The organism is Rhizobium laguerreae, assembly GCF_002008165.1.
GTDB lineage: Bacteria > Pseudomonadota > Alphaproteobacteria > Rhizobiales > Rhizobiaceae > Rhizobium > Rhizobium laguerreae.
In genome coordinates, this window is record NZ_MRDM01000008.1 from 1 (window position 1) to 110,059 (window position 110,059).

113 protein-coding genes, 2 tRNA genes and 1 pseudogene (1 of these 116 cut by a window edge) are annotated in these 110,059 nt (G+C 61.5%); 58 read left to right on the top strand and 58 right to left on the bottom strand.

Going from position 1 to position 110,059, the window contains the following annotated elements:
- Positions 1–654: 654 nt before the first annotated feature.
- Positions 655–731 (bottom strand) — tRNA-Pro (locus BS630_RS04720).
- Between the two features lie 262 nt (positions 732–993).
- Between BS630_RS04720 and BS630_RS04725 the strand changes: the two genes are divergently transcribed.
- Positions 994–1,401 carry a hypothetical protein gene (locus BS630_RS04725; protein ID WP_025393552.1) on the top strand — a complete coding sequence of 136 codons (408 nt, stop codon included), beginning with the start codon at positions 994–996 and terminating at the stop codon, positions 1,399–1,401.
- Between the two features lie 104 nt (positions 1,402–1,505).
- On the opposite strand, the gene BS630_RS04730 is transcribed toward BS630_RS04725, so the two are convergent.
- The 6 genes from BS630_RS04730 to dinB all read right to left on the bottom strand — a co-directional run bounded on the left by BS630_RS04730 (position 1,506) and on the right by dinB (position 6,276).
- A complete protein-coding gene (locus BS630_RS04730) occupies positions 1,506–2,519 on the bottom strand; it encodes a DUF3618 domain-containing protein (RefSeq protein WP_077976473.1) in 1,014 nt (337 codons plus the stop codon).
- On the bottom strand, positions 2,519–2,935 hold the full coding sequence (locus BS630_RS04735; RefSeq protein ID WP_025393550.1) for a phage holin family protein: 417 nt from the start codon (positions 2,933–2,935) through the stop codon (positions 2,519–2,521). The genes BS630_RS04730 and BS630_RS04735 overlap by 1 nt, the downstream gene beginning before the upstream one ends.
- Positions 2,928–3,491, bottom strand: a complete 564-nt coding sequence (locus BS630_RS04740) for a nutrient deprivation-induced protein (RefSeq protein WP_077976474.1) — start codon at positions 3,489–3,491, stop codon at positions 2,928–2,930. Before BS630_RS04740 ends, BS630_RS04735 begins: the two co-directional genes overlap by 8 nt.
- A 133-nt stretch (positions 3,492–3,624) precedes the next feature.
- On the bottom strand, positions 3,625–4,737 hold the full coding sequence (locus BS630_RS04745) for a sialidase family protein (RefSeq protein ID WP_077976475.1): 1,113 nt from the start codon (positions 4,735–4,737) through the stop codon (positions 3,625–3,627).
- 16 nt (positions 4,738–4,753) lie between these two features.
- Positions 4,754–5,056: a hypothetical protein gene (locus BS630_RS04750; protein WP_025393547.1), complete on the bottom strand. Its 303-nt coding sequence runs from the start codon at positions 5,054–5,056 to the stop codon at positions 4,754–4,756.
- Positions 5,057–5,187: 131 nt separating this feature from the next.
- Positions 5,188–6,276, bottom strand: coding sequence for a DNA polymerase IV (gene dinB / locus BS630_RS04755; protein WP_077976687.1), 1,089 nt, complete (start codon positions 6,274–6,276; stop codon positions 5,188–5,190).
- A 177-nt stretch (positions 6,277–6,453) separates the two neighbouring features.
- Here dinB and BS630_RS04760 point away from each other — a divergent pair, with 177 nt between their 5' ends.
- On the top strand, positions 6,454–6,762 hold the full coding sequence (locus BS630_RS04760) for a hypothetical protein (protein ID WP_077976476.1): 309 nt from the start codon (positions 6,454–6,456) through the stop codon (positions 6,760–6,762).
- A 309-nt stretch (positions 6,763–7,071) separates the two neighbouring features.
- Here BS630_RS04760 and BS630_RS04765 read toward each other — a convergent pair whose 3' ends face one another.
- The 3 genes from BS630_RS04765 to BS630_RS04775 all read right to left on the bottom strand — a co-directional run bounded on the left by BS630_RS04765 (position 7,072) and on the right by BS630_RS04775 (position 11,579).
- On the bottom strand, positions 7,072–10,467 hold the full coding sequence (locus BS630_RS04765) for an acyl-[ACP]--phospholipid O-acyltransferase (RefSeq protein WP_077976477.1): 3,396 nt from the start codon (positions 10,465–10,467) through the stop codon (positions 7,072–7,074).
- Between the two features lie 93 nt (positions 10,468–10,560).
- The gene (locus BS630_RS04770; protein ID WP_003546080.1) at positions 10,561–10,842 is read right to left on the bottom strand and encodes a YiaA/YiaB family inner membrane protein; all 282 of its coding nucleotides are present in this window, start codon (positions 10,840–10,842) and stop codon (positions 10,561–10,563) included.
- A 50-nt stretch (positions 10,843–10,892) separates the two neighbouring features.
- A complete protein-coding gene (locus BS630_RS04775) occupies positions 10,893–11,579 on the bottom strand; it encodes a PspA/IM30 family protein (RefSeq protein ID WP_077976478.1) in 687 nt (228 codons plus the stop codon).
- Between the two features lie 111 nt (positions 11,580–11,690).
- Between BS630_RS04775 and BS630_RS04780 the strand changes: the two genes are divergently transcribed.
- Together BS630_RS04780 and BS630_RS04785 are read left to right on the top strand one after the other, a co-directional pair.
- Positions 11,691–12,299, top strand: coding sequence for a TetR/AcrR family transcriptional regulator (locus tag BS630_RS04780; RefSeq protein ID WP_077976479.1), 609 nt, complete (start codon positions 11,691–11,693; stop codon positions 12,297–12,299).
- 441 nt (positions 12,300–12,740) lie between these two features.
- The gene (locus BS630_RS04785) at positions 12,741–13,517 is read left to right on the top strand and encodes an SDR family NAD(P)-dependent oxidoreductase (protein WP_077976480.1); all 777 of its coding nucleotides are present in this window, start codon (positions 12,741–12,743) and stop codon (positions 13,515–13,517) included.
- Positions 13,518–13,962: 445 nt separating this feature from the next.
- Here BS630_RS04785 and BS630_RS04790 read toward each other — a convergent pair whose 3' ends face one another.
- The 4 genes from BS630_RS04790 to BS630_RS04805 all read right to left on the bottom strand — a co-directional run bounded on the left by BS630_RS04790 (position 13,963) and on the right by BS630_RS04805 (position 16,321).
- Positions 13,963–14,988: a reverse transcriptase domain-containing protein gene (locus BS630_RS04790; protein ID WP_077976481.1), complete on the bottom strand. Its 1,026-nt coding sequence runs from the start codon at positions 14,986–14,988 to the stop codon at positions 13,963–13,965.
- A gap of 177 nt (positions 14,989–15,165) precedes the next feature.
- Positions 15,166–15,462, bottom strand: coding sequence for a hypothetical protein (locus tag BS630_RS04795; RefSeq protein WP_077976482.1), 297 nt, complete (start codon positions 15,460–15,462; stop codon positions 15,166–15,168).
- Position 15,463: 1 nt separating this feature from the next.
- On the bottom strand, positions 15,464–16,027 hold the full coding sequence (locus BS630_RS04800; protein WP_143529396.1) for a hypothetical protein: 564 nt from the start codon (positions 16,025–16,027) through the stop codon (positions 15,464–15,466).
- Positions 16,028–16,247: 220 nt separating this feature from the next.
- Positions 16,248–16,321, bottom strand: a tRNA-Gln gene (locus BS630_RS04805).
- A 162-nt stretch (positions 16,322–16,483) separates the two neighbouring features.
- On the opposite strand from BS630_RS04805, the gene BS630_RS04810 reads away from it, so the two are divergent.
- From BS630_RS04810 to BS630_RS04830, 4 genes are all read left to right on the top strand, one after another.
- A complete protein-coding gene (locus BS630_RS04810; protein WP_077976484.1) occupies positions 16,484–17,401 on the top strand; it encodes an MBL fold metallo-hydrolase in 918 nt (305 codons plus the stop codon).
- A 14-nt stretch (positions 17,402–17,415) separates the two neighbouring features.
- The gene (locus tag BS630_RS04815) at positions 17,416–17,865 is read left to right on the top strand and encodes a thiol-disulfide oxidoreductase DCC family protein (RefSeq protein WP_077976688.1); all 450 of its coding nucleotides are present in this window, start codon (positions 17,416–17,418) and stop codon (positions 17,863–17,865) included.
- Positions 17,862–19,583, top strand: coding sequence for a saccharopine dehydrogenase family protein (locus BS630_RS04820; protein WP_077976485.1), 1,722 nt, complete (start codon positions 17,862–17,864; stop codon positions 19,581–19,583). Before BS630_RS04815 ends, BS630_RS04820 begins: the two co-directional genes overlap by 4 nt.
- A 1,240-nt stretch (positions 19,584–20,823) precedes the next feature.
- The gene (locus BS630_RS04830) at positions 20,824–21,171 is read left to right on the top strand and encodes a YciI family protein (RefSeq protein WP_027666739.1); all 348 of its coding nucleotides are present in this window, start codon (positions 20,824–20,826) and stop codon (positions 21,169–21,171) included.
- 480 nt (positions 21,172–21,651) lie between these two features.
- Here BS630_RS04830 and BS630_RS04835 read toward each other — a convergent pair whose 3' ends face one another.
- Positions 21,652–22,563: a DUF1499 domain-containing protein gene (locus tag BS630_RS04835; protein WP_077976689.1), complete on the bottom strand. Its 912-nt coding sequence runs from the start codon at positions 22,561–22,563 to the stop codon at positions 21,652–21,654.
- 339 nt (positions 22,564–22,902) lie between these two features.
- On the opposite strand from BS630_RS04835, the gene BS630_RS04840 reads away from it, so the two are divergent.
- Positions 22,903–23,295, top strand: a complete 393-nt coding sequence (locus BS630_RS04840) for a hypothetical protein (RefSeq protein WP_077976487.1) — start codon at positions 22,903–22,905, stop codon at positions 23,293–23,295.
- Positions 23,296–23,331: 36 nt separating this feature from the next.
- Here the strand turns inward: BS630_RS04840 and BS630_RS04845 are convergent, their stop codons facing one another.
- Together BS630_RS04845 and BS630_RS04850 are read right to left on the bottom strand one after the other, a co-directional pair.
- Positions 23,332–23,886 (bottom strand): ankyrin repeat domain-containing protein, encoded by a 555-nt coding sequence (locus BS630_RS04845; protein WP_077976488.1) that lies wholly within the window; start codon positions 23,884–23,886, stop codon positions 23,332–23,334.
- 15 nt (positions 23,887–23,901) lie between these two features.
- Positions 23,902–24,147, bottom strand: a complete 246-nt coding sequence (locus BS630_RS04850; protein ID WP_003546063.1) for a hypothetical protein — start codon at positions 24,145–24,147, stop codon at positions 23,902–23,904.
- Between the two features lie 144 nt (positions 24,148–24,291).
- Here BS630_RS04850 and BS630_RS04855 point away from each other — a divergent pair, with 144 nt between their 5' ends.
- Together BS630_RS04855 and BS630_RS04860 are read left to right on the top strand one after the other, a co-directional pair.
- Positions 24,292–24,489, top strand: a complete 198-nt coding sequence (locus tag BS630_RS04855) for a hypothetical protein (protein ID WP_065282354.1) — start codon at positions 24,292–24,294, stop codon at positions 24,487–24,489.
- A gap of 253 nt (positions 24,490–24,742) precedes the next feature.
- On the top strand, positions 24,743–25,021 hold the full coding sequence (locus BS630_RS04860; protein WP_077976489.1) for a hypothetical protein: 279 nt from the start codon (positions 24,743–24,745) through the stop codon (positions 25,019–25,021).
- A gap of 36 nt (positions 25,022–25,057) precedes the next feature.
- Here BS630_RS04860 and ppdK read toward each other — a convergent pair whose 3' ends face one another.
- Positions 25,058–27,766: a pyruvate, phosphate dikinase gene (gene ppdK, locus BS630_RS04865; protein WP_077976490.1), complete on the bottom strand. Its 2,709-nt coding sequence runs from the start codon at positions 27,764–27,766 to the stop codon at positions 25,058–25,060.
- Between the two features lie 62 nt (positions 27,767–27,828).
- Here ppdK and BS630_RS36340 point away from each other — a divergent pair, with 62 nt between their 5' ends.
- Positions 27,829–28,185, top strand: coding sequence for a hypothetical protein (locus BS630_RS36340; protein ID WP_131642497.1), 357 nt, complete (start codon positions 27,829–27,831; stop codon positions 28,183–28,185).
- A gap of 216 nt (positions 28,186–28,401) precedes the next feature.
- Here the strand turns inward: BS630_RS36340 and BS630_RS04870 are convergent, their stop codons facing one another.
- The 3 genes from BS630_RS04870 to relB all read right to left on the bottom strand — a co-directional run bounded on the left by BS630_RS04870 (position 28,402) and on the right by relB (position 33,143).
- Positions 28,402–31,863 carry a chromosome segregation SMC family protein gene (locus tag BS630_RS04870; RefSeq protein ID WP_077976491.1) on the bottom strand — a complete coding sequence of 1,154 codons (3,462 nt, stop codon included), beginning with the start codon at positions 31,861–31,863 and terminating at the stop codon, positions 28,402–28,404.
- 96 nt (positions 31,864–31,959) lie between these two features.
- On the bottom strand, positions 31,960–32,730 hold the full coding sequence (locus tag BS630_RS04875) for a DsbA family protein (RefSeq protein ID WP_376774620.1): 771 nt from the start codon (positions 32,728–32,730) through the stop codon (positions 31,960–31,962).
- A gap of 188 nt (positions 32,731–32,918) precedes the next feature.
- Positions 32,919–33,143, bottom strand: a complete 225-nt coding sequence (gene relB, locus BS630_RS04880) for a type II toxin-antitoxin system RelB family antitoxin (RefSeq protein ID WP_077976493.1) — start codon at positions 33,141–33,143, stop codon at positions 32,919–32,921.
- A gap of 58 nt (positions 33,144–33,201) precedes the next feature.
- On the opposite strand from relB, the gene BS630_RS04885 reads away from it, so the two are divergent.
- Positions 33,202–33,567 carry a hypothetical protein gene (locus BS630_RS04885; RefSeq protein ID WP_077976494.1) on the top strand — a complete coding sequence of 122 codons (366 nt, stop codon included), beginning with the start codon at positions 33,202–33,204 and terminating at the stop codon, positions 33,565–33,567.
- 27 nt (positions 33,568–33,594) lie between these two features.
- On the opposite strand, the gene BS630_RS04890 is transcribed toward BS630_RS04885, so the two are convergent.
- Positions 33,595–34,092 carry a DUF721 domain-containing protein gene (locus BS630_RS04890; RefSeq protein WP_077976495.1) on the bottom strand — a complete coding sequence of 166 codons (498 nt, stop codon included), beginning with the start codon at positions 34,090–34,092 and terminating at the stop codon, positions 33,595–33,597.
- A 96-nt stretch (positions 34,093–34,188) separates the two neighbouring features.
- Here BS630_RS04890 and mutY point away from each other — a divergent pair, with 96 nt between their 5' ends.
- The 3 genes from mutY to BS630_RS04905 are packed head-to-tail and all read left to right on the top strand — an operon-like array spanning position 34,189 to position 36,280.
- Positions 34,189–35,292, top strand: coding sequence for an A/G-specific adenine glycosylase (gene mutY, locus BS630_RS04895; protein WP_077976496.1), 1,104 nt, complete (start codon positions 34,189–34,191; stop codon positions 35,290–35,292).
- 2 nt (positions 35,293–35,294) lie between these two features.
- Positions 35,295–35,909 carry an HAD family hydrolase gene (locus BS630_RS04900; protein WP_077976690.1) on the top strand — a complete coding sequence of 205 codons (615 nt, stop codon included), beginning with the start codon at positions 35,295–35,297 and terminating at the stop codon, positions 35,907–35,909.
- A gap of 5 nt (positions 35,910–35,914) precedes the next feature.
- Entirely contained in the window at positions 35,915–36,280 is a 366-nt protein-coding gene (locus BS630_RS04905) for a nuclear transport factor 2 family protein (protein WP_077976497.1), read from the top strand.
- Between the two features lie 111 nt (positions 36,281–36,391).
- Here BS630_RS04905 and BS630_RS04910 read toward each other — a convergent pair whose 3' ends face one another.
- The 3 genes from BS630_RS04910 to BS630_RS04920 form a co-directional block, all read right to left on the bottom strand.
- Positions 36,392–37,558, bottom strand: coding sequence for a site-specific DNA-methyltransferase (locus BS630_RS04910; protein ID WP_077976498.1), 1,167 nt, complete (start codon positions 37,556–37,558; stop codon positions 36,392–36,394).
- A gap of 142 nt (positions 37,559–37,700) precedes the next feature.
- Entirely contained in the window at positions 37,701–38,051 is a 351-nt protein-coding gene (locus BS630_RS04915) for an antibiotic biosynthesis monooxygenase family protein (protein WP_077976499.1), read from the bottom strand.
- Complete coding sequence (locus BS630_RS04920) at positions 38,048–38,377, bottom strand: NIPSNAP family protein (RefSeq protein ID WP_077976500.1); 330 nt, start codon at positions 38,375–38,377, stop codon at positions 38,048–38,050. Before BS630_RS04920 ends, BS630_RS04915 begins: the two co-directional genes overlap by 4 nt.
- Before the next feature lie 72 nt (positions 38,378–38,449).
- Between BS630_RS04920 and BS630_RS04925 the strand changes: the two genes are divergently transcribed.
- Complete coding sequence (locus BS630_RS04925) at positions 38,450–39,136, top strand: ArsR/SmtB family transcription factor (protein WP_077976501.1); 687 nt, start codon at positions 38,450–38,452, stop codon at positions 39,134–39,136.
- 394 nt (positions 39,137–39,530) lie between these two features.
- On the opposite strand, the gene BS630_RS04930 is transcribed toward BS630_RS04925, so the two are convergent.
- From BS630_RS04930 to BS630_RS04940, 3 genes are all read right to left on the bottom strand, one after another.
- Entirely contained in the window at positions 39,531–39,872 is a 342-nt protein-coding gene (locus tag BS630_RS04930) for an oxidoreductase (RefSeq protein ID WP_077976502.1), read from the bottom strand.
- Between the two features lie 119 nt (positions 39,873–39,991).
- On the bottom strand, positions 39,992–40,423 hold the full coding sequence (locus BS630_RS04935; protein ID WP_231285142.1) for a hypothetical protein: 432 nt from the start codon (positions 40,421–40,423) through the stop codon (positions 39,992–39,994).
- A 249-nt stretch (positions 40,424–40,672) separates the two neighbouring features.
- Entirely contained in the window at positions 40,673–40,888 is a 216-nt protein-coding gene (locus tag BS630_RS04940) for a hypothetical protein (RefSeq protein ID WP_025393503.1), read from the bottom strand.
- Positions 40,889–41,184: 296 nt separating this feature from the next.
- On the opposite strand from BS630_RS04940, the gene BS630_RS37830 reads away from it, so the two are divergent.
- The 6 genes from BS630_RS37830 (at position 41,185) to BS630_RS04975 (ending at position 47,307) form a co-directional block, all read left to right on the top strand.
- Positions 41,185–41,754, top strand: coding sequence for a hypothetical protein (locus BS630_RS37830; protein WP_077976504.1), 570 nt, complete (start codon positions 41,185–41,187; stop codon positions 41,752–41,754).
- Positions 41,755–41,806: 52 nt separating this feature from the next.
- Complete coding sequence (locus BS630_RS04950) at positions 41,807–42,157, top strand: hypothetical protein (RefSeq protein WP_077976505.1); 351 nt, start codon at positions 41,807–41,809, stop codon at positions 42,155–42,157.
- A gap of 9 nt (positions 42,158–42,166) precedes the next feature.
- A complete protein-coding gene (locus BS630_RS04955; RefSeq protein ID WP_077976506.1) occupies positions 42,167–42,610 on the top strand; it encodes a hypothetical protein in 444 nt (147 codons plus the stop codon).
- A 236-nt stretch (positions 42,611–42,846) separates the two neighbouring features.
- Complete coding sequence (locus tag BS630_RS04960) at positions 42,847–44,676, top strand: methyl-accepting chemotaxis protein (RefSeq protein WP_077976507.1); 1,830 nt, start codon at positions 42,847–42,849, stop codon at positions 44,674–44,676.
- Between the two features lie 187 nt (positions 44,677–44,863).
- The gene (locus tag BS630_RS04965; RefSeq protein WP_025393498.1) at positions 44,864–45,553 is read left to right on the top strand and encodes an HAD family hydrolase; all 690 of its coding nucleotides are present in this window, start codon (positions 44,864–44,866) and stop codon (positions 45,551–45,553) included.
- A gap of 512 nt (positions 45,554–46,065) precedes the next feature.
- Positions 46,066–47,307: a type II toxin-antitoxin system HipA family toxin gene (locus BS630_RS04975; protein ID WP_077976508.1), complete on the top strand. Its 1,242-nt coding sequence runs from the start codon at positions 46,066–46,068 to the stop codon at positions 47,305–47,307.
- A gap of 31 nt (positions 47,308–47,338) precedes the next feature.
- Here the strand turns inward: BS630_RS04975 and BS630_RS04980 are convergent, their stop codons facing one another.
- Positions 47,339–47,986, bottom strand: a complete 648-nt coding sequence (locus BS630_RS04980) for a hypothetical protein (protein ID WP_020048818.1) — start codon at positions 47,984–47,986, stop codon at positions 47,339–47,341.
- A 263-nt stretch (positions 47,987–48,249) separates the two neighbouring features.
- Here BS630_RS04980 and thrC point away from each other — a divergent pair, with 263 nt between their 5' ends.
- The 4 genes from thrC to BS630_RS05005 are packed head-to-tail and all read left to right on the top strand — an operon-like array spanning position 48,250 to position 54,528.
- On the top strand, positions 48,250–49,674 hold the full coding sequence (thrC, locus tag BS630_RS04990) for a threonine synthase (RefSeq protein ID WP_077976510.1): 1,425 nt from the start codon (positions 48,250–48,252) through the stop codon (positions 49,672–49,674).
- 3 nt (positions 49,675–49,677) lie between these two features.
- Entirely contained in the window at positions 49,678–50,976 is a 1,299-nt protein-coding gene (locus BS630_RS04995) for a M16 family metallopeptidase (protein ID WP_077976511.1), read from the top strand.
- A 28-nt stretch (positions 50,977–51,004) separates the two neighbouring features.
- Positions 51,005–51,619, top strand: a complete 615-nt coding sequence (locus BS630_RS05000) for a GNAT family N-acetyltransferase (RefSeq protein ID WP_077976512.1) — start codon at positions 51,005–51,007, stop codon at positions 51,617–51,619.
- Positions 51,616–54,528 carry a sensor domain-containing phosphodiesterase gene (locus BS630_RS05005; RefSeq protein ID WP_077976513.1) on the top strand — a complete coding sequence of 971 codons (2,913 nt, stop codon included), beginning with the start codon at positions 51,616–51,618 and terminating at the stop codon, positions 54,526–54,528. The genes BS630_RS05000 and BS630_RS05005 overlap by 4 nt, the downstream gene beginning before the upstream one ends.
- Positions 54,529–54,702: 174 nt before the next feature.
- Here BS630_RS05005 and BS630_RS05010 read toward each other — a convergent pair whose 3' ends face one another.
- Positions 54,703–55,434: an SDR family NAD(P)-dependent oxidoreductase gene (locus BS630_RS05010; RefSeq protein ID WP_077976514.1), complete on the bottom strand. Its 732-nt coding sequence runs from the start codon at positions 55,432–55,434 to the stop codon at positions 54,703–54,705.
- A gap of 81 nt (positions 55,435–55,515) precedes the next feature.
- Here BS630_RS05010 and BS630_RS05015 point away from each other — a divergent pair, with 81 nt between their 5' ends.
- From BS630_RS05015 to BS630_RS05025, 3 genes are all read left to right on the top strand, one after another.
- Positions 55,516–55,908, top strand: coding sequence for a winged helix-turn-helix transcriptional regulator (locus BS630_RS05015; RefSeq protein WP_025393490.1), 393 nt, complete (start codon positions 55,516–55,518; stop codon positions 55,906–55,908).
- Between the two features lie 418 nt (positions 55,909–56,326).
- A complete protein-coding gene (locus tag BS630_RS05020) occupies positions 56,327–57,307 on the top strand; it encodes an AraC family transcriptional regulator (RefSeq protein WP_017959289.1) in 981 nt (326 codons plus the stop codon).
- Between the two features lie 60 nt (positions 57,308–57,367).
- The gene (locus BS630_RS05025) at positions 57,368–58,576 is read left to right on the top strand and encodes an MFS transporter (protein ID WP_077976515.1); all 1,209 of its coding nucleotides are present in this window, start codon (positions 57,368–57,370) and stop codon (positions 58,574–58,576) included.
- 376 nt (positions 58,577–58,952) lie between these two features.
- Here BS630_RS05025 and BS630_RS05030 read toward each other — a convergent pair whose 3' ends face one another.
- Together BS630_RS05030 and BS630_RS05035 are read right to left on the bottom strand one after the other, a co-directional pair.
- Positions 58,953–59,579, bottom strand: a complete 627-nt coding sequence (locus tag BS630_RS05030) for a class I SAM-dependent methyltransferase (RefSeq protein WP_077976516.1) — start codon at positions 59,577–59,579, stop codon at positions 58,953–58,955.
- Between the two features lies 1 nt (position 59,580).
- The gene (locus BS630_RS05035) at positions 59,581–60,027 is read right to left on the bottom strand and encodes a molybdopterin-dependent oxidoreductase (RefSeq protein WP_231285137.1); all 447 of its coding nucleotides are present in this window, start codon (positions 60,025–60,027) and stop codon (positions 59,581–59,583) included.
- 549 nt (positions 60,028–60,576) lie between these two features.
- Between BS630_RS05035 and BS630_RS05040 the strand changes: the two genes are divergently transcribed.
- Positions 60,577–61,383, top strand: a complete 807-nt coding sequence (locus BS630_RS05040; RefSeq protein ID WP_077976517.1) for a class I SAM-dependent methyltransferase — start codon at positions 60,577–60,579, stop codon at positions 61,381–61,383.
- A gap of 320 nt (positions 61,384–61,703) precedes the next feature.
- Positions 61,704–62,054 carry a DUF2200 domain-containing protein gene (locus tag BS630_RS05045; RefSeq protein ID WP_077976518.1) on the top strand — a complete coding sequence of 117 codons (351 nt, stop codon included), beginning with the start codon at positions 61,704–61,706 and terminating at the stop codon, positions 62,052–62,054.
- Positions 62,055–62,140: 86 nt separating this feature from the next.
- Here the strand turns inward: BS630_RS05045 and BS630_RS05050 are convergent, their stop codons facing one another.
- Entirely contained in the window at positions 62,141–62,839 is a 699-nt protein-coding gene (locus BS630_RS05050; protein ID WP_077976519.1) for a TetR/AcrR family transcriptional regulator, read from the bottom strand.
- Positions 62,840–63,029: 190 nt separating this feature from the next.
- Here BS630_RS05050 and BS630_RS05055 point away from each other — a divergent pair, with 190 nt between their 5' ends.
- The 3 genes from BS630_RS05055 to BS630_RS05065 all read left to right on the top strand — a co-directional run bounded on the left by BS630_RS05055 (position 63,030) and on the right by BS630_RS05065 (position 64,520).
- Positions 63,030–63,515: a RidA family protein gene (locus BS630_RS05055; protein WP_077976520.1), complete on the top strand. Its 486-nt coding sequence runs from the start codon at positions 63,030–63,032 to the stop codon at positions 63,513–63,515.
- Between the two features lie 134 nt (positions 63,516–63,649).
- Positions 63,650–64,075: a hypothetical protein gene (locus BS630_RS05060; protein ID WP_077976521.1), complete on the top strand. Its 426-nt coding sequence runs from the start codon at positions 63,650–63,652 to the stop codon at positions 64,073–64,075.
- Between the two features lie 136 nt (positions 64,076–64,211).
- A complete protein-coding gene (locus BS630_RS05065; protein ID WP_062944979.1) occupies positions 64,212–64,520 on the top strand; it encodes a Dabb family protein in 309 nt (102 codons plus the stop codon).
- Positions 64,521–64,553: 33 nt separating this feature from the next.
- On the opposite strand, the gene BS630_RS05070 is transcribed toward BS630_RS05065, so the two are convergent.
- The 6 genes from BS630_RS05070 to BS630_RS05090 all read right to left on the bottom strand — a co-directional run bounded on the left by BS630_RS05070 (position 64,554) and on the right by BS630_RS05090 (position 69,030).
- The gene (locus BS630_RS05070) at positions 64,554–65,453 is read right to left on the bottom strand and encodes a metal ABC transporter substrate-binding protein (protein WP_077976522.1); all 900 of its coding nucleotides are present in this window, start codon (positions 65,451–65,453) and stop codon (positions 64,554–64,556) included.
- 16 nt (positions 65,454–65,469) lie between these two features.
- A complete protein-coding gene (locus BS630_RS05075; RefSeq protein ID WP_077976523.1) occupies positions 65,470–66,342 on the bottom strand; it encodes a metal ABC transporter permease in 873 nt (290 codons plus the stop codon).
- Positions 66,339–67,088 (bottom strand): metal ABC transporter ATP-binding protein, encoded by a 750-nt coding sequence (locus BS630_RS05080; protein WP_077976524.1) that lies wholly within the window; start codon positions 67,086–67,088, stop codon positions 66,339–66,341. The genes BS630_RS05075 and BS630_RS05080 overlap by 4 nt, the downstream gene beginning before the upstream one ends.
- Positions 67,085–67,213, bottom strand: a complete 129-nt coding sequence (locus BS630_RS38400; protein ID WP_017959275.1) for a hypothetical protein — start codon at positions 67,211–67,213, stop codon at positions 67,085–67,087. The genes BS630_RS05080 and BS630_RS38400 overlap by 4 nt, the downstream gene beginning before the upstream one ends.
- Before the next feature lie 361 nt (positions 67,214–67,574).
- Entirely contained in the window at positions 67,575–68,060 is a 486-nt protein-coding gene (locus BS630_RS05085; protein ID WP_003546004.1) for a peroxiredoxin, read from the bottom strand.
- Between the two features lie 130 nt (positions 68,061–68,190).
- Positions 68,191–69,030 carry a protein-disulfide reductase DsbD domain-containing protein gene (locus tag BS630_RS05090; RefSeq protein WP_077976525.1) on the bottom strand — a complete coding sequence of 280 codons (840 nt, stop codon included), beginning with the start codon at positions 69,028–69,030 and terminating at the stop codon, positions 68,191–68,193.
- Between the two features lie 141 nt (positions 69,031–69,171).
- On the opposite strand from BS630_RS05090, the gene BS630_RS05095 reads away from it, so the two are divergent.
- The 3 genes from BS630_RS05095 (at position 69,172) to BS630_RS05105 (ending at position 71,270) form a co-directional block, all read left to right on the top strand.
- On the top strand, positions 69,172–69,777 hold the full coding sequence (locus BS630_RS05095) for a YqgE/AlgH family protein (RefSeq protein WP_077976526.1): 606 nt from the start codon (positions 69,172–69,174) through the stop codon (positions 69,775–69,777).
- Positions 69,778–69,897: 120 nt separating this feature from the next.
- A complete protein-coding gene (locus BS630_RS05100; protein WP_077976527.1) occupies positions 69,898–70,089 on the top strand; it encodes a CsbD family protein in 192 nt (63 codons plus the stop codon).
- 95 nt (positions 70,090–70,184) lie between these two features.
- Positions 70,185–71,270, top strand: coding sequence for a zinc-binding metallopeptidase family protein (locus BS630_RS05105; protein ID WP_077976528.1), 1,086 nt, complete (start codon positions 70,185–70,187; stop codon positions 71,268–71,270).
- 285 nt (positions 71,271–71,555) lie between these two features.
- Here BS630_RS05105 and rnhA read toward each other — a convergent pair whose 3' ends face one another.
- From rnhA to BS630_RS05130, 5 genes are all read right to left on the bottom strand, one after another.
- The gene (gene rnhA, locus BS630_RS05110; protein WP_017959271.1) at positions 71,556–72,011 is read right to left on the bottom strand and encodes a ribonuclease HI; all 456 of its coding nucleotides are present in this window, start codon (positions 72,009–72,011) and stop codon (positions 71,556–71,558) included.
- Positions 72,008–72,973 carry a homoserine kinase gene (locus BS630_RS05115; protein WP_077976529.1) on the bottom strand — a complete coding sequence of 322 codons (966 nt, stop codon included), beginning with the start codon at positions 72,971–72,973 and terminating at the stop codon, positions 72,008–72,010. Before BS630_RS05115 ends, rnhA begins: the two co-directional genes overlap by 4 nt.
- A gap of 70 nt (positions 72,974–73,043) precedes the next feature.
- A complete protein-coding gene (gene ispH / locus BS630_RS05120) occupies positions 73,044–74,045 on the bottom strand; it encodes a 4-hydroxy-3-methylbut-2-enyl diphosphate reductase (protein ID WP_077976530.1) in 1,002 nt (333 codons plus the stop codon).
- 63 nt (positions 74,046–74,108) lie between these two features.
- A complete protein-coding gene (locus BS630_RS05125; RefSeq protein ID WP_077976531.1) occupies positions 74,109–74,864 on the bottom strand; it encodes an SURF1 family protein in 756 nt (251 codons plus the stop codon).
- On the bottom strand, positions 74,857–75,237 hold the full coding sequence (locus BS630_RS05130) for a DUF983 domain-containing protein (protein ID WP_077976532.1): 381 nt from the start codon (positions 75,235–75,237) through the stop codon (positions 74,857–74,859). The genes BS630_RS05125 and BS630_RS05130 overlap by 8 nt, the downstream gene beginning before the upstream one ends.
- 119 nt (positions 75,238–75,356) lie before the next feature.
- Between BS630_RS05130 and BS630_RS05135 the strand changes: the two genes are divergently transcribed.
- Entirely contained in the window at positions 75,357–75,998 is a 642-nt protein-coding gene (locus BS630_RS05135; protein ID WP_077976533.1) for a chloramphenicol phosphotransferase CPT family protein, read from the top strand.
- Between the two features lie 357 nt (positions 75,999–76,355).
- Here the strand turns inward: BS630_RS05135 and BS630_RS05145 are convergent, their stop codons facing one another.
- The 6 genes from BS630_RS05145 to coxB all read right to left on the bottom strand — a co-directional run bounded on the left by BS630_RS05145 (position 76,356) and on the right by coxB (position 81,676).
- The gene (locus BS630_RS05145; RefSeq protein ID WP_025393467.1) at positions 76,356–77,234 is read right to left on the bottom strand and encodes a cytochrome c oxidase subunit 3; all 879 of its coding nucleotides are present in this window, start codon (positions 77,232–77,234) and stop codon (positions 76,356–76,358) included.
- Between the two features lie 61 nt (positions 77,235–77,295).
- Positions 77,296–77,904, bottom strand: coding sequence for a cytochrome c oxidase assembly protein (locus BS630_RS05150; RefSeq protein WP_077976535.1), 609 nt, complete (start codon positions 77,902–77,904; stop codon positions 77,296–77,298).
- Entirely contained in the window at positions 77,901–78,041 is a 141-nt protein-coding gene (locus tag BS630_RS37265) for a hypothetical protein (RefSeq protein WP_011650759.1), read from the bottom strand. The genes BS630_RS05150 and BS630_RS37265 overlap by 4 nt, the downstream gene beginning before the upstream one ends.
- Positions 78,041–78,991: a heme o synthase gene (locus BS630_RS05155; protein WP_025393465.1), complete on the bottom strand. Its 951-nt coding sequence runs from the start codon at positions 78,989–78,991 to the stop codon at positions 78,041–78,043. The genes BS630_RS37265 and BS630_RS05155 overlap by 1 nt, the downstream gene beginning before the upstream one ends.
- 67 nt (positions 78,992–79,058) lie before the next feature.
- Positions 79,059–80,774: a cytochrome c oxidase subunit I gene (ctaD, locus tag BS630_RS05160; protein ID WP_025393464.1), complete on the bottom strand. Its 1,716-nt coding sequence runs from the start codon at positions 80,772–80,774 to the stop codon at positions 79,059–79,061.
- 17 nt (positions 80,775–80,791) lie between these two features.
- Positions 80,792–81,676: a cytochrome c oxidase subunit II gene (coxB, locus tag BS630_RS05165; RefSeq protein WP_077976536.1), complete on the bottom strand. Its 885-nt coding sequence runs from the start codon at positions 81,674–81,676 to the stop codon at positions 80,792–80,794.
- Between the two features lie 316 nt (positions 81,677–81,992).
- Here coxB and BS630_RS05170 point away from each other — a divergent pair, with 316 nt between their 5' ends.
- From BS630_RS05170 to BS630_RS05180, 3 genes are all read left to right on the top strand, one after another.
- Positions 81,993–82,661, top strand: coding sequence for an invasion associated locus B family protein (locus BS630_RS05170; RefSeq protein ID WP_025393462.1), 669 nt, complete (start codon positions 81,993–81,995; stop codon positions 82,659–82,661).
- Positions 82,662–83,063: 402 nt separating this feature from the next.
- Positions 83,064–84,479 (top strand): metalloprotease TldD, encoded by a 1,416-nt coding sequence (gene tldD / locus BS630_RS05175; protein ID WP_077976537.1) that lies wholly within the window; start codon positions 83,064–83,066, stop codon positions 84,477–84,479.
- Positions 84,480–84,495: 16 nt separating this feature from the next.
- Positions 84,496–84,987, top strand: coding sequence for a GNAT family N-acetyltransferase (locus tag BS630_RS05180; RefSeq protein WP_077976538.1), 492 nt, complete (start codon positions 84,496–84,498; stop codon positions 84,985–84,987).
- A 112-nt stretch (positions 84,988–85,099) separates the two neighbouring features.
- Here BS630_RS05180 and BS630_RS05185 read toward each other — a convergent pair whose 3' ends face one another.
- Both BS630_RS05185 and BS630_RS05190 read right to left on the bottom strand, forming a co-directional pair.
- Positions 85,100–85,417 (bottom strand): nucleoside triphosphate pyrophosphohydrolase family protein, encoded by a 318-nt coding sequence (locus tag BS630_RS05185; RefSeq protein ID WP_017959258.1) that lies wholly within the window; start codon positions 85,415–85,417, stop codon positions 85,100–85,102.
- Between the two features lie 83 nt (positions 85,418–85,500).
- Positions 85,501–86,784, bottom strand: a complete 1,284-nt coding sequence (locus BS630_RS05190; protein WP_077976539.1) for a D-alanyl-D-alanine carboxypeptidase family protein — start codon at positions 86,782–86,784, stop codon at positions 85,501–85,503.
- 254 nt (positions 86,785–87,038) lie between these two features.
- Between BS630_RS05190 and BS630_RS05195 the strand changes: the two genes are divergently transcribed.
- Complete coding sequence (locus tag BS630_RS05195) at positions 87,039–88,076, top strand: polysaccharide deacetylase family protein (RefSeq protein WP_077976540.1); 1,038 nt, start codon at positions 87,039–87,041, stop codon at positions 88,074–88,076.
- A 6-nt stretch (positions 88,077–88,082) separates the two neighbouring features.
- Here the strand turns inward: BS630_RS05195 and pdxH are convergent, their stop codons facing one another.
- Complete coding sequence (gene pdxH, locus BS630_RS05200; protein ID WP_017959255.1) at positions 88,083–88,703, bottom strand: pyridoxamine 5'-phosphate oxidase; 621 nt, start codon at positions 88,701–88,703, stop codon at positions 88,083–88,085.
- 65 nt (positions 88,704–88,768) lie between these two features.
- Here pdxH and BS630_RS05205 point away from each other — a divergent pair, with 65 nt between their 5' ends.
- From BS630_RS05205 to BS630_RS05220, 4 genes are all read left to right on the top strand, one after another.
- Positions 88,769–89,227, top strand: a complete 459-nt coding sequence (locus BS630_RS05205) for an RT0821/Lpp0805 family surface protein (protein WP_017959254.1) — start codon at positions 88,769–88,771, stop codon at positions 89,225–89,227.
- Between the two features lie 278 nt (positions 89,228–89,505).
- Positions 89,506–90,708: a DnaJ C-terminal domain-containing protein gene (locus BS630_RS05210; RefSeq protein WP_170268284.1), complete on the top strand. Its 1,203-nt coding sequence runs from the start codon at positions 89,506–89,508 to the stop codon at positions 90,706–90,708.
- Positions 90,709–90,829: 121 nt separating this feature from the next.
- Positions 90,830–91,648: an enoyl-ACP reductase FabI gene (gene fabI / locus BS630_RS05215; RefSeq protein ID WP_077976541.1), complete on the top strand. Its 819-nt coding sequence runs from the start codon at positions 90,830–90,832 to the stop codon at positions 91,646–91,648.
- Positions 91,649–91,671: 23 nt separating this feature from the next.
- Positions 91,672–92,262, top strand: coding sequence for a histidine phosphatase family protein (locus BS630_RS05220; RefSeq protein WP_077976542.1), 591 nt, complete (start codon positions 91,672–91,674; stop codon positions 92,260–92,262).
- Positions 92,263–92,292: 30 nt separating this feature from the next.
- Here the strand turns inward: BS630_RS05220 and BS630_RS05225 are convergent, their stop codons facing one another.
- Positions 92,293–92,553, bottom strand: coding sequence for a DUF1344 domain-containing protein (locus BS630_RS05225; RefSeq protein ID WP_003569889.1), 261 nt, complete (start codon positions 92,551–92,553; stop codon positions 92,293–92,295).
- Positions 92,554–92,796: 243 nt separating this feature from the next.
- Here BS630_RS05225 and BS630_RS05230 point away from each other — a divergent pair, with 243 nt between their 5' ends.
- From BS630_RS05230 to ribB, 3 genes are all read left to right on the top strand, one after another.
- The gene (locus BS630_RS05230) at positions 92,797–95,976 is read left to right on the top strand and encodes a bifunctional diguanylate cyclase/phosphodiesterase (RefSeq protein WP_077976543.1); all 3,180 of its coding nucleotides are present in this window, start codon (positions 92,797–92,799) and stop codon (positions 95,974–95,976) included.
- 221 nt (positions 95,977–96,197) lie between these two features.
- On the top strand, positions 96,198–97,295 hold the full coding sequence (gene aroC / locus BS630_RS05235) for a chorismate synthase (RefSeq protein ID WP_077976544.1): 1,098 nt from the start codon (positions 96,198–96,200) through the stop codon (positions 97,293–97,295).
- A gap of 12 nt (positions 97,296–97,307) precedes the next feature.
- On the top strand, positions 97,308–98,411 hold the full coding sequence (gene ribB, locus BS630_RS05240) for a 3,4-dihydroxy-2-butanone-4-phosphate synthase (RefSeq protein ID WP_077976545.1): 1,104 nt from the start codon (positions 97,308–97,310) through the stop codon (positions 98,409–98,411).
- A 229-nt stretch (positions 98,412–98,640) separates the two neighbouring features.
- Here the strand turns inward: ribB and BS630_RS05245 are convergent, their stop codons facing one another.
- The gene (locus tag BS630_RS05245) at positions 98,641–99,831 is read right to left on the bottom strand and encodes a winged helix-turn-helix domain-containing protein (protein ID WP_077976546.1); all 1,191 of its coding nucleotides are present in this window, start codon (positions 99,829–99,831) and stop codon (positions 98,641–98,643) included.
- Positions 99,832–100,222: 391 nt separating this feature from the next.
- Here BS630_RS05245 and BS630_RS05250 point away from each other — a divergent pair, with 391 nt between their 5' ends.
- The 8 genes and pseudogenes from BS630_RS05250 (at position 100,223) to BS630_RS05290 (ending at position 106,204) form a co-directional block, all read left to right on the top strand.
- On the top strand, positions 100,223–100,897 hold the full coding sequence (locus BS630_RS05250; RefSeq protein WP_077976547.1) for an energy-coupling factor ABC transporter ATP-binding protein: 675 nt from the start codon (positions 100,223–100,225) through the stop codon (positions 100,895–100,897).
- The gene (locus BS630_RS05255) at positions 100,897–101,505 is read left to right on the top strand and encodes an energy-coupling factor transporter transmembrane component T family protein (protein WP_077976548.1); all 609 of its coding nucleotides are present in this window, start codon (positions 100,897–100,899) and stop codon (positions 101,503–101,505) included. The genes BS630_RS05250 and BS630_RS05255 overlap by 1 nt, the downstream gene beginning before the upstream one ends.
- A 27-nt stretch (positions 101,506–101,532) precedes the next feature.
- Positions 101,533–102,096, top strand: coding sequence for a biotin transporter BioY (locus BS630_RS05260; protein ID WP_062943922.1), 564 nt, complete (start codon positions 101,533–101,535; stop codon positions 102,094–102,096).
- A 143-nt stretch (positions 102,097–102,239) separates the two neighbouring features.
- Entirely contained in the window at positions 102,240–102,776 is a 537-nt protein-coding gene (locus BS630_RS05265) for a GXWXG domain-containing protein (protein WP_077976549.1), read from the top strand.
- A gap of 129 nt (positions 102,777–102,905) precedes the next feature.
- The gene (locus BS630_RS05270; RefSeq protein ID WP_077976550.1) at positions 102,906–103,697 is read left to right on the top strand and encodes an alpha/beta fold hydrolase; all 792 of its coding nucleotides are present in this window, start codon (positions 102,906–102,908) and stop codon (positions 103,695–103,697) included.
- A complete protein-coding gene (locus BS630_RS05275) occupies positions 103,694–104,833 on the top strand; it encodes a PAS domain-containing sensor histidine kinase (protein WP_077976551.1) in 1,140 nt (379 codons plus the stop codon). Before BS630_RS05270 ends, BS630_RS05275 begins: the two co-directional genes overlap by 4 nt.
- A 507-nt stretch (positions 104,834–105,340) precedes the next feature.
- Positions 105,341–105,816: pseudogene (locus BS630_RS05285) on the top strand (adenylate/guanylate cyclase domain-containing protein); the annotation flags it as partial.
- Positions 105,817–105,829: 13 nt separating this feature from the next.
- Positions 105,830–106,204 carry a DUF3307 domain-containing protein gene (locus BS630_RS05290; protein ID WP_077976553.1) on the top strand — a complete coding sequence of 125 codons (375 nt, stop codon included), beginning with the start codon at positions 105,830–105,832 and terminating at the stop codon, positions 106,202–106,204.
- Positions 106,205–106,354: 150 nt separating this feature from the next.
- Here the strand turns inward: BS630_RS05290 and BS630_RS05295 are convergent, their stop codons facing one another.
- The 3 genes from BS630_RS05295 to BS630_RS05305 form a co-directional block, all read right to left on the bottom strand.
- Positions 106,355–107,899 (bottom strand): methionine--tRNA ligase, encoded by a 1,545-nt coding sequence (locus tag BS630_RS05295; RefSeq protein WP_077976554.1) that lies wholly within the window; start codon positions 107,897–107,899, stop codon positions 106,355–106,357.
- Between the two features lie 273 nt (positions 107,900–108,172).
- Positions 108,173–109,519, bottom strand: coding sequence for an SLC13 family permease (locus BS630_RS05300; protein WP_077976555.1), 1,347 nt, complete (start codon positions 109,517–109,519; stop codon positions 108,173–108,175).
- A gap of 96 nt (positions 109,520–109,615) precedes the next feature.
- On the bottom strand, positions 109,616–110,059 hold the end of the coding sequence (locus tag BS630_RS05305) for a malonate--CoA ligase (protein ID WP_077976556.1). 1,071 nt of this gene lie beyond the right edge of the window; 444 of the gene's 1,515 nt are visible here — the last part of the coding sequence; its start codon lies off the right edge, out of view — the gene reads right to left on this strand; it ends in the stop codon at positions 109,616–109,618.

A 110,059-nucleotide genomic window follows, 5' to 3' on the forward strand; every position in this document is an offset into this window, starting at 1 on the left:
TGACGATGCGCTGTTGCCACATTGCTCAAAGGACGATCAGGGCGTCCTTTTGGTATTACCAGCGGTAGAAGGGCAGTCCCGGGAAGCATGCAGGTGGCCGCCCAACGCATAGGAGACATAATGCTTGGGGTTAGCAAGTGATCGCTGAGCGGCCGACTGCCTAATACAAATTGTGACGTGGAGTTGTAGCTTTTGTTCGGTTTCGTACAATAACAGCTTAGCGTCTTAGAGAAAACCTTGCGAGGTGGCCCCATACTGGGCCGTCCGCTTCCCAAGCTTCTTCTGTGCGATCCGTCCTTTCCAATTGCTGCGTTTCGACGGGGCTCCTCTTTGATCGTCGGCGTGGAATGACGGAACCTAGCCGGTCCGCTTTTTGTTATATCGGCAGGAAAGCACGGGCGTTCCTCCTGTGCGATCCATAGACTGGCCCCGCCGAGAGGCGGGGCTTTTTTTCGAATGGAGTTCCGCGGAAGCAAATGCGGAATCGGTCACGGGTATGCGCATGCGAGTCCGGACTTCGAACAGCAGGCAGCGAACGCTTTTTTAATCGGTCCGCTGCTTCAAACGGTCCGCAATCGGTCCGTTGATATGAAAATAGCTTTCGCGGGGAAGTCGGCTCGGGAGTGAAAACCCTTATGGTGCAAGGGTTCTAGCTGGTCGGAGTGGAGTGATTCGAACACTCGACCCCCACGTCCCGAACGTGGTGCGCTACCAGACTGCGCTACACTCCGTGACCAGCGGCGCTTCTATAGAACAGCCTATCTGGTTGCACAAGCACCAAATTCCAAAAAGCCGGCGGAAATTTTGACGGGGTTGTGACGGGTTTACAGATGAGCGGCTGCAGCAAAAAGCCACACCTCTCGCAAATCGAACGGAAGTCTCTCAGGAGCAATTTTCTTTTGCCGGGTTCCGCGCTAAAGGGCACGACAGGACAGGCGAAACCGCTCACGAGGGCGGCTTGCCAGCCATGCGCTAGAGATCAGGGACGACACGATGAATTTCCGCATCATGACCGCGGCCGGGCTTGCCATTGCGCTTGCCGGATGCACCACCATACCTTCCGCCGGCAATCCGATCGAGGCCCGCTGGGTGGGCAAATCGGCCGGCGTCTTCTTTGCCGCCTACGGGCCGCCGATCAGCGACAGCGAGCAAGGCTCGACCACCATCTATACCTGGCGCGGCGGCTACAAGACCGTGCGCATTCCGGCGAAATATGCCGAAGGCGCCGACGGCAAGCGCGGCAAGCAGATCGCGTCGGCCCGCACCGCCTATCTGCGCTGCCAGGCCGAAATCACCACCAACTCCGATTACACGATCCGCGACATCCGCACCGTCGCCGACATCCCCGGCGTCAACGGCCCGTCCTATTGCGCAGAGTTCCTGGCGCCCGAACAGAAGTAACGGACGGCTTGTCCGTAATGAAGAACAGGCGGCCCCGGTGCCGCCTGTTTTTGTTTTGGCTCGTCACGGCCAGGCGCATCTTATTGCGCCTGGAACCGGCCGCTTTAGACCCTTCGATCGGTTCCGCCTAAGCTGTCCTTGCGATTGATGAAAGTTTCGGCTTCATCCACCACGCGTTCCTTGACGGCATCATGAGCATCGGACGCAGCATCCACGGCCTTTTGATAGACCTCCGACGCTACCTCTTTACCCTGCGCGACGACGTCCTGCGCCTGATCGCTGAGGGTGTCTTTCGCGCTATCTGCGGCTTCCCCGACCAATTCATCCTCGGTGTCGGTATGCGGCAGCGCCGCGCCGATCGCCGCGCCGACCGCAAAAGCCAGAGCTCCGCCGACCAGCGGCTGGTCGCGGAAATGGATGAGGATCGCCTCGTTGAGCTTGCTCGTTTGCTCCTGAAGACTGGTCGCCGCCGAAGAGGATCGGCTCGAAAGCGAGCTCGCCGCGCCGGACGCACGGGCGGTAAGGTCGCTCGCGGCGCTTTTCGCCTGCTCCCATTTCTCCGCCGCCCAGCCGGTCGCCGCCTCGAGCATTGCACCGGTCTCATCGGTGATCTGACTGATCTGTTTTCCGCTAGCGTCGGCGAAGCCGCGATAGGTCTTGCCTGCCTCGTCCATGAAATGGCCGGCACGCCCCCCTGTTTCGTCGGTCAAGGCTTTCAACCTCCTGCCGGATTCGTCGGCAAAGTGGCTGTAACGCGCTCCGTTTTCCATTGCCGGCGGGCCAATCCTGCGGACTTGGCCTGTCGCCGGATAAAGCGGGTATTCAGGATCCTCCCTCCAGGTCGCCGTATCGCCTGATGACGGGCTGCCTTTTGCCATGAGCCAGGCGAGGCTCACGCCCATCAGCGCGACCGGCAGAGGGTTCGCCTTGAGGGCGTGGCCAAGATTGCTGACATATTCTCCGCCGCCGCTTCCCTTGGCGTAGGCAATCACCTCATCGACCAGCTGGCCTGGTGACATCCGTTCCTGGATAGCGTCAATCCGGTCTCCTATCCGGCGGCGGTCCTGGTCGATCTCCCGCTGAAGCTCGGCCGATGTTTTCTCGATTGCGTTTTCCATCAGATTTTGTCCTTCACAACATCAACGTCGCGGCGAAGCGAGGTCGCAGTTCGATCCAGTGTCAGGTTGTTGCCGCGAAGCGCGGAGAGGCCCCGGGAGACCATTGCCCACGCGATGCCGGCGATGATGATGCCGACGATCAGAGAGGCGAGCGCAGTGGCAGTGGTTTCGGCAAAACCCTGTGTCACGAGAAAGGCCGCGAGACCGCCGACAAGGGCACTCAGCAGGACGCCGACCGCCCCGATTGCCAGGACCAGACCGAAGAGGAGAATCTCTACGCCACTCAGCGCCTGCGAAAGTTTTTCCGAAGCCTCCGTCTTGGCAAGATCGATTTCCTTGCGGAGCAGGCCCGTGACATCACCAACGAGGCCACTGACCAGTTCGGAGAGGGGTGTGTTCTCTGAAGATTTAGCCATTGTACTCGCCTCCAGTCGTTGCTGGGCCGGAGCGATCGGTTGATGCTCCGAGCGACGCGGCAGTTGTTTGCCTTTTCGCCGACGCTGTCAGGAAGCGGCTTGCGGCCAGGCCTGCGAGTGCGGCGATGCCGAGAAAGGCGAGCGGTTGTTTGCGCCCGAAATCCTCGGTCATGGTGGCGATTTCGCCGATGTCTTTGCCTTCCATCCGCCGAGCGACAGTCTGCACGCTCCGCCCGATTTGCCTGGCGTATCGTCCTACTTCTGCCTGACCGGAGCTTTCCATTTCGGCGCCGGCCTTCTCGAGCGCCATTGCAACGCCACCGACCTGGCGGGCGGCGAAGCTGGTGCGTTCGGACATGACTTCCTTGGCTTTCTCGACTGCGGTGTCGGCGCCTTCCCTGATCGTTTCCTTGACGGCGGAAACATCCTCGCTCACCTTCGCTTCCAGATCGGAAATGGACGTGCGCGTTCCCGGCGAGGAGCCGGAACCTGGGGATGAGGACGGGGTCTGCGCGGACGCGCTCCGCCCCGCCGGATCTGTGATATCGTTCTGCATTTCGAACCTCCCAATTCGTGCCGGCAAATCGCCGCAGCCCCGAACCATGGATGGCCCGCTTTGTTCCCGGACGCGCCGTGGGAGGTTCGCCTTCGCTATGGCTCAGAACTGCGACCGCGCGAAGCAGCGCCGTCTAGAGCGTTTCCGGCTCCTGATCTTTGGCAGGCGTGACAATCGACGCCGCTATGTAACGCTCCTCCCGATCGCCATCGTTGAAGTAGTAGACGGCGAGCAGGGATCCATCGCTGCGTTTTACGAGTCTCGGATAGCCGAGATCAGCCGTGCCGCCGTCGCTGCGGATGATCTTCTCGGCGCCCCATGTCCGGCCGTCATCGAAACTCATGCGCATCCTGATACCAAATGGCTGATCACGGTGGCCGTAGACAAGCATCAGCATGCCTTCGATCCGCCCGAGCGCCGGCGGGTTGCCATTGCTGCCCGTGTCGTCGACGATGCAGCCTTCCGGCGTCCAGGTCCTCCCTTGGTCACGGGAGGTGAAGGCCTCTATCCAACCCTTGCCACCGCCTCTGCCTATGCAGCGCGTCAGCGTCAGGATGGCGCCGCCGGAAAGTGCCGTCGATGCCGGCATGATCGAATAGCCCTCGGGTTCCGGACCGACAAAGCCTTGCAGGACGAAGCTGCGCCCGCCATCCACGGTGCGCGCGCAGAACACTCTTCCTTCCGCACCGTCCTCTTTGGAAGTGCTGAGCATGAAGAGCGCATCGTTCCTGCCGAGAGGCACGATATCGGTGCGCGCCGAGAGCGGAAGATGCAGACCGGCGAAACGAAACGGACCCTGCCATGTCAGGCACCGATCCCGGCTGACATAGAACCAGCTGACAGCATCGCCCTCTACATCGGTTCTGGCGCACATGACGATCGTCTCGGCGTCCAGAAAGTCTATGGGATCGTCAATCGAGCAGAGGTCTTCACGGACCGACAGACGGGGACGGACCTTGAGGTCGGCGTTCAAATGCTCGTCGGCCGAAAGCGAGAGTCCGCCCGGCACGCGGCCGCAGAACGGCTCGTCCATCCAGGTCAGTCCGCCGTCCAGGCTGCGTGCCTGCCAGGGTACGAAGGGGTAGCCACGGTCCAATTCGTGCAACTCCCCCTTCGCTCCGAGTTTGCCGCGCGCGAAGACGACGAGCATTTCGTCACCCCACGACCAGAGACCATAATTTGCCGGCCAGCCCGCGAACTCGCCGCGTCTGCGATAGATTTCAAGATTGCGGAACTGCGTGCTCATAGAGGCTTCCAGGCGGTCAGAGCGTTTCGACCGGAAGTGCCCGCACAAGCAATTCTTCCTGCCCGAGCAGTTGTTCGAGTTTGCGCCGGTATTGGCGCCACCAGGCCCGATCGAGACTGTTCACCATCACTTCGATGACGATGACCGTATCTTCTTCAGTGCCCTCGCCACTCGACCAAAACCCCTTTGCCGGGGAATTGAGGTATGAAGTCGCCCCGCCATGGCGCTCGGTCATCTCGCGCTGAATCATCGCGATAATGTCTTCGATGTCGATCGCCGCGTGCGGCGCTGCCGGAATAAACAACTGTATCAGATGCATGTGGAATTCTCCTCGTCCCGCAAACTTCGGAGATCTGACGAGGTTCCGGCCCAGCTCGAAATCGCGGATGGGTGGATGAAAACCAATGCGGCGACGGACGGTCGTCGCCTGTGGCAGCCGATGCCGGCGGTCTAAAAAGCCAGCCGCATCTGCGGTTCCGCGGCCGGTGCTCGTCCTTCCAGCGAGGAGAGGGCGACGCCGAGCAGCCGTATGCCCTTTCGCGGCGGAAAGATCGGCGCGAGCAGCAGGTTGACCATCTCCTCGAGGTCGGCGATTGCCGGCAGGGGTGCCGGAAGCGTCTTGCTGCGCGTGATCTGGCTGAAGTCGGCATATTTCACCTTGAGCGTCACCGTCTTGGCGGCGATCCCGTTGGCCTCGCAGTAACCCCACACCTTTTCGATCAGCGGCTGGAGCCCTTCGCGAGCAGGCTCGAAGGCGTGGAGGTCCTGTGAGAAGGTATCTTCGGCGCCGACGGATTTGCGCACCCGGTCGGGCTTGACCTGGCGCTCGTCGATGCCGCGGGCGATGCCGTAAAAATAGGGTCCCGACTTGCCGAAATGCTCGATGAGGAACTCGAGTGTCTTCTCCTTGAGATCGGCGCCTGTTTCGATCCCGAGTTGGTGCATCTTCTCGGTGGTCGCCGGTCCGACACCATGGAATTTCCGGACGGGAAGCTGCTCGACGAAGGCCGGCCCGTTCTTTGGCGTGATGACAGCCTGGCCGTTCGGCTTGTTGAGGTCGCTCGCCATCTTGGCAAGGAACTTGTTGTACGAAATTCCGGCCGACGCGTTGAGGCCGGTGACTTGCTTGATCTTGGCGCGGATCTCCAGCGCGAGTTCGGTGGCGACCGTCATGCCTTTCAGATTTTGCGTCACATCGAGATAGGCCTCGTCGAGCGACAGCGGCTCGATCAGCGGCGTGTATTCGGCAAAGATCTCACGGATCTGCTGCGACACCGCCTTGTAGACGGCAAAGCGCGGCGGCACGAAGATCAGGTCAGGACATTTGCGCTTGGCAGTCACAGACGGCATTGCCGAGTGAACACCGAATTTACGGGCCTCATAACTCGCCGCCGCCACCACACCACGGGCAGCCGACCCGCCGACGGCAATCGGTTTGCCGCGCAAGTCCGAATTATCGCGCTGCTCGACCGACGCATAAAAAGCATCCATGTCGACATGGACGATCTTCCGGACGGGGGGTGAGCTTATCTCGTTCATGGCGGTTTCAGCGATCGCGACGGGATCGGCATCTGAAATTGCGCGCCGAAACAAAAACAGAACATAGCAGTCTTGGGAGGCGATATCAACAATTCCAATGGGGCCTGGACCTGCCGTCGAACTACCAGCCGCCCAAGGCGTTCTCATCCTGTGGACATCAATATCAGGAGGCAGCCAATGGCGGACGACAGCACGACCACCATCCGAGCCACATTCGAAACACGCGAAGCCGCTGATCTCGCGGTCGAACATCTGGTTCAGCAGCATCGGGTTTCGAGGCCCGACATCTTTATCCAGTCGGCAAGCGACCGGAACAGTGCGGGTTCGGCGCCATCAGGCGGGGATGTCTCTCATGACGATGGCGCCCGTCGCGATGCGCCACTCGAAGGCGAGATCGAGGTCTCGGTGGATATCGCATCCAGCCAGGTCGCCGCCGTCCAGCGCAGCCTCCGAGCTGCCGGCGCAGTGCGTGTTTCGAGCCGCTGAGCGTGGCCGATCTCCGCGTCATTGTGCCCGTCGAAGACATCGATTTCGGCCATGTCGGTTTCCTCTTGGAACTATCACCGGCGCCCGTCTCAAGACCCCTCCCCAACCCCTCCCCACAAGGGGGAGGGGCTAAGCTGTGGCACCCGCATCACAAACAAATAGACCAGCCGCACAGTCGACGTTCAATAGGGGCGCACGACGAGAGCCGCATGTTAAGCCCCTCCCCCTTGTGGGGAGGGGTTGGGGAGGGGTCTTGCAACGCGCCTGCAACAATTCTCCGGTTTGCGCCTGACGCCTGCCAAGCCACGCCTACGCCGCCTCCCCCGCCGGCACCGCACTTTCCGCCAGCTTCCGCGCGGCGACGAAATCGACCTTGCCCGAACCCAGCACCGGCACCTTGCCGATATTGACCTCGGCCGGCACCATCATGTCCATGGCGCCCCTGGATTTGGCGAAGGCGAGGAATTCGGCGCGGGTGGCGGTGGGGGCGTCGGTCAGCAGCACCAGCCGCTCGCCCTTCTTGGCGTCAGGCAGCGAGGAGACGACCGACAGAGCGCCCGGCCAGAGTTCGGCGGCGAGCGTCTCGACGGCGGCGAGCGAGATCATTTCGCCGGCGATCTTGGCGAAGCGCTTGGCGCGGCCGCGGATCTTGACGAAGCCGTCCTCGTCGATGGTGACGATGTCGCCGGTGTCGTGCCAGCCGTCGAGAAGCGGCTCGAGCACGCCGGGCTTTTCGGCGCGCAGATAGCCGGCCATGACATTAGCGCCGCGCACATGCAGCCGGCCGCCTTCATCGATGCCGGGCACCGGTTCGAGCTTCCATTCCATGCCCGGCAGGATTTTGCCGACCGTGCCCGACTTGTTGTACATCGGCGTGTTGATCGAAATGACCGGTGCGGTCTCGGTGACGCCGTAACCTTCCAGGATGCGCAGGCCGAATTTTTCCATATAGGTCTGGCGGGTTGCGGCCTTCACCGGTTCGGCGCCGGAGAAGATATAGCGGATCGAGCGGAAGTCGTAAGGATGCGCCGTCCTCGAATAGCCGTTGAGGAAGGTGTCGGTGCCGAAGATGATCGTGGCGTTGGAGGCATAGATCAGCTCCGGCACGATGCGGTAATGCAGCGGCGAGGGATAGAAATAGACCGGAACGCCCGAAATCAGCGGCAGCACCGTGCCGGCCGTCAGCCCGAAGGAATGGAACACCGGCAGGATGTTGAACACCTTGTCGCCGCTGTGGAAATCGATGCGGGCGGCGGCCTGGGCGGCGTTCGACAGGATATTGCGGTGGGTCAGCACCACGCCCTTCGGCGTACCCTCGGAGCCCGAGGTGAAGAGGATGACCGCCGGATCATCCGGCCGGCGTTTGACCAGCGGCCGCGCCTTGCGGAGATAACCCAGGATCTTGTCCTGGAGCGAGATTTCGGCCCTGAGATCATCGAGCCAGACGATCTTCACCTGCTTTTCCATCTCGGCGATCACGGGCCCGAGCTTCGCCTGGGTGACGAAGGCGCGCGAGGTCAGCACATGCTTGACTTCTGCCGCCTTGCAGGCGGAGAGGATATTGGCGGCACCTGCCGTGAAGTTCAGCATCGCCGGCACCTTGCCCGCCGTCATCACGCCGAGAAGGGTAGCTGCGGCGCCATTGGCATTCGGCAGCATGACGCCGAGGTTTTGTTCCGGGAACATGGTGCGGAATTTCGCGCCGAGCACGGCAGCGCCGGTGAGCAGCTTGCCATAGGTCAGCCGGCCAGTGACCGGATCTTCGACGGCGAGCTTTTTCATGCCGAATTCGTGGCCGGCCCGGATGACGCGGTCGAGCACGGTCGACGAGGTATCGGCGGTCTGGAACAGCAGGTTGGACATGACCTGATAAAGGGCAGCGCCTGCCGCCGTGCGGCGCTTGCGGCCTTTCAGCTCTGGCGGCACTTCGAGCTTCACCGGCTCGAGAATGGTGACCTTGACCTTGGGGAACAGCCGGCGGCGGATCTTGCCGTTGTCGAGATAGGAGAGATAGCTCTTCTCCAGCCCATCGATCTTCACCGGCACGACCATCGAGCCTGTTTTGTCGGCGACCATGGCGGCGCCATCATAGACCTTCATCAGCGTGCCGGTCACCGTCAGGCGGCCCTCGGGGAAGATGCCGATCGGGTTGCCATCCTGCACCACCTTGATCAGCGAACGCGTCGCCATCGGCTTTGTCGGGTCGAGCGGCAGGAATTTGCACATCTTCAGGAAGGGGCGCACCCACCAGGCCTGGGCGATCTTGTAATCGACGGCAAAGGTCGGCTCTTCCTCGGTGATCGCAAGCGCCAGCGCGCCGTCGAGCAGGCTGACATGGTTGAGCGCGATGATCGGGGCGCGGCCGGCCTTCTTGATATTCTCAAGGCCCTCGACCTCCAGCCGCATGAAGGCGCGGAACAGGATCGAGATGAAATCGCGGAGGGGATTGGTCGGCAGCGTCTTCAGCATCAGCCAGGCGACGGCGAAATTGATGATGCCGAGGCCGATCAGGATCTGCGGAATGGAAGCGCCCAGCGCCTGGACGGCGGCAACGAGGCCGAGACCGACAGTGATGAACAGCGCAGACAGCACATTGGCGGCGCCGATGACGCGGGCGCGGCGGTCCTCATGCGCCCAGGTCTGCAGGGCGGCGAATGTGGGCACGGCGATGAAGGCGCCTGCTATCGCCATGCCGGCGAGATCGATGGCAACGCGGATGGTATTCTCACCGGCGAAGAAGGTGGCGATCGTCGTTGCATGGCTCGCCGAAGCCAGGCCCCAGAGGTTCCAGGCGAGATCGAGGCTGAAGAGGCCAAGCAGCGCGGTGCCGACAGGGGCCGGCAGCAGCACGATGCGGCCGGACGACATCCAGGCGGCAATGGCCGAACCGACGGCGACGGCGATCGCAAAGACGGTGAGATAGGCCGGCACGACGAGCTCGGAGCCGCCGAGCAGCTCGGTCACCATGGTCGGCAGGATGGAGAGGACGAAGGCGCCAACCAGCCAGAACCAGCAATTCATCAGCGCCGAACGCCACAGCCGTTTGTCCTCGCGGATTTCCATGACCAGGGTGTAGCTGGAGCGGATGACATTGCGGTCGATCTGAAGATCCGGCGCCTTGGAGCCGGTGGGCGGGATCATCCGGCTGGCCAGCCAGCAGATCACCGAAAGCCCCATCATCATCGTGCCGAAGAGCAGCACATTATCGCCGCTGGAAAAGGCAAGTGCGGCGATGATCGTGCCGGCGAGGATGGCAATGAAGGTGCCGCCCTCGATCCAGGCATTGGCCTTCGGCAGGTCGCGGCGTTCGAGATGATCGGGCAGGATGCCGTATTTGATCGGCCCGAACAGCGCCGAGACGATGCCGAAGCCGAACAGCGCCGCCATCAGCACAAAGATGGAGGAGAAGGCGAGACCGAGGACCGCAAGGGCGGCGACCGCGATCTCGCAGCGTTTCAGCAGTTCGGCGATCTTCGCCTTGTCATGCTTGTCGGCGAGTTCGCCGCCGAGTGCGGACAGTAGCAGGAAGGGCACGATGAGGATGACGCCGGCGAGCGTCACCAGGGCGGCACCTTCGCTGGCCGACATCTTGAAGAGAATGAGGAACACCAGGGTGTTCTTGAGGAAATTGTCGTTGAAGGCCGTCAGGAACTGGGTCCAGAACAGCGGCGCGAATTTCCTTGAGGTCATCAGATTGTGTTGCACGGCAGGGTTCCTCTTTCGGCTCGCAGAGAAGGCCACAGAGTTGTTACGCAAAAGTTGAATGCGGTAACAACTCTGCGCTGTGGTTAACCAAGATCAATCTTCATCGTTACGATTGAACTTGACGAGCAGCTTCTCGGTGCGCGCATCCTCGACCTTGCGGATCAGCTTCTCGGATTCGGCATTGTCGCGCAGCGTCTTGGTGATGTTCACCGTGGTCTGCACCAGCATCAGAATGCCCATGGCGAGATAGCCTTTGCCCCAGAGATCGAGCGGCATCATGTAGAGGCCGAGCGCCAGCATGAAGGCGGCCGAGCCGAAGGAGATGTAGGAGAAGCTGACCCAGCTTGCGGAATGTTTCTGGAAACTGTCGTTCATTGTCTTAGCCCCTATGGGTTCGATGGATGGATGGTTGGATGGATGCAATCTTAAGCGGCAGGCGTGATGCGGCTCTTCAGCCGCGCCAGCACATCATCTGCGGAGGTGCGCAGCGGCGCGCCGAAGCCGGCATTGGCAAGCTTTTCGATGATGCCGGCCGGGCGGATGGCGCCTTCCATGTCCTTCAGGGCGGCGGCCGTCAGCTCGTTCTGGCTCTGGCGCAGGCGAAGGCGCGCCAGCGTCTCCTCGGCATCGTCGAGCGTCGCCAAGCCGGGGCCGGCGACTGCGACATCGAGCTTCTGGGCTTCCTGCGTGGCACGCGCCAGCCGCTCGCCGCGCTGCAACTCCTGCAGCCTTGCCTCGGACGCGCGGACGATGCCCTTCAGCTTGTCGATCGCGCTGGTGAACTGGCTCTGCGCCTTCTCGGATGCATCGCGCTCGGCTTCGAGATAGGCGATCGCCTCGGCCGCCTCGCGGGCGAGCCCCTCATTGCCCTTCGCCAAGGCGGCGGAGGCGCGGGTCTCGAGATCGGCGATGCGGGCAACGATCGCCCCATGCTGCACCTTCTCCTGCTCGTTCTGGGCGATGGCGACCGCGACACTGCGGCGGGCCGACTGGATCGACTGGGCGGCATCGCGGATCTGCTGGGAAAGCAGCGGCACGGCGTGGCGATCGGCGAAAGCCTGTTCGGCATCATGCGCCCTGCCCCGCAACAAAATGGAAATCAGTTTGAACATTTCCTTCCTCCGGTTTATGAACGTTGTTCACGAGAGGTGTTATGCCAGAATCATGAACGTCGTTCAAGATAAATTTTGAACGACGTTCAAAAAATCGAAGTGGAATGGTTAATGGCCGGTAGGCGAGAAGAAAAACGCGAAGACCTGAAGGCCCGGCTGATCGAGGCGGCGCGCGAACGGATCGCCAGAGACGGGCTGGCAAATCTCAGAGCCCGTGACATCACCCAGGATGCCGGCTGCGCGCTCGGCGGCCTCTACACGGTCTTTACAGACCTCGCCGAGCTCGTCATCCACGTCAATTCCGCCACGCTGAAGGCGCTGGAGGCGAGGCTCACCCTGCCCGAGGCCAAGGACCGGCCGCCGACCGACCGGCTGCGCAACCTGGCGCAGGGATATTTGAGCTTCGCCGTCGAACACCGAAACCTCTGGAAGGCGCTGTTCGACCACTTCCCGCCGGAAAGCAGCCCGACGCCGCAATGGCATCTTAACGAACACCTCTTCCTGATGGATGTGATCGCCGAACCGCTGGCCGAACTGCAGCCCGACATGCCCGCGCAAGACCGCGCCATCCGCGCCCGCACTCTGTTCGGCGCCGTGCACGGCGTCGTCAGCATCAGCCTCGAAGGCCGCTTCGTCGGCTTGCCGCTGGAGCGGCTGGCGCGGGAGGTGGATGAACTGGTGCAGACGATCGCGGCGGGCGCGGAGCGGCGGCGGGGGTGATGGGTGGGGCAGTGTCTTGGTCCGGGCTCAGGAGATCGGCGAGACCAACCCCTCATCCGGCTGCCGCCACCTTCTCCCCGCCTGCGGGGCGAAGGGGATATGTCGCAACCTCTCCGTTCCTCGCCAACCTCCCGCAGGGCACGTCCCCTCGCCCCGTTTTTACGGGGAGAGGGTTAGGGTGAGGGGCAGCCATCGGCACGAAGGGGCAGCCGCAAATCCTCACGACGAGAGACCTGCGAAGCGCCACCAGCGATATTACCGAGCGGGAAAATTCATAAGCCTCAACCCCGCTCCACATCCCGAAATATCCCGATCGGTAAATTCCAAGGGATCCTCGGCTGCGTCGGAGCGCAGGAACCCACACCCCAACTCCCGCATTGAGCAACCAGCCAAAAGCTGCTTGACTGCCCTACCCGCACGCCCACCGCGAAAGGAAACCCCATGAGCCGTATTTTCATCACCGGTTCCACCGATGGCCTCGGGCTTGCCGCCGCCCGCACCCTGATGAAGGAGGGCCATGACGTCGTGCTGCATGCCCGTTCCCGCGAGCGCGCCTCCGCCATCGCAGAGACATCAGCCGCGGCCCTTGGCCTCGTCATCGGCGATCTCGCCAGCGCCACGGAAACGCGATCGATTGCCGAGCAGGTCAACGCCATCGGCCGAATGGACGCCGTCATCCACAATGCCGGCATCTACCTCGAGAGGAGCCGCGGCGAAACGCCGGATGGTCACGCCAAGACACTGGCGGTGAATGTGCTTGCCCCCTATCTGCTCACAGCATGGATCACGCGTCCCGATCGCCTGGTCTATCTCACGAGCGGCATGCACCGCAGCGGTAGCAGCGCCCTTGACGATATCGACTGGAAGACGCGGCCGTGGAGCGCCAGCCAGGCCTACTCGGAAAGCAAGCTCTACATCGCCACCCTCGCCGCCGCTATCGCCCGCCATTGGCCGGATGTTTTCAGCAATGCGGTGGATCCCGGCTGGGTGCCGACAAAGATGGGCGGCGCTGGCGCGCCCGATGACCTGGAGATGGGGCATCTTACGCAGACGTGGCTTGCGACGAGCGATGATGGCGCAGCGAAGGTCAGCGGCGGGTATTGGTATCATCGGCAGCGGCGGGAGGCGGCGGCGGAGGTTGGCGATGCTGGGTTTCAGGATGCGTTGGTGGGGAGGCTCGGCGAACTGACTGGTGTTCGACTATTTGCGGACGGGTAGAAAGTCGGCAAGACCGGGTTAGCGGGCGTTGCCGCGTTCCCTTTCCAGCAGGCTTTCCTTGAGCAATCGCGCAACCGGTGCCGGGCTTCGCATCAACGATATTTGTCGGCCAAAAGAGACGGATGTTGGAAGACAAGCTATTTTGAGTCTCACTCATGAGAGTCAACGTGCCTTGAGATCAGGATTCGCGGATTTTTGAGAGTCAACGAAATCTAATAAAGCAGTCGTTGTCGTGGAGCTCAGGGTGACCCCAGAAAAACAACTGCCTACATTCTTTACCGATGCGCGGACAAGAACGGCGTCTATGTGTAACGGTTAGCATTGCGTCGTCTTTCTTAGACGAGTTAAATAGTCTCATCCATATGTAGTACGAATATCGGGTTGATTGAAGTCAATGTATTACCGCAGCTTTCTCACTTAGGTCGGATGCATTTTGATGGAATACTCAGCTTGACGCGGAGTCACGCTGAGCCTTCAAGAGGCGCAGCATGGTTTGTTCTGCAGTCTGCGTAAGCCTTTTCGCTTTCGTGGGGTCGAACTGGAGCAGTATTCCATAAATCCCCCGGACCTTTGCCGCGTCTGCGATGTAGTCTGCTGGATTTGAAAAGGCGCGGTGGAGATATCCTCTCACAGAATTGCGCCACTCTTTGGAAGTATTTAGTCCGGCATTCACGGTAACTCCGGTTACCTCTTTCCGGTCGCCAGGCCCCATAAATTTAGTCTTCGCGGAATTTAGGTTGAATCCTCCACTTTCGACGATCTGAGACACCGCTTCCAACACATCGTGTTCAATCCATTCCATACTGGAGAATGTCAGATCGTCAGCATATCTGGTGTAAAGCAATCCCATCTGCTGAGAGAATTTTGAGAGTTGCGTATCGATGTCACGAAAAACAGCATTTGCAATCATCGGGCTCGTGGGTGCTCCGGTCGGAGCCATGCCATCCTTCGACGTTAGAGTCGACAGTAAAAGGCTGCCTGCATCACCATAGCCCAGCGCGCTGAAAACATTGAAAATATTGTCAATTTTTATATTGCTAAAGAAACTCTTTACATCGACGTTTAATATATGTCTTGAGTCCCTATGTATTATTGCATTACTAATGTAGCTTCTATTTTTGCGAAAACCGTGAACGTTGTCAGATAAGTCAATCTTGTCTAAAATATTATCCGCGATCCACCATTGTATAACCTTCAAGTAGGTTTTGGGGGTGGATATTAGGCGCTCCTCCCCTGTAGATTTAGTGAGCTTGAACTCGCGGAAATGATATGCAGGGCGGTGAATAATCTGTCGAATTAGAGAAGGTGCAATACCGAGATATCCCGCGAGATGGCGAGTGGATTCAAGATACGGCAAACCAAACTGGTCAGCGAATTTACCAGCGTTATCAGAATCTTCCGGGAAAAATGCAGTTGCAAAAGCGACATAGTCTGAAGGACGAGGAGCGTTGTAGTAGCTGCGAGGTGGCATGGAAAAACCAATCTCAAGGGATTGCTTTGAATGCGTGATTAGTAAGGGCCGGTCGGTGATTGGCTGAGGCTTCAGGCGATTGCCGACCGGCCCTTACTAATCACGCGCCCACTTATACTATTTGACCTGAATGGCAGGACGGCTGGTGCAGCCTCCTATCCAAAACCACCTCGCGACTCAGTGATACAACCTTCTCTGTCGCTTCATCAAGAATAATCTGCGGTTGTCAATTTCTCGTTCTTTGACCAAAGTGGCAGCCACGTTCATGCCCTTTTCGGTTAAAACGTAAGTTCCCTTGCGGATATCTATCAATAAACCATCTGATTTCATCTTTTCGTGCAACTTGTAGATCGCTTCGTGTAGCTGGTCTTTATTGCCGTCGCCCCACATTTCCGTGTAGGCGCTTAATACATCCTGCACACGGGCAGGCTGAATTATCCGCAATGTGACCAGATATCGGTCCACCAATGTCATGCTATCTATCAAAGAGCTTCTCCACTCTGGCATCGGTAGCACGCGACTCTATGAATCTATTGCATTCGCCGATTACTTCATCAAAATTCTCGTAATCTACATAGACAATTTCCGCCCCAAAATGTCTCGCAGCTTTGGCAGTTCCGTCATTGATATAGCTTGGTTTCCCCTCAAACTCTTTTGCTATGAGAACCAACATTTTTTCACATGTACTTTTCGTAGTCGCCCAGTCACCCAATTCGCAAAATGCGCCTGGTCCGAATGGAAACATTATCACTGTATCGATATTGTCAATGATGTAATGCCTCTCAAAAAAAGCAGCGTTCGACTTGTTTCCGTAGTGCTTCTGCCCAATTTTTTGTAGTTCTACATCCTCGCCCATATAAATATTATGGCCAGAATCATTATAATATTGATAAACATCAAACCGTATTAATTTTCCCTTGTCTAGTGAGTTTACTTCTTCAGTTCTTGGTTTGGTGACATCGATATATGGACCAGCAATAAATATCTCGTAGCGCTCTGCTGCGCGGCGGATTTCGTCCTGTCTTGCGACTAGGTCCAATTTTTTTATCCGATGATGTTCCATTATCGCCCTAGGTGCAGCTCTTCAAAATCTCAACATCCTATAAGAATCTATTCAGATCAACTCTCCGATGTGGATTGTTTTCAAGCTCAGGTTTAGTATTTTCCTTCTGCCCCGGTTGCAGCGCAAACCGGAGGGGTATACTCCATCCGCCAGAGCGAAGTGACGGTGACGAACCAATAGAAGATACTCAGAAAACTGGCTGGGGCGCCTGGATTCGAACCAGGGATGACGGTACCAAAAACCGTTGCCTTACCGCTTGGCGACGCCCCACCAGAGCTTGAGCGGAAACCGCCTGCTCAAATCGACGCCTGATTAGCAAAGCTCTTCGCCTGTCACAATGACTAAGTTTAACCCGGCGCAGATTTATGCGCTGCGCAGTGCCTGATGTCGTGCTAGAAATTGGCGACGTCATCGGCCCGAGATCATTCCTTCATGGACAGTCCCGCATTCGACCTCGCTTTCGAGCCGGCCTATGGGCGCGCCGTGCCGGTTGCGTCAGGTGTCGAGCGGATCACGGCTGAGAATCCCGGGCCTTTCACCTTTTACGGCACCAACAGCTATATCGTCGGCTCTTCCTCGGTGGCGGTCATCGATCCCGGCCCGGAGGACGAGGCGCATTTTCAGGCGCTGATGGCAGCCCTTGGCGGCCGCGCGGTGACGCATATCGTCGTCAGCCACACGCATCGCGACCACTCGCCGCTTAGCCGGCGGCTGCAGGCGGCAACGGGGGCGGTGACGGTGGGGCAAGGGCCGCACCGGCCGGCGCGGCCGCTGCGCGAAGGCGAGATCAATCCCTTTTCCGAAAGCTCGGATCTGTCCTTCGTGCCCGACATAACGCTCAGTGACGGCGAGAGCCTATCGGGCGATGGCTGGGTGCTGAGCGCGGTGCTGACGCCGGGGCATACGGCCAATCATGCCGCCTTCGCGCTTGCGCGGCGCGACATCCTGTTCTCCGGCGATCATGTCATGGCCTGGTCGACCTCGATCGTGGCACCCCCGGATGGCTCGATGGCGGATTACATGGCCTCGCTCGACAGGCTGATCGAGCGGGAGGATGGCATGCTGCTGCCCGGCCATGGCGGGCCGGTGACGCAGCCTTCGACTTTCCTCAAGGCGCTGAAGGCGCATCGCCTCAGGCGCGAGCAGGCGGTGCTGGCGCGCGTCCAGGCCGGCGACGGGCGGATTGCCGAGATGGTGAAGGTGATCTATCGCGATACCGATCCGAAGCTGCATGGGGCGGCCGCGCTTTCCGTGCTCGCCCATATCGAGGATCTTTTGGAGCGCGGCGAGATTGCGGCGGATGGGCCGCCTTCGCTTGCCGCCAGCTACCGGCCGGCTCAAGGGAGATGAGGGGAGAAATGAGCATGGGGCGCGCCGAATACAGCTATCGCGAAGATCCTGATGTGCCTGATTTTGCCGATGATCGGCCGTTGATCATCTTCGATGGCGAATGCGTGTTCTGCTCCGGCTGGGTGAAATTCGCGCTGAAACATGACAAGCAGCAGCGATACCGCTTCCTCGCGGCGCAGACGCCGCTCGGCGCCGCACTCTACCGGCATTACGGGCTGCACGCGCGCGACTACGAGACCAATATCCTGATCGAGAACGGCCGCGCCTTCTTCAAGTCCGACGGCTCGATCCGCATGGTGGCGGGGCTCGGCTTTCCCTATTCGCTGGTGAAGATCTTCCGGCTGCTGCCGCGGCGGGCGGCCGATGCGCTCTATGAATTCATCGCCCGCAACAGGCTGAAGATTGCCGGCCGGCAAAGCTGCATGGTGCCGACGCCGGAGCAGCGCAGCCGGTTCATCGCATGAGCGAGGCGAGATTTTGCCTGCTCATCATCGGCGGCTACGGCACCTTCGGCGGGCGGCTCGCCCAGCTGCTGGGCGATGAACCCCGGCTCAGGCTGCTGGTTGCGGGGCGCTCGCTTGAAAAGGCCGACGATTTCGTTGCCGATCTCCGGTCGCCGAAGGATGGCGCCGAGGGCTTGGGAAGCAACAATCTCGGCGCGTTGGTGCAGGCGGTTCGATTCGATCGCGACGGCGATCTCACCGAACAGCTGACGCGGATGAGGCCCCATCTCGTCATCGATGCCTCGGGGCCGTTCCAGAGCTTCGGCAAGGATGGCTATAAGGTCGCCGAGGCCTGCATCGATCTCGGCATCGACTACGCCGATATTGCCGACAGCACCGGTTTCGTCGCCGGCATCGGTGGGCTGGATGCGGCCGCCAAGGCCAAGGGCACCTTCGCGCTCTCGGGGCTCAGCAGCCTGCCTGCGCTTTCCTTCGCCGCACTCGATGCGATGGCGCCACATTTCTCCCGGATCGAAAGCGTTTCGGCGGGCATTGCCCCCTCGCCGCATGTAAAGATCGGGCTGAATGTCGTCAGGGCGATCGCGACCTATGCCGGCAAGAAGGTTCCGGTGCTGCGGAATGGGCGGGCGGCCCCCGGGCGCGGGCTGATCGATGCGATGCGGGTGACGGTGGCGCCGCCGGGGGTTAAGCCGCTGCGCAGCCGGAAATTCCTGCTGGTGGATGCGCCGGATCTCAAGCTGCTGCCGGCACGCTTTGCCGGCCTGCAATCGACCTTCACCGGGGTCGGCACGGAGCCGCAGCCGCTGCAGCACCTGCTCAGCCTTGCGGCAAGGCTGGTGCACCTCAGGCTCCTGCCATCGCTGCAGCCATTTGCGCGGCTGCTGCAGCGTGCCAGCCACGCTTTCGCGATCGGCGACCATCGCGGCGGCATGTTCGTCCGCGTCGGCGGCGTCGATCACGCCGGGAGCAGGCTGACATCCGACTGGCATCTGATTGCCGAAGGTGATGACGGGCCGTTCATTCCCGTGATCGGCGTGGACGCGCTGGTGCGCCGGCTACTGACGGGCATGCGGCCGGAGAATGGGGCGCGGCCGGCGGCCGGGGAATTGCAGCTTGCGGATTTCGAAGCGGCCTTCCGGCGGTTTTCAATCACATCCGGCATCCGGATGGAAAACGAGGAGATGCCCCTGCCTCTCTACCAGAGGATCCTCGGCAGCGCCTGGGAGCGGCTGCCGCCGGCCCTCGCCGCCCTCCATGCCGGCGGCGCGCGCGTCGCCTCCGGCCGGGCGCGGATCGAGCGCGGCGGCGGGCTGCTGGCGAGGATCGTCGCTGGGGTGATCGGATTTCCGAGAGCCGGCGAGGATGTGCCGGTCACGGTGCGTTTCGTGCCCGATGACGACAGGGAGGTCTGGACACGGGATTTCGGCGGCACGGTGTTCCGCAGCTGGCAGGTCGAGGGCAAGGGCCGCGACCGGCATCTGCTCGCCGAGGTCTTCGGGCCGTTTCGGGTGCTGATGGCGCTGGTGCCGGATGGGGAAAAGCTGCGGCTCGTGGTGCGGGGATGGCGGTTCTGCGGCATTCCGCTGCCGATGTTTCTGGCGCCTGGCGGGGATACTTATGAGGAGGAGCGGGATGGGCGGTTCCACTTTCACGTGGAGATCGGCGGGCGGCTGACGGGGTTGGTGGTGCGGTATACGGGGTGGTTGGTGGTGGAGTGAGGGGCGCGCCTTTGCGCGAATGGCTGCCCCTCACCCTAACCTTGGCGGGGTCGAGCCGCCCTCCGGACCCCCGTAAAAACGGGGAGAGGGAACGTGCCCTGCGAGAAATGGGCTAGGAACGGAGAGGTTGCGGCAATTTCCCTTCTCCCCTCGGGGAGAAGGTGCCGGCAGGCGGTTGAGGGGGCCACACGGCACACCCCTCTCGTAACAACCTGTCGGCGACGCCCTAAGACGATGCGGTCGAACCCCGCATAGGCGTTGTAAGGAAGACCGGCTTCGGCGGCCCCCTGATCGCAAGCGCTGTTTTCCTCGCACATTGACCAAGCGCGTTGGGCCGTTTCGAACACTACCGCTGTGACAGAGATGGCAAGAGTGCGCCATTTCCAGACCTTACCTCGGAAGCTGCGATCGTCCCGTCTCGGCCCTAACCGGTCGGCCGCGATGAATGCGATGACCGTCTCGATTTTGAGCCAAACGGAAAAAATGCTGTTTTCAGAAGCGTCCTGTGATCCGCCATTGTGCCTCCTTGATGATCCCGCGGCCGGCTCGTCGCGATGGGCTTGTCACACATACCGTTCGACAAGCACGTGCAAGGGCTCATCAGGTAATTGGGCCAATCCAGCAATGTCATTGCTTCTAACGTAGCGCCCTCGATGGCCAGGCTGCCGGAACGTCGTTTTAGGTAAAGTTTCGATAAAACCCACCGTGGGTAAGCCCCGCTGCCTTCATGATGGAAAGCACCTTCACAAAGTCCTGCAGGTCGGCCGGCTCTATTCCCTCAAGGTCGTGTCACTCATCAAACTATGTCCATGGTCCGCGCACCGTCTTGTTACCCGCTCAGATCAAGCTCCTGAAACCAGCGTGTCGATTTCGGCCGATCCTGTTCGATTAAGACGGAGCGCCGTGAGCCAGTCAAAGGAGAGACAAGTATGGCTGCCACTAAGCATTCCGAACACGTCGAACTACAGTCGCCACACCTCAGTGTCGTGGGCACCTTGCAAGCCGTTTGGATGCTGCTGAAGCATCAGCGAAGGTACCGCCGAAGCTTGAGCGAGCTGTCGCGGTTTGACTCTCGCCTGCGCCGTAACATCGGCTTGGAGCCCCCAGAGATCTCCGCTGGAAAGATCGCAGAGCAGCAAGGAGCTCTCGCCGGATAAGCAGAACTGGCAGCATTTTTTGCTCTTTGTCGAATCGCGGTGTTCAAGTTCGACTAACATCGACAGCACCATGGAGGAACCGGATGCGCTACCTTTGTCTCTTCTACATCGATCAAACACTTGCTGATGCCGCCAGCAAGGAGGAATGGGCCGAGATCGACCGGGAGTCCTTAGCTTCCAATGAAGAACTCCAACGTTCAGGCCACTATCTCGCCTCCAACGCTCTTGCCGACCCAAAGACCGCAAAGACATTGCGCGTTCGCGCCGGCAAGGTGAGTTGGACCGACGGGCCCTTCGCAGAGACCAAGGAGCATCTGGGTGGCTTCCTGCTTATCGAAGCGAAGAACCTTGCGGAGGCAATGGAGATCGCGGAGCGGGACTCGCTCGCTCGGATGGGAGCGATCGAGGTGCGCGAGACCGCCGGCTTTTAGATTCGAAGTGCCCGGCTACTTCCCCTCATCCGCCCTACGGGCACCTTCTCCCCGAGGGGAGAAGGGTGAATCGAGAGGTTGCGGCCCGCAGGTTGTCGAGTTTGCCGCACCCGCTCCCGGCCCTTCGCTTTGGGCTCAGGGCGTTCGCCGCTGCAATCGATTCACTGGATCGATTGCTGGCGCCTTCGGCGGCACCGCGGCTCACCCACTGCAATCGATTCACTGGATCGATTGCTGGCGCCTTCGGCGGCACCGGTACGGGGGTTGAATCTGCCGCACCCTCTCCCGGCCCTTCGCTTGGGCTCAGGGCGTTCGCAACTGCAATCGATTCGCCGGATCGATCGCTGCCGCCTTTGGCGGCACCGGTACGGGGGTTGAGTCCGCCGCACCCTATCCCGGCCCTTCGCTTTGGGCTCAGGGCGTTCGCAACTGCAATCGATTCACTGGATCGATTGCTGCCGCCTTTGGCGGCACCGTTGCTCACCCACCCGCAATTCCCAGCAGCTCGGCATCCAGCGCCTTCAGATAATCGCCGGCGATTTCGGCGCTGAAGCCGAGGTCGTGTTGGCCGTAGCGGGAGGCGACGCGGATGTCGACGAAGGTGGTTTCGGCCTCTTCGCGGAGCCGGATGATGAAATCGAAGCGCAGGCCGAGGATCAGCGTGCGGGTGGTGCCCTGCAGCGTCACCCCGTTGACGCCGCGGATCAGCTTGGCGACGTCGTCGTCATAGGGACGCGGCGTCGGCACGGGGATGGTATCGGGCGCATCGGCCACCGCATCGTCGCCGGCCTGCGGCGGCTTGACCGGTCTGTCTTCGGGATCGCGGCCCGGCTCGGTGTCGCCGCTGCTCTCGGTGATGGTCATGCCGCTCATCTTGGCGACCTTGCGCACCGCCTCCAGCACGCGGTCGAGCGCGCCCTCATAGCGCCGGCCGGTGAGTTCGGGATAGGCGGCGAGCTGCTTTTCGCGATCCTCCGGCGTCACCTGCACCTTGCGCTTCAGCCAGATCTGGTCGAAATACGGATAGGAAAGCCAGTCGGGCGCGGAGACCGGATCGGTGGAAACGTCGTAGATATCGGGCAGCGTCAGATAGCGCTCGGTGGCATAGGCGCCAAGCGCCAGCGGAAAGGCGGCATAGATCAGCGCCGCCAGCGCCGCCAATCCGCCCTCAGCCCCAGTCATCCAGAGGCTGCGCAGTCCGATGGCTGCCAGCATGGCGGCCAGCAGTGCGCAGCCGGCAGCGACAATCAGCAGCAGCACCAGATAGGGTGTGGCGAGGCCGCCGAAGCGATGGGCGATTATCACAGCCAGCGCCAGCACCAGGGAAAACGCCCCGATGAGCCGCGAAGAGCGGGCGGCGCTGGAAACGGGGCGGTCATAGCGGATGGCCATCAAACTTACCGGTTGCTCGTCAGCGCCCGCGCGTTCGACCACGCAAATCGCCTCAACCCTGTTTAGAGCATGATGCCGAAAAGTGTGAAGCGGTTTTCGGACGACATCATGCTCTATTCTTTGATTTAGATCCGGATTCAGATTTTAGGCCGGCCCGGCCTAAAATCATCCGGATCTGGGGCAAGATTCGGCTAAATTGAAACGATTGTCTGAGGCATTGCGTTGGAATCCGCGGCGAAGGCCATGGCGAAACGGCGGCTTCTTCATAAGCCCTTGCTGATATGTCAAAAAAAGGCCATTCTGCCGCGGTTTCATCTCCAGATATAGAGGAGAGACGGCATGATTTCACCCGAGATTGCAGCGAGCCCGCAGGCATCTGCGCTTGGCGGGATCGACCACCAGTCCGAGCCGATGCTGCCGATGGAGCTGCTCGAGCTCGAACTTTCGCTCGAAGGTTATGCCGGCGGCGATCCCGGCTTCTGCGAGGCCGTGCGCCAGGCGGCGGCACGCTCCGGCGGCGAATTGCTGTTCGATTTGCCGGCCGGTGGCCTCGTTCACGATTGCAGTCGCATCGCCGTGCTGCGCATTCCTGAAGATGGCCAGGAGATGCGCGTCGTGCTGGCGCTGCTCGACGATAACGGCACCGAAATCCGCATGCAGGCGCCCAATGAAGAGACCGCGCCGCTGGTGCGTTTCGCCGATGCCTTCATCGAGGTGCTGGAGCGGATCTGAGGTTCAGAGCACGGGCGATCACTGAAACCTCAGGCGTCAATTCCTCGTCCCGCTTTTCGTCATCAGGCCGATAAGGTCCTCGTCGCCACTTTGCCGCGCGATATCGAAGGCTGTCACGCCGCTATCATCCTTGGCATTGGGATTTGCGCCATTCTCCAGAAGAGCGGCGATAACATCAGGCCCGTTCTGCCGGTTGAGCATTTGGACGATAAGAGGCGTTCGGCCGTGATTGTCGCGGGCCTCGATGTCGGCCCCCTTCTCTATCAGGAGATTCACCGCCTCAGGGTCGGTGATGATGTGGAGAATGCTTATCCCCTCGTCGTTCCTGGCGTTGATATCGGCTTCGTTCGCAAGCAGAAGCTCCAGGATTTCCCGTTCGAAATACATGTCGAGAAGGTGAATGGGCTGGAATCGATATTCATCGACGGAGATCGCGAGAGATGGATCCGCCGCAAGCATGGCTCTTACCGTCGTGACATCTCCCACCTGGACGGCATGATGAAATTTCTCGGCGACTTCGGCGTTGGTCGCAGTGGCTGAACTGAATGAAAGTCCCAGGATGGCGATCACGCGCAGGAAAAAGCCAAGCATTGTTACTCCGAAAAACTACCGGCGCTCGGCCGCGGCTTCCGCAACGCTGCGGAAGGGGAATTTTCGTCCGCATTCGCACTTGATGACGAAATTTTCCTGATGATTGGACGGCCGCTGCACGCCAAAGCCGCGCGGCAGCTGGTCGACCTTGAAATCCGGGTGCTTGCGCTTGGGATCATCGACTTCCGAGGCCTCGGCAAAGCCCTCATTCCCGCATTGCGGACAGTTCAGTTTTTTCGAAAATCGATCGCGAAGGGCCATGCTCGTTCCAAGGTTTGCCGGCCTCTCAGGGAGAGCCCATGTTTTCCTCATACATAGGAATGGCCCTCATGCATAGAAAGGTCGGCCGGCGAAAGTGGAACCAAGTGCGGACGATGCCGTTCCTTTTTCGAAAAGGAGGCACTCATGCCGAACAGAGACCCGATCCCGACACCCAATGCCGATACGCCGCGTGGCCCGACGCCGACGCCAGGCATTCCCGACCGCATCCAGGAAAAACCACCGCTGACACCGGCACAGGACCCAGGCGACACGAAGAATCCTCAGGACCCGCCGCTTAATCCGGCGCTGCTGCCGATCGGGGATCCGGCTGGGGCGGCGTGATTCTGTTTCTCGGTTTCGGTGGTTGCTCCTCACCCTAACCCTCTCCCCGTTCTGACGGGGAGAGGGGACGTGCCCTACGCGAGATTAGTGGGGGACGGAGAGGTCGCGGCATACCCCTTCGCCCCGCAAGCGGGGAGAAGGTGCCGGCAGGCGGATGAGGGGCTGGCCTCAGCGATCTCCCGGGCCAAGAGCAGCTTGACGCCCTCGCCCGAATGGCCTTTCCTCAGGGAAATGCATTCCAAGGAATACACCGATGCGCATCCCCATTCTCATCACCGTCATGGCCACCATCGTCGCCGGGCTTTCGGCCTGCCAGACGATGACGCCGGAGGAGCGGCGGGCGGCGGATGAGCAGCGGTGCCTGAGCTATGGCTTCCGGCGCGGCACAGATGGTTTTGCCACCTGCCTGCAGCGCATCGATCTCGACCGGCGCGCCGAATCACGGGCGCAAAGTGCTGAGATGATGAACCGCATGGCCTGGGATCTGAACGGACCTTATGTCTACCGCGATCGTTGGCGGTATCGTTACTGAGGGCCCTGGGCGCCCTGCCCCCACTCCACCGATATTTTACAAGCTCGCCCGCAGGTCTTTCGGACCGCGCCTGATCTCTTCCAGATTGCCTGCAATCACCGCCTGCGCTGCCGCAAGTCTCGCGATCGGCACGCGGAAGGGCGAGCAGGAGACATAGTCGAGGCCGATCGTTTCGCAGAAGCGGATCGAGGCCGGGTCGCCGCCATGTTCGCCGCAGATGCCGAGCTTCATGTCGTTGCGGGTGCGCCGGCCGCGTTCGGCGGCGATGCTGATCAATTCGCCGACGCCGTCGAAATCGAGCGAGATGAAGGGATCGTGCTCGATGATGCCCTTGCGCTGATAGGTGGGGATGAAGGCCGAGGCGTCGTCGCGCGAGATGCCGAAGGTCGTCTGCGTCAGGTCGTTGGTGCCGAAGGAGAAGAATTCGGCGGCTTCGGCAATCACATGGGCGCGGAGGGCCGCACGCGGCAGCTCGATCATCGTGCCGACGAGATAATCGATCTTCATACCGGCCTCGCGCATGACGTCGCCGGCGACCTCGTCGATGCGCGCCTTGACGTAATCGAGTTCGGTGCGCAGGCCGACGAGCGGCACCATGATCTCCGGCACGACGGCAGCCCCGGTCTCCTTGGCTGCGGCGACCGCAGCCTCGAAAATGGCGCGGGCCTGCATCTCGACGATTTCGGGATAGGAGATCGCCAGCCGGCAGCCGCGATGGCCGAGCATCGGATTGAACTCGTGCAGCGCATCGACGCGTTGGCGAAGCACGGATGCCTCCATGCCCATGGCGAAGGCGACTTCGGCCACCTCGTCATCGGTCTTCGGCAGGAATTCGTGCAGCGGCGGATCGAGCAGGCGGATCGTCACCGGCAGGCCGTGCATTACGGTGAAGAGGCCGGTGAAATCCAGCCGCTGCATCGGCAGCAGCTTGTCGAGCGCCACCCGCCTGCCCTTCTCGTCGACAGCCAGGATCATCTCGCGCATCACGTGGATGCGCTCGCCCTCGAAGAACATGTGCTCGGTGCGGCAAAGGCCGATGCCTTCGGCGCCGAAGGAGCGGGCAGCCAGCGCATCGGCCGGCGTATCGGCATTGGTGCGCACCGTCATGCGCCGGGCGCGGTCGGCCCAGCCCATGATGCGGCCGAAATCGCCAGACAGCTCCGGTTGGATCATCGGCACTTCGCCCTTCAGCACCTGGCCGGCCGAGCCGTCGATGGTGATGATATCGCCCTTCTTGAGCGTCACGCCGACGCCGAGCAGCCGCTCGTTGCGCACGTCGATGCGCATGGTGCCGGCGCCGACAACGCAGGGGATGCCCATGCCGCGCGCAACGACAGCCGCATGGCTGGTCATGCCGCCGCGGGTCGTCAGAATGCCTTCGGCGGCATGCATGCCGTGAATATCCTCGGGGCTGGTCTCGACCCTCAGCAGAATGACCTTGCGGCCTTCGGCTTCCGCCTCGACCGCCTCTTCGGCGGTAAAGACGATGGCGCCGGTGGCAGCGCCGGGCGAAGCCGGCAGCCCGCTACCGATCACCTGGCGGGTGACGCGCGGATCGATTGTGGGATGCAGCAACTGGTCGAGGCTGGAAGGCTCGATGCGCAGCACCGCCTCGTCCTCGGTGATCACCCCCTCGTCGACCATGTCGACGGCGATCTTCATTGCCGCCCGGGTCGAGCGCTTGGCCGAGCGGGTCTGCAGCATCCACAGCTTGCCGCGCTCGATGGTGAATTCGATATCCTGCATGTCACGGTAATGGATTTCGAGATCGGTGCAGATGCGGCAGAGCTCGCGAAACGCCTCCGGCATCAGCTTTTCCATCGAGGGTTTTTCGGAGCCGGAGGAAATTCGCCCCTCCTCGGTGATGCTTTGCGGCGTCCGGATGCCGGCCACGACATCCTCGCCCTGGGCATTGACCAGGAATTCGCCGTAAAGCGCCCTCTCGCCCGTCGAGGGGTTGCGGGTGAAGGCGACGCCGGTGGCGGAGCTATTACCGAGATTGCCGAAGACCATCGCCTGGATGTTGATCGCCGTGCCCCAAGCTTCCGGAATATTGTGGAGCTGGCGGTAGGTAACGGCGCGGGCACTCATCCAGCTGGAAAAGACGGCGCCGACAGCGCCCCAAAGCTGGACTTCGGGATCCTGCGGGAATTCCTGCTCCAGCTCCTCCTCGATCAGCTTCTTGTAGAGGGAGACGATATGCTGCCATTCCGAGGCGCTGAGTTCGGTATCGAATTCATGGCCGAGCTTGGCCTTCTCGTCTTCCAGGATCTCCTCGAAGGCGTCGTTGCCGAGACCCATGACGACATCGGCATACATCTGGATGAAGCGGCGGTAGCTATCCCAGGCAAAACGCGCATCACCGGCATCATGGCCGAGCGCCTGCACCGTCTCGTCGTTGAGGCCGAGATTGAGCACCGTGTCCATCATGCCCGGCATGGAGACACGGGCGCCGGAGCGCACCGATAAGAGCAGCGGCTGGCTGACGGAGCCGAAGCGGCGGCCGGTGATTGCCTCGATCGCCGCTATGCCGGCGCGCACCTCAGCCTTCACCGCATTCTCGATGTGGCGGCCGTTCTTGTAATAGGTGTTGCAGGCGTCGCTGACGATCGTCAGCCCCGGCGGCACCGGAAGTCCGAGGGCGCACATTTCCGCGAGATTGGCGCCCTTGCCGCCCAGAATCCCGTGATCGCGCGCCCGGCCCTCAGCCTGCCCGTCGCCGAACCTATAGACCCACTTGGTCATCTTCCCCCCAACACCAAATCGGGATCAGCTTAATCCGTTGGTGTTGAAATGAAAATCGACAAATGCGGCAGAATGTTGCGCTGCACAATAAATCTTGGCCGCGGCCGGAGTCGAAACGATTGAAAGGTGCCAAAACAGCCAACAAGGCACAAAAAAAGCTTTGCGGGACTGCAACAATGTCCCGCAAAGCCTTGTTTCCGTCCGGCCAGGAAAACCGGACGGGGGGTCCCTCAACCCAAAAACGGCTCAGCTTTTTCTCAAAACAGAACCGCTCTGACCGCGTCTTACGCAATTCCTGGGAAAATAGATCGCTATTTCCCAAGATTTGCTCTCGGTTTCCGGTTCTTGCCCTCGCCCGGAAAACCGCACGCAAATTCGACAATGCGCAACCGTTGATCGCCCGTTTTCGAGCAGAGTAATTAGGTTGCGTTGAAACAACTTCTAATGCAAGTCAGCGAAAAGAGCATCACCCAAATGGGGTACAAGCGACAACAGAGCCGACCTTTTTTGGTGTTTATTGCTCAGCCCTTGATTTTACGCAATTTCTGGGCGTAAAACCGCGCCATAGCTTTACGGAAATTGCGTTGCCCTTGCGCAGTCCCCGGAAGACCGTCGAGCTCGTTTGCGAGGGCCGGCTAGGCAATTTCGCGCAGGCGCTCGGCCATTTGCAGGTCGACGGAGACCAGCTGGGAGACGCCCTGCTCGGCCATGGTGACGCCGAACAGGCGGTTCATGCGGGCCATGGTGATCGGATTGTGGGTGATGATGACGAAGCGGGTTTCGGTCGAAGCCGCCATTTCGTCCATCAGATTGCAGTAGCGCTCGACATTGTGGTCGTCGAGCGGCGCGTCCACTTCGTCGAGCACGCAGATCGGCGCCGGATTGGTGAGGAAGACGGCAAAGATCAGTGCCATTGCCGTCAGCGCCTGTTCGCCGCCGGAGAGCAGCGTCATGGTCTGCGGCTTCTTGCCGGGCGGGCGGGCGAGGATTTCGAGGCCGGCTTCCAGCGGATCGTCGGATTCGATCAGCTGCAGCTCGGCGGTACCGCCGCCGAAAAGATGGGTGAACAGCCGCTGGAACTGGGCGTTGACGATGTCGAAGGCGGCGATCAGCCGTTCGCGGCCCTCGCGGTTGAGGCTCTGGATGGCGCCGCGCAGCTTGCGGATCGCATCGATGACGTCGTCGCGTTCCTTGATCAGCGCTTCGAGCTTTTCGCTCAGCTCCTTCTGTTCCTCGTCGGCGCGCAGGTTGACGGCGCCCAGCCGCTCGCGCTCGATCCTTAAACGTTCCAGCTCGCGCTCGACTTCGCGCGGATCGGGAAGCGCCTGCATGGTCGGCCGCCCCGTCAACTGCAGCGCCTCGTGCGGGGCGACGTTCAGCACCTCGCGGATGCGGCCTTCGCTTTCCTGCCGCTTCTCGCGGGCCGAAACCAGGCGCTCCTCGGCGCGGCCGCGGCGTTCACGGCATTCGGCAAGTTCCGACAGGGCCGTCGTCGCCTTCTGGTCGGCCTCGCGCTGGATGCGTTCGGCCTCGGCCAGAAGGTCGCTCGCCTGGCGGCGCGCCTCCTCGGCCTTCTGCAATTCGCTGAGCAGGGCGCGGCGCTTGTCATCGAATTCATCCGGCGCCAGTTCGAGCTCGGCTGCCTCTTCGCGCGCCTCTTCCTCGCGCTCGCGCAGTGTCGCGACATGGTCTTCGGCACTTGCCGCCCGCTGGCGCCAGGTCTCGCGCTCCTGGCCGATCGCCATGATGCGGCGCTGGCGGGCCTCGTTTTCCCTCGCCAGGCTTTCATGGCGGGCGCGGCTTTCGGCCAGCGCGCCGCGATCGGTCGCAACTTCCGCCTGCTGGAAGCGCAGCCGCTCGTCGATATCAGTCAGATCGGGCGCGTCCTCCAGCTCGATGCGGGCAGTCTCTTCCTGGATAGCGATCTCCTCCAGCTGCGACCGCAGCTGGCTGGCGGCCTCGCTGACAACATCGCGGCGGCGGATCAGATCGCCGGAGGCACGCTCGGCGGCAACGAGAGCGTCGCGCGCTTCGGCCAAATGACGCGCCGACAGGCGGCTCATGTCGCGCGCCTCGGCAAGTCGGCGCTCCTCGGCGCGGATCGCTTCGGCAGCGGCTGCCTGCCGCTCTTCGGCTTCGGCAAGCACGTCGCGGGCAAGAATGGCTTCGCCTTCGAGCTCGGCTAGGCGGTTCTTCTGGGCCAACCGAAGGGCGGCCGCACTCGGGGCGTCGGCACCGGTGACATGGCCGTCCCAGCGATAGACCGCGCCCTCTTTCGTCACCAGCCGCTGGCCGGGTTTCAGCGCCGCCATCAGCGAACCGGCATCGCCTTCCGCCACCAGGCCGATCTGGCGCAGGCGGCGGGTGAGTGCTGCGGGTGCGCGGACATGGGCAAGCAGCGGCGCAACACCGGATGGAAGGGCGGGATCGGCAGCACCATCACCATTGTCCGACCAATGGGCTGGCGCCTCGGCATCGAGCGGCGATTCGAGATCGTCGCCGAAGGCGGCACCGAGTGCGGTTTCGAAGCCGCGGTCGACCTTCAGCTCGTCGGCAACCGGCGGAAATTTGCCGGCCGCGGCACCGGCGGCGAGCATGCGGGAAATGGTCCGGGCCTCGGTCTCCAGCGCATTCAGGCTGGAGCGGGCCTGCTCGACCGGCGCACGCGACAGCGCCTCGGTCTGGCGGGCGCTAGCCAGCGCCTGGTCGACCGCCTGGACCGCGGCTTCCGCATCGGCGACGGCGATTTCGCCGGCCTCGACGATGGCGCGTTTTTCGTCGGGATCGGGCAGGCCGGCGATCTTCTCGCCGATGGCTGACAGTTCGTGGTTTGCCTCATCCATCTGGCGTTCGAGGCGCATCCGGCGGTCGGCGAGATCGCGGATGGCGCGTTCCAGCTGGTTGCGGCCGGCGGCAGCCTCGGCGCGCTCGGCCGTCAGCTGGGTGAAGATGCGCTCGCTGTCGGCAAGTTTTGCCGCCGCGCCCTCGAAGGCCTCGCGGGTTTCCTCGGCATAACGGCCGGAATCGGCGAGAATTTCCGAAATCTCCGCCTCTTCGGCGTCGAGTCTCGCCAGGATGACGGCATTGTCGGCCACCAGCCGCTGCTCGCGACTTATATCCTCGGCAAGCTGAGCGAGACGGCGGGTCAGCTCGTCGCGGCGGCGCAGGATGCGGCCGGCATCTTCCTCCAGCTGGCTTCTGGCGATCTGCAGGCGCTGCAGGGCGGCAGCCGCGCGCGCCTCGCCCTCGCGCAGTTCCGGCAGCTTGAAGCTGGCGATAGCTTGGTTCTTCGCCGCCTCCATCTGCATCTGCGCCTTTTCGGCGACGACGGAGGTCGCCTGGTTCAGCGCGCTGTCGGCCTCGGCCTCGGCCTCCTTCGCCTGCACCCAGCGGATATGCAGCAGCATCGCCTCGCGGGCGCGGATATCGGCAGACAGCGTCTTGAAGCGGTTTGCCTGGCGCGCCTGGCGCTTCAGGCTTTCGATCTGGCTTTCGAGCTGCGAGGTGACGTCGTCGAGACGCTCGAGATTGCCTTCGGCGGCGCGCAGCCGCAGCTCAGCCTCGTGGCGGCGGGAATGCAGGCCGGAAATGCCGGCCGCCTCTTCCAGCAGCTGGCGGCGGGCCTGCGGCTTGGCCTGGATCAGCTCGCCGATGCGCCCCTGCCCGACCATCGAGGGCGACCGCGCGCCGGTGGAGGCATCGGCAAACAACAGCTGCACGTCCTTGGCGCGGCTTTCCTTGCCGTTGATGCGATAGAGCGAGCCCTGTTCACGCTCGATGCGGCGGGTGACCTGGATCTCGTCGCTGTCGTTGAAGGCGGCAGGCGCGGTGCGCTCGGCATTGTCGAGATAGAGCGCCACCTCCGCAGTGTTGCGCGCCGGGCGGTTGCCGGAACCCGAGAAGATCACGTCGTCCATGCCGGAGGCACGCATGTTCTTGTAGGAATTCTCGCCCATCACCCAGCGCAGCGCCTCGACCAGGTTCGACTTGCCGCAGCCATTCGGCCCGACAACGCCGGTCAGCCCGCGCTCGATGATGAATTCCGTCGGTTCGACGAAGGATTTGAAGCCGACCAGGCGCAGCTTGTTGAACTTCATGCAGCCGCTCCGGGGCGCGGGGCGGGCTCGTCATGCAGCCACAAAAAAACAGGCGCACGGCTTTCGCCGTCGCCCGTTCTATCGAAACGATCCGGTTCAGAGCAGGCTGTCGATGAGCTTCGACAAAGTGTCAACCGGCATGTCTCCAGAGTAGCGCTTGCCATTGATCAGGAAAGTCGGGGTGGCGTTGACGCCGAAATCCTTGGAACCTCTTTCCCGCGTGGCGCTCACTTCATCCAGAAGCTTCTGGTTCGTCAAGCATTTCGTGAAGCTATCCTCAGTAAATCCGGCAAGCTTCGACATCTGCAGCAGTGCGGCGCGGCCATCGTCGGCGGCGGCCCAGACCTGCTGCTGCTTGAAGAGCATCGAAACCATCGGGAAATACTGTTCCGGCGTGCTCAACTGCTCCGGATTGGAAGAATTGCAGCGGGCGAGCATGAAGGCAGCGGCGGCGCGCGGGTCGAAGGGGAATTCGCGGATGATGAACTGCACCTTGCCGCTGTCGACATATTTCTGCTTGATCGTGTCGAAAACGGTGTTGTGGAAATGGGCGCAATGCGGGCAGGTCATCGACATGTATTCGACGATCTTGACCGGGGCATCGGCCTTGCCGAGCGCCATTTCCGGCAGCACGCCGGGCTTCAGCACTTCGGCCATGTCGACATCGCCGTCGGACTCCGGCATTTCGGTCGCCGAGGTGGCCGCCGTCTGCATGGTGTCGACATTGGTGCCATCAGCCATGGTCTTGCCGGAGGACGAAGCATCGGCAGCGTCGTTGCTGTCGTTGCAGGCGACAAGCACTACGGCAGCTGCGGCGATGGCGATACCGCTGAGCAGGCGGCGTTTCGTCAGTTGCATTTCGGACATCTGCATGGATTCCCCATAGATAGTGAGATTGACGGCATGACTGTGCGATATAACGGCTGGCGGCCACTCACAAGGCACGGTTCGCCAACTTCCTTCAAAGAATTGTGACCGTGGTGGGACGACTAGACCAAAAATTGCAGGATTACATCGAGGCGGCGGCCCACCTCGTATCGGCTGCTCGATGAAACTCAGTTGTCCAAGCCATGACGCGCCAACAGCTCGGCCAGCGGCACGGTATCGCTCTCGCCCTGACGAAGCTCTTCCAGGCGTTTTTCGGAAAGATAGACATCCTCGAGGTCGTCGAGATGCGCGAGGATGGCTTGCCGCGCATAGAAGCTCTTGCTGCGGCCGGTACGCCTCGAAAGCTCAATCAGCCGCGCTTCGATATCAGGGGGCAACTGCAAGACCAGCATGATTTTTCTCCCGTCTGCTGTACAAGTATAGCAGACGATTATTCAGAGGGATATTTGAATACATTCGTTGACTAAGACTTTTCTCTATTACGTTCTTATTACATCTGTCGCATTGGCCATAAACGTCAAGAGCGTGGTCGCGGCTGAAGACAGCGGTAGTATTGCTTTCAACCAGATGCTTAAATGTCTAAAGCTGCCTGCGGACGCGCCGAGTGCTTATAGCTTCCTGATTGTAGCGGTCATCAAGGATGGATCTGCCGACTTTTTATCCATCAACTTCCGAACACCGCCATCCGAATGGGAAAAAACGGCAGCCCCGTTGATCGCTGATGCGATCACGCAGTGCGAGCCTTATGGCTCAATCTCGGGCAGGATGGAATTTGCTGTTACCCGCGAGCTTGTCGAAGCAGGATCAAAAAACTAAGCATGCGGAGATAGGGCGTTTTGCTCATCAGCGTTGATTCCCCCGTTTCCCCATCACCGCCGTGCCCAAACGCTGAATCGCCTGGCGCAGCTTGTCGTTCTCTATCCCCTCCATCATGCCTTCGAGCTTGCGGGCGGCTTCGCCCTTCAGCGGCGGCGGGGTGCGGGAGCGGCGGGTGGCTTGTGAGACCGGCTTCTGGACGATGCGGATCTGGTGGACGGCGGCAAAGCCGAAGAAGCTGTTGATGCGCTGGATGAGTTCTCCCTGGGCATGGGTGAGGAACAGCGCGCGCGCGCCTTCGCAGGCAATCGTCAGTACGCCGGGGCGGAAGCCGCCGGTCTCATTGCCGCCGCGGGCCCAGGCGATCTTTTCCGGCCGGGTACAATCGGCGAAATCCTCGCCGGCAATTTCGCTCCACGAGCCGAGCAGCGCCGTGTTGATGCCGGCGCGCCGGGCAAGCACGGGATCGATCAGCCCGTTCGTCAGCTCGGAGATCTGCTTTGCACCTTTGCGTGGATAACTCATCGAAACCCTTCAGCGACGCCGCCAATTCGCACAGGCGACTTGATCGCACGGCATTGCTTCGCCAAGTATAGGCACTTCCCCCCATCGCGGCAAATCATGACGATCACCACACTCGACACGCCCTTAGCAAAGCCCCTGCTCGACTGGTACGATCGCCACCACCGCGACCTGCCCTGGCGCGTTTCACCCGGCATGGCGGCCCGCGGCGTCAAGGCCGATCCCTATCGCGTCTGGCTGTCCGAGGTGATGCTGCAGCAGACGACGGTGCAGGCGGTCAAACCCTATTTCGAGCGGTTTCTCCAGCGCTGGCCCGAGGTGACCGATCTTGCCGCGGCCGAAAACGACGCGGTGATGGCCGCCTGGGCGGGGCTTGGCTATTACGCGCGGGCCCGCAACCTGAAGAAATGCGCCGAAGCGGTGGCGAAAGAGCATGGCGGCATCTTTCCCGATACCGAAGAGGGTCTCAAGTCGCTCCCCGGCATCGGCGACTATACGGCCGCCGCCGTCGCGGCCATCGCCTTCAACCGCCAGGCGGCAGTCATGGACGGCAATGTCGAGCGGGTGATCTCCAGGCTCTATGCGATCGACACGCCGCTTCCGGCCGCAAAGCCGGCGATGAAGGAGAAGGTGGCGCTGTTGACGCCCGCCGATCGGCCCGGCGATTTCGCCCAGGCGATGATGGATCTCGGCGCGACGATCTGCACGCCGAAGCGGCCGGCCTGTTCGCTCTGTCCGTTCCGCGGTGCCTGCGCGGCGCTGAAGCTTTCCGATCCGGAGCTCTTTCCGGTCAAGGCGGCGAAGAAAGAGAAGCCGGTCAGATATGGCGCGGCCTTCATCGCGGTAACAGGTGACGGCGAGATCCTGCTCAGACGGCGCATCGACAGCGGCCTGCTCGGCGGCATGACGGAGGTGCCGACGACGGCGTGGACGGCGCGCATCGACGGCGAAACCTCAGCTGCCGCCGCGCCCTTCGAAGCGGCATGGCAGGCCGCTGGCACCGTCATCCATGTCTTCACCCATTTCGAGCTCAGGCTTTCGATCTGGCGTGCGGCCATCGCTGCCAAGGTTGCCATGGATGACGGCACGAATGACGGATGGTGGGAGCCGGTTACAAATCTTGAAGCCCAGGCCTTACCAACCATCATGAAAAAAGCGATCGCAGCGGCTATTCCTCTCGCGTTTAAAACATCCAAGGGATGACCATGACCACCGACATAAGACATATCGTTTTCGACATCGGCAAAGTCCTTATTCATTACGATCCGCATCTTCCTTTCAGTCGCCTCATCCCTGACGAGACCGAGCGCCACTGGTTCTTCGCCAATATCTGCACCCATGACTGGAACATCGAGCAGGACCGCGGCCGCACCTGGGCGGAGGCCGAAGCGCTGCTGATAAAACAGCACCCTGCCTGCGAGGAGCATATCCGCGCCTTCCGCAAATATTGGCACGAGATGGTGCCACACGCCTATGACGACAGCGTCGCGATCATGGAAGGGCTGATTGCCGAAGGGCGCGACGTGACGATGCTGACCAACTTCGCCTCCGACACGTTCCGCGAGGCGCAGGCGCGCTTCCCCTTCCTGACCAAACCGCGCGGCGTCACGGTTTCCGGCGATGTCGGCCTGATCAAGCCCGATATCGCGATCTACGAGACGCATACGAAAAGCTTCGGCCTCGATCCGGCAGCGACGATCTTCATCGACGACGCGCCTGTTAATGTCGAAGGCGCCAAGGCCTTCGGCTGGAATGCAGTGCTGTTTTCGGGTGCGGAAAAGCTGCGCAGCGATCTCGCCGGCTATGGGGTGAAGGTCTGACATCCATGGCTTTCGATCCCGCAGAAGAAATCGAACGTTTTCACGCCGCGATCAACGCTCTCGATTTTCCGGCGATCGAGAATTATTTCGCCGAGGATGCGACCTATGTCTCGAACGGCGTCGGCGATCTCACCGGCCGAGCTGAGATCATGGCGGCCTTCCGGCGTTATTTCGACGACTATCCCGATCAGACGGCGGAAAATTCGCTGGTGGAAACATTGACGGCCCAATCCGGCCGGTCGGTCTGGTCGGTGCGCGCCACCCACAGCAAGACGGGCAAGCCGCTGATCCGCGAGGGTGAGGAGACGATCACCTTCAACGCGGAAGGCCGCGTCACAAGGGTCGAGGTCACCGATTATCGCGACTTCTGAAATGGTATTCTTGAATAGAAGACGCCCGGAGCTCAAACTCCGGGCGTCTTAGCCTTCTTCCGCAACTGGAGGAAACCGGAAGAAGGTATCTCGATCTCGCGAAGGCGGTGCTCACTCCGCCTTTGCCAGATCACTGCGGATGACGGACCTGAGATCGTCGATCGGGCGCAGGGACTGCCCGTCTTCGAAATGCCAGAAGGTCCATCCGTTGCATGCATCGAGCCCCTGCACCTTGGCGCCGAGACGATGAATGGAGCCGGCCTCGCCACCGGATGCTACCGTGCCGTCGGCGCGGACAATCGCGCTATAGCGGCGCTTGGCGTCGGTAAGCACCTGGCCGGGATTGATCAGGCCGCTTTCAACAAGCACGTTGAAGGCGACACGCACTTCGGCCTTCTTGCCGGTCATGACGGTCAGTTCCGCCTTGCCGAGCGGCTCAACGGCGGCGATGCGGGCCGAGGCCGCATCGATATAATCCTGCTCACGCTCGATGCCGACGAAGTGACGGCCGAGACGCTTGGCGACCGCACCCGTCGTTCCCGAGCCGAAGAAGGGATCGAGCACGATATCGCCGGGCTTGGTCGAGGCCATGATAACACGGGCAAGCAGCGCTTCCGGCTTCTGCGTTGGATGCGCCTTCTTGCCGTCCTCGCCCTTCAGCCGCTCGCTGCCGTTGCAGATCGGGAAGAGCCAGTCGGAGCGCATCTGCACGTCGTCATTGGCGGCCTTCAGCGCATCGTAATTGAAAGTATAGCCCTTGGCCTTGGCGCTGGGGCTTGCCCAGATCATCGTCTCATGGGCGTTCTGGAAACGGCGGCCCTTGAAATTCGGCATGGGGTTGGTCTTGCGCCAGATGATGTCGTTGAGGATCCAGAAATTCAGATCCTGCAGCGTGGCGCCGACACGGAAGATATTGTGGTAGGAGCCGATCACCCAGATCGAGCCTGTCGGCTTCAGCACGCGGCGGCAAGCCAGCAGCCAGGCGCGAGTAAAAGCGTCATAGGCCTCGAAGGAGGCGAACTGATCCCATTCGTCATCGACCGCATCGACCAGCGACTGATCGGGACGATGCAGCGTTCCGCCGAGTTGGAGATTATACGGCGGATCGGCAAAGATGATGTCGACGGAGTGGCTGGGCAAAGCTTCAAGGGCGCTGACGCAATCGCCCTTGATGATCGTGTCGACCCAAGAAGCCGGCCAAGAATCCGACCGGGATCCCTGCCGGGAATCCGACTTGACGGAAGCCTTGAGGTCGGCAAGCGGAAAAACTGATGCCATTTAAATACTCACTCATACGCTCTACGCTTAACTGTCCGTTATGGTTACGCAACTTAGTTACCAAAGCCTGAAGCGGTGGCCGATTTCGGGAATTTATTCGGGCGGCCAGCGAGTGAGCGGCAGACTTTGCAGCCGCCACGCGTCACGCCGCATCGTGAATCTTGCGGCTGTCGGCCGGCGCCTCATCGCGTTCGAACATGCCGTAATCGCGGACGACACTGGCGATGCGCAGGCGATAATCGGCGAAGATGCCGCCGCGGCCGGCCTGCTGGGCTGCCCGGTGAGACTCGAGATTTCGCCACTCCTTGACCGCCGCCTCGTCGCGGAAGAAGGAGAGCGACAGCAGCTTGCCGCGGGTCGTCAGGCTCTCGAAACGCTCGATCGAGATGAAGCCGTCGATCTTTTCGAGTTCGCCGCGCAACTCGCCGGCGAGATCCAGATATTTGTGGCGTTCGCCCATATAGGGCACGACTTCGAAGATGACGGCGATCATGGCAGCACCAGCTTGGCGTGAGGGGCGGAGACATTCTTCAGAAAGATGCGATCCTCTTTGAGGATGAAGCCTTCGCGTTTGGCAAAATCATAATTCTCGCGGCCGAGCGGGTCGGCAGCCAGCCTAGCGCGATAGGCTTCGTAGGCGGCGAGGCTCTCGATATTATAGACGCCGTAAGCGGTCGTTGCCGATCCCTCGTGCGGGCCGTAATAGCCGATCAGGTCGGCGCCATTCTTCGGAATCGCCTGGCCCCAGTTGCGGGCATATTCGGCAAACGCCTCCTTCTTGAAGGGGTCGATCTCGTAACGGATGAAGCAGGTGATCATATCGTTTCTCCTTTGGCTGCCCACCCGTTTTCGCACATTGCCTGACGGCGATGCTTCGGTTACGATCAAAGTATGAAGGAAGGCCCAGACATTGCGCAGATCGGCGCGCTCATCGGCGATCCGGCGCGTGCCAACATGCTGGCGGCGCTCACCGGCGGCCGGGCGCTGACGGCGACCGAGCTTGCCGGCGTCGGCGGCATCACCGTGCAGACGGCGAGCACGCATCTCGCCAAGCTCGAAGCCGGCGGGCTGCTAACCCAGCGCAAGCAGGGGCGCCACCGCTATTTCACGCTGGCCGACGAGGCCGTCGCCCGGCTGATCGAAAGCATGATGGGCTTTGCCGCCGGACGCGGACATCTGCGCCACCAGCCGGGGCCGAAGGAGCCGGCGCTGCGCAAGGCGCGCATCTGCTACGATCATCTTGCCGGCGATTACGGCGTGCGCATGCTCGACAGCCTGATTGCATCAGGTTCGATCGACGCGGTCGGCGATGGCCTGGCGCTGACGGAAAAGGGCGAAAGCGATCTCCAATGCATCGGCATCGATGTTAGCGACCTCAGATCGTCGCGCCGGCCGCTCTGCCGCTCCTGCCTCGACTGGAGCGAAAGACGCGCCCACCTCGCCGGCAGCCTCGGCAAGGCCCTGCTTTCAAGCTTCCTCGACAAAGGCTGGGCGCGGCGCACGGCGGAAAGCCGCTCGATCCTATTTTCGCCGGAGGGCGACCGGCAGTTTCTGAAGCTTTTTCCGGTCGATGCGTAGGTTATACGAATCTGCAAAAGCCTTTGAACGCAGTCGCAGCGCCACCTCCCTGTCCCCTCGCCGCCTCCCATTGCGCCACTGCCTCAGAACGCCAGCACCCCAGAGAGCCTCACCCTGAGGTGCCCCGCAGGGGGCCTCGAAGGGCTAGGCGGGCACGCCGGCGTCAGAGGATGCAAGAAGCAGCGCTGCGGCGTGTCCTTCGAGGCTCCGGCCTTGGCCTGCGCACCTCAGGATGAGGGGCGTTGGAATATGCCGCCCGCCGCGACCTGCCGCATAACAGCTCGCCAGCCATACCTTTTCACAAATAAGGCATAACCGAAGCATAGCGTAACCCCGGGCGCCGCATCAAAGGAGGCGCTCCGCGGGGTTCGGTCCTAACCGGGCACATCTTCTATTAGCAGGCGGTGGCAGAATCCGGCTTGTTTGTCGTCGTGCCGGAGGGCGCCGAATTGCCGGGCTGGCCTGCCTGCTGGCGTTGGCAATCATCGGGGTCGCCGCCGGAGTTATTGGCGCCGTTTATCCCTCCTGCGCCGCCGCCGTCTGTCGAATTTGCGCCCGAACCGCCCGAGCCCGAATTGCCGGAACCGGTGCCACCGGCTCCAGAATCGGAACCGCTGCCGGAGCTCGAGGAGCCGCTGCCGGACCCGGAACCGCCGCTGCCGCCGCCGGATTGTGCGATGGCGGCAGTTGCCAGGCCAGCTGAAAGCGCTGTTACTGCGAGTAGTCTCAGAAGCATTGGAAACTCCTTCTTGCTTCACCGGGGATGGTGAGCGAACCGGAATTACCTGGATTTGTTCCGATAAAATGTTGCCCGCTCACGCCGCTTGCACGCGTGGCGTTCCAGCTTCCCGAGCCTCAGGCACCTGCCCTCTTTTCATCTTCCTGCCGCACATGCGCCCGCAGTGCAGCCAGCGTCAGCGCCAGCGCCGCGTGATTGCTCTCGGCTTCACCGAGGATGCTTTCGTCCTCTCTGACCTCGCGCAGCTGCGCGCCGTAAAGCGAGTCATCTGCTGTCTGACGACCGCGGGCGAGGTGCCAAACCGCATCCGGCCGGACTTCCTTGCACAGGTCGATGGCGTGATTGACGTCGTGGGTAAACGGCCGCGCCATCAGGAAGCCGTGCTCTGACTTGATACTGCTCGGCATGTAGTCGTGAGGACCGTCGAAATCGTTGGGCTCGGCTGGCCGGAGTTGCTTCAACAGAAAGGCACAGGTGATGAAGGCGTCGATCCGGCTGTCGGGCATGTCAGTCTTTTCCAGGGTTTCGATGATGTCCTCGATCGTCATGCAGTCTTCCTCTTCATCCATTCTTTGGCATGCCGCTTCTCTTCCCAATAGCGGCGGTGGCGTTCTCCTCCCGATCGCCATCTAGTGCATGAGATTGCCAAAGGTAGGCCTGGGGCCGAGGTTAGTCTGCATGAGGCGGATTTGATGGATGTCGCGCCATCCTCAACGGGGGCGCATCTCTGCCGTCTCGGTAACAGGCTCACCTGCTGCCGAACCATGTTCTCTCGGTGCCCGCAAGCTATCGACGGCTTACCTCTGGCAACCTTTCTTCCTCATCTTCCTTTCGATTTTGGCTCTCTTGTCGGTGCCATCCCCAGCATGCTTTCCGCCGGTCAGGGCATTATCCTTCATCGCCTGCAGCTGCGCACAGCTTCGGTGCTTGCCCTTGGCGATGACGTCGGTGGATGTGAAGGCAAACAGCAGCACTACGGCTGCCGCCGGTCGGACGAAAGCTGGAAGCCTCATGGTCCCTCTCCCATTGCAAATGGATGGTACGCCGAGGCCCTTGAAGCCGCAATGAGCGCGGTCCATCCCGATGGTAACGGACGCCGGGATGGAGGTTTTCCAACCCGCCGGCCGGCTCATGAAACCCTCCCAGAACGCTCGAACGTCAACCATGACGGCGAGGTCGGACCAAGGTCCGAGGCCCATCCGACTGAGTGCCTAAGGCAGGAACAGTGGTGTGAGAGCGAAGTTTGTCAGGCAGCTATCCATCCATTCAGGATGCGACGGCAAGTTAGAAACAAACGGAGGAATACACCATGATGAAGGCAACACATCTGGCCTTGGCGGCCGCCCTTTTGGCTGGCACGGCTGTTTCCGGCTTCGCTCAATCGTCTAGTACCGTCGGTACCGGCGGTTCGTCGGCCGGCGGCGGAACTGCGAGCAGCACGGTCGGTACTGGTGGCAGCTCTGCCGGGGGCACCTGCCCTGCCGGCGCAACCAACTGTAATTCCGGCTCATCCTCGACGCTGGGCACCGGCGGCTCATCGGCCGGCGGCGGCACTTCGAGCAGCACGGTCGGGACCGGCGGCTCTGCTGCGGGTTCTGGCTCCGGCTCGGGGTCTGCTTCGACGCTCGGCACCGGCGGTTCGTCGGCCGGCGGCGGCACCTCCAGCAGCTCGGTCGGCACCGGCGGCTCCGCCGCAGGCTCGGGCGACGCAAACTCGGCCTCGAGCGTCGGGACTGGTGCTTCGTCGGCGGACGGAGACAAGACCGGCAGCACAGTCGGCACCGGCGGCAGCGCCGCAGGAAGCTCTGACAACAAGGGCAAGAAGGGCTGTGCACCCGGACAGGTCAAGAAGGACGCCGCCGGCACCAAAGGCTGCTGACGATGTCGGCCGGCGCCTCCATGGCGTCGGCCAAGCCCTCGGAGATAAAGCAATGGCACAGTTTTCCACAATCGCATTCAGCACGTCGCTCGCGCTGATCGCCGGGCAGACACTGTCCGAGGAGATCAAGCTCGACGATGGAACGACATGCACCGTCGTCCAGTCTCAGTCGTCGCAGGGGGACATGTCCACCACCGTGACGGCCGGCAACGGACAAGTGTCGTCATCGACCACGACCGGCGGCGGATCGGCCAGCTCCTCTTCGTCATCCTCCTCCGCCGGCTCCTCGGCCGGATCAGGAAGCGTCGACAGTTTTTCGACGGCAAGCATCACCCGACCTGACGGCACCGTGATCACCAAACGGTCCGACGGAACCTGCTCGGTCATGAAACCCAAGAAGTAGGAGATGGCAATGAAACCTATCAACCTTATCGCGGCCGCCTCGATCGCGCTGCTCGCATCGAGTTCGGCCGTCCTTGCAGAGGAGTGCAATGCCGCCGGAACGGTCGGAACAGGCGGAAGCGCTTCGGCCGGAGGCACATCGGCAAGCTCGGCCGGAACGGCGGGCACCTGCCGGACCGACGACGGCACGACCTCTTCGATCGGATCGGGGGGAAGTGCAGCCGCCACCGATGGAAAGGCGCAAAGCAAGACCCACGTCAACGACAACGGTGACAAGCTGAAGGCGCAGACGAAAGCCCAGGCAGTCGACAAGGGGACGTTCAGCAAGTCTCGCACAAAAACCAGCACCGACGGCAGCACGCTGGATAGCACGACCCGCACTATGTCGCATGTCCCTGGCGAGAAGCCGGTGAAGAACACCACAAATCAGAAGATCATCCTGCCGGAGCAATAGTTTGATGGGGCTCGCCCTTGGCACAAGGGAGAGCCCCACCCTTGTCGCATTTTCCGGCGCTCGAGGTGCCCGCGCGCCGGTCATCCGCTCGGCGCACATAGCAGCTCAACCTTTCATCGAAATTGAAATATCTGCTGCAACCTGTTGTTTTCGCGCCGTTAAGCGGCATGGCGCTAAGAAAATAATTAAGCATGTTCGGCTACTCTCACCTTCTGAATTAACGAGAGAGCCCTGTCATGGCATCGATCCAGCATAAGATCATCATTGCGAGCATCGCGATTTTCGCCCTGGCAGGTGGCGCCACGGGTGTCGGCATCTGGTCCGCGTCAATCCTCTCCGAAAACAACGCCGAGGTTGCCCGGACGGCGCATATTCTGCGCAACCACATGCAGGCCGACATGATGCATGACGCGCTGCGCTCGGATGCGCTCGCATCATTGCTGGCGTCCAATCCGGCAGCAGGCATCGATGTCGACACGGTGAAGGCGGATCTGGCGGAGCATGAGGCGTCGTTCCGCGAGATGCTTGATGCCAACAAGGCTCTTGCCGCCGACGACAAGACGAAAACGATCCTTGCCAGCGTCGAACCTCCCCTGCTTGCCTATATCGCAAGCGCCACTCAGATCGTCGAACTTGCCGGTAAGGACCCTACGGCAGCTATGAAGGCATTGCCTGACTTCATGGCGCAGTTCTCGACGCTGGAAGCGGCGATGGAACAGGCCGGCGATCAGATCACGGCTGCATCCGAGGAAATTTCCAATCGCAGCTCTGATATAAATGCGTCGGTCGATATTGTCCTGGAAGCCCTTTTGGCTTCGGCCGCGCTCTTCGCCTTTGGTCTCTATTTCCTCATCCGCAAGACCGTCACCAAGCCGATCCTTTCGCTTTCCGACGATATGCAAAGGCTTGCCGGCGGCGACACGGCGATTGCCTGCACCGGGATCGGCCGCACCGATGAAATCGGGACGATGGCGTCGGCCGTCGAAGTTTTCCGCCAAGCGGCGATTGCCAACAAGCAACTCGAAAAAGATGCCGAGGCCGCCCGATTGCAGGGTGAAACCGAGCGGGTCACGGCGCGAAAGCAGGCCGACGAAGATGCAGCCGAACGGCTGCGGGCAGCGACATCAGGTCTCGCCGCAGGCCTGAAGAGGCTTGCATCCGGCGATCTCGCCTTCCAGATCGACGAGCCCTTCGCCCCAGACTTTGAGAACCTCCGGCATGATTTCAACATGTCGATCCGGCAGCTCGATCAGACGCTCGGCGCAATTGCGGCCGCCATTGCCGCGATCGACGAAGGCACGCGGGAAATCGCATCCGGGGCCGGCGACCTGTCGAAAAGGACCGAACAGCAGGCGGCCTCTCTCGAAGAAACCGCCGCAGCGCTCGATCAGATCACCGCCAATGTCTCGAATTCGAGCAAGCGGACCGACGAGGCGCGCACTGAAGCGACCGATGCAAACCGCAATGCCGCCAAGTCTTCCGAGGTCGTCTCGCATGCCGAAGAGGCCATGCGCCGCATCGAGGCCTCGTCGCAGCAGATTTCCAGCATTATCGGCGTGATCGACGAGATCGCCTTCCAGACCAATCTGCTGGCGCTGAACGCCGGCGTCGAAGCGGCGCGGGCCGGCGACGCGGGCAAGGGTTTCGCCGTCGTCGCCCAGGAAGTCCGCGAACTCGCCCAGCGGTCGGCTCAGGCGGCCAAGGAAATCAAGGGCCACATTCAGAAATCCTCGGTGGAAGTGGAAAGCGGCGTCAAGCTGGTTCTCGACACCAGTCAGGTTCTGAAGGCGATCAGCGAACAGATTGCCCGCATCAACCAGCACATGGATGCAATCGCCGTGTCGGCAAGAGAGCAGTCGACCGGCCTTGCCGAAGTCAATACTGCGGTCAATTCCATGGATCAGGTGACCCAGCAGAACGCGGCAATGGTGGAGCAATCGACAGCGGCATCCGGTCATCTCGCCGAGGAAGCTGCCAGGCTGCGTGAACTTGTTTCCCGGTTCAGGCTTCAGGCGACAGCTTCGCCATCTGCAGCTGGACGCAGGGGTGGGCAGCTGGCGGCCTGACGGCTGCTATCTGCTCACCAGTCTTCATTCCCAAGTCAAGCCGACACGACCGATCCGGCGGCGACGCCGGAGCCGGTCGCTTGCCGCATCGCAGCCATGCTTGAGATCAGGTTGAGCTTTGGCCGGGCATCGTGTAAAGCCGCAGCATTCCCGGACAAGACCCAGACTTTCAGCAAGGCGTGAACATATGGACGGCTTCGACCTCATCATCTTCGACTGCGACGGCGTTCTCGTCGATTCGGAAATCATCGCGGCTGAGGTCGAATCCGGACTTCTGACCGAAGCCGGATATCCGATCAGCGCCGAGGAAATGGGCGAGCGCTTCGCCGGCATGACATGGCGCAACATCCTGCTGCAGATCGAGCGCGAGGCGAGCATCCCGTTTTCGGCCTCCCTGCTCGACAAGTCGGAGCATCTGCTCGACCTCAGATTGGCGCAGGACGTCCAAGCCATTCCCGGCGTCGAATTCGCTGTCTCCAGGCTGCCGATCAAGCGGTGCATCTGCTCGAATTCGAGCACCAAGCGGCTCGACATGATGCTGACCAAGGTGGGCCTCAAGCCGCTATTTGCGCCGAACATCTTTTCTGCCAAGGATCTTGGCCCCGACCGCGTCAAGCCGAAGCCCGACATCTTCCTGCACGGCGCAAGCCAGATGGGCGTTTCGCCTGACAAGGTTGTTGTGGTCGAGGATTCCGTTCACGGCGTGCATGCGGCCCGCGCCGCCGGCATGCGCGTCATCGGCTTTACCGGCGCCTCGCACAGCTATCCCGCCCATGCCGACAAATTGACGGATGCCGGCGCCGAAACGGCAATCTCCCGCATGAACGACCTGCCGGGCGTCGTCGCCGCACTGGCGGCATGGGACAACGTTCTCTGAGGTGCTTCGAGCCCGCGATCCGCGGGCTATGCAGAGAGCATTCCGGTTTCTCCGAGTCACTGACGTAAGCGTTTGCGCTGGTGGCAACTGCCGCCAGACTTCGAGCTGCTACGCCAACGGCACGTGTCGATCGGATTCCGTGCGATCGATTTCGCGCGATTGAGATAATTGCTATTATATTGGCAATTATGTTCGATATCTGATATAAGCGCTATTATGTTCACATTTAATATGACCTCTCCCGCTGAGGTGATCGGCGGCCTGTCGGAACGGATGAAGCGTCGGCGTATTGATGTCGGCCTCACGCAGAGGGAGCTAGCCATAAGGGCCGGCGTCTCCTACGGATCGCTAAGACTGTTCGAGGAGACGGGAAAGATTTCGCTCGAAGCTCTTGTGAAGATTGCCTTTGTTCTGGAAGCCGAAGCTGAGTTCGAGCACTTGTTTCCGCCTCGCCCGCCCAAGACAATTGACGATGTCATTGGCCGTCCTGTCAGGCAGAGGGTGCGCAAGAGATGACATTCAAGCCGATCCGAAAAATGAGCGTCGTTCTCGATCTCGTGGGGAGCGAGAGAAATTTGGGAACGCTTGCCTGGAGCAGCGACGAACGCCGGGCCTATTTTGAATATTCGGCGGAATTCCTCGCTGCGCCTTTGCCGGTGTCCCCCTTCAATTTAAAAGAAAATCCGGGCCTGATCGCGGCGCCGCGCGATCCGTTCGACGGACTCCACGGTTTGTTTAACGACAGTCTACCCGACGGATGGGGCCGCCTCCTGCTCGATCGCCGTCTTCAAAAGGCTGGTATCGACTATCACCTGCTCACCCCGCTGGATCGCCTTTCCGCGGTTGGAAAGACGGGAATGGGTGCGCTTTCATATATCCCCGAGCTAGCCGACGACGAAAGGAAACCGGCCGACGATATCGATTGGGATTGGTTCGTCGAGCAGGTCGACCTCGTCCACGCCGAGATGGACATTGCCGACATCGACACTCTGCAAGGCGCGCAGGGCGGCTCTGCGGGGGCACGTCCAAAAATCATGATAGGATTTAACAAGGCCCAAAATAAATTCGCTCTGGACTACGGCCAGGACATGGAGCCCGGTTTTGATCGATGGATGGTAAAGGCGCGCGGTGTTGGCGACCCCGTCGATATCGGGGTCGAGGAGCAGGCCTATGCTTTGATGGCACGCGCCGCAGGGCTGGAGATGGCAGAGACGCGGATATTCGACACCAGGAAAGGGAGCCGTCTTTTCGCCACCAAGCGATTTGATCGGACACCGGCCGGCCGGCTGCACATGCACACTGCCAGCGGCATCTTGAACGCCAGCCATCGACAGGCGTCGCTGAATTACGGACAGCTCCATAAGCTGACACTCATGATGACACGTGACAGTTCCGAAGTTCTACGGATGTTTCGGCGCATGGTGTTCAACGTGTACGCCAGGAATCGAGACGACCACGCCAAGAACCACGCCTTCCTCATGAACGCTGACGGGCGATGGACCCTCTCTCCTGCTTATGACCTGACCTTCTCTTCGGGACCAGGAGGAGAACACAGCGTGGATATCGCAGGCGAAGGAAGAAACCCTGATATAAAGCACCTGCTGACAGTCTCCAGGCAAGCATCTATCTCTGATCAAGACGCGAGAGATGTCATCGATCAGGTTCGCACCGCTATCGAAGGCTGGCAACAATTCGCAGAAAAAGCTGGCCTATCCAAATACCGTACAACCGAGCTTGACCGAATTCTGAACTAGAAGGCCTGCTTCGTACGTTTCCTGGAATAACTCAGCTGCTCTTCTTGGTCTTCGCGGGCTGGGTATCAAAGCCGATATTGACGCGCACCAGGGAGCCGGAGCCAACCGGCATCGTGATGCCGTCCTTGCGGAAGATGACCTGGGTGCCCGGCGCACCCGGCGGGATCTCGGTCGGGAATTTGGTGACTTCGGAATAGAGCACGGTCTCGCCGTCGACGACGGAGATGCGGATCGGCAGCGTCACCGGACCGGGCGTGCCGGCCGGGCCGGTGATCAGGCGCAGCTGGGCAACGATGGTCATCGTCAGGTTCGTGTCGTTCAGCGTGCACTGGCGGGTGTAATCGCCGACGGAGGCCTGGAAGACGATCTGCTGCGGATCGTCCTTCTTGCCCTTGGCATAGGTGCGGAAGATCGCATCCTGGTCACGCATGAAGATCTGCGGGCAGGCGCCCTGGACGACGGGAGCGACCGTGCCCTGCGCCGTCGTGGCGGTGCCGATCGAAGGATTGTTCGAGGACGGGTTGGCCGGCGCCAGCGGCATGATCTGGGCGGTGCCGTTCGGCTGGGTCGCCGGCGCAGCCGGCTTGCTGTCGCCACCTATGCCGAGCGAGTTGCAACCAGCGAGCAGGGCAAGAAAAGATGCGGAGACGATGAGACGCGAGACCTTGCCGAGCACCATATTCCATCCCTTGTATAAGCGCTTCTTGGAGGCCCCATGTCTTTTCCGTGGGGCCTTTCACGACGGTTTGCGATGGTCTATATCAGCGGCGCAAACAAAAATCGATTGGGTCAGCGCCGTTTTGATGCACTTTTCGACGCCGGATGTGGGCAAGTTCAACAAGATAACGGCAATGCTAAGGCCCGAAGGCACCACCTTGCCGAATTCCGGCAGACCGCACCAGGGCCGCGCCCGGCCGGATTCCCTCCAGCGATAGATCAAGGATGATGAACGTGGACTATATCTCGACCCGCGGCGAGGCCCCTTCCCTCGGCTTTTGCGACGCCCTTTTGACGGGGCTGGCGCGCGACGGCGGGCTCTACGTTCCGCGCAAATGGCCGAGCTTTTCCAAGAAGCAGATCCGCGCACTCCGCGGCAAGACATATCAGGAAATCGCCTTCACCATCCTGTCGCCCTTCACCAATGGCGAGATCCCCGACGACAGGTTCCGGGCGATGATCGACGAGGCCTATGGCACCTTCCGCCACCCGGCAATCGCGCCGCTCGTCCAGACCGGACCGAACAGCTTCGTCATGGAGCTCTTCCACGGCACGACGCTCGCCTTCAAGGACGTGGCGATGCAACTACTCGCCCGGCTGATGGACTATGCGCTCGAAAAGCGCGGCGAGCGGGCGACGATCGTCGGCGCCACGTCGGGCGACACCGGCGGGGCAGCGATCGACGCCTTCGCGGGTCGTGAGCGCACCGACATCTTCATCCTTTTCCCGCATGGCAAGGTTTCGCCGGTGCAGCAGCGGCAGATGACGACCTCGTCGTCAGCCAATGTGCATGCGCTTGCCGTCGAGGGCAATTTCGACGATTGCCAGAACCTGGTAAAGGCGATGTTCAACGACGCGGCCTTCCGCGACAGGGTCGGCCTATCCGGCGTCAACTCGATCAACTGGGCGCGCATCATGGCCCAGATCGTCTATTATTTCACGGCGGCGGTGGCGCTCGGCGGACCGGACCGGAAGATCTCGTTTACGGTGCCCACAGGCAATTTCGGCGATATATTCGCCGGCTACTGCGCCAAGCGCATGGGTCTGCCGATCGACCGGCTGGTGATCGCCACCAACGAAAACGACATCCTGGCGCGGGCGCTGAAAACCGGCCGCTACGACATGAAGGCGGTCAAGGCGACGAGCTCGCCGTCGATGGACATCCAGATCTCGTCGAACTTCGAACGGCTGCTGTTCGAAGCCTATGACCGCGACGCATCGAAGGTGCGCGCGGCGATGGAAAGCCTCAAGCAATCCAACGGCTTCGAGATCGGCGCGCAAGCGCTGAATGCGATCCGCCGCGACTTCCGCTCCGGGCGCGCCAGCGAGAAACAAGTCGCCGAGACGATCCGCAAGACCCATGCCGAGACCGGTTACCTGCTTGATCCGCATTCGGCGATCGGCGTCTTCGTCGCTGCCAAGAAAGAAAAGCCGAATACGCCGATGGTGACGCTTTCGACCGCGCATCCGGCGAAATTCCCCGCCGCCGTAAAATCCGCCTGCGGTATTGACCCGGCGCTTCCGACGTGGCTTGCTGATCTGATGCAAAGGGAGGAGCGTTTCCAGATCATCAAACCGGAGCTGAAAGCCGTTGAAAACTTTATCGGCAAGCACGCCCGCGGCGAGACGACAGCAGGCGCAGAAAGATAGCCAATGACAGTTGAGTGCACCCGGCTGAAATCCGGGCTGACAGTAGTCACAGAGACCATGCCGCATCTTGAAAGCGTTGCGCTCGGAGTCTGGATCAAATCGGGATCGCGTAACGAGACGGACAACGAGCACGGCATCGCTCACCTGCTCGAACACATGGCCTTCAAGGGCACGGCGCGCCGCACGGCCCGCCAGATTGCCGAGGAGATCGAGGATGTCGGCGGCGAAGTCAACGCCGCCACCTCGACCGAGACGACCTCCTATTACGCCCGCGTGCTCAAGGACTACGTGCCGCTCGCCGTCGATATCCTCGCCGACATCCTGACGGAATCGGCCTTCGAGGAAGAGGAGCTGGAGCGCGAAAAGCAGGTGATCCTGCAGGAGATCAACGCCGCCAACGACACGCCCGACGACGTGGTGTTCGACCGGTTCTCCGAGGTGGCCTATCGCGACCAGACGCTCGGCCGGGCGATTCTCGGCACGCCGGAGACCGTCGTCTCCTTCACGCCGCAGCAGATCCGCGGCTATCTCAGCCGCAACTACACGACCGACCGCATGTTCGTGGTCGCCACCGGCGCCGTCGAGCATGAGGAATTCCTGCGCATGGTGGAAGATCGTTTCGCCAGTCTGCCGACGGCACCTTCCGCCCCGCCCGTCATGGACGCGGCGCGTTATATCGGCGGCAGCGTGCGTGAACCGCGCGACCTGATGGACGCGCAGATCCTGCTCGGCTTCGAAGGCAAGCCCTACCACGCCCGCGATTTCTATTGCTCGCAGATCCTCGCCAATATCCTTGGCGGCGGCATGTCGTCCAGGCTGTTCCAGGAGGTGCGTGAGTTCCGCGGCCTCTGTTATTCGGTCTATGCCTTTCACTGGGGCTTTTCCGACACCGGCATCTTCGGCATTCATGCCGCGACCGGCGGCGAAAACCTGCCGGAGCTGGTGCCCGTCATCATCGACGAGCTGCACAAGTCAGCCGATGCGATCCACCAGAACGAGATCGAGCGCGCCCGCGCCCAGATCCGCGCCCAGCTGTTGATGGGTGCGGAAAGCCCGGCTGCCCGCGCCGGCCAGATCGCCAGGCAGATGATGCTTTACGGCCGGCCGATCTCCAATCCGGAGATGATGGAACGGCTGGAAGGCATCACCATCGAGCGGCTGACCGACCTTGCCGGCCGCCTGTTCTATGACACGGTTCCGACGCTGTCGGCGATCGGTCCGTTGGAACAGCTCGCGCCGATGGAAGACATCACTGCCTCGCTTTCGGTCCCGGCGTCGAAGACGCTGCAGGCAAGCCGCTGAGCCGACGTCGTCCTGCCGGGAGTGATCGATGCCAAAATCGGTTTTTCGGTTCCTGCAGCGGCAGCCGGAAGCGGTGCAGCTGGAGAACGACAGATATCTCCTGCGCCTGCCGCGCTACCAGGATTTCAACCAGTGGCACCGGCTGCGCGCCGACAGCCGCAAGTTCCTGGAACCCTGGGAGCCGACCTGGCGGCGCGACGAACTGACGGAGGGCGCCTACCGCGCCCGCGTCGTCCGCGGCAAGCAGGAATATGCCTCGGGCCAGGCGGTGCCGCTGTTCATTTTCCTGAAAGAGGACATGACGCTCATCGGCGGCGTCACCATCGGCTACATCAGACGGGGTGCGGCGCAAAGCTGCATGATCGGCTACTGGATGGGCGAACGCCATGCCGGCCAGGGGCATATGTTCGCCGCCCTCCAATTGGTTATTCCTTACATCTTCACCGGGCTTGAGTTGCACCGTATCGAAGCAGCCTGTATTCCAGATAACGCGCGCAGCATCCGTCTGCTTGAAAAAGCCGGGTTTCAACAGGAAGGCTATCTGCGCGGGTATTTGAAGATCAACGGTCAGTGGCATGACCATGTGATGTTTTCACGTCTCGCCACCGATACGGATAAAGGCAGGAAAACCGACAGCCGATGACAAGAGACCGCATGCTGCCCAAGTCACCGTCCGGACGAGTGATCGCGGTGATCGCAGCCCTTTTCCTGGCGGCTTTCGCCTTCGTGGCGGGTGTTGCCCAGGCGGCCGAACCGGTAAAAATTTCCCGTGACGATACCGCGCTCGATCTGACGGCAACGACCGAGATCTACGCCAGCCAGGGCGAGGCCTTCCAGGTTTCGACGGCGGCCGGCGCCGACGGCATCCGCCGCCGCATCGAGGTCAGGGCAAGCTCGGAGAACCATCAGGGCGACTGGGCAGTGTTTGCGCTCGCCAACGTTTCGGAAGAACAGCTCGAGCGCGTTATCGTCGCGCCGCATTTCCGTCTGGTCAATTCCAAGCTGTTCTGGCCGGATCTCGGCTCGCAGCGCATCAGCGCGATTACGCCGAGCGAAGGCTTCGCGCTCGACCGGCAGCCGAGCGACGAGGCCGACGTCTTCCGCATCACGCTGAACCCCGGCGCCGTCATCACCTTCGTCGCCGAACTGTCGACGCCGGAACTGCCGCAGATCTATCTCTGGGAACCGAACGCCTACAAGGACACGATCAACGCCTTCACGCTCTATCGCGGCATCGTGCTCGGCATTGCCGGCCTGCTCGCCGTGTTCCTGACCATCCTCTTCGTCGTCAAGGGCACCTCGATGCTGCCGGCGACGGCAGCGCTTGCCTGGGCGGTGCTCGGCTACATCTGCGTCGATTTCGGTTTTCTCGGCAAGCTGATCAGCGTCGCCTCGGCCGACCAGCGAATATGGCGCGCCTGCGCCGAGGTGGCGCTGGCGTCGAGTTTCGTCATCTTCCTCTTCACCTATCTCAACCTCAACCGCTGGCATGCGCATCTCGGCTACGCCACGCTTGCCTGGGTGCTCGGCCTTGCCCTGCTCTTCGGCGTGGCGATCTACGACCCGTCGATCGCTGCCGGCATCGCCAGGCTTTCCTTCGCGTTGACGGCCGCGACGGGGCTGCTCTTGATCATCTATCTCGGCTTCAACCGCTACGACCGCGCCATTCTGCTGGTGCCTGCCTGGGCGCTGACGCTCGTCTGGCTGTTCGGGGCGTGGCTGACCGTTACTGGCCGGCTCGACAACGACATCATTCAGCCGGCTCTCGGCGGCGGCCTGGTGCTCATCGTGCTTCTGATCGGCTTCACCGTCATGCAGCATGCGTTCGCCGGCGGCGCCTATCAGCAAGGGCTGTTTTCCGATCTCGAGCGGCAATCGCTGGCGCTGACCGGCTCCGGCGACATGGTCTGGGATTGGGATGTGGCGCGCGACCGCGTCGTCACCATTCCCGACGTCTCGATCAAGCTCGGCCTGTCGCCCGGCACCATGCATGGCGCGGCGCGCAACTGGCTGCCGCGGCTGCATCCAGACGACCGCGACCGCTTCCGCGCCACGCTCGACGTGCTGCTCGAACACCGGCGCGGGCGGCTGAACCACGAGTTCCGCATCCGCGCCGAGGACGGGCATTTCCACTGGCTGCTGATCCGGGCCCGGCCGGTGCTCGGCTCGAACGGCGAGATCATCCGCTGCGTCGGCACGATCGTCGACGTGACCGAACAGAAGAATTCCGTCGAGCGGCTGCTGCACGATGCGCTGCACGACAATCTGACCGGCCTGCCGAACCGGCAGGTCTTCCTCGACCGGCTGCAGTCGGTGCTGGCGCTGGCGCCGGGCGGCGATACGCTGCGCCCGACGGTGATGGTGATCGACATCGACCGCTACAAGCTGGTCAATGATTCGCTGGGCGTTGCCGCCGGCGACAACATCCTCATCGCGCTGACGCGGCGCCTGCGCCGGCTGTTGAAACCGCAGGACACGCTGGCGCGGCTTGCCGGCGACCAGTTCGGCCTGATCCTGGTTTCCGAGCACAATCCAGCCAAGGTCGCCGATTTCGCCGATGCGATCAGCAAGGCGATCATGGTGCCGATCAACTTCGCCAATCGCGAGATCATTCTGACGGCCTCGGTCGGGCTTGCCTCCTGGGTCGACCGGCAGGAGAGCGCCACCGGCCTGCTCAGTGATGCGGAGCTTGCCATGTACCGGGCAAAACGGGCCGGCGGCAACCGCGTCGAGCCGTTCCAGCCGGCCTTCCGCGACTTCGGCACCGACCGGCTGCAGCTGGAAACGGATCTGCGCCGCGCCATCGAGCGCAAGGAATTGGCGATGGTCTACCAGCCGATCGCAAGGCTGGAGGATGTCGAGGTCGCCGGTTTCGAGGCGCTGATGCGCTGGGAACATCCCAAACGCGGCAATATCCCGCCGTCCGAATTCATCCCGATCGCCGAGGCCTCCGATCTTATCGGCCCGCTCGGCATGTTCGCACTGGAACAGGCGACCAACGATCTGATGAGCTGGCAGCACCAGACCGGCGAATTGCCGATCTTCGTCTCGATCAATCTGTCGAGCGTGCAGCTGCTCAACAACGAGCTCTACGACGACGTGCGTTCGGTTCTCGCCAAGACGCATTGCCATCCCTCGCGCCTCAAGCTTGAACTGACGGAATCCATGGTGATGGAAAATCCGGAACAGGCTCGCCTGGTGCTGCAGAAGCTGAAGGAAGCCGGCATCGGGCTGGCGCTCGACGATTTCGGCACCGGATATTCGTCGCTCGCCTATCTCACCCGCTTCCCCTTCGACACGATCAAGCTCGACAAGGCCCTGGTGCGCGACAGCAGCGACAAGAAGGCAACCGTGCTCAGATCGGTGATCGCGATGGCGCGCGAACTCGACATGAAGGTGGTGGCAGAGGGGATCGAGTCCAACGAGGATGCCATCGAACTCGCCAAGATGGGCTGCAACTACGGCCAGAGCTACCTCTTCGGCCCGCCGATCCCTTCGGAATCGGTGCTGCGGCTGCTGCGGGACCGGTTTCCGCTGACGAAACGGGCTTGAGCGGAGCGGCTGGTCGATTTCCGGTGGCAATCAAAGGCCGCCTTCAGCCCGAGGCGGACATCTGTTCGTTGTTGAAGGGTGCGGCTGCTATGCGGCTCTAAGCGGAAGCTTCACGACAGGCGCGTTTTGCTGTACCCGACCTGCTCAGATCGGGTACACCGTTTCGACGGAACCTTAGACCTGCCGCAAGCCGCCGTCGACGCACAGTTCGGCACCGGCGATGTAGCTCGCGTCATCGCTCAACAAGAACAAGGCGGCCGCAGCCACCTCTGAAGGCCTCGCCATTCGTCCCATCGGGATCGGAGCGACAAGTGCCGCGCGAGTGTCTTCCGGAACCGCAGCCATCATTTCCGTATCGGTTGGACCGGGCGCAACAACGTTGACGCGTACACCTTTGGGCGCGAGTTCTGCCGTCCAGGTTCGGGCATAGGAACGGACGGCCGCTTTGGTGGCGGCATAGGTTCCGTACGAAGAGTAGCCCGCGCTATCGGCGATGGATCCGACGAGGACGACCGCCCCACCTCCTGTCATCACCGGGAGAGCCGCCTGCAGGCAGAAAACCATCCCGCGGACGTTGACGCCGAAGTGGCGGTCGAAGTGGTCCGGCGTTATTTCGGCGATCTGCGCTGGCTCGGAGAGGCCTGCATTCAATACGAGCGCGTCAATACGCCCGCATGCCTTTCGCACTTTTTCGACAGCCTCCACCATATCTTCGGGGACACTGGCATCGGCGGCAATGCCGACCGCGTCATTGCCGATACCCTTGGCCGCCTTCGCGGCATCTTCACTTCTACGACTGGTGATGAAGACCTTCGCCCCTTCGGCAGAAAGCCGCTCTGCAATTGCCAAGCCGATGCCCTTGGCGCCGCCGACGACCAGGGCAATCTTGTTACTCATTCGAGCCATCGTAAATCCTTTCAATTGATGGTCTCGCTATGATATACATCGTATATCTGGTATCAATTACGCACCTGAAGTAGCCTAGATATGGACGAGTATACTGATCTGGAGGCACTTTCTCATCGCGCGTTTGGCGACATGGCGCAGGTTCGCCCGGTGCTCGACAAGATCGCTGACAAATGGACGATCCTGATACTGACAGTGATCTGTCCCAAACCCTCGCGCTTCAACGAAATCAAGCGGCGTCTCGATGGGATCACGCACAAGGCTCTGGCCGACGCTTTGAAGAGGCTTGAGCGGAACGGCCTTGTGACGAGAACCGTGCTCCCAACGCAGCCGATTGGCGTGGAATATGCAATTACTCCACTAGGCCATTCACTGCGGGAGCCGTTTGAAGCACTGTGTTCATGGGCAGCGGCCAACGGCGACAAGGTCGAGGCGGCCACGCTACGCTATGACAACACCGAAAATCGTCGCTGACGCAAAACCGTCTATTCTGCGACGTTTGCAAAATCCGGGAAAACAAGTGTCGCTTTAGTCGTGAGTTGCTTCCGCAGGATGTCGAGCCGCAGTGCCGATCACGTTTCTCGATGAAGGACTTGAAGTTGCGTCTGATTGGGATCGGCGAAAATCCCATGGTCGGCCGCTACCGAGATTTGGGGAGAGATCGTCTTACTGGATGATTTTTACTGCCCCAAGCCGGTTTATGTCACTGCCCGTTGAAACCATGTCAGCGACGGACAGAGATTAGCTCGTGACGAAACCCGTGCTGCAATGCGGCTCGTCGACCTCAATTCGCACCAGCCAGCCCGAGGCTGCACCCACCAGACTTCGCCTTAGAGGAAGCCCCTGATCGGCAATACTTGCAGTCCGGACGCCTGGCATATAAATTGGCTCAATGCTTGATCGTTCATCCCAGTCTTCGACGCATATTCCCACGGACGCACTAAGCGAAGTTCTACAGGACTTTCGCCTGAGCGGCGTCAACTACGGCCGTTGTGAGCTGCGCGATCCGTGGAGCATCGCCTTTCCGCAGCAACAGCTGCTGCGATTTCATTTCGTTAGTGAGGGGCCGTGCTGGATCTATACAGAAACCCAGGGATGGCAGGAACTGCAAGCTGGCGATCTTGTATTGTTGCCACAAGGGGTCGAACACCGACTGGCCAGTAGGCCGGATGTTGTGGAGGACTCGCTAAAGAGCTGCCAGGTCATCAAGTTGGGGGGGAACGTCTGCGAAGTGGTGCAGGAAGGAACAGGCGCGACAAGCACCCTGTTCTGCGGTTCCATGGCCTTGGGTGCTAATGCGCTCAACCCGTTGATCGCTCTGATGCCGCCGATCATCAAGGGTTGTGATGTTGCTGGCAATGATCCAGTCGTCGGCCCGCTTCTCGCCGCGATGACGGCGGAGGCGTCTCAACCCCAGATAGGCAGCGCCACGGTTTTGTCACGCATGGCGGACGTACTCGTCGCACGGCTCATTCGCTGCTGGGTCAATTGCAGCGGGGCCTCGACCAGCGGCTGGCTCGCTGCGATCCGCGATCCTCATATCGGCCGTGCGCTGGCGGCCATGCACCGAGATCCCGGCCATGACTGGACGCTGGAGACCCTTGCTGGCGTGGCAGGTCAATCGCGCTCGATCTTCGCGGAACGCTTCAGTGCCATCTTAGGAGAAGGCGCGGCGCGGTATCTCGCCCGTCTGCGCATGCAGCTTGCACGAGAGTTGCTTGGTCAAAACATGTCGGTTGCCGAGGTCGCTTCTCAACTGGGCTATGAGTCTGAAGCCTCTTTCGCTCGCGCCTTCAAGCGCATCACGAGCGTATCGCCTGGGGTTATGCGTCGCACCATTTCCGGACGAACGGACATGGAATTCGGACTTTAGGATACATATCATCCTGAAAAACTCCGCTATGAAGACCTCCAAATCTTGGAGGTATTTTCAATGACGGACACAACATCACAGCTAGACAGCAGCGCGATCGGCCTCGATACTACCGTTCCGAGTTCATGGAGCCGCACCACCTGGTTTGCCGTTATTTCGATGGCGGCCACAAGCTTCGCGCTTGTGTCAGCTGAATTCCTGCCGGCGGGCCTGTTGACGCCGATGGCGCGTGACCTTGGCGTCAGCGAGGGAACAGCTGGTCAGGTTGTCACTGCAACCGCGTCTGTCGGCGCGGTAACGGCCTTGTTGAGCAATGTTTTCATCGGCAAGCTGAACCGGAAGACTGTCCTGGTTGGCTTAAGTGCCTTGGCTGTCGGCTCCAATCTCCTGGCCGCCCTCGCGACGGATTTTTGGCTATTGTTGTTGGGGCGAGCCGGGCTGGGAATCGCGCTAAGTGGCTTCTGGGCACTTTCAGTTGCCGTTGTGGCGAGATTGGTTGGCGCCAATGCGACAGGGCGGGGTATGGCTATAGTCACCCTGGGCGTCTCTCTTGCCACCATAGCTGCACCATCCATGGGTGCTTTGGTTAGCGATTGGCTTGGGTGGCGTGCCGCCATGGCGATGACCGCAGGCCTCGCGGTAGTTGCGATGCTGCTTCAGATTCTCAGTTTGCCGACGTTACCCGCAACCACGAGCAACAGTCTTTCTGACGTCTTCGGGCTGACAAAACGGCGCACTGTTCAACTGGGAATGCTTGCCATCGTCTTGCTGATGACGGGACATTTTGCCGGCTCAGTCTACGTGCGACCCTTCCTCGAGCAGGTAACCCTCCTTGGCACCGGGCCGATTGCCTTGGCGCTGCTCGGGTTTGGCATCGCCGCCGTGATCGGTAATATCGCCGGCGGACGAATGGCAGACGCCAATATCCGCACGGCACTCGCTGTGACCGGCGCACTGATGGCGTTTGCGGCGCTTGCTCTCGTACTGTGGGGTTCATATAGCGGCATCGCGTTTGCCCTGGTTACACTTTGGGGTTTCGCCTTCGGGATGGCTCCGGTAGTACTGCCAACCAACTTGTCCCGCGGCGCAACGGATGCCTTGGAGGCAGCTGGCAGCCTGATGGTCGTTTCCTTCCAGGTCGCCATCAGCATCGGTGCGGTGTTCGGCGGCTACGTGGTCGATCACTATGGTCCCGCAGCGCCATTGACACTTACAGCCATGTTGGCGTTATCGACTATCGTTCTGGCGTTGCTGCAGCCCCGGGGCTGAATCTTCGAGCTCCGGCCACGGTGCGCAAAAGAGGCGAGGTCCAACCTGCCCGGAGTGCCGGAGCAACGCTAAGCCGAGACGCGACGGTGCTTTCTCGTTCCGGCGAGGAAGCACCGTCCGATCGCCGATGACCGCGACGACAACAATCCCTCTAATAGGCGTTTATGGAAGATCGGCGCTCACGACTAACATGGCCGGTGTGCGCCTCATGTCTGCCATTGGGCCTAATCGGAAATAGAAGATTAGCTCGCTGAACGTCGGCTTCGCGCCTTCATGTCGGCCACCGAGGAATCTTCACTCGGAAGCCGACATTGCGGTGACCACCTAGAGTTCATGGTCGCGCCACAACTGGCCATTCCCGCAAGTTCCATGTGCGTCACGCCCGACTCGCCCGAACACTCAGCCAATGATCATGGGGCTTACCGACGCACCGACGTACCTCGCTGACGAGCCAGCCCGCGTCTCTGAGTGCGGACCGCAGGGCAGGCTCGCGCCAGTATGTCTCGACGTAGCGCCTCGGCGCTGCAGCGCTGCCGTGTGTGGACACATCCTCGCCTTCGCCCTCTCTTACCGAGGCGTGCAATCGGCCACCGGTCCGGGTCGCCTCGGCAAGCCGTCCAAGCACCGTGCCGAAATCCTCGCGGGCGACATGAATCAGGCAGGCACAGGCCCAGATCCCGTCATACGGCGTGCCGGGACGCTGCGGGTCGGCCAAGTCATCGGTCAGCGGGTCCAGCAGGTCGGCCTCGAAGCCACTTTCGCGAAGCAGTTCGACGAAACCCTTTGCAATGTCGGTGCGCCGCACGCTCATTCCCCGCTTCTCAAGCTCAAGTGCATCTCGCCCGCCACCGCTTCCGATCTCCAGCACCCTGCCCGAGCCCCCCAGCTCGGTGACGAACGCATCGATCTCTGTGGCGACCCATTCGGGCATCGCCGCGGCCTCGGCAGCGTACTCCGCCGCGACCCTATCATAAGACCGCACGGTATCCGGGTCGGTGCTCATCCTAGCGCTCCTCCTTCAAGACAAGAGGCCTGATGAGCGAGACGCCCATCAGCCCGTTGCGCCCCTCACACTTCGGCAATTGGTGGGCGATTTGCTTCCGAAGAACACCTGTCCATGCGGCATTGCCGACGGCTCCGTTCTGCCACTGCAACCCCTCCTTCGGCGGCTCATAGTAGACGCGCCCGTTCCCAGCACACTCGACGACGGCGGTGAAAGTCGTGCTCCGCATCGCCTTGATGCTGTCGAGGTCAAGTTCGATCGGCCGCTCCACCGCCCCGCCAACGCGCAATCTCCAGTCTCGCGCATCGAGGTCCGGCGAGGAGAAATGGTTTCGCACGAAGAACAGCTCGGTTGGGATCAGCCAATCGGAGAGCGACGCAAACGGAAACTCGATGTTCTGTGGGGATTTCTGTCGAACTATTAGACTGGGTTGCTGTGGTGTCGGCATCGTCCTCGTCTCCCCTTTCAAGAGCACAAAGTCGGCTCTCGGTCGCGCGAATTCCGGTACGATCACACTGCCCCTCGCAGTGCGTCAGTCGCATTCCGCCTTCGGTCCGCAATCTAGCACATACCGCACGTTCCTCGGATCGACCTCGAACGGCAGCAAAGGGGCCGAAGGCGGTCTTGACCGCTTTGCGCCCCTCTTAGCAGTCGTTCAGCAACGGGATTCTCGCGCTAATAGCGGACGCTGTCCAGCGATCCGTAGCGCTTGGCTGGCAATTGATCCTTTTGACCACGGGCCGGGCTGAAGGATTGCAGTTAGTGGGCGCAGCGGCTCCCACCGTGCGACCTGCGCGGATCACACTCGTCAAACCCACCATGCGGTACCTCGGAGCCCCCCGAGGGGAAGGCCAGTGTGATTTCAGGGGTTCCCGCTGTGTCATATTTTCTTGAGAAGTGTTAACAAGGTTCCGCTGGTTGCCCGGTGTGACGGCGATACGCGCGAGCCGAATGGCCGTGTTACGGTCCATTCTTGATCGAGAGAGGATGGCAAGAGATGGAGGCCGCAGAACTTCGATATAATTGGGCTGATCCCGACGTCTACGAGACATTCATAGGGCGCTGGAGCGAACATCTGGCAAGCCCATTTCTCACACGTGCCAATATTGCCCCGGGCAGTCGCGTGCTCGATGTAGCATGTGGGACAGGTGTGTTGTCGAAAGCACTGGCCGAGGCGGGAGCGCATGTGATCGGTGTTGACGCATCGGAGGGATACCTGGAAGGAGCCCGCCGTCGACGATCCCACCCCAATATCGCCTATGAACACGGCGATGTCCGGCACATGCGGTTCGACACTAACTTTTTCGATGCGGCCGTTTCCACGCTGGCCCTGGACGTTATCCCGGAAATTGAACAGGTAGTTGCCGAGATGAAGCGCGTGACCCGTCCAGGTGGCGTGGTCGCGTCCGCCGTTACTCAGTTCTTGGGCGGCATGCCCGCCTTCGATCTCGTCATTAATACCGGCGCCGTGCTTGAGACCGATTTCGCCAGGCTGAGATCCATGCGGGCGGGGCGCCAGCTCTTCTGGCCTAATGGTCAGGCGACGTTGTGGCGGAAGATCGGCCTCGTCGACGTGACGGAGATTCCCGTTGTCGTGGATTGCGAGTATGCGTCCTTCGCGGATTATTGGGCTACGTTCGCCGACGGCCCAGGCAGCATCACAAGCATATTGATGGCACTTTCGGACGACGCCCGCGATTTGATCGAACAGTATGTTCGTCCCGGGTATCTGGTTGGCTTGCCCGATGGACCCCGGTCATTTCCCATGATGTTCCGGGTGGTGCGTGGCTTGGTCCCAGCCTGATTCTGGAGAGCATGCAATAGGCCCGCGAGGGCCCGGTGTGGGCCGTTCTTAGACTTTAACCCCGCGGGTTGATCATCAGCTGTCGTTCCTCGGCAGCCAAAAACCTGCCGGTCCGCAATCGGCCCCGTAGCGGTCGTCTACCCAAGCCGAGCCGATGTCCGTTGTTGGTGCAATCCGGTCGAAGACGCGCGGCGCTAGAGATGCCGCGTTTGCACTAGTCTACTTCGCGCCCATGGGAGCTTACCCATTATCCGCCACTTGTTGAGGACTTGAAGTCAGCTATCTCAAGCCGGAAATATCTGGAATGTTCAGGAGCACGCATGACGAAGCATCGCATCTATTCCATCAGCGTCGCGAGCGTCTATCCCCACTATGTCGCCAAGGCAGAGAAGAAGGGGCGCACGAAGACGGAGGTCGATGAAATCATCTGTTGGCTGACGGGGCATAGCCAGCAGAGCCTGGACGATCAGTTGGCTGAGAAGACCAACTTCGAGGATTTCTTTGCGCAAGCGCCTCAGATGAATCCCTCCCGATCGTTGATTACAGGGGTGATTTGCGGTGTCCGCGTGGAAGACATCCAGGAAACGACGATGCGGGAAATCCGCTATCTGGACAAATTGATCGACGAACTCGCCAAGGGAAAAGCGATGGAGAAAATCCTGCGGAAATAGCCGGGAGCCGTGTCGCCGCGGTACCCGCGATCACCCACGGCACGCGCATGGAATCCGGCATCGTCTCGTCCGGGAATGACGAATGTTCACTGGCGCGGCGCAAGGCCATCGAGCAGGAAGTCGAGGCCCTTTCTGAAAGCGCCGTCCCAATCATTATCCAGCAGCAGACGGGAGCGTTCGATCGTCGGGTAGTGCTGGCTCAGACCCGTCAGGCGCTGCTGCGCGGCCGCTTTGTCGTCGTCCGAGAGCTCGAAGTTCGCCCGGGTGATGGTGGCGCCGATCACAAAATTCCAGAGCGACCAGATCGCGGCGTTCAAATCCGCGTCCGCCACACCGGCTTTGGACAGGGTCTTGCTCAGCAGTTCCAGGCGAATGAGGATGTTCGGACCGAGCGCCCGGCGCGGCAGCAGCGATGCCGACCAGGGATGGCGCAGCATGCTGGCGCGCCAGTCTTCGAGCATATGAACGATGTCCCCGCGCCAGTCTTCAGACGCAACGATACTAGGCAATGCGCGATATTCGAGCACCGAATCCAGCGCCAGATCGAAAACCTTTTCCTTGTTGTCGACGTGCCAATAGAGGCTCATCGCGCCCGAGCCGAGGCGATCGGCCAGCCGGCGCATCTTCAATCCATCGACGCCCTCGGCGTCCAGCAGATCCACCGCAGTCGCCACGATCCGCTCCAGGGAAAGGCTCGGCTCACTGCGCGGCTCCTGCCCGGACTGAGGTGGAGCACTTTTCCGCCCAGACCCTTTGCTCTCAGCATCGCTGCGTTTGGCTGCCATTCGTCTTCCTTATCGATCAGACGTCGATCTAAGCCGACAATGCTGGGAATGTCGATGCTGACCGATTGACTCGTACGCTGTACGATGCAACTTAGTCGTACGCCGTACGAGTAAATCATGTGGCGATAAGATTCCATCCTGCAGGCCGCGAGGATCCGTCGCTCGCAGCCCTGGAAAACCAGGAGAATTCATGTCACGCGCAATCAAGCATCTCATTATCGGAGGACTCATCATGACCATCAGCGTTCCCACCGCGGCGACAGCCAATGAGGACGATCTCAAGCTGACCATCGTCAATCCGAAAAACCTCTACGACCCCTCGCCGAATGGCTACAGCACGGCGGTGATCGTGCCGCGCCAAGGCCGGCTGGCCTACATCTCCGGACAGGGCGGCCAGGACAGCACGGGCGCCTTGTCGCCCGACTTCGCCGTCCAGGTGAAGCAGGCCTATGCGAATCTGCGCACCGCCCTCGATGCACTCGGCGCAAAGCCGGATCAGGTCGCCAAGCTAACGGTCTTCGTGGTCGATCACGACATGTCCAAGCTCGAGGTGCTGACTGGGAATGTCAAGGACATGTTCGGCGAAGCATTGCCGGCCCAGACGCTGATTCCCGTCCCCAAGCTTGCCATCGACCCCATGCTCTTCGAGGTCGAAGCCGTGGTCATTCTGGAATAGCGGCGGATCGAGACAAATCGGATTTTCAGGGGTGGTGCGTAACCTTTGTTAGGCGCGCCACCTTCCCTTTATCGATGGCCATTGACCAACGGCCTGGGATGTGCGTCTCTCATTCCTTGCACAAGGAAAATCCCATGCTCAAGATTCTGCTCGCCCTCTCGATGGGTGTTTTTTGCGTATCGCCGCTTCAGGCCGCCGAGATCACTCCGGTCACCAAAAGCTGCCAGCCGGGGGCGAAACAGGCGCAATGCGAGCGATGGGTCACGGATATCAAGAAAGCCGTCACGCTGGCCTATAAAGGCGACCACGGGGCGCAGGTGACCGTTGCCTTCTGCCTGTCCACCGGTTGCCACGGTGCCGTCGCCATCGACAAGGTCGCCTCCTGCAGCTGGCATCTCGTCATCGCCAATTCCGGTACTACGACCGTGCTCGACAGTTCAAACACCAGGAACACCTGCCGGCCGATGACGGCGGCTGAGAAAGACCAAGCCCGCGCGCTGGCGAGCGATCTCGTCCAGAAGATCTACAAGCGGCCCCTGGTGAAGACCGACCAGATGTAATCTGCCCGGCTCACGGCTTGCGGCGCAACGTCCGCGTGAAAATAAATCTCGTTGCTCTCCCGGCTTTCGCCGCTATTCTCCACCCAAAGAAAATCCGGCCAAAGAAAATCGGCCAAAGAAATCGGGAGGACCACTGATGATCCTGCACTGCGTATTCCTGCGGCTGAAGACCGCGGTGACGAGCGAAGACAAGCAGTCGCTGTTTGCGGCGATCGTCGCCCTGAAACAGCTCATTCCCGGCATATTGGATATCAAGTATGGGCCGAATGTTTCGCCCGAGGGTTTGCATGGCGGCTTCGTCGACGGTTTTGCCGTGACCTTTGAAAGCGCCGAAGCCCGGGACGCCTATCTCATCCATCCCGAGCACGTGACGGTCGGCGAGCGCATCGTCTCGTCGACGGATGGAGGCCTTGCCGGCATCCTGGTCTTCGACCTTAATTTGTGAGGGCCGCAGGATAGGCCTGCAGCCCTCGATACTTCAGCTCGATTTCGCCATGGCGGCGGCGAGCTGGTCGACATTGTACTTGAACATCTTTTCATAAGTCGGCGCCGGTCCCTTGGCGTCGGACAGGGATTCAACATAGAGCTCGCCGCCGGGCTCGGCCCCGGTTGCCTTGGCGACCTGCTTGACCAGGCGCGGATCGTTGGAATTTTCGAAGAAATAGGCCTTCACGCGCTCGCCCTTGATCTGCTCGATCAGCTTGGCGACGTCGGCGGCCGATGCCTCGCTTTCGGTGGACAGACCAAGTGGCGCCAGGAAGCTGACACTATATTCGCGGCCGAAATAGCCGAAGGCATCATGGCTGGTCAGCACCTTGCGGCGATCGTCGGCCACCTTGTCGAATTTCGCATGCGCATAGGCGTTCAGTTCGTCCAGCGTTCTGGTGTACTTTTCGGCATTGGCCTTGAAGGCGGCGGCGTCCGAGGGATCGGCCGATGACAGCGCCTTTTCGATATTGGCGACCCAGACCTTGACGTTGACGGGGCTGTTCCAGACATGCGGATCGGTGATTTTTTCGCCATCCTCTTCCATGGTGCGGGTGTTAATACCTTCGGAGACGGTGACCGGCTTGCCCTTATAGCCCGAGGCGGTGATCAGCCGGTCCATCCAGCCCTCCAGGCCCTCGCCGCTGACGAAGGTAACCTGCGCTGCTTTCAAATTCTTCGCATCGGCCGGCGACGGCTCGAATTCATGGGGATCGCCGTTCGGCCCGACGAGGCTCGTCACCTTGACGTGCTCGCCGCCGACCTGTTTGACGACATCGGCAAGCACGGTGAAGGAGGCCACAACCTTCAGCGTTTCGGCGGAGGCCGGCACGGCCGACAGCGCCATCAAAGCGGGGATTGCTGCGGAGAGAAGCAGTCTGTGCGGTGTCATCGAAGTCTCCTTGGGATCAGCCCTTCAAATGCGGGCGGGGGAAGAAGCGCCGGGCTAAGCCGGAGGGCGCGAAAAGAATGGAAAAGCCGTAGAGGATCGCCGCCGTCATGATGATCGTCGGGCCGGAGGCAAGTTCGAGATGGTAGGAGGCGATCAGGCCGAGATAGCCGGATGCGGCGGCACTGACAGCCGATATCGCCATCATCACGGCCAGGCTGCGCGACCAGAGCTGGGCGACGGCTGCCGGCAGCATCATCAGGCCGACTGCCATCAGCGTGCCGAGCGCCTGGAAGCTGGCGACGAGGTTCAGCACCACGAGCAGCAGGAAGAGCACGTGATAGACCGGCCCGCGCCCGCCGACGGCGCGCAGGAACCCCGGATCGAAACATTCGGCCACCAGCGCCCGGTAGATGAAGGCGAGGACGACGAGGGTCAGCGAGGTGATCGCGCCGATCAGATAAAGGGCGGGAGCATCGATCGCCAAGATGGTGCCGAAGAGCACATGCAACAGATCGATATTCGAACCGCGCAGCGAGACGATCAGCACGCCGAGCGCCAGCGACGCGAGATAGAAGCTGGCAAAGCTTGCATCCTCCTGCAGCACGGTCATCCGGCTGACGGCGCCCGAAAGCAGCGCCACCGACAGGCCGGCGATGAGACCGCCAAGACCCATCGCCGTCAGCGACAGGGAGCCGGCGACGAGATAACCGATGGCAGCCCCCGGCAGCACGGCATGGCTCATGGCGTCGCCCATCAGGCTCATGCGCCGCAGCATCAGGAAGACGCCGATCGGTCCCGAGCCGAGCCCGAGGCAGAGGCAGGCGACAAGGGCGCGGCGCATGAAGCCGTAATCGGCAAAGGGCGCGAGGAAGAGATCATAAGCCGTCATGCCGCCGGCGCCTCTTCGGGTGCGCAGGCGCTCGCATCCTCATCCCAACGCTCGGCCATGGCGCGGGCCTTCAGGAGATTGACGGAGGACATGACGTCTGCGGTTGCACCCCAGCCGACTAATTCACGGGCGAGCAGCAGGGTTTGCGGGAAATGGGCGCGGACCAGCTCGAAATCGTGGAGCACGGCAATCACCGTGCGGCCCTCGCCGTGCCAGCGAGTGACGATATCGACGAGGTCCCTGGTCGTGCGGGCATCGATCGCCGTAAACGGCTCATCGAGCAGGATGATGCCGGCATCCTGCAGCAGCAGACGGGCAAAGAGCACACGCTGGAATTGGCCGGCCGAGAGCGACCCGACATGACGCCGGCCGAAGCCTTCGAGCCCGACGGCTGAGAGCGCCTCGCCTGCCCTTTTCACCTCGGCGGGCGCGATGTGGCCGAAGGCGCCCGTTTTCTTCCAGGCGCCGAGCATGACGGTGTCGATCACCGAGATCGGAAAGCGGCGGTCGATCTCGGCCGCCTGCGGGAGGTAACCGAATTCCGCCCGCCCCAGCCGGTGCTCGACCCTGCCTTCGGCGGGACGAAGCTCGCCCATGATCGCCTTCAGCAGCGTCGACTTGCCTGCCCCGTTCGGCCCGGCAATCGCCGTCAGGCTTCCTGCGGCGAAGGCGCCGGAGACATGATGGACGGCGGGGTGCCTGTTATAGGCGACGGTCAGATTCTCCAGACGGATCAGCGGCGTCATGGCAAGACAACCGCCCAGTGGATCGCCAGCCACAGCAGCGCAATGACCAGCGCCATGCCGATCACTCTGGATAACGCCGACTGCCCGAGCAGGCTGACGGAGGGGCGGTCGGGGCTCGGGGGCATGGTGCATCCTACAATGTAATAACATTACGGTTATGTTATAACGATTGCGGCGAGATTGAGGCGGGGCTGGCAGGTACCTCACACAATTGAAAGGGCGACCGAATGGCCGCCCCTCATCTGGCAGGATGTCTCTTATAATGTTTGGGATGTGATCGTTCGAGCCCTCGGCGGCCCCTCATCCGCCTGCCGGCACCGACCGGGGTCGAGCCACGGGTCTCGCCCCGTCCTTCGGACCCCCGCTCGCGGGGCGAAGGGAGATAGCCGCAACCTCTCCGGTCCCACCAACCTCTCGCAGGGCACGTCCCCTCGCCCCGCTTTTACGGGGAGAGGGTTAGGGTGAGGGGCAGACTTTCTCTAACGCTCAAAGCTGTTCCAGCATCGCGGCGGCACCCGAAACGGTGGCCTGGCCGGGGCTTTCCTCGACGTTGAGGGCTTTGACCACGCCGTCTTCCACCAGCATCGAATAGCGCTTGGAGCGGAGGCCGAGGCCGCCGGCGGAGAGGTCGGCGTCGAGGCCGACGGCCTTGGTGAAGCCGGCATCCCAATCGGCGAGGAAGTGGATCTTGCCCATGCCGCCTGATGATTGCGCCCAGGCGCCCATCACGTGCCAGTCGTTGACGGCAACGACGGCGATGTCGTCGACGCCCTTGCCAAGGATGGTATCGCGGTTTTCGAGATAACCCGGCAGGTGGTTCAGCGAGCAGGTGGGCGTAAACGCGCCCGGCACGGCGAAGAGCACGACGCGCTTGCCGGCGAAGAGCTGATCGGTGGTGATTTCGACGGGGCCGTCAGTCGTCTTTTCCTTGAAGGTGGCGGCAGGAAGCTTGTCGCCGATCGCGATGGTCATGGTCTTCTCCTTGGTTCTGTCCTTAGCGGTTTCCGGCTCCGGGGGGTTCCGGGCTTTGGGTTCTGGCTTTGGAAATTCCGGCTTGGCGGCGGCGGGCGCCGCAGGGATCGGAGGCGACTATAGGAGCCCATCATTGAAAGGCAAGTGTGGTCTCCATCGCCCTTTCGCCGTCAATGACGAGCACGCTCCATTGCTTGACGGATATGTCATAATCCTTCGGCAGCTTGCCGATTGATATATCGACCTTGAAGGTCCTGCCGTCGCGTTTGCCGCCGATCTGCTTGGTGAAGGCATAACCGCTCGGACCGGTGACGATGATATCGGGCGCGGTCTTCCCCTCACCCGGCAAGACGAGATCAAGCGACAGCGTCTTCCTGTCGGGCGACATCGCATGCGCCGTCACGTCGAAATCCGGCGATGGCGGCTTCGGCAATCTCGCATCGGCGGCCTGAAGGATCGCCTCCTCCTGCGGGTGCGACTGGATGGCGGGGCCAAGCTTCAGCTGCAAATTCGCCTGGAAGGGAATGCAAATATCCTTGCAGATGCCGATGAAGGCGGCGGCGTCGATCGTCACCGGGCCTTTGCCGGCCGCCGTCAACGACAGCGGCAGCGTCACCGGCGCGTCATAGGCGATATCCTCGATCGCGCCCTTGAAAAAATGCTTCGGGACGGGATAGGCGACGGCATCGAGCGTGACGCCGCTTTCCGCCGCGATGGTGATTTGGGGCGGAATGCCGCTGTTGCCGGGCTCTTTCCAATAGGTGATCCAGCCGGGCTTCGGCTCGATCTGAAGGGCGGCGCGGATTTTGCCGGCGGCATCGGGTGCGAGCGCCACGAGGCGCATGCGGCCGCCCTCGTTTTCCGCCCAGGCGCTCATTTCCGCATGGGCGGAATAAAACGGCACAAGGGCTGTGACCAGCGATACAACCGCGATTAAAAGCCTGCGCGGGCCTGAGGAAATAATCATCATGGAACAAAGGTTTACCGAAACTGGTGTTTGGCCGCCAGAAGTCGCTGCGATTTAAATCTTCATTTTCAGTTGATTGATGTGTGACATTGGCCCATGTTTCTTTTGTCGAGGCCTTGGTGCGGTCTAGCAGCAGGAGGAACGATGTCCTTATTGACCCTGAAGAACAGACGGGAACGTGGCTTCTTCGATGGCCAGTTCCTCATCGCCATGCCGGGCATGGAAGACCGCAATTTTGCGCGCGCTGTCATCTACATCTGCGCGCATTCGGATGCCGGCGCCATGGGCTTCGTCATCAACCGTCCGCAGAGCCTTACTTTCGCCGATGTGCTGCAGCATCTCGACATGATCAAGCCGGAAGACTCGATCGTGCTGCCGAAGCGGGCGCGCGAATTCCCGATCCAGACCGGCGGCCCGGTGGAAAGCGGCCGCGGCTTCGTGCTGCATTCGGACGATTATGCCAGCGACTCCTCGATCCCGGTCAGCGACGACATCTGCCTGACGGCGACGCTCGATATCGTGCGCGCCATCTCCAAGGGCGATGGGCCGACGCGCGCGACTATGCTGCTCGGCTATTCCTCCTGGGCGGCCGGCCAGCTCGAAAGCGAGGTCGTCAACAATGGCTGGCTCACCTGCCCGGCCAATGAGGATTTGATCTTCGACCGCAGCCTCGATGATAAATACGAGCGGGCGCTCGCCGGCATGGGCGTGACCGCTGCCATGCTTTCGGCCGAAGCCGGCCATGCTTGAGAGGCTTGCCTTGCCTGACAGCAGCTGACCTGACGGCAGCGGGAACGAATAGCTGCAAGTGACGTTTCATTTCGGCGAGCATGGACAAAAGGCCCATGCCGACCAAGGAGACATCACATAATGGGTAGCACCAGCGACAAGATTTCCGGCAAGGCAAACGAAATTGCCGGCAAGACCAAGCAGGGCGTCGGCAAGGCGACGGACGATCGCGAAATGCAGGCCAAGGGCGCCGTCCAGGAAGCCAAGGGCAAGGGACAAGTCGCAACCGGCAAGGTCAAGGACAAGCTCAAGGGCGCCGTCGACCGGCTCTGAGCAATAGTGCATCCTTCAAGAACCATGCCTGCTGCGCCCCTCGCGCGGCAGGCATTTTCAATCCCCCATCCTCATGCTTTGCAGAGATAGACACGATGAAGCTTTTTGCCTGCGACAATTGCGATCAGGTCGTCCACTTCGACAACCGTCGATGCGTGCGCTGCAACCACCGCCTCGGCTTCCTGCCCGGCGATCTCGCCATGCATGCACTGGAACCGCGCGACGAGACGCTCTGGCAGCTCGTTTCCAATCCCGATCGCGACGTCCGCTTCTGCGCCAATGCCAGCCTCGACATCTGCAACTGGCTGGTGGACGATGAGGGCGAGAGTGAATTCTGTGTTGCCTGCCGCCATAACCGGCTGGTTCCGAACACTGACACTCAGGACGGCATCGACCGCTGGCGGCGCATCAGCCAGGCGCAGCGTCATCTGTTTTATTCGCTGCTGCGCTGGAAGCTGCCGCATCCGGATCGGGCGCAAGACCCGCAAGGCGGCCTGGTCTTCGATTTCCTCGAGGATTCAATCGAGAGCAACGGCTTTATCGTGCCTGCTATGACCGGTCACGAGGAAGGCCTGATCACCATCCGCGCCGCAGAGGCCGACGATGCGACGCGCGAACAGGCGCGCAGCTCGATGAACGAACCCTACCGCACGCTGCTTGGCCATTTCCGCCACGAGGCCGGCCATTTCATCTGGAACAAACTGGTGCGCGATCGGGGCGGCCTTGCCGATTTCCGCGCCGTCTTCGGCGACGAACGGCAGGATTATATGGCAGCCCTCCAGACCCATTATGCCGGCGGCGCGCCTTTGGGATGGCAGGACAATTTCATCAGCGCCTATGCGGCATCACACCCCTGGGAGGATTTTGCCGAATGCTTCGCGCATTACCTCCATATCGTCGATACGCTCGAAACCGCACGCGCCTTCGGCATCGCTATCGATCCACGCGGCCATGAGGAAATCGCCGGCGAGGTGGATTTCATCCCCTACAGGGCAAGGAGCGCCGAACAGCTGGTCAGTGCCTGGGTGCCGCTCAGCATCGCGATCAACGCCATCCAGCGCAGCATGGGCCAACCCGACTCCTATCCCTTCGTGCTGTCCTCGCCTGTTGTGGCAAAGCTCGAATATCTGCACCGGCTGATCCAGGGCCCGGCGACGGCGCCGCAGCAGCGGGCGGCTTGAGTTGCTGGAAGCCGTCGCATCGCTACCGTGAGGTGCGGCGACATCCCACCGTCAGGTAAGTGTCTGCCCGATGGAACCCCATCGGCTATCTGGTCCGCCGGCGGAGAGATTGGGCGAGAACGCCACCCCAATCTCCGTCCTCCTCGGGCTTGAGCCGAGGATCTATACCCGATGCTGATGGACACCAGCGTGGATCCTCGGGTCAAGCCCGAGGATAACGGAGGGTGGGTTGGCGGAGAGTTACGGAAGCGGGCTTTTCCCTGGCGGATGCGTGAGGCTGCACACTTAAAACGAAACCGCCTTACCCTTCTTGAACGGCTCCATACCCCGGCGGGCGAGTTCGTCGGCGCGTTCGTTTTCCGGGTGGCCGGCATGGCCCTTGACCCAGTGCAGCGTCACCTTGTGGCGGTCACGGGCCGCCTCCAGCGCCTGCCAGAGTTCGGCATTCTTCACCGGCTTCTTGTCAGCGGTTTTCCAGCCGTTTTTCTTCCAGCCGAAAATCCACTTGGAAATGCCGTCCTTGACATAGGCGCTGTCGGTATAGAGATCGACCTCGCAGGGCGTTTTCAGCGCCGACAGCGCCGAGATTGCCGCCAGCAGCTCCATGCGATTGTTGGTGGTATCCGCCTCGCCGCCGCAAAGCTCCTTTTCGACATCGCCATAACGCAGCACCGCGCCCCAGCCGCCGGGGCCGGGATTGCCGGAGCATGCGCCGTCGGTAAAGATATCGACGTGTTTCATAGGCTCAATCCATATTCGGCGGGCGATTTGATCTGGCGGTGGAACCGCAGCTTGCGCAGATATTCGAGCGGGTCCTTCTTGGTGACCATGGCGCCCTCAGGCGTCATCAGCCAGTCATAGAGCCGGGTCAGGAAGAAGCGCAGCGCGGACCCACGCGACAGCACCGGCAGGGCTGAGATTTCGGCATCGCTCAGCGGCCGAACGCTCTGGTACCCCTCTAGCATCGCCGTGCCCTTGGTGATGTTATAGGCGCCGTCTTTCTCGAAGCACCAGGCATTCAGGCAGATCGAGACGTCATAGGCGAGCAGGTCGTTGCAGGCGAAATAGAAATCGATCAGGCCGGAGAGCTGGTCGCCGAGGAAGAAGACGTTGTCGGGGAAGAGGTCGGCATGGATGACGCCGGCCGGCAGGCCACTCGGCCAGGCGGCGGAGAGGAAATCGAGTTCGCTGCGGATCTCGGTCTGCAGGCCGGGCTCGACCTCGCCGGCGCGCGCCTCGGATTTCTCCCAGAGCCCCCGCCAGCCGTCGATCGACAGCGCATTCGCCCGCTTCAACTGGAAATCAGCGCCGGCCACATGCATCTCGGCCAGCGCTCTGCCGACCTCGCGGCAGTGCTTCGCCTCCGGCTTTCTCAGCCACATGCCTTCGAGGAAGGAGATCAGCGCCGCCGGGCGGCCGGACAGCGAGCCGAGCAGAGCGCCGTCGCGGCGCGGCAGCGGCAGCGGGCAGGACAGGCCGCGGGCGGCAAGGTGCTGCATCAGGCCGAGGAAGAAAGGCAGGTCGCTCTTTTCCACCCGCTTCTCATAGAGCGTCAGGATCAGCGGGTCCTTGGAAGTGTGAAGCAGGAAGTTGGAGTTTTCGACGCCCTCGGCAATGCCCTTGTAGGAAAGCAGCGTGCCCGCGTCATATTCCGTCAGGAACCATTTCAGATCGTCTTCGGCGATATCGGTATAGACTGCCAAGTGAGGTCTCGCCTTCATGCCTTGTTGATATTGGATTTGCCGGAGTGGACGCCTAGGCCGAAAGGCCGATCTAGCCGTTGACGAAGGCCATGTCGGCGGTCGTCAGCTCGATGCTGCGCAATTCGCGGTTGACCAGGAAATTTTCGGTTTCCTGCACCGTTTCGGCCAGTTCGACGCGGGCATCGAAGCGAGCGCGGAAAGCCTCGATGATCTCGTTGACGATGACCTCGGGCGCGGAAGCGCCGGCGGAAAGGCCGAGCGTCGAAATCGCGCCGATCTCGTCCCAGTCGAGCTCGGCGGCGCGCTGCACGAGGATCGATTTCTTCGCCCCTGCCCTGAGCGCCACTTCAACGAGCCGCTTGGAATTGGACGAATTCGGCGCGCCGACGATGATGAAGAGATCGCAGCCGGGGGCTGCCTGCTTCACCACTTCCTGGCGGTTGGTCGTCGCATAACAGATCGAGTCCGCCGCCGGCGCCGTCAGGTTCGGGAAGCGTTCGTGCAGGCGGGTGATGACACCGGCCGTATCGTCGACCGACAGCGTCGTCTGGGTGACATAGCCGAGATTATCGGGATCAACAGGGACATAGGCGTCCGCATCCTCGATCGTCTCGATCAGCGAGACCGATCCCTCCGGCAGCTGACCCATCGTGCCGATCACCTCGGGGTGGCCGGCATGGCCGATGAGGATGACATGGCGGCCGAGGCGATTGTGGCGCATCGCCTGCTTGTGGACCTTGGAAACCAACGGGCAGGTGGCGTCGAGATAGAAGAGGTTGCGGCTTGCCGCATCCTCGGGCACGGATTTCGGCACGCCGTGGGCGGAGAAGACCACCGGCTGGGCGCGATGTTCTGCCGGGATCTCGTCCAGTTCCTCGACGAAGACGGCGCCCTTGGCCTCCAGCCCCTCGACGACATAGCGATTGTGGACGATCTCGTGGCGCACATAGACCGGGGCGCCATAGGATTTCAGCGCCAGCACGACGATCTGGATGGCACGGTCGACGCCGGCGCAGAAGCCGCGCGGGCCGCAGAGCCTGATCGTCAAAGGAGGTTTCGCCGCAATATTCATGTCTGTTCCGGGTTGAGAGATTTAGGGACCTCTAGCCCAATATGGTCGAGAATTGAAGTGATACTATTGCTGAGGTGTCTTGGCACCCTTGCGGAACCAGGAGATCGCCACCACGACGACGAGCACGGCGGCCAGCCCGTACCAGGTGAAAGCATATTGCAGATGGTCGTTCGGCAGATCCACCTGGGTGACGCCGCCGATCGGCAGGCCGGCCGGATTGGGGGTAGAATCGGCATCGACGAAAAAGGGAATGACGCTCGCTTTCTCCAGCCCGACGCTCTCGGCCATGACGTCGAGATCCTTCCAGTAGAAGATGTTTTTGGCGACGTCGTTGTTGGGCACCACCCAGGAAGGCTTACCGGGAAGCTTTTCGCGCGCCAGGCCAGTGACGGTCTGCTCTCCCGTCAGCTGGCCCTGCATGCGCATTTCCGGCTCCTTGTTGTCATAGGGAACGAAGCCGCGATTGACGAAGAGAATGCGCCCGTCGGCAAGCTCCAGCGGCGTATAGATGTAATAGCCGGTCTGGCCGCGCCAGGTGGCGAAGAAGTGCCGCTCCTTGTTGTTGATATAGCGGCCGGTGGCGGTCACCTTGCGGTATTCGATATCGCCGCCTGCAGCCGCCATCGCCTCGATGTCGGCAAGCGGCACGGGGCTTGCTGCCTGCCGCGCGGCGATATCGGCGATCAGGCCTTCCTTCCAGTACAGGCGCTCCACCTGCCAGGTGCCGAGCGAAATCAGGATGGCAAGGGCGATCAGCACCAGGATGCCGGTCAAAACCGGCAGCCGGCGGCGCGGCGTTGCATGCACTATTTCAGTCACTCAGGCGTCCTTCGCGGGCATTATGACGGTATTGCATGGCGATCAGGATGCCTTTGAACCAGCGCAGCGTCAGCAGCGACAGGATAATCGTCAGCGGAGCGAAGAGCAGGATATGCACCCAGATCGGCGGCCCGTAATTCACCTCCAGCCACAGCACCATGCCGATGACGATGAAGCCGACGATGAGGATGACGAAGACCGCGGGGCCGTCACCGGAATCAGCGAAGGAATAATCGAGGCCGCAGGCAGCGCAGCGCGGCTTCACGCCGAGCAGGCCATCGAAGAGTTTGCCCTCACCGCAGCGCGGGCAGCAGCCCTTGATTCCGGTCTTCACCGGGTCGACGGGGGGGAAATGGGCGCTGTCCTCGCTCATGCTGATCCTTGTGACAATTCCATGCTGCCTTAACTCTCCCATAAAGTATTCGCATCCCGAATGGAAATAGCTGCGCGGTCTCTGCCGAGCGATTCGCGCCAAACAGAAGAAGAAAACTGATGAGCAATGACAGCCATGCCGGGCAGATCGTAATCTTGAATGGTGCGCCGCGGAGCGGCAAATCAAGCATCGTGCGCGTGATCCAGGATGAATTCGAAGGCCCGTGGATCAACCTCGGCGTCGACAGCTACAATGCCATGACACCGAAGCGCTACCTTCCGGGCATCGGACTGCGGCCGGGCGGCGAACGGCCGGATCTCGAGGAACTGGTGCCGTTCTTTTATGCAGCACTCTACGAATCGATCGCCATCCATGCCAGCCTGGGGCTCAATGTCATCGCCGATCTCGGTCACCACGACAGCTATTCGCAGCCGCTCGGCATCCTCGGTGATTGCGCCCGGCGACTGGAAGACTTCCCCGTGCTGTTCGTCGGCGTGCGCTGTCCGATCGAGACGATCATGCAGCGGCGCGACATTGTCCAGGAAGGGCGCGAGACGCTTTATCTCACCGCCACCGAAGACGTACCAGTCCCGGAACCGGTGCAGCGCTGGCAGGATGAGGTTCATCGTCCCGGGATCTACGATATGGAGGTCGATACGTCAGTGCTGACACCGCTCGAATGCGCCGAGGCGATCCGCCACCAGTTGGATCTCGGTATTCCCGAACCTTCGGCCTTCGAACGGATCGCCGGGGCGCGCTGAGGCGATAAACAGCGGGCACGGGGCCCTCACCTCGACCCGGAAGATTGCCGAGACCAGCCCCTCATCCGCCTGCCGGCACCGTCCTTCGGACCCCGCTCGCGGGGCGAAGGGGATATGCCGCGCCCTCTCGATTCCTCTTCTCCCCAGCGGGGAGAAGGTGCCCGTAGGGCGGATGAGGGGGCCGGCGAAGCCGGTCTTTCCAACAACATTCATGCGGGATTCGACCGCGCTCGCGTCGGCATAGCCCGCTCTTGCATGCCACGTCCCTCTCGTCTCCGAAAAGGTGGGGGCTGTCGCGGACCCCACCAATAAAAAAGGCGGGCACGAGGCCCGCCTTTTGCTTGAAGATCGTTCCAATCAGCCGGCTGCGACGGGTGCGCCCCAGCCGCCCCAGACGTAGATGCAAAAGAACAGGAACAGCCAGACGACGTCGACGAAGTGCCAGTACCAGGCTGCCGCCTCGAAGCCGAAATGCTGTTTCGGGGTGAAGTCGCCGCGCAGCGCGCGGATCAGGCAGACAGCCAGGAAGATCGTGCCGACGAGGACGTGGAAACCGTGGAAACCGGTCGCCATGAAGAAGGTCGCGCCGTAGATCGAGCTCTTGAAGGCGAACGGCGCGTGAGCATATTCGTAGGCCTGAACGGCAGAGAAGAACATGCCGAGCAGCACGGTCAGCGTCAGGCCCTGGATCAGGCCCTTGCGGTCGTTGTGCAGCAGCGCATGATGCGCCCACGTGACCGTGGTTCCCGACAGGAGCAGGATGACGGTGTTGTAGATCGGCAGGTGCCAGGGGTCGAGAACCTCGATACCCTTCGGCGGCCAGGTGCCGCCGGTATAGAGCACGCGCGAGGCCTGGATCGCTTCGTTCGGATAGAGGCTGGCGTCGAAATAGGCCCAGAACCAAGCGACGAAAAACATCACTTCCGAAGCGATGAACATGATCATGCCGTAGCGCAAGTGCAGCGAGACGACACGGGTGTGGGCGCCCTCATGGGCTTCCTTCACCGTATCAGCCCACCAGCCATACATGACGTAGAGCACCAGCGCGAAGCCGATATAGAAAACCCAGGGATTGGCAAGCTCGAAGCCGGCGACCTTGAAGGAGCCGCCATTGAGATAACGCATGTAGGAGACGCCGCCGAGCGCCATGATGAAGGCGCCGAGCGAGGCTAGAATCGGCCACGGGCTCGGATCGATGATGTGATAGTCGTGATTCTTCTGGTGAGCATCGGCCATGTCGTTATCCCCGGATGTCTTCCTTCACTCCGCTCCCGGCATAGCCGGAAACGAGCCTTGATCAAAGTTTCTTTTCAATCTTCTCCGCTCCACCCTCATTCGAAGCCACCGGCTTCGGACCCTCTTTCGGGTAGAACGTATATGACAGCGTGATCGTATGGATATTCTTCGATTCCACCGCCTTGACGATTTCGGGATCGATGTAGAACACGACAGGCATGTCGAGCTTCTCGCCCGGCTTCAGGTCCGTTTCCGTGAAGCAGAAACATTGCACCTTGTTGAAATAGACGCCGGCTTCGCCCGGCGTAACGTTGAAAACCGCCTGGCCGCGCTGGGTCTCGTTGGAACGATTCTCGGCGGTGAAATTGACCTGGATGGTCTCGCCGATCTTCGGATTGACCTCGCGCTCGACCGGCTTGAAGTCCCATTGCAGGCCGGGGGCGACATTGGCGTCGAAGGTGACGCGCATCTTGCGGTCGAGCACGACGCTCGACACCTGGTCGACGCGCTGCGTCGTGCCGTTATAGCCGGTCACCTGGCAGAAGATGCGGTAGAGCGGCACGGCGGCATAGCTCATCGCACCCATGCCGAAGACGAAGCTCAGGCACATCATGACGACGGCGCCGTTGTTGCGGCCCTGCTTCTTCGGTGCGGCGGCGTCTTCGCTCATCCGGCCATTCCCCCGCCGATCTTCACGATGGTGATCGCGTAGAAGAGAATGACGAGGCCGGCAAGCACCAGCCCGAGAGCGACGTTGCGGTTGCGGCGCGACTTGCGTTGCGCTTCCGTGAGCTTGAGCAATTCCATCAGAACCAACCTCCCGCATGCGAGACCAGCACCGACGCCAGCCGGTCGATCATCAAGGCGGAGAACACGGCGAAGAGATAAAAGATCGAGAAGCCGAAGAGCTTCTTCGCCGGGATCATCTTCAGATCGCCGTCGGGCATGCGCCAGACGGTGATGGAACAGTATATGAAGATCGCGCCGAGGACGGCGGCGACGAGGCCATAGCCGAGGCTCGCGAAACCGAGGAAAGACGGCAAGACCGCGCAGACGGCAGTCAGCACCGCATAGGCGACGATCTGATGCTTGGTCACCCGTTCGCCGGCAACGTTCGGCAGCATCGGCACGCCGACGGCCTCGTAATCGCGCATCTTGAAGAGGGCAAGCGCCCAGAAATGCGCCGGCGTCCACAGGAAGATGATGAGGAAGAGAACGGTGCTCTCGATCGTCACGCTGTTGGTCACGCAGGCCCAGCCGATCATCGGCGGGAAGGCGCCGGCAGCACCGCCGATGACGATGTTCTGCGGCGTCGAGCGCTTCAGCCACATGGTGTAGACGACGGCGTAGAAGAAAATGGTGAAGGCGAGGATGCCGGCCGAGAGCCAGTTGACGGCCAGGCCGAGGATCACCACCGAAAAGCCCGACAGTACCAGGCCGAAGGCGAGTGCTTCCGACGGCGCGATGCGGCCGGCCGGGATCGGACGGTTGGCGGTGCGGCTCATGATGGCGTCGATATCGGCGTCATACCACATGTTGAGCGCGCCGGAGGCGCCGGCGCCGACGGCGATGCAGAGGATGGCGATCACGCCGAGGACGGGATGGATATGGCCCGGCGCCAGTACGAGACCGGCAAAGGCAGTGAAGACCACGAGCGACATGACCCGTGGCTTCAACAATTCGAAATAATCGCGCGCACTCGCTTCCGACAATTCGCCGTCCTTTGCAAGCACCTCGTGATTGTCGATAACCGTCATCATTCCGTCCTGAATGTCTTACGATCAGGACGCCGTATCGAATGCGGCGTCCCGATGCCCGCGCAATTTACTTGATGCGCGGAAGCTGTTCCCACTGGTGATAGGGCGGCGGCGAAGGCAGCTGCCATTCGAGCGTCGTTGCACCCTCACCCCACGGATTGTCGCCGGCGACACGCTTCCTGGCGAAGGCTTCGAAGACGCCGTAGAGGAAGATCAGCACACCGAAGGCAGAGATGTAGGAGCCGATGGAGGAAACATAGTTCCAGCCGGCAAAGGCATCCGGATAATCGATGTAGCGGCGCGGCATGCCGGCGAGGCCGAGGAAGTGCTGCGGGAAGAACACCAGGTTGACGCCGATGAACATGACCCAGAAATGCAGCTTGCCGACCAGCTCGTTGTACAGGTAGCCGGTCATTTTCGGGAACCAGTAGTACCAGCCGGCGAAGATCGCAAAGACGGCGCCGAGCGACAGAACGTAGTGGAAGTGGGCCACGACGTAATAGGTGTCATGCAGCGAGCGGTCGAGACCGGCATTGGCGAGCTGGACGCCGGTGACGCCGCCGACCGTGAACAGGAAGATGAAGCCGATCGCCCAGAGCATCGGCGTGCGGAACGAGATCGAGCCGCCCCACATCGTCGCGATCCAGGAGAAGATCTTCACGCCCGTCGGAACGGCGATGACCATCGTCGCGAAGACGAAGTAGCGCTGCGCGTCGAGCGACAGGCCGACCGTATACATGTGGTGAGCCCAGACGACGAAGCCGACGGCGCCGATCGCGACCATGGCGTAGGCCATGCCGAGATAGCCGAAGATCGGCTTCCTCGAGAAGGTCGAGATGATGTGGCTGACCATGCCGAAGCCAGGCAGGATGAGGATGTAGACCTCGGGGTGACCGAAGAACCAGAACAGGTGCTGGTAGAGGATCGGATCGCCGCCGCCTTCCGGAGAGAAGAACGCGGTGCCGAAATTGCGGTCGGTGAGCAGCATGGTGATGCCGCCAGCCAGAACCGGCAGCGACAGCAGCAGCAGGAAGGCGGTGATCAGCACGGACCAGGCAAACAGCGGCATCTTGTGCAGCGTCATGCCGGGAGCGCGCATGTTGAGGATCGTGGTGATGAAGTTGATCGCACCGAGGATCGACGAGGCGCCGGCAATGTGGAGTGCGAAGATCGCAAGGTCGACCGCCGGTCCCGGCGTGCCGCTTGTGGCCAGCGGCGGATACATCGTCCAGCCGCCGCCCGTGCCGTAGGCGCCTGCCGGACCTTCGACGAACATCGACAGCAGCAGGAGAATGAAGGCAGGAACGATCAGCCAGAAGGAGATGTTGTTGAGGCGCGGGAAGGCCATATCAGGCGCGCCGATCATGATCGGCACCATCCAGTTGGCGAAACCACCGATCATCGCCGGCATGACCATGAAGAAGATCATGATCAGCGCGTGCGCTGTCGTGAACATGTTGAACATCTGCTTGGCGCCGTCGATCGCGGCATCGCCCTCATAGCCGTAGACCATCGAGGCCAGGCCGTGGAAGATCTGGATGCCCGGCTCCTGCAGCTCCATGCGCATGGCAACCGACAGCGCGCCGCCGATGATGCCGGCAATGATCGCGAAGATCAGGTAGAGCGTGCCGATGTCCTTGTGGTTGGTCGAGAACAGCCAGCGATTGGCAAAGCTCGGCTTGTGCCCGTGATCGTCATGCGCGTGGTCATGATGGGCGGCGTGATCGCCATGCGTGCGATCGTGATCATGAGAATGATCGTCGTGAGCGGAAGGTCCAGCCATTGTCCCGATCCCCTTTATTACTGTGCTTCGGCGACGTTGACGGTCTTTGCGGGACCATCGGTTGCGGCCATGAGTGTCTTGTAGGCGCCGGGCAGGTCGCTGGCGGCTGCGGTCAGCCACTGCTTGTACTTGTCCTCGGAGACGACGCGGATGGCGATCGGCATGAACGCATGGTCCTTGCCGCAGAGCTCGGAACATTGGCCGTAGAACAGGCCTTCGCGCTCGGCCTTGAACCAGGTCTCGTTCAGGCGACCCGGCACGGCATCGATCTTGACGCCGAAGGACGGCATGGCGAAGGCGTGGATGACGTCGGTCGGTGATGCGGTCACGAGAACGCGGACCGTCTTGTTGACCGGCAGGACCAGCTCGTTGTCGACGGCGAGAAGCCTGGGATAGATCGACTTGTCTTCCTTGCCGGCGGCTGCGCGGTCCTGATCCTTCAGCAGGAAGGAATCGAAAGCCAGCGGGCTTTCGCCCGAACCTTCATATTCGTAGTTCCACTGCCACTGGGTGGCGGTCGCCTTGATCGTCACGTCCGGGTTTTCGGGCAGCGTCAGCTGCGCCGTCAGCAGGTTGAACGAGGGAATGGCAAGAAAAAGCAGCACCAGGACCGGCCCCACGGTCCAGGCAATCTCGATCAGCGTGTTGTGGCTCGTCTTCGAGGGAACCGGGTTCGCGCTGGCGCGGAACTTGAAACAGACGACGATGAGCAGGACCAGCACGAAGAGCGTGATCGGAACGATAAACCACAGGGTATATTGTTCGAACCATTGGATTTCCCGCATGATCGGCGTTGCCGCCGGCTGCAGCGTCGCCTGCCACGGCGTCGGCTGGTCGGCATATGTGCCGGAAGCAAAAAGCAGACAGACCAGCGTGGTCAGGGCTGCATAAGCCTTCTTCATCACCTTAGTATCTCCCTCGAGCGCTTGACCTGCAAAATAGAACGCAGAATCCTTGCCATCTTCAGCGCTTCAAACCACAGTTTGGCATTTGCCGCAACAGGTCAGAGCAATTGTCTATGCGGCATTTTTGCTCAAAGCATAGGCAGGCTCGAACGGCAAAACATCCCAAGTTTTTCATCAGCATATGAAAAATCGGCTTTCCGGCCAATCCGCGCGCGAAACATTATTTCGCAAAGGTCCAATTTCCGCCGCAGTCCCCCGGTTTTCACGGGGTGGGGCTTTTCATTTTTGGTGGGCAGCTTCAACAATAGCCGCAATGATTCGATATCCAGAGGTTTCCATGGGTTTCCGTTCCCTCGCGCAGTCGCTTCTCCTGACTGCCAGCATCGCGGCCGCAGCGACGACGCCCGTTTTCGCCCAGCAGCAACCCACTCCGTCACAGGCCGCGCCCCCGGCTTCCGCGCCGGCGCCGGCCCCTGCTCCGGCGCCGCAACAGCCGAGCGCCGCCAAACCGAATGTCGAACCGGTGACACCTGGCCAGACACAACCGCCGGCGCCGGGCACGGTGAAGTCCAATCATGGCGCATGGTCCGTCGTCTGCGACAAGCCGGCGGGTGCGGCGACCGAGCAATGCGCGCTGATGCAGAATGTCATCGCCGAGGATCGGCCGGAGGTCGGGCTTTCCGTCGTCGTCCTGAAGACGGCCGATCGCAAGTCGAAGATTCTCCGCGTGCTGGCACCGCTTGGCGTGCTGCTGCCGAACGGCCTCGGGCTCAATGTCGACGGCAAGGATATCGGCCGCGCCTATTTCGTCCGCTGCTTCGCCGACGGCTGCTATGCCGAGGTCGTGCTCGAGGACGAGTTGCTCAAGACCTTCCGCAGCGGCGCCCAGGCAACCTTCATCGTCTTCCAGACCCCGGAAGAAGGCATCGGCATCCCCGTCGACCTCAAGGGCTTCGCCGAAGGTTTCGACGCTCTGCCGTGAGGGCAACCGTCGTCTCCGTGGCCCGCCCCTCATCCGCCTGCCGGCACCTTCTCCCCGTAAACGGGGCGAAGGGGATATGCCGCGACCTCTCCGTTCCCCACTCACCTCGCGCAAGGCACGTCCCCTTGCCCGTTTTTACGGGGGTCCGCAGGACGGGTCGAGGCCAGTGGCTCGACCCCGGCAAGGTTAGGGTGAGGGGCGGATATTTCCTCGGCATTCGAACAAATCAGTTCTCAAAGTGATTGTGGAAAAAAGCTGAGCCGCCACAAAGCGCAAAGCGATGGAAACGCTCCCATCCCTTTAAAAAAGAATAATTCGACGGCAGGGCTTCACTCCTTATTATGTGGAGCCCTATCTAAGGAGTCAGTGCACTCCTGAACGCATGCCCAATGGAGCCATACCATGAACACCGATCTCCTGACGCTTTTCGATGCCGACGAAGCCACGATGCGCAAGCACGTCGCCGAGGCCCTGTCCGGCGCCGATGACGGCGAACTGTTCATCGAGCATGCGCAGGCGGAAGCGCTGACCTTCGACAATGGCCGGCTCAAGGGCGGCAGCTTCAACACCGAACAGGGTTTCGGCCTGCGCGCCGTTGCCGGCGAAGCGGTCGGCTATGCCCATGCCGGCGATCTTTCGGTGGCGGCGCTGAAGCGGGCGACCGATGCCGTCGGCGCGGTGACACGCGGCTATTCCGGCTCCTACGCGGCAGCGCCCCAGGGCACCAACAAGAAATTCTACAGCGACGAGAACCCGATCGGTCAGCCGAGCTTCGAGGAGAAGGTCAAGGTCCTGCAGGACATCGACGCCTATCTCAGGAGTAAGGATGACAAGGTGCGCCAGGTGACGGCCTCGGTTGCCGCAAGCTGGCAGGTCGTCGATATCCTGCGCGCCGACGGACACCGTGTGCGCGACATCAGGCCGATGACACGCATCAACATTTCGGTGATGGTCGGCGAAGGCGATCGGCAGGAGAGCGGCTCCTATGGCCACGGCGGGCGCATCGGCTTCGGCGATTTCATCGCCGAAGGCAGCTGGCAATACGGCGCCGACGAGGCGCTGCGCCAGGCGCTCGTCAATCTCGAGGCGATCGATGCGCCGGCGGGCACGATGGACGTGGTGCTCGGCTCCGGCTGGCCGGGCGTGATGCTGCATGAGGCCGTTGGTCACGGGCTGGAAGGCGATTTCAACCGCAAGAAGACTTCGGCCTTTGCCGGTCTTCTCGGCCAGATGGTCGCCGCTCCCGGCGTCACTGTCGTCGATGACGGCACGATCGACAATCGCCGCGGCTCGATCACCATCGATGATGAGGGCACGCCGTCCGCCTACAACGTGCTGATCGAAAACGGCAAGCTCGTCGGCTATATGCAGGACCGGCAGAATGCCCGGCTGATGGGCATGGCGCCCACCGGCAACGGCCGCCGCCAGGGCTATTCCCATGTACCGATGCCGCGCATGACCAACACCTATATGCTCGGTGGCGACAAGACGCCCGAGGAGATCATCGCCTCGGTGAAGAAGGGCATCTATGCCGTCTCCTTCGGCGGCGGCCAGGTGGACATCACCTCCGGCAAGTTCGTCTTCGGCTGCACCGAGGCCTATCTGATCGAGAACGGCAAGGTCGGCGCGCCGATCAAGGGGGCGATGCTGATCGGCAACGGCCCGGATGCGATGAAGCGGGTGTCGATGATCGGCAACGACATGAAGCTCGATACCGGCATCGGCAATTGCGGCAAGGCCGGCCAATGGGTTCCCGTCGGCGTCGGCCAGCCGCATCTGCGCATGGATCAGGTGACGGTCGGCGGCACGCAGACCTGAGGCGAAAGGATCCGTCATGGCGGACGTCGAAATCAGAACCTTCACCGCCGATGACGCCGATGCCGTGCTCTCGGTGATCCTGCCGATCCAGCGCGAGGAATTTGGCATCGATATCACTGCGGATGAGCAGCCGGATCTTAGGGTCATCCCGGATTTCTACCAGTCCGGCAAGGGGCAGTTCTGGGTCGCCCTCAAGGATGGCGCCATCGTCGGCACGGTCGGGCTCAAGGATATCGGCAACAACCAAGCGGCGTTGCGCAAGATGTTCGTCTCAGCTGAAGTTCGCGGCTCCGAGCATGGCGTGGCCGCACGGCTTCTCGATCGGCTGTTTGCCCATGCCAGGGATGTCGGCCTCACCGATATCTTCCTCGGCACGACGGACAAGTTCGTCGCCGCGCATCGCTTCTACGAGAAGAACGGCTTTAGCGAGATCGCCAAGAGCGCCCTGCCCCGCGCCTTCCCGCTGATGGCGGTGGACAGCAAATTCTACCGCTATAAGGTCGGCTGACTTAAGCTGCGGGAGAATCCTGGTGCGGTTGACGAGGGACAGTCTCGCCTAAAGCGCGTCACATCGAAATGCCGTCGCCCCCAAACACACTGCGCATTTTCGGCGCGTTGCATCAGCTCTTCGACGTTTGCGCCGGCCGAAACAGCCACTTTCGTTCGATCGCGGCGGCAAGATCGAGATCGTTGTGACGGGCAAACAGCATAAGATGGCCGAGGACGTCGGCGGTCTCGTCGGCAAGGTCTTGCTGCATATCTTCCGGTGAACGCCCCTTCGCACGACCGCGCCCGGTCAGCCGGTTCCAGGCCTGTGTCAGCTCGCCCATTTCCTCCTGCAGTTTCAGAAGGAACCAATCGGCATCACGCTCGATGCCGTGGGCCGCGACATGGGTGGAGGAAGAAATTTCGAACTGATCGGCGAGACGGCGCAGCATGAGCGTTCTCCTTTTGTTTATGGAGGAGAACCTGATTCCCAACAATTGTCCAGAACGGGATTGTCTAGACCGCCGCGCGGCAATCAGCCGTGGTCCGGCAGCAGCATGCAGTCATAGGAGCGCTGCTTCAACGCATCGCAGGCCGAGACGGCGGCATCCTTGCTGGCGAAGCCGACGAAGCGGGCGCGATAGATCCTGTTGACCCCCTTCCCGACCGCCTCCGTATAGGGCGAGGCGGAGACGAGCGGTGCGCCGCCTTCCGACTTCGCCTGGGCGAGAAGCGCACGCGCCGCATCGGCACTCGGTGCGGCCGAGATCTGGATCTGCCAGTCGCCATTGGTCTTCTCTGCCGATGTCTTCGGCGTCTTGCCGGCGTTGAGGATCTCGTCCATCGCGACGGGACGCTCCAGCGGCACGACGGTATCGTCGGCATAGGCCAGGCTCTTGGCTGCGAGATCATCGGCCGGGCGCGGTGCGTTGAGCGGCACCGGAACATCGGAGGCCTCGGCGGCGGACGCGACTTCGACGGGCTCCTTGGCGCCGACGCTCGCCACCAGCTTTGCGCCGCCGGAAGACGAGGCACGGCCGAGATAACGGTCGAGCAAACCAGCCATCTTGGCGTCGCGGCTGCGGGCCGTGCGGCCACCGAGCACGACGCCAACGACGCGGCGGTTGCCGTCTCTGACGGCGCTGACGAGATTGAAGCCGGAGGCGTTGGTATAACCGGTCTTGATGCCGTCCATGCCCTGGTAGCGGTACATGAGATTGTTGTGGCCGCGCACCGTCTGGCCACGGAAATTGAAACTAGCCGTCGAAAACAGCCGGTATTCGTTCGGATAATTCTTCATCAGCGCGATGGCGAGCGTCGACATGTCACGCGCCGTGGTGACCTGACGGCCATCCGGCAGGCCGGAGGCATTGACGAAGACGGTGCGGCTCATGCCAAGCTGGCGGGCTTTGGCCGTCATCACCCGGGCAAAGCCGCTTTCCGAGCCGGCGAGCTTCTCGCCCATGGCGGAGGCGGCATCATTGGCGGATTTGACGATCATGCCATAGACCGCCTCGCGCACGGTGATCGTGCCGCCAGCCTTGATGCCAAGCTTGGTCGGCGGGCGTGCAGCGGCGTATTTCGACATCCGGATCGGGGTGTCCCAGGCGATCTTGCCGCGCTTCAACGCCTCGAAGGTGAGATAGAGCGTCATCATCTTCGTCAGCGAGGCCGGATGGTTCAGCGTATCGGCGTTTTCGGAGGCGAGAACCTTGCCAGTCCGGGCATCGAGGATCAGCGAAGCGTTGCCGGCAAGGGCCGCAAGCGGCGCCGAAACGGCAAGCGTTACGGTCAAAACAGCCGCCAAAAGCTTTCTCATGCACTTTCCCCTCATACGCTGGCCGTTCATGCGCTGACCCCCTGATACGCAGCCCTTGACGCGGGCGCTCGGTCAGACCGGCATTTGTGCCGTAATGTGACAGAAGCAGTAAGTTTGGCGCGACTTTGAGGCAACTCCTATTATTTTTCTAGTCTTTTCATCGTCTTGGTTAACAGGAAATCAAAGACCTGTGCGGTATCGGGATTCAGCAAGGCTTAAATCGCACTTGCGGCAAAGGCAAGGGACGGACCCGCATGACGGGACAATTCAAGCGACTGGCAAAACGCGTCGCGATCGGCGCTGGGCTCGAGGTTTCCTGGCTGCTCGCGTCAGTCGGACTGATGCGCGAAGCGCGCGGGCGCGGCGTCGTCTTTACGCTGCATCATGTCCGCCCGCACGTGGCCCAGGCCTTCGAGCCGAATGCGCATCTCGAAATCACCCCCCGTTTTCTCGACGCGGCGCTGCGGCGGCTGCGGCGAGAGGGCTACCGCTTCGTGCCGCTCGATCAGGTGCCGGCGCTGCTGGCGGAACCCGAGGGCGCAAAGCCCTTCGCAGCCTTCACACTCGACGACGGATACAGCAACAATCTGGAACATGCGCTGCCGGTGTTCGAGCGGCATCAGGCGCCGTTCACGGTGTTCGTCGCCAAGGGTTTTGCCGAAGCCTCACACAGCATCTGGTGGGAGACGCTCGCCGTCCTCCTGCGCCGGCCAAGCGAAATCTACTTCGATTTCGGCCGCGGCAGAGAGCGCCTGGCGTTGGAGAACCCCCAGCAGCAATGGCATGCCTTCGACCGCTTTGCCTGGTATATCCACGGCTCCGACGAGGCGCGCGCGGTTGCCGCCATCGACCTGCTGGCGCGCGAAAACGGCATCGAGCCGACGGATATCGTCCGCGAGCTGGTGATGGGGCCTGGCGAATTGCAATGGCTGGCGGCGCATCCGCTTGCAACGCTCGGCGCCCATACGATCAGCCATCGCGCACTGGCCCGCCTGCCGGAAGCCGAAGCGCGAATCGAAATGCAGGTTTCGGCGGATTACCTCGAGGCGGTGACCGGCACCCGCCCCGAGACGATCGCCTATCCCTATGGCACGCCTGATGCTGCGACTGCTCGCGAGGCGCGCATCGCTCGCAATCTCGGCTTTACCCTTGCGGTCACCACGCAGCCTGGGCTGCCGTCAGCGCAGCTGACCGGCTATCTCCCGCGCATTTCGCTCAACGGCTTCTACCAGAAGCGACGCTACGTCTCGGCCCTTGCCTCCGGCATACCGTTGAAGCTGATGGGCAGGTAAAGCCCGTTACGGATACATCCGCACCTTGTCCCATTCGCCTTCCGGTAATGGGCGGCGGAATTCGACCCGGTCATGCAGGCGGAATTTCTGGTCCTTCCAGAATTCGATCGATGTCGGCCGGATGCGGAAGCCCGACCAGTGGGCGGGGCGCGGAATCTCGCCGATGGCATAACGCGCGGTATATTCGGCCACGGCCTTTTCCAGCGCGAACCGGCTTTCGAGCGGGCGGGATTGTCTGGAGGCCCAGGCGCCGATGCGGCTGCCCCGCGCCCGCGTCTTGAAATAGGCGTCCGCTTCGGCGTCGGTGACGATTTCGACCGGGCCGCGCAGCCTGACCTGGCGACGCAGGCTTTTCCAGTGAAAGCACATGGCGGCCTTTTTCTGGCCGAGAATTTCGCGGCCTTTCTGGCTCTCGAAATTGGTGTAAAAGACGAAACCGTCGTCGTCGAATCCCTTCAGGAGAACCATGCGGACATTGGGAAGACCATCCTCATCGACCGTTGCCAGCGCCACAGCATTGGGGTCATTGGGCTCGGAAGCCTCGGCTTCTTTCAGCCATTCGGCAAAGAGCTTGAAGGGCTCGCCACTTTCGGTAAAGTCACCGCTTGTTAACTCGTTTGCCGACATATTGGTTCAAATGCCCCGGATTATTCAAAACTCGCCCAGCTTTTGATAACTGGACAGGATGCAGGGTGGAAGTCATAGCAAAGTCATCTCGCCATACAAAGGGCCTGCGGCGACGCAGCAGTGTGTTCTTCGTCACCGGCGTCGCGATGTTGTCGCTGTCCGGCTGCGTCGGCGGCGGCATGGATTTCCTGAGTGAAGCCAAGGTCGACCGGTCGGTGGCAACCGGCACCGTGCCGCAGACGCCGCCGAGCACCGACACGCTTTCCGACGAAATGACCGTGCGCAACGCCGTGACCTCGGCCGACGTGCAAAGGCTCGAGGGCCAACCGCTTCCCTGGGCGAACGCATCGACCGGCAGTGCCGGCGTCATCGATACGATCGTCGAGAACAATGAGTCCGGCCAGGTCTGCCGCCAGTTCCGCACGACCCGGCATTCCTATGTCGGCATCGCCAAATTCTACGGCAAGACCTGCCTCGTCGGCGGCGGCAACTGGCAGCTTCTGAGCTTCCAGCCCGAGAGCTGATCTTCCTAAGGTCGTTCAGATATTACAGCGTCCTTTGCGCGTTCGAAAAGACGCGGGGCGCGCGCCCTTCCCAACAGGTTAACGCGTGACCGCTTTCTGCCGAATGCTTAGCAAAGAGCTAACCATTTACCGCGAAACACCCCACATCTCTTCACAGAAATAACAAGTGATTAGCAACTCGGCCCGCAGGATCGGCGTTGAGAGTGGCTGTTCCTGCCTTTGCGGCGGGTGGCGCCACACACGTTTTATTGGACGGGGATGCCGAGCAAGGACGAGGCTTGCCGCATCGCAACACCGGCGGTTTTGACATGCGCGATCCTTACAAAATTCTGGGCGTCAAGCGCGACGCGGCAGCAGACGAGATCAAGGCGGCCTGGCGCAACATGGCCAAATCAGCCCATCCCGACCACAATCAGGACGACCCGACGGCGACGGCCCGGTTCGCCGAGATCGGCCGCGCCTATGAGACCCTGAAGGACCCGCGCAAACGCAGCCTGTTCGACAATGCCCTGCGGATGGCCGAAGCCAAGAAGCACGAGCAGACGATCATGCAGCAGCGCCAGGCCGCCCGCGAGGCTGCCGTGCGCGCCAAGGCGGCGCAGGCCAATGCCGAGCGCGTGATGGAAGAGTTGGCGCGCGCCGCCCAGAAGGCGACCGCCGACGGCTCCAGGCAACAGGCAGGTGCTACCGAGGCCGCCGACGAGATGGTGGATCGCATTTTTGGCGCCCAAGCCCGCGCGGCCGGCGGCGGCCAGGCGCAGGGTCGCGCCCAGCACACGCAATACCAGCAGACCCAAAACCCCCAGGGCGATGCCGGCAGGCGCATCGATGGCGATGCCGCCGAGACCGACACCAAGGGCGACGAGGAAGCGAGCGACGCTGGGGCCAATGCCGCCGCCAACCTGTCGCTGCCGCTCAGCATCCTGACAAACCTGGTGCGCCGTTTCACCGGCGCCAAGGATACCGGCCTCGATAAAGCACCGGATGAGGTGACGACGGCGACAGTGACGATCGACGACGTGTTGAAGAGCGGCTGGATCACCGCGTCGCTGCCGGAGGGCCGCGAAATCGGATTCGCCTTGCCGGCAGGCACGACCGACGGTCACGAGATCAGGCTCAAGGGACAGGGCTTCAAGCTGCCTGGCATGCAGCGCGGCGACGCCGTCATCAACGTTCGCATCGCACCCGATCCGCGCTTCACCGTTGACGGTTTCGATCTGCACGCCGTGCTGCCGCTCAGCATCGAAAATGCCGTGCTCGGCACCGAGGCGCGTATCGAAGGTCCAAGCGGGCCGCTGAACGTGACGATCCCCGCATGGTCCGGCTCGGACAAGACGATTAGAATTCCCGGCCAGGGATTGCCCCGCGAAGAGGGCGGCAGAGGCGATCTGGTCGTCGAATTGCGCATTATCTTGTGGGAAAAACCCGACGACAAAATCACTGATCTCATGCGGAGCATGCGCGAAGGCCTGTTCCTATGAAATTTTTATGACATTCGCACCCTTTATTACGATCCCTAACAGTTGATGATCCCGGCCAAGCTTGAACCGATTAACGGCCTATGCCATAGGCAGGATCGATCAGAATCCTAGGGAGCGAAATATGGCTCAAGCATCCGGCCTCATGGCAGGCAAACGCGGCGTCATCATGGGTGTCGCCAACAATCGTTCGATTGCGTGGGGTATTGCCAAGGCCATTCATGCACATGGCGGAGAAGTCGCGCTCACCTACCAGGGCGACGCGCTGAAGAAGCGCGTCGAGCCGCTCGCCGCCGAAATCGGCGCGACGCTCGTCGGCCACTGTGACGTCGCCGACGAAGCCACCATCGACGCCGTTTTCGAAAACGTCGAAAAGCTCTGGGGCAAGATCGATTTCCTCGTGCATGCGATCGGCTTTTCCGACAAGGACGAGCTGACCGGCCGCTACGTCGATACCTCAGCCGACAATTTCAACAAGACGATGCAGATCTCCGTCTATTCCTTCACCTCGGTCGCACGCCGCGCCGAGAAGCTGATGACGGATGGCGGCGCCATGCTGACGCTGACCTATTACGGCGCCGAAAAGGTGATGCCGAATTATAACGTCATGGGTGTCGCAAAGGCCGCGCTCGAAGCCAGCGTCAAATATCTCGCCGTCGACCTCGGACCGCAGAACATCCGTGTCAATGCCATCTCGGCCGGACCGATCAAGACGCTTGCCGCCTCCGGCATCGGCGATTTCCGCTACATCCTGAAGTGGAACGAATATAACGCACCGCTGCGCCGCACCGTCACCATCGAGGAAGTCGGCGATGTCGGCCTCTATCTCCTGTCGGACCTCTCGCGCTCCGTCACCGGCGAAGTGCACCATGCCGACAGCGGCTATCATGTCATCGGCATGAAGGCAGTCGACGCGCCCGACATTTCCGTCGTCAAGGACTGATTTCTCCATAGGGATGCGAGACCGTGCTTATCTACGTGATCAGACACGGCCAGACCGCCTGGAATGCCGAGCGCCGCCTGCAGGGTCAGAAGGATATCCCGATGAATGCCACGGGCCTGGAACAGGCCCGGCAGAACGGCATCGCGCTTGCCGGGATTCTCGGCGACACGATCGACCAGTTCGATTTCGTCGCAAGCCCGCTCCAGCGCACACGCGCGACGATGGAAATCATGCGCACGGCCATGGGCTTGGCGCCGCTTGCCTATCGCACCGATCCGAGATTGGTGGAGATTTCCTTCGGCGACTGGGAGGGCTCGACGATCAAGGAGCTGAAGGCGACGCAGCGCGCGCGGGTGGCGGAACGCAACGCCTCGAAATGGGATTTCATCCCGCCCGGCGATGACGCGGAAAGCTATGAAATCCTCTCCTGGCGCACCGGCTCATGGCTGAACTCCGTCGATCGTCCGACGGTCTGCGTGACCCATGGCGGCGTCATCCGCACACTGTTCCAGACGATCTCAGACCTGCCGAAGAGCAGCGCTGCGGAAGGCGCAATCCCTCAGGATCGAATCGCTAAGATCGATACCGCAGAGCGGAAGATCGTCTGGCTGTAGGCATCGCCAAGCCCGCCCCTCATCCGCTGCCTATTTAACGATGTCGAGATCGTTGATGACGCGCTTGCCGTCGACCTCGGTATAGAAGACGATCACCTTCACGCCGGCTTCGAGACCGTCGAAATTGAACTCCTCGGGCGCCTGATAGGTTTTGCCGTCATCGAGCGTCAGCACGAGGTTGGCCGTGTCGACCTTCTTGATCGTCGCCTCGACATCGGCGCTCTCGGCAAAACCGCTCATCGGTGACAGGAAGCTTGCTGTTGCCAAAAGCGTGGCGACGACGAAACGCATGGCGACAATCCTTTAAGACGCTGCACGAGAACACGACCGGCCACAGATAAGCTCCTGAATATGGCGAAAATTGCCCGTAAGAATGGCTTTTCCCGCCCAATTGATGAATAGGATTTTAAATATAATCAAAATGCCGCGTTAACCCGCGCTTTTTCCCTTCCCGCGATCTCTCGGCATCGCCGGCGGGCAATCGTAAATTAACCCGCGCGCCCTACAGTTGCTCGTCAACATGGGGGTTTCATTTTGTTATCCAGGCTCAGCGACAGCAAGCAGTTGCGGCGCGTGTTGAAGAATAGCCGCGTCTCGTTTCTGGTTTCGTCGCTTGTCGCCCTGGTCGTCATCATGGTCGGCTTCGGACTCGACCAGGCCAATACTGCGTCTCATGTGCGCGAACTTCATATCCGCACCGAAAACGAGACGAACCTCATCCGTGCCCGGGTCATGGCTGAGATCAATATGGACCTCAGCGTCGTCCGCGACCTGACGAACCTGATCTCCGTCAGCGCGGCAAACGGAGAGGAGATGGAACGTCAGATCAACTTGCTGCTGATCCAGAACCCGTCTTTCATTCATATCGCCGTCGCGCCTGATTTCATCATCCGCGACATCCACCCGCCGCAATCCGGCAACGAGCGGGTCGGCCGCGACGTGCGCGAGGCTCTCTACTTCCGCCAGGCGATGACCGGCGCGACCGGCAACCAGTCGGCGCGCTTCTACGGCCCGATCAGCACCGACGGCCGGGACGCCTTCGCCATCTTCTTCCCGGTTTACGTCAAGGAGAACGGCCAGCGGCGGATCTGGGGGGCGGTCGAAGTCGCGATCGACCAGACGATGTTCTACCAGGCGACCGGGCTGATGCCGGCACGCGACCGCGAAAACCAGGAGCGCTATCCGCATCTCGGCCATCTTTCGATCGCCATTCGCGATATAGGCTTGCCGACCGCCGCCAAAGCTCCTCCCCCGGCGCCGTTCTTCGGGTCCTCCGATATCGACGGCAGGGATCCGATGCGCCAGAAGATCGGCTTTGCCGGCGGCAGGTGGGAGCTTGCCGCTGTGCCGAACAGCGGCTGGAATGCGATACCTGAAAACCGCACCGAGCTACGCCTGATCATCGTTGCCGCCGGATTCATCATCATCGTGCCGATCTTCTTTGCGACCATGCTGCTCGGCGAGCGCAATCGCAACATCAACGCGCTGGAGACGCGCGAGGCAAAACTGCTGGAACTGTCGCAGCGGCTCAACCTGGCGCTGGAATCCTCCAATATTGGCATCTGGGAGTTGCAGGATGATTCGAACAGCCTGCTCTGGGACGCGCGTGCCGCGGCCCTGCACGGCAAACCGGCGGAAGAGGGAAGCCGGGTGCTCGACGAATGGCTGGCGGCGATCCTGCCCGAGGACCGCGACACTGCCGAAGTACATTTCTTCAGCTGCAGCATTGCGGGTGCCGCCTGCACGGCGCAGTACCGCATCCTGCTTTCCGACGGCGGCATCCGCCACCTGCGCTCGGTTGGCTCCTTCTATACGGATGCCGTCGGCGTCAGCAAGACGATCGGCATCGTCTGGGACGTGACCGCAGATGCGGAGACCACCGACACGCTGCGCAAGGCTAAGGATATGAGCGAGGTCAAGAACGCCGAGCTGGAACTGGCGCTTGAAGAGCTCTCGAGTCGTGAGGGACAGCTCGCCGAGCTTTCCAGCCGGCTCGACCTGGCGCTCGATTCCTATCGGTGCGGCATATGGGAAGCGCGGCCAAGCCTCGGCGGCTCGATCTGGAACGAGCGGATGCACGAGCTCTATGGCCTTGCGCCGCGCAACGGCTTCATGACCGAAGAGACCTGGCTTGGCTGCATCCACCCCGAGGATCGGGCCTTAGCGCTCGAAAGCGCGCGCCACTTCAAGAAGAACGGCGACACGCACACCCTCGTCTGCCGCGTGCTCGTCGACGACGGTTCGGTGCGTTATGTGCGCTCGGTGGGCAAGGTCCACCAGACGGGGACTGGCGAGATGAAGATCATGGGCATCGCCTTCGACGCCACCGAAGACGTGCTGATGACGATCCGGCTGAAGGCCGCCAAGGACGAGGCAGTCGCCAAGAATATCGAGCTCGAGCTTGTCAAGAACAGGATCGAGCACAATTCGCTGCATGACCCACTGACCGCACTCGCCAACCGCCGCAAGCTCGACATCGCGCTCGAAAATCTCACCCAGGACGGCCGTCAGCAGCGGCAGAAGTTCTCGATCCTGCATATCGATCTCGACCGCTTCAAGGACATCAACGACACGCTCGGCCATGCCGCCGGCGATGCGATGCTGGTGCACGCCTCGAAGGTGCTCGCCAAGAATGTCCGCGGCAGCGATATCGTCGCGCGCATCGGCGGCGACGAATTCGTCATCCTTGCCCTCGATGTCGACGACAAGGAGATGGTGCAGCTTTCTACCCGGATCATCGAGGAGATGCGCCAGCCGATCGATTTCCAGGGTTTTTCCTGCCGCTGCGGCGTGTCGATCGGTATTGCGCTCGCCAATGGCATCCATGTCGATGCGCGCAAGGTGCTGATCAATGCCGATATCGCGCTCTACCGCGCAAAAAGCACGGGCCGCAATCGCTTCGAATTCTTCAATCACAATCTCCAGGCCGATATCATCAATACCAAGCGCACCGCCGACGAGATCCTCGCCGGCATCGACAATGGTGAATTCACCGCCTGGTATCAGCCGCAATTCTGCGCCCGGACGATGGAACTGACCGGCGTCGAGGCGCTGGTGCGCTGGAAGCATCCCTCCAAAGGGTGGCTCGCCCCCGACAAGTTCCTGCGCATTGCCGACGAGATCAACGTCGTACAGATGCTCGACCGGATCGTGCTGGAAACGGCGCTGCGCGACAAGGTGCGCTGGACGGCGCGCGGCATTGTGGTGCCCAAGGTCTCGGTCAATGTTTCTGCGCGGCGGCTGCATGACGGCAGCCTGTTGGAATCGCTCGCCGACCTGCATATCCGTCCGGGTGAGATCTCCTTCGAACTGGTGGAATCGATCTTCCTCGACGAGAGCGAGGACGTCGTCTCGCAGAATCTCGAACGCATCAAGGCGCTCGGCATCGATATCGAGATCGACGATTTCGGCACCGGCCATACCTCGATCGTCAGCCTGTTGAAGCTGAAGCCGAAGCGGCTGAAAATCGACCGCCAGCTGGTGCAACCGATCGTCAATGCCTCGCAGGAGCGGGCGCTGGTCAGCTCGATCATCGAGATCGCCCGCTCGCTCGGCGTCGAGACGGTGGCCGAAGGGGTGGAGACGGCGGCCCATGCCGCACTGCTGCGCGATCTCGGCTGCGATATCCTGCAGGGTTATGCCTTCTCGCGGCCGCTCTCCTTCGACGATTTCACCAACGAAGCCACAGGAGCGGGGTGGCGGCTGGCGTCCTGATCGCGGCCTGCCGATGCCCTCGCCTTGCCCCCTCCCCGCCTGCGCAGAGAGAGTGGTGGCACAATGGGCCGCCCATCCCCGACAACGAACGGAAACAGCATTTCCTGAGCTGCCGGTTTGTCGCAAAGAAAGGCTTTTGCCTCGGCGGTTTTTTGGCCTATGAGTGTCGCGCCTTTTCAAGCAATGGCGCGGCCGGCTTTGGCGCGCCACCGTGGGAACACATGTCACACAATACATTCGGTCACCTTTTCCGCGTAACCACCTGGGGCGAAAGCCATGGACCGGCGCTCGGCTGCGTCGTCGACGGCTGCCCTCCGGGGCTCAGCTTCAAGCTCGAGGACCTGCAGGTCTGGCTCGACAAGCGCAAGCCCGGGCAATCCCGTTTCGTGACGCAGCGGCGCGAGGACGATCTGGTGAAGGTGCTATCAGGCGTCATGCTCGACGCCGACGGCGAGACGATGACGACCACCGGAACGCCGATCTCGATGCTGATCGAAAACACCGACCAGCGCTCCAAGGATTACGGCGAGATTGCCCGGCAATACCGCCCCGGCCATGCCGATTATACCTATGACCTCAAATACGGCATTCGCGACTATCGCGGCGGCGGCCGCTCCTCGGCGCGCGAGACTGCCGCCCGGGTTGCCGCCGGCGGCATCGCCCGCCTTGTCGTGCCCGGCGTCACCGTGCGCGGCGCGCTGGTGCAGATCGGCAAACACAAGATCGACCGCCGCAACTGGGACTGGGACCAGGTCGGGCAGAACCCGTTCTTCTCGCCCGATGCCGCGATCGTCCCGGTCTGGGAGGAATATCTCGACGGCATCCGCAAGAACGGCTCCTCGATCGGCGCGGTCATCGAAGTGATCGCCGAAGGTGTGCCGGCCGGCCTCGGCGCGCCGATCTATGCCAAGCTCGACCAGGATATCGCCTCGCTGCTGATGTCGATCAATGCCGTCAAGGGCGTCGAGATCGGCAATGGTTTTGCCGCCGCCGAAACGTCAGGCGAAGACAATGCCGACGAGATGCGCATGGGCAATGACAGCACGCCGATCTTCCTTTCCAACAATGCCGGCGGTATTCTCGGCGGCATCTCCACCGGGCAGCCGGTGGTGGCGCGTTTTGCCGTCAAGCCGACCTCCTCGATCCTGACCGAGCGCCAGTCGATCGATGCGGAGGGCAAGAATGTCGATATCCGTACCAAGGGCCGGCACGACCCCTGCGTCGGCATCCGCGCCGTGCCGATCGGCGAGGCGATGGTCGCCTGCGCCATCGCCGACCATTATCTTCGCGACCGCGGCCAGACCGGCCGTCTGAAATAGGAGCCTCGCCCCATGTCTTATGACCAGAAGCGCGTCGTCGACGCCATCCGGGCCTTCGAGGCCGGCGAGATCGTCGTCGTCATGGACGACAATGACCGTGAGAACGAAGGCGACCTGATCGTTGCCGCCGTGCATTGCACACCTGAGAAGATGGCCTTCATCGTGCGCCACACCTCCGGCATCGTCTGCGCGCCGATGCCGAAGGAAGAGGCCAAGCGCCTCAACCTCAACGCCATGGTGGCGGAAAACGATTCGGCGCATACGACGGCCTTCACCGTCTCGGTCGATTTCAAGCACGGCACGACGACCGGCATCTCCGCCGACGACCGGACGCTGACGGTGCGCAACCTCGCCAATCCGAATGTCGGCGCCTCCGACTTCGTCCGTCCGGGCCATATCTTCCCGCTGGTTTCCCGCGAAGGCGGCGTGCTGATGCGCTCCGGCCATACGGAAGCCGCCGTCGACCTCTGCAAGCTCGCCGGCCTGCCGCTGATCGGCGTCATCTCCGAGCTCGTCAACGACGACGGCACAGTGACGCGCGGGCCGCAGGTGGTCGACTTCGCCGGACAGCACGGGCTGAAGCTCGTCTCCGTCGCCGATCTCATCGCCTATCGCCAGCGCAAGGAAACGCTAATCGAACTCGGCACCAGCTTCGACATCGAGACGCCGTTCGGCAAGGCCAAGGCCCATACCTATTCCCTGCCCTGGGATCCGATGCAGCATCTCGCCGTCGTCTTCGGCGACATCCGCGACGGCGTCGACGTTCCGGTGCGCCTGCATCCGGAGAATGTCGCCGAGGATCTGTTCGGCAAGAACAGCCCGGTCGATTTTTACATGCAGAAGATTGCCGAGCAGGGCCGCGGCGTCATCGTCTATCTGCGCGAAGGCTCCGTCGGCGTCGGCCATACCGACAATGGCCGCAAGGCCCGCAACCAGGGCCGCGAAGCCCATGCTGAAGCCCAGACCCGCGACAGCGAATGGCTGGAAATCGGCCTCGGCGCCCAGATCCTCAAGGACCTTGGGGTGAGCTCGATCAAGCTGCTCACCAGCCGCGAGCGCCACTATGTCGGCCTCGAAGGTTTCGGCATCAAGATCAGCACAACGGAAATTTGCTGAGGGCTCCTCCTCTTCTCCCCAGCGGGGAGAAGATGTCCGAAGGACAGATGAGGGGCCACACGGCACATCCTTCATGCTGCCCTTCGCTTGCGCTCAGCGCATTCGCGGCTTTGCCGCTCACCCCCTCATCTGCCTGCCGGCATCTTCTCCCCACTGGGGAGAAGGGATACGTGGCAACGTCTCGGTCCCTTCTCTTGGGTAGGAGCAGGATATATCGGACGAAGTTCGACTACCCCCTCCACCCCTCCAGAAACACGACCTTCTCCACACCCGCAAACCGCGCCAGCCGGTCAAGCTCCGCCTCCAGCCGCTCCAGCCGCCCAGCCGACGGTTTCACGCCGGGCTCCAGCCAGAGCCGCTTGACATCGAGCGTCGATTTCTTCCGATCCGCCTTCATGTCGATGCGGCCGATAAGACGGTCGCCTTCGAGCAGCGGGAAGACGTAATAGCCATATTCGCGCTTCGGCTCGGGCACGAAGACTTCGATGCGGTAGAAGAAGCCGAACAGGCGTTCGGTGCGATTGCGGTCGCGGATCATCGGGTCGAAGGGGCTGAGCACGCGGATGCGGGGCGGAGCATCGGGATAGCTGTCGAGCGTCGACGGGAAATCGGCAAAGGCCCAGGAGGGTCGCGCCTTGCCGTCGAGCGCTGGTTCGATCAACACTTCGGTCAGCTCCTCGCGATGGGCTGATACCCACGCCTTGGCCTCATCGGGCGAGACGAGGTTCCAAAAGGCAGCGATCTCGCCATGGGTAGCAAAGCCGAGGCGGGCAAGCGCGCTGCGGCAGGCCCAGTCGACGAATTCTTCGCGACTCACCTCCGGCTCGCGGAATTCGGCCGGAATGACCCGCTCGGTGAGATCATAGATCTTCTGGAAGTTCGAGCGGCCGGCGATGGCGAGCTTGCCGGTGTGCCAGAAATATTCGAGCGCCGTCTTGTTCGGATGCCAGTTCCACCAGCCGCCGGAAACGTGGCCGTCGGCCTTGATGTCGCGCGAGAGGATCGCGCCGTCGCGCCGCACGCGCTCATAGGTCTCCTCGAAAGCCGCTTCGAAGCCTTCGCCGCGCCATTTGCGCCAGCGCTCGATGATCACCCTTTCCTGATGAAGGAACTTGTGCTTCCAATAGACGAAGAAGGCGCTCGGCAGGATGGAAGCATCATGTGTCCAGTGCTCGAACAGCGCGCCGTCCTTTTCGAGCAGCGCCTTCAGATGTTCGCGCCGGTAGGTCTGATTGCGGGAAAACAGGATCTGATGATGGGCCCGCTCCACCGTTTGGATGCTGTCCACCTGGACGAAACCCAGTTCATGGATGAGCTGCAACAGGCCGGCCTTGGTCAAGGCGCGGTTCGGCGGGGCGCTGAGGCCCTGTTTAGAAAGGAAGACACGGCGGGCGTCGGAATTGGAAAGCAGATTCGTCATGACCACATCATAATCCGGAAAATCTTCCTAGCCACCCGATATCGACCCAATATCGCGGGCGAGATTGCTCTTTCATCATCACAGGTTCCCCGTATAGAAGCATTGCTGTTTGGGTTGCGCCGATGGCAGCCCCTCACCCTAACCCTCTCCCCGCCTGCGGGGAGAGGGGACGTGCCAAACGCGGCGTCGAGGGTAAAGGAAGCCGGTGCGGCATATCCCCTTCTCACCGCGAGCGGGGGTCCGAAGGACGGGTCGAGACACGTGGCTCGACCCAGGCAGAGGTGCCGGCAGGCGGATGAGGGGCAGGCGGCGATCTCATGGGGCAAGGCGGCGAAGACGTACCAGGCCGCAAAACGTCGGCAGCGGGATCGCATGGATGCGAGGGATTGGTTTGGATATTCGTTTCGAAGGTGCCGGGGTCAGTTTCGGGGCACGGGTGGCGCTGCAGCCGCTGACGCTTGACATCAGTGGAAAACGCATCGGCGTCATCGGGCTGAACGGCTCGGGCAAGACGACCTTCGCCCGGCTGATCAATGGATTGGCCAAACCGTCGGTCGGCCGCGTCACCGTCAACGGTCGCGATACGAGCGATGAGAAGACTGCTGTGCCCGGTGTCGGTTTCATCTTCCAGTCGCCGCAGAACCAGATCATCCTGCCGATCGTCAAGGACGACATCGCCTTCGGGCTGAAGCGGCGCGGCTTCACCAAGGCGGAGATCGAGGCGAAGGTCGAGGGCGTGCTGGCCCGCTTCGGCGCCGAGGCGCTGGCCGATCGGCGCGCGCATGAGCTTTCCGGCGGCGAGTTGCAGGTGGCGGCCCTTTGCTCGGTGCTGGCAACGGGGCCAGGCATTCTGATCCTCGACGAACCGACTAACCAGCTCGACCTCAAGAACCGGGCGCTGGTCGAGAAGATCATCGCCGGGCTGCCGGAAAGTGCCATCATCATCACCCATGATCTGGACCTGATCGCCGATTTCGAGCGGGTGCTGCTGTTTCATGAGGGGTGGCTTGCCGCCGATGCGCCGGCTGCCGAAGCGATCGCCCGCTACAAGGAGATCGCCGCCTGATGCAGTCGCTCTATGTCGAAGGCAACAGCGTGATGCACCGGCTCTCGCCGCGGCTAAAACTGTTGTCGCTGACGATCTTCGGCATCGTGCTGTTCATCACCGGGAACCTCGTCCTGCTGTCGATCGCCGTGCTGCTGACAGCGGTTCTCTACCGCATGATCGGCCTGCCGTTTGTGGATGGTCTCAGGCGGTTGCGGCCGATCTTCCTGACGATCGCGGTCGTCGCACTCTTCAACCTCATCTTCAATCCCTGGCAGGAAGCACTCGTGCCCCTGCTGCGGCTGACGGCGCTGATGCTTCTGGCCGCCACCGTGACGGCGACGACGTCGATCGCTGAGTTCATCGACGAGGTAACGGCGCTTGCCCGCCCGCTCGATCGCACCGGCTGGGTGCAGGCCGACGATATCGGCCTGGCGCTTGGGCTGGTGCTGCGTTTCGTGCCGGAGATCGTCGGCCGTTATCAGGCGATCCGCGAGGCGCATAGGGCACGCGGGCTGAAGGTCCGGCCGACGACGCTGCTTGCGCCGCTGATCATCCTGACGCTCAGGGATGCGGATAATATCGCCGCGGCGATTGACGCGCGCGGCATTCGGCGGCATGTGAGTTAACGATTGATAAACACGGAATTCATGATGATGAGCACTCGCGACCTCGTTCTTACCGCCCTCTTTGCCGCAATCATCGTGGCGCTCGGCCTGCTGCCGCCGATCTCGCTCGGCTTCATTCCGGTGCCGATCACTGCGCAATCCCTCGGCGTCATGATGGCCGGCGTCGTGCTCGGCGCCCGGCGCGGCGCGATTGCCGTGCTGATTGTACTGGTGCTGGTCGCCATCGGGCTGCCGGTGCTTTCCGGCGGCCGCGGCGGGCTTGCGATCTTCGCGTCGCCAACGGCCGGCTTCCTGATCGGCTGGATCTTTGCCGCCTTCGTCACCGGCTATCTCAGCGAACGGTTGGTCAACCATCAGCAATCCGGCCTGGTGCAGACGGTGAGCTTCTTCCTCACCGCCATGGTCGGCGGCATCGTCGTGCTCTACGCCTTCGGCATCACCTATCTGGCGACCGTCGCCGGCCTCGGCTTCACGAAAGCCTTCGTCGGCTCGATGGCCTTCATTCCCGGCGATGTGATCAAGGCTTTCGTCGCAGCGCTGCTTGGCCGCGCCGTCATGGTCGGCTATCCCCTGTTGCCGTCACGCGCCTGACGCATAGGCCGGTCTTCTCTGGCGAAATGCCTCAACAGCCCCGGCGGGGGCTGTTGCGCTCGAAGACTTAAGCCCTTCACCAGAAGTCGCTTCCGGCCGGCTTGTATGCGGGAACTTCCGAACCCTTCTTTTCATTTGTCGCAATGAACATCCGTGAAGGAGAAACCATGCGAGGCGACCAGCAGGAGGAGATGGCTACCTGGTTCCGGTCGCTGGAGCCCATCCAGCCAAAGGACATGGTCGGCCTATGGAGCGGCGTTGGTATTCCGTCGGGTCATCCACTGGACGGCGTGCTCGAAAATCTCAGCTGGTTTGGCAAGCGCTTCCACTCCGACATGCGGGCGGACGCCCTGCTCTTCAAGTGGAGACCGGGCCGGCTTGTTCCGATCGACCCAAGTTTCTTCCCTGTTCGGCTGGCGATCAAGATGGCGCCCTTTGGCCGGACGTTCGTCGCCCGCCATTGGTTCTCGTATCTGCAGAAGATGCTTCGAGCCAGAGGCACGACAGCTTCATTGAAGCTTCAGGCTCTCGACGGCGTCGAAACGGCTGCGATGGTCTACGACAAACAGCCGATCGTGGACTACTTCCACAGGATTGACGATGACGGGATTGCCGGGATGATGTGCGTGCACCACGACCCGCGGCGATTCTTCTTCAAGCTGCAGAAAGTGATGAACTGAGGCATGTCGCAAACGGCAGGGCGGTCGCCTTCTGGAATATCATGTCACACGACCATCGAACCCGTCGCCTCCCCGATCTTTCCTCAATCCAAGGCAGGCGGAATATGCTATGAGAGGAAAGAGGGCGAGATGACCGTCATCGATCGAAATCATGTTCAAATCCGGGGCAATGGCCAGCGTGCGATGATCTTTTCGCATGGATTCGGGTGCGACCAAAATATGTGGCGCTTCGTGGCGCCGACCTTCGAAAGCGACTTCAAGACAGTGCTGTTCGATCATGTCGGCGCAGGACGATCCGATCTCGCGGCTTACGATGCCCGAAAATATTCTTCATTGTCCGGTTATGCGGATGACCTCTTGGAAATTTGCCGCGAACTTGGGTTGACGCAAACGGTCTTCGTCGGGCACTCGGTCAGCGCGATGATCGGCGTCATCGCGTCGCTGGAGGCACCGGAACTGTTTGAAAGCCTGGTCCTTGTCGGGCCGTCGCCGCGCTATATCAACGACGATGACTATATCGGCGGTTTCAGCGCGGCAGATATAGACGAACTGCTGACGTCGCTGGACGACAACCACATGGGATGGTCTGCCGCCATGGCCCCCGCCATCATGGGCAATCCCGATCGACCGGAACTCGGTGAAGAGCTGACGAATAGCTTCTGCCGCACCGATCCTGAGATCGCCAAGGCGTTCGCACGGGTGACATTCACGTCGGACAATCGCAGCGATCTTCCGCGCGTCACCGCCAGAACGCTGATCCTTCAGTGCCGGGATGACATCATCGCTTCCGAAGAGGTCGGCGAATTCGTCCATCAGCAGGTCCCAAACAGCCAATTGGTGGTGCTGAATGCGAGTGGCCACTGCCCTAACCTCAGCGCTCCCGACGAGGTCATATCTGCAATCCGGTGGTTCGTCCGATGACCGGTGCCGACACGCAGATCGCCATGCCGGCGGAAGACCTTGAGGACTTGTACGAAAACGCGCCGTGCGGCTATCTTTCGCTGCAGCCGGATGGGCGCATCGTCAAGGTCAACAGAACGCTTTCGACCTGGATCGGCATCCCTGCCGAGCAGCTCCTCGGCAAACGACTTCACGACCTACTCAATACCTCGGGCCGTATATTCTACGAAACCCATTTTGCGCCTTTGCTGCGCATGCAAGGGTTTTTCAACGAGGTTGCCCTCGATCTCGTCACAGTAGACAGCAAAAAGCTGCCTGTGCTCGCCAATGCCATGGAAAGACGTGCAGAAGACGGCGCCCTGCTTTTCACCCGGGTGACGATGTTCCAGGCTGCCGAGCGTCGCCGTTATGAACGGGAGTTGGTCGAGGCGCGCGCCGCGGCCGATGCTGCCGGCGCCACGATCAAAGCCAAACTTGCCTTCGAACAGCAAACCGCCGAGTTGCGGGAAGAGTTCATTGCTGTTCTCGGCCACGACCTGCGCAACCCGCTTGCCTCGATTTCAGCCGCTGCGCGCATTCTGCGAAAAGAAAAGCAGACCGATCGCGCGATTAAAGTTCTCGACTTGATGCAGGGCAGCGTCGTTCGCATGTCCGCCCTGATCGACAACGTCCTCGACTTCGCGCGCGGACGATTGGGTGGCGGCATCACACTCGAGAGGCGGGCCGAGCATCTCGAGCCGCTCCTGCGGCAGGTCATCGAAGAACTCCGCTTCAGTCATCTCGACCGGGCGATTGAGGTGACGATCGAATTCGACGGGCCGATAAACTGCGACAGCGGCCGGATCGGCCAGCTGGTGTCCAATCTTCTGGGAAATGCCCTGACACATGGGGCGCCGGACGAACCGGTGCGGCTATCGGCGGCAACTGTCGACGGAAAGCTCGAGCTTTGGATCGCCAATGGCGGCGCTCCGATTTCCACCGAGGCGATGACAGGGCTTTTTCAACCTTTCTTCAAAGGTGAAGCCGGCACAAGTCAAAGAGGATTGGGGCTGGGTCTGCACATCGCGTCGGAAATCGCCCGCGCCCATGGCGGGACAATCACGGTCAGTTCCGATGACAAGGAGACGCGCTTCACCTTTGTGATGCCCTTGGATTGAGCGGGGCGCACCGCCGCGCCGGAATCCGGGCAACAAAAAACCGCCTTGAGGCGGTCGGGCATTCTATCGATTTCAGTTTGATTTAGTCTCCTCCTCCACCATCTCCGCCGCCGCCGTCACAGTCGCCTGAGGCATCAAACCAGCCTCCACCTCCATCGCCCGAGCCTCCTGAACTGCCCGACCTGCGCTTGGTGTTTGCGGTGGTCTGGGCAGCGCGCCCTCGTGCTGCCCCGGTGATCAGGGCAAACAGGACAAAGCCTGCGATGAGCATGGTAGTCATAAGAAATATACTCAATCAGTCTCCTTCGTTTGTTTCAGGAAATCTTGTTTCCTGACTAAAATAGTAGATTATTTTCTCGCTCTCGAAAATAGCCTGAATATGAAAATTTCATGACATCCTGGGGCACGTCAAGCGTGGGCTGTTGCATCAGCGGGCAAGGACCGCATTCACCGAATCGTCCTTCGACTGATCGATGAGAACATGGAGAAGGCCGCTCGATGTGCGTTTCGCGCTTCCTCGCGCTTTCCATCGCCGCGATCCACGCCGAGGGCGGCACGGTCGACAAATTTATCGCGACGCTGTGATGGCGATCTGGAATGCCCCGAACGACGAGCCCGATCACGCGTCGCGTGCCTGCCGTGCCGCGGCCGCGATCCGTGACGCGATGCATGCCATCCCGCCGCTCGCGCCCCAGCATGACGCAGTGCGAGTCAGGATCGGCATCAACAGCGGGACGGCACTCGTCGGCAATATCGGCTCGGCCGAACGCCTGAGCTACACGGCGATTGGCGATGCCGTAAACCTCGCAAGCCGCCTGGTCGGCGTCGCCAAAGACAAAGGCGTTGAAATCGTGTTGAGTGGCGAGACGTGGGAACGGGCCGACAGGCGGCTCGATGCGCGCTCGCTGGGGGAGACGGTGGTGCGCGGCAAATCGCAACCGGTGCCGATCTTTACCCTGGACCGGAAATCGTCCCCAATTTGAGGGAGGAAGGACCATGGAAAGTGCATCTTCCCTTATTGGCCTACTCGCCTGGCTGCAGGTCAAGCATTTCGCCGCCGACTATCTCTTGCAGTCGACCTGGATTCTGCAGGGCAAGGGCGACATCCGCCATCCGGGCGGCTATATCCATGCAGCGATCCACGTCGCAGGCACCCTTCCAGGATTGTTTTTGTTCGGGCTGGATGGCGTGACGATCGCGGTCTTGGCGCTGGGCGAATTTCTAATTCACTTCACCATTGATCACTTAAAGGCCGTTCACTCGCGCCGCCATCCGGCTGCCGTGACGACCCGTCCTTACTGGGCCGCGCACGGAGCCGATCAGTTGTTGCATCACTTGACCTACACTGGGATTTTGGCTGCTGCGATGTGATCGAAAGCAGAGTTTTAGGCGGTCCTACAGATCATGCGAATGTTTGCTGTCAGTGCGATCCGGACGAGGATGAATACCCTTCCCTACCGCCTCCAGACAGGCTTGAACTCTGCGCTGCTTCAGTTGCAGCGCAGAGGATCTCGGGCTGCTTCAAGCTGCCGCTCTTTGCGGAAAGAGCACGGCTTGCGGAGCGGCTTTCGCCCCGTCCACCATCAAGGGGACCCGATAGAGGCGAGGAGATGGTATTCCCAGTCTGGAATGCAGCGTTGCGGCCGCGCTTGGCAGGAACGGGAGGAGGCAGCGGGCAACGACCGCAAGGCCGTAGACCTGCTCGGCCAGGCAAGCGCCGAGACGAGCGGCGGTCGCCTTCCGATCTTCCGGTGTGAGGTCGGCAAGCAGGGCTTTCGCATCCGCCCACGGCGCGTCTTTTGTAAACCGCCTGTTCGCCTCGCCGATAAAGGCAAAAATCTCAGTGAGGCCGACATGGAGCTCGTAGGCATCGAAAGCCTGGGCCACCTTCCCCGGAAGGCGGGCAGCCTCGTCCACGAACGCGCTGTCCGGCACGGGCGGAACGATTCCGTCGAATGACGTGGACAGAAGCGCAAGCACCCGGTTGGCGAGATTTCCGAGCTGCCCGGCGAGCTCTCCCGACCAAGCGGCTTCGAGACGCTCGGCCGAGAAGTCGCCATCGTCTGCCGAGCGTATATGCCGGAGCAGGTAATAGCGCAGTGCATCCGGCGTTCCATAGGATTGGATGATGCCTTCCGGATCGATGCCGTTGCCGGCCGACTTGCCGATCTTCCTGCCGTCCACAGTGACGTAGCCGTGCACGAGGATCGAGGATGGCGGCGGCAGGCCTGCGGACAAAAGGATGGCCGGCCAGTAGATGGCATGGAACTTGGAAATGCCCTTGCCGACAACGTGGATGCGTTCGCCGCCGTTCCAATAGTGCTGCAGCAGGGTTTCATCGGAACCGTGGCCGAGACCTGTGAGATAGTTCGCCAAGGCATCGAACCAGACATAGACGACCTCATCTCCATCCGGGACGGGAACGCCCCAGCCGCGCGCCCGCTCCGCACTGCGCGACACGCTGATGTCGGTCAGGCCACGCCGCAGCAGGGCAAGGATTTCGTTGCGCCGATGGGCTGGAACGATGCGAAGCTCGCCGGTCTCGACGAGCTCAAGCAGCCGGTTGCCATATCTGGAGAGACGGAAGAACCAGTTCTCCTCACGGATGGTATCAAGGGCAATGCCGTGTTCCGGGCAGCGCCCGTCATCGAGTTCCGACGGCTCGTAGAATTGCTCGCAGCCGACGCAATAGAGACCCTCATATGCCTTGCGATAAAGGTCGCCCTTTTCAGCGCATGCCTTCCACAAGGCATAGACGCAGGCGATATGCCTTGGATCGCGGGAGGTACGGACGAATTCCTCGTTGGAGATATCGAGCAGGCCGCCAAGGCGCTCGAACCTATCTGCATTCGCATTGACGAAGTCCGTGACCTGCACTCCCGCGGCCTCCGCCGACCGGACATTCTTCAGGCTGTTGTCGTCGGTTCCGCACTGGAACCTGACGTCGTGGCCGAGAAGGCGAAAATGGCGGGCATAGGCATCGGCCTGGACCAGTTCGAGGGCAAAGCCCACATGCGGCGCGGCATTCACATAGGGGATCGAGGTGGTGATGTAGATCTTGTTCATCGGTGTTTCCTTTCGAAGGCTGTTATTGCCCGCGAGACGGATCGACCCATGAAAAGACCGCCTCGAGGGCGGTCGCTGGTGCATTCTGGACGCACGAAACCCGCCACGCTATGAGCGCGGCATCATCATCACGAAAGTGCTGATCAGGGTGTTGTCCATGCGATTTTCTAGCATCGCGGGCCGTTTCGAACAAGCGTGCTCTTCGATCTGGATGCACTGGCCGCCGCGGGCATGGCCTGCGGCGGAAAGCGATGATTCCAGGGCAGCCCGCCGTCACACCAGCCCGGGCACGACGAACACCAACCAGGCGACGACCGGGCCGATGATCGCGATCAGCGCGCTGTAGATCAGCAACTGTCGCAGCACCTGCTCTCGCCAGTCGTCCGGCGCGTTGGCGACGACAAGCGCGCCATTGGTGGAAAACGGGCTGGTATCGACGATCGTCGTCGAGATCGCGATCGCCGCGACCACGCCAATGGCGCTGACATGTCCTTGCAGGAGGAATGGAACGGCGAGCGGGATGATCGCGCCAAGCAGCGCGGTCGAGGATGCAAAGGCCGAGACGATGGCGCCGGTAAAGCAAAGCAGGAGCGCCACCAGCAGCGGCATGCCGAGACTGGATATGCCGTTCGCCACGTAGTCGACAGTCCCGGCCTTCTCCATGACGCCGACATAGGTGATGATGCCTGATATCAGCAGAACGGTCGACCAGCTGACCTTGTCGATTGCCGCCTTCTGGGTCTTCGGTGACAAGAGCGCCAGCGCGACGGCGACGGTCATGGCGACGAGGCCGACGTTGAACTTGAAAACCAGGGCGCCGATGCCGAGCGCCGTCAGGCCGATCAAGGTGGTAATTCTCTCATTGTTCAGGCGCAAGGTCGTCGCGGTATCGGCCGCCGTACCATAGGCATGCTCCCTGATCGGTTTTGCCGGCGTGCCGCCGTGACCTCTGATCGACTCCGATACGCCCTCTGGATGGAGTTCGGGCAAGGGACCAAGTGACGCGGGATCTTGCTTCATCACTTTTGCGCCGCCGAAAACGAAGAAGACCAGCACTGCGATCGCCAGGTTGAAGAAGAAGCTGGAGAGAAACAGCGAGGTCGGCGCGAAAGGCAGGCCGGCTTTCGCAACGATCTGGTTGGTGATTCCGCCATAGACGCTGATCGGCGAAAAGCCGCCGGCCTGCGCGCCGTGGATCACCATCAGGCCCATCATGACCGGGTGGATGCGGTACTGCACGGCAAAACTCAACGCGACGGGTGCGAGAATGGCGACCGCGGCAGGCCCAAGTGCACCGAAACCGGTAATGATGGCGGCGACGAGGAACATCACCCAGGGAATCAAGCCGATCCGCCCGCGCACCATGCGGACGGCACATTCGACGAGCCAGTCGATCGTGCCGTTGATCTGCGCTATGGCGAAGAGGTAGGTGACGGCGACGAGTGTCAGGAATAGATCACTCGGAAAGCCGGCAAAAATATCGCTGGTTTTCATCCCAATGATCATCGAGCCGAGCACGAAGGCGCCGGCAAAGGCGAGCGCACCCATGTTGATCGGCTGGATCGTCGCAATGATGAACATGGCGACCAGCAGGCCTATGGCCAATAGTTCAATACCCATGATTCCCCCTCCCTCCGACGCCTCCAGCGCCGTAGTTGTTGTGTTCAAGATTGATGCTGGATGTCGACGCACACTCCTCCCAGAGGGCGCGTCGCCTTACCTCTTGGTGTAAAGATCGGAGTATTGCTGCCGCAGGATGTTTTTCTGAACCTTACCCATGGTGTTGCGCGGCAGGTCGTCGGCGAAGATGATGCGCTTGGGTTGTTTGTAGCGGGCGAGACGGTCCTGGAGGGCGCTGACGATGGTCTTTTCATCGAGGACGGCGCCGGGCTTGCACACGACGACGGCCGTTACGCCTTCTCCGAAATCGGGATGCGGCACACCAATAACTGCGCTCTCGACCACACCCTCGATCTGGTCGATCTCGCCTTCGACCTCTTTCGGATAGATGTTGTATCCACCCGAAATCACCAGATCCTTGCCGCGACCGACGATGTGGACATAACCTTCCCGGTCGATTTTGCCGAGATCGCCGCTGATGAAGAAGCCGTCGGCGGTGAATTCGGCGGCGGTCTTTTCCGGCATGCGCCAATAGCCCTT

What these genes read in the sequence shown, in the direction of transcription:
- BS630_RS04725 (WP_025393552.1), top strand. Translation starts at nt 994, where the DNA reads ATGAATTTCCGCATCATGACCGCGGCCGGGCTTGCCATTGCGCTTGCC.
- BS630_RS04730 (WP_077976473.1), bottom strand. Translation starts at nt 2,519, where the DNA reads ATGGAAAACGCAATCGAGAAAACATCGGCCGAGCTTCAGCGGGAGATC.
- BS630_RS04735 (WP_025393550.1), bottom strand. Translation starts at nt 2,935, where the DNA reads ATGGCTAAATCTTCAGAGAACACACCCCTCTCCGAACTGGTCAGTGGC.
- BS630_RS04740 (WP_077976474.1), bottom strand. Translation starts at nt 3,491, where the DNA reads ATGCAGAACGATATCACAGATCCGGCGGGGCGGAGCGCGTCCGCGCAG.
- BS630_RS04745 (WP_077976475.1), bottom strand. Translation starts at nt 4,737, where the DNA reads ATGAGCACGCAGTTCCGCAATCTTGAAATCTATCGCAGACGCGGCGAG.
- BS630_RS04750 (WP_025393547.1), bottom strand. Translation starts at nt 5,056, where the DNA reads ATGCATCTGATACAGTTGTTTATTCCGGCAGCGCCGCACGCGGCGATC.
- dinB (WP_077976687.1), bottom strand. Translation starts at nt 6,276, where the DNA reads ATGAACGAGATAAGCTCACCCCCCGTCCGGAAGATCGTCCATGTCGAC.
- BS630_RS04760 (WP_077976476.1), top strand. Translation starts at nt 6,454, where the DNA reads ATGGCGGACGACAGCACGACCACCATCCGAGCCACATTCGAAACACGC.
- BS630_RS04770 (WP_003546080.1), bottom strand. Translation starts at nt 10,842, where the DNA reads ATGAACGACAGTTTCCAGAAACATTCCGCAAGCTGGGTCAGCTTCTCC.
- BS630_RS04775 (WP_077976478.1), bottom strand. Translation starts at nt 11,579, where the DNA reads ATGTTCAAACTGATTTCCATTTTGTTGCGGGGCAGGGCGCATGATGCC.
- BS630_RS04780 (WP_077976479.1), top strand. Translation starts at nt 11,691, where the DNA reads ATGGCCGGTAGGCGAGAAGAAAAACGCGAAGACCTGAAGGCCCGGCTG.
- BS630_RS04785 (WP_077976480.1), top strand. Translation starts at nt 12,741, where the DNA reads ATGAGCCGTATTTTCATCACCGGTTCCACCGATGGCCTCGGGCTTGCC.
- BS630_RS04790 (WP_077976481.1), bottom strand. Translation starts at nt 14,988, where the DNA reads ATGCCACCTCGCAGCTACTACAACGCTCCTCGTCCTTCAGACTATGTC.
- BS630_RS04795 (WP_077976482.1), bottom strand. Translation starts at nt 15,462, where the DNA reads ATGACATTGGTGGACCGATATCTGGTCACATTGCGGATAATTCAGCCT.
- BS630_RS04810 (WP_077976484.1), top strand. Translation starts at nt 16,484, where the DNA reads ATGGACAGTCCCGCATTCGACCTCGCTTTCGAGCCGGCCTATGGGCGC.
- BS630_RS04815 (WP_077976688.1), top strand. Translation starts at nt 17,416, where the DNA reads ATGGGGCGCGCCGAATACAGCTATCGCGAAGATCCTGATGTGCCTGAT.
- BS630_RS04820 (WP_077976485.1), top strand. Translation starts at nt 17,862, where the DNA reads ATGAGCGAGGCGAGATTTTGCCTGCTCATCATCGGCGGCTACGGCACC.
- BS630_RS04830 (WP_027666739.1), top strand. Translation starts at nt 20,824, where the DNA reads ATGCGCTACCTTTGTCTCTTCTACATCGATCAAACACTTGCTGATGCC.
- BS630_RS04835 (WP_077976689.1), bottom strand. Translation starts at nt 22,563, where the DNA reads ATGGCCATCCGCTATGACCGCCCCGTTTCCAGCGCCGCCCGCTCTTCG.
- BS630_RS04840 (WP_077976487.1), top strand. Translation starts at nt 22,903, where the DNA reads ATGATTTCACCCGAGATTGCAGCGAGCCCGCAGGCATCTGCGCTTGGC.
- BS630_RS04845 (WP_077976488.1), bottom strand. Translation starts at nt 23,886, where the DNA reads ATGCTTGGCTTTTTCCTGCGCGTGATCGCCATCCTGGGACTTTCATTC.
- BS630_RS04850 (WP_003546063.1), bottom strand. Translation starts at nt 24,147, where the DNA reads ATGGCCCTTCGCGATCGATTTTCGAAAAAACTGAACTGTCCGCAATGC.
- BS630_RS04855 (WP_065282354.1), top strand. Translation starts at nt 24,292, where the DNA reads ATGCCGAACAGAGACCCGATCCCGACACCCAATGCCGATACGCCGCGT.
- BS630_RS04860 (WP_077976489.1), top strand. Translation starts at nt 24,743, where the DNA reads ATGCGCATCCCCATTCTCATCACCGTCATGGCCACCATCGTCGCCGGG.
- ppdK (WP_077976490.1), bottom strand. Translation starts at nt 27,766, where the DNA reads ATGACCAAGTGGGTCTATAGGTTCGGCGACGGGCAGGCTGAGGGCCGG.
- BS630_RS36340 (WP_131642497.1), top strand. Translation starts at nt 27,829, where the DNA reads ATGCGGCAGAATGTTGCGCTGCACAATAAATCTTGGCCGCGGCCGGAG.
- BS630_RS04870 (WP_077976491.1), bottom strand. Translation starts at nt 31,863, where the DNA reads ATGAAGTTCAACAAGCTGCGCCTGGTCGGCTTCAAATCCTTCGTCGAA.
- BS630_RS04875 (WP_376774620.1), bottom strand. Translation starts at nt 32,730, where the DNA reads ATGTCCGAAATGCAACTGACGAAACGCCGCCTGCTCAGCGGTATCGCC.
- relB (WP_077976493.1), bottom strand. Translation starts at nt 33,143, where the DNA reads ATGCTGGTCTTGCAGTTGCCCCCTGATATCGAAGCGCGGCTGATTGAG.
- BS630_RS04890 (WP_077976495.1), bottom strand. Translation starts at nt 34,092, where the DNA reads ATGAGTTATCCACGCAAAGGTGCAAAGCAGATCTCCGAGCTGACGAAC.
- mutY (WP_077976496.1), top strand. Translation starts at nt 34,189, where the DNA reads ATGACGATCACCACACTCGACACGCCCTTAGCAAAGCCCCTGCTCGAC.
- BS630_RS04900 (WP_077976690.1), top strand. Translation starts at nt 35,295, where the DNA reads ATGACCACCGACATAAGACATATCGTTTTCGACATCGGCAAAGTCCTT.
- BS630_RS04905 (WP_077976497.1), top strand. Translation starts at nt 35,915, where the DNA reads ATGGCTTTCGATCCCGCAGAAGAAATCGAACGTTTTCACGCCGCGATC.
- BS630_RS04910 (WP_077976498.1), bottom strand. Translation starts at nt 37,558, where the DNA reads ATGGCATCAGTTTTTCCGCTTGCCGACCTCAAGGCTTCCGTCAAGTCG.
- BS630_RS04915 (WP_077976499.1), bottom strand. Translation starts at nt 38,051, where the DNA reads ATGATCGCCGTCATCTTCGAAGTCGTGCCCTATATGGGCGAACGCCAC.
- BS630_RS04920 (WP_077976500.1), bottom strand. Translation starts at nt 38,377, where the DNA reads ATGATCACCTGCTTCATCCGTTACGAGATCGACCCCTTCAAGAAGGAG.
- BS630_RS04925 (WP_077976501.1), top strand. Translation starts at nt 38,450, where the DNA reads ATGAAGGAAGGCCCAGACATTGCGCAGATCGGCGCGCTCATCGGCGAT.
- BS630_RS04930 (WP_077976502.1), bottom strand. Translation starts at nt 39,872, where the DNA reads ATGCTTCTGAGACTACTCGCAGTAACAGCGCTTTCAGCTGGCCTGGCA.
- BS630_RS04935 (WP_231285142.1), bottom strand. Translation starts at nt 40,423, where the DNA reads ATGACGATCGAGGACATCATCGAAACCCTGGAAAAGACTGACATGCCC.
- BS630_RS04940 (WP_025393503.1), bottom strand. Translation starts at nt 40,888, where the DNA reads ATGAGGCTTCCAGCTTTCGTCCGACCGGCGGCAGCCGTAGTGCTGCTG.
- BS630_RS37830 (WP_077976504.1), top strand. Translation starts at nt 41,185, where the DNA reads ATGATGAAGGCAACACATCTGGCCTTGGCGGCCGCCCTTTTGGCTGGC.
- BS630_RS04950 (WP_077976505.1), top strand. Translation starts at nt 41,807, where the DNA reads ATGGCACAGTTTTCCACAATCGCATTCAGCACGTCGCTCGCGCTGATC.
- BS630_RS04955 (WP_077976506.1), top strand. Translation starts at nt 42,167, where the DNA reads ATGAAACCTATCAACCTTATCGCGGCCGCCTCGATCGCGCTGCTCGCA.
- BS630_RS04960 (WP_077976507.1), top strand. Translation starts at nt 42,847, where the DNA reads ATGGCATCGATCCAGCATAAGATCATCATTGCGAGCATCGCGATTTTC.
- BS630_RS04965 (WP_025393498.1), top strand. Translation starts at nt 44,864, where the DNA reads ATGGACGGCTTCGACCTCATCATCTTCGACTGCGACGGCGTTCTCGTC.
- BS630_RS04975 (WP_077976508.1), top strand. Translation starts at nt 46,066, where the DNA reads ATGACATTCAAGCCGATCCGAAAAATGAGCGTCGTTCTCGATCTCGTG.
- BS630_RS04980 (WP_020048818.1), bottom strand. Translation starts at nt 47,986, where the DNA reads ATGGTGCTCGGCAAGGTCTCGCGTCTCATCGTCTCCGCATCTTTTCTT.
- thrC (WP_077976510.1), top strand. Translation starts at nt 48,250, where the DNA reads ATGATGAACGTGGACTATATCTCGACCCGCGGCGAGGCCCCTTCCCTC.
- BS630_RS04995 (WP_077976511.1), top strand. Translation starts at nt 49,678, where the DNA reads ATGACAGTTGAGTGCACCCGGCTGAAATCCGGGCTGACAGTAGTCACA.
- BS630_RS05000 (WP_077976512.1), top strand. Translation starts at nt 51,005, where the DNA reads ATGCCAAAATCGGTTTTTCGGTTCCTGCAGCGGCAGCCGGAAGCGGTG.
- BS630_RS05005 (WP_077976513.1), top strand. Translation starts at nt 51,616, where the DNA reads ATGACAAGAGACCGCATGCTGCCCAAGTCACCGTCCGGACGAGTGATC.
- BS630_RS05010 (WP_077976514.1), bottom strand. Translation starts at nt 55,434, where the DNA reads ATGGCTCGAATGAGTAACAAGATTGCCCTGGTCGTCGGCGGCGCCAAG.
- BS630_RS05015 (WP_025393490.1), top strand. Translation starts at nt 55,516, where the DNA reads ATGGACGAGTATACTGATCTGGAGGCACTTTCTCATCGCGCGTTTGGC.
- BS630_RS05020 (WP_017959289.1), top strand. Translation starts at nt 56,327, where the DNA reads ATGCTTGATCGTTCATCCCAGTCTTCGACGCATATTCCCACGGACGCA.
- BS630_RS05025 (WP_077976515.1), top strand. Translation starts at nt 57,368, where the DNA reads ATGACGGACACAACATCACAGCTAGACAGCAGCGCGATCGGCCTCGAT.
- BS630_RS05030 (WP_077976516.1), bottom strand. Translation starts at nt 59,579, where the DNA reads ATGAGCACCGACCCGGATACCGTGCGGTCTTATGATAGGGTCGCGGCG.
- BS630_RS05035 (WP_231285137.1), bottom strand. Translation starts at nt 60,027, where the DNA reads ATGCCGACACCACAGCAACCCAGTCTAATAGTTCGACAGAAATCCCCA.
- BS630_RS05040 (WP_077976517.1), top strand. Translation starts at nt 60,577, where the DNA reads ATGGAGGCCGCAGAACTTCGATATAATTGGGCTGATCCCGACGTCTAC.
- BS630_RS05045 (WP_077976518.1), top strand. Translation starts at nt 61,704, where the DNA reads ATGACGAAGCATCGCATCTATTCCATCAGCGTCGCGAGCGTCTATCCC.
- BS630_RS05050 (WP_077976519.1), bottom strand. Translation starts at nt 62,839, where the DNA reads ATGGCAGCCAAACGCAGCGATGCTGAGAGCAAAGGGTCTGGGCGGAAA.
- BS630_RS05055 (WP_077976520.1), top strand. Translation starts at nt 63,030, where the DNA reads ATGTCACGCGCAATCAAGCATCTCATTATCGGAGGACTCATCATGACC.
- BS630_RS05060 (WP_077976521.1), top strand. Translation starts at nt 63,650, where the DNA reads ATGCTCAAGATTCTGCTCGCCCTCTCGATGGGTGTTTTTTGCGTATCG.
- BS630_RS05065 (WP_062944979.1), top strand. Translation starts at nt 64,212, where the DNA reads ATGATCCTGCACTGCGTATTCCTGCGGCTGAAGACCGCGGTGACGAGC.
- BS630_RS05070 (WP_077976522.1), bottom strand. Translation starts at nt 65,453, where the DNA reads ATGACACCGCACAGACTGCTTCTCTCCGCAGCAATCCCCGCTTTGATG.
- BS630_RS05075 (WP_077976523.1), bottom strand. Translation starts at nt 66,342, where the DNA reads ATGACGGCTTATGATCTCTTCCTCGCGCCCTTTGCCGATTACGGCTTC.
- BS630_RS05080 (WP_077976524.1), bottom strand. Translation starts at nt 67,088, where the DNA reads ATGACGCCGCTGATCCGTCTGGAGAATCTGACCGTCGCCTATAACAGG.
- BS630_RS38400 (WP_017959275.1), bottom strand. Translation starts at nt 67,213, where the DNA reads ATGCCCCCGAGCCCCGACCGCCCCTCCGTCAGCCTGCTCGGGCAGTCG.
- BS630_RS05085 (WP_003546004.1), bottom strand. Translation starts at nt 68,060, where the DNA reads ATGACCATCGCGATCGGCGACAAGCTTCCTGCCGCCACCTTCAAGGAA.
- BS630_RS05090 (WP_077976525.1), bottom strand. Translation starts at nt 69,030, where the DNA reads ATGATGATTATTTCCTCAGGCCCGCGCAGGCTTTTAATCGCGGTTGTA.
- BS630_RS05095 (WP_077976526.1), top strand. Translation starts at nt 69,172, where the DNA reads ATGTCCTTATTGACCCTGAAGAACAGACGGGAACGTGGCTTCTTCGAT.
- BS630_RS05100 (WP_077976527.1), top strand. Translation starts at nt 69,898, where the DNA reads ATGGGTAGCACCAGCGACAAGATTTCCGGCAAGGCAAACGAAATTGCC.
- BS630_RS05105 (WP_077976528.1), top strand. Translation starts at nt 70,185, where the DNA reads ATGAAGCTTTTTGCCTGCGACAATTGCGATCAGGTCGTCCACTTCGAC.
- rnhA (WP_017959271.1), bottom strand. Translation starts at nt 72,011, where the DNA reads ATGAAACACGTCGATATCTTTACCGACGGCGCATGCTCCGGCAATCCC.
- ispH (WP_077976530.1), bottom strand. Translation starts at nt 74,045, where the DNA reads ATGAATATTGCGGCGAAACCTCCTTTGACGATCAGGCTCTGCGGCCCG.
- BS630_RS05130 (WP_077976532.1), bottom strand. Translation starts at nt 75,237, where the DNA reads ATGAGCGAGGACAGCGCCCATTTCCCCCCCGTCGACCCGGTGAAGACC.
- BS630_RS05135 (WP_077976533.1), top strand. Translation starts at nt 75,357, where the DNA reads ATGAGCAATGACAGCCATGCCGGGCAGATCGTAATCTTGAATGGTGCG.
- BS630_RS05145 (WP_025393467.1), bottom strand. Translation starts at nt 77,234, where the DNA reads ATGGCCGATGCTCACCAGAAGAATCACGACTATCACATCATCGATCCG.
- BS630_RS05150 (WP_077976535.1), bottom strand. Translation starts at nt 77,904, where the DNA reads ATGAGCGAAGACGCCGCCGCACCGAAGAAGCAGGGCCGCAACAACGGC.
- BS630_RS37265 (WP_011650759.1), bottom strand. Translation starts at nt 78,041, where the DNA reads ATGGAATTGCTCAAGCTCACGGAAGCGCAACGCAAGTCGCGCCGCAAC.
- BS630_RS05155 (WP_025393465.1), bottom strand. Translation starts at nt 78,991, where the DNA reads ATGACGGTTATCGACAATCACGAGGTGCTTGCAAAGGACGGCGAATTG.
- ctaD (WP_025393464.1), bottom strand. Translation starts at nt 80,774, where the DNA reads ATGGCTGGACCTTCCGCTCACGACGATCATTCTCATGATCACGATCGC.
- coxB (WP_077976536.1), bottom strand. Translation starts at nt 81,676, where the DNA reads ATGAAGAAGGCTTATGCAGCCCTGACCACGCTGGTCTGTCTGCTTTTT.
- BS630_RS05170 (WP_025393462.1), top strand. Translation starts at nt 81,993, where the DNA reads ATGATTCGATATCCAGAGGTTTCCATGGGTTTCCGTTCCCTCGCGCAG.
- tldD (WP_077976537.1), top strand. Translation starts at nt 83,064, where the DNA reads ATGAACACCGATCTCCTGACGCTTTTCGATGCCGACGAAGCCACGATG.
- BS630_RS05180 (WP_077976538.1), top strand. Translation starts at nt 84,496, where the DNA reads ATGGCGGACGTCGAAATCAGAACCTTCACCGCCGATGACGCCGATGCC.
- BS630_RS05185 (WP_017959258.1), bottom strand. Translation starts at nt 85,417, where the DNA reads ATGCTGCGCCGTCTCGCCGATCAGTTCGAAATTTCTTCCTCCACCCAT.
- BS630_RS05190 (WP_077976539.1), bottom strand. Translation starts at nt 86,784, where the DNA reads ATGAGAAAGCTTTTGGCGGCTGTTTTGACCGTAACGCTTGCCGTTTCG.
- BS630_RS05195 (WP_077976540.1), top strand. Translation starts at nt 87,039, where the DNA reads ATGACGGGACAATTCAAGCGACTGGCAAAACGCGTCGCGATCGGCGCT.
- pdxH (WP_017959255.1), bottom strand. Translation starts at nt 88,703, where the DNA reads ATGTCGGCAAACGAGTTAACAAGCGGTGACTTTACCGAAAGTGGCGAG.
- fabI (WP_077976541.1), top strand. Translation starts at nt 90,830, where the DNA reads ATGGCTCAAGCATCCGGCCTCATGGCAGGCAAACGCGGCGTCATCATG.
- BS630_RS05225 (WP_003569889.1), bottom strand. Translation starts at nt 92,553, where the DNA reads ATGCGTTTCGTCGTCGCCACGCTTTTGGCAACAGCAAGCTTCCTGTCA.
- aroC (WP_077976544.1), top strand. Translation starts at nt 96,198, where the DNA reads ATGTCACACAATACATTCGGTCACCTTTTCCGCGTAACCACCTGGGGC.
- ribB (WP_077976545.1), top strand. Translation starts at nt 97,308, where the DNA reads ATGTCTTATGACCAGAAGCGCGTCGTCGACGCCATCCGGGCCTTCGAG.
- BS630_RS05245 (WP_077976546.1), bottom strand. Translation starts at nt 99,831, where the DNA reads ATGACGAATCTGCTTTCCAATTCCGACGCCCGCCGTGTCTTCCTTTCT.
- BS630_RS05255 (WP_077976548.1), top strand. Translation starts at nt 100,897, where the DNA reads ATGCAGTCGCTCTATGTCGAAGGCAACAGCGTGATGCACCGGCTCTCG.
- BS630_RS05260 (WP_062943922.1), top strand. Translation starts at nt 101,533, where the DNA reads ATGAGCACTCGCGACCTCGTTCTTACCGCCCTCTTTGCCGCAATCATC.
- BS630_RS05265 (WP_077976549.1), top strand. Translation starts at nt 102,240, where the DNA reads ATGAACATCCGTGAAGGAGAAACCATGCGAGGCGACCAGCAGGAGGAG.
- BS630_RS05270 (WP_077976550.1), top strand. Translation starts at nt 102,906, where the DNA reads ATGACCGTCATCGATCGAAATCATGTTCAAATCCGGGGCAATGGCCAG.
- BS630_RS05275 (WP_077976551.1), top strand. Translation starts at nt 103,694, where the DNA reads ATGACCGGTGCCGACACGCAGATCGCCATGCCGGCGGAAGACCTTGAG.
- BS630_RS05290 (WP_077976553.1), top strand. Translation starts at nt 105,830, where the DNA reads ATGGAAAGTGCATCTTCCCTTATTGGCCTACTCGCCTGGCTGCAGGTC.
- BS630_RS05295 (WP_077976554.1), bottom strand. Translation starts at nt 107,899, where the DNA reads ATGAACAAGATCTACATCACCACCTCGATCCCCTATGTGAATGCCGCG.
- BS630_RS05300 (WP_077976555.1), bottom strand. Translation starts at nt 109,519, where the DNA reads ATGGGTATTGAACTATTGGCCATAGGCCTGCTGGTCGCCATGTTCATC.